Raw genomic sequence first — 115,343 nt, 5'->3', positions numbered from 1 at the left:
GCCCAACAACCTCACATTTTTTATCGCTTTATTCAGATAAGACTGACTATTTCCCAGCGATTTTATTTTCAGTTGAGCTCCTCCATTAGGTGCCGTCATACAAAAAGCATACAATGAGTTATTTTTACCTACAGTAAAACGGAAATCTTCAATATTGAACTTAAATTCTGCCTGCCTGCTACTTAGTTTTCCACCTGGAAGCATTTTAAGTTTGCCGTTTTGTTGTTCTCCCTCTCCTGGAATGCTCCAGGCTTTACTTCCATAAACTGCTTCACCATTGCGGCGCATCCATATTCCAACTTCCTTAAGCATTTTCAGGCTGCCTTCATCAAGCGAACCATCCGGGAGAATAGAAATGCATATCGCAGCATTTCCGTCTCTGGCAATAGCTTCAATAATGTAGTGTATCATCATACCAGAATCGTACTTAAAGTTTGGTTCATAGTACCAATCTCCAACAGGGGCTTCTGCAATCCAGGGTTGATTGTTATTAATTTTTTCTGGAATGGCAAATTCCTCTGTAGTAACCGTTCCGTTGGTTTTATCACGAAATTTTACAATACTAAAAGTGTTCACTTTGCCGCGTTTTTTTAATGTCCTGTTATAATAATCTGCCATTACACTCTGCATTGCATCAGCCATATAACCTGTACCCGTTCCGTTCCCGGTAAAGGGTCCCTGAACAGTTCCATCGGTGTAAATAAAATCAGGATCATAGTTTTTAACCACATCCATCATACGTAAAGCCCAGTTACTGGCATACCATTTTGCATAATCAAGGTGGTTGGTAAATATTCCCGGCACAGGCGGCGACCATGGGCTAATGGCTTTCTCTGCAACGGTTTTATATTCACGTAGGTCAACTCCATAAAGCATTTTCGGATCATATCCCTCCCACCATTTGCCTTTTCCATCACCGAGGGTTAGATTACCATCGTATGGAATCCCCGCTTTATCGCCTGTAATATCACTTGCGAAAGCATTTTGCCACCACCACCAGGTATATTCATGATGAAAGGTGACGCCATACCGAATGTTGTTTAAACGGCATGCCGCTGACCATTCGGCCAATAAATCTCGTTTCGGACCAATATTTACCGAATTCCAAGGCTGATATTTAGAGTTCCAAAGATCATAGTTGTCGTGATGTACACCCTGAATCATTAGAAATTTTGCCCCTGCATCCTTGTAGATCTTTGCCAGTTTCGCCGGGTCAAGTTTCTTAGGGTTCCAGTCCCTCAGCACTTCTTTATAGCCTGATGTTGAAGGATGACCATATTTTTCGAGATGATTTTTATAAGCTGAAGTACCCGGAATATATAGTTTTCGGGCATACCAGTCGCCACTTTCACCCGAGGCCTGGGGTCCAAAATGAACCCATATCCCAAATTTAGCATCTCTGAGCCAGGATTGATCCCCTGGATAATTGGCTTCTATAGATTCCCAGGTAGGTTTAAAAGGTCCGGGATAAATAGGTAAACCCAGTTCGACTTCCGGAAATGACTCCAGATCACCCATAGGCGTACTATCAATTTTCGCTAAAGGCGGAACTTTTGGTATTGGAACTAATGCACCAGTCTGGCTGGTCTTACTTTGCGAACGAACTTGCTGTACCATCAGCGAAAGCAAAACCATTGAAAGGAAGGTGGTAACTTTTGAAACTTTCATCATTTTAAATAAATACTATATTTCAACTCATTTAGCACATAGACCAAAGAGTTTTTCAATATAGGGTTTTAGGTTAATTTTTAAATATAATATTTATGAGTTGCGAGTATTTGATAGTCATTATGTAGTGCTGGCAGGAATTTAAAGTATTTTACTTCCCACTTTGGTTCTCTCGATTTTGGCACTGCATGGAAATTTACCAGGGTAAAGTTTTTTCCGAGCACTGGAAGCGGCCATAAAAAGGCTGGTGTTCAATTTCGCACAATATTGTTTTTCCATTCATCCCTTCCCTATCTTCCGGATTTTGGATGTTTTCCAAACAAACGCATATCGCTCCGCTTTATAAGCTGAACTTACCGATGTCAGGTCGCGGCAGCCACAAAATTAATATAAGCTTCTGTTTTTGGAGTGACCTAAGTCTTTTAAGTTACGCAGGATTAATTAGGGTTCCCTCTTTTCAGGGGCTACCAGAAAAATTAGTTAAGGCTATTCACTTACCAATAATCTCAGATGCAGAATATTGGCTAGTGCAAAATATGCTGAAGAATAGCAAGAGAAAAACGCGAATCCAACCAGTCGAGGATTTTCCATTGAGGGGAATTCTAAAATGTTGGTATGGAAAGGGAATGACCGCTGGATATACTAAAGGACGAAAAAATTATTACATGTATTACCGCTGTACCGAGCATACAAACTACAATCTTGCTGGTAACAAACTACATGATGCAGTCGAATCTTTGCTTAGAGGTTTAAGCTTCTCTACACATCAGGTTCAATTCATAAAGGAGACAGCGAAAGTCCTATTAATAGAACCACTGAAGTTGAAAAAGGAACAACATCAAAATAAAATTAAAAAACTTCACGACTTAAATGAAAAGATTTTCAAGCTAGAAGAGCGCCTGATGAATAATGAAATAGAAACTTCAACTTATCAAACTTGGTTTCAAAAATTCAAAGAGGAAAAGGCAATTCTGGAATATTTACTAAAAGGAAATCAACCATCTAAAATAAGAAATGAAGATGAACTTATTGACCGAATTTTACCGAATCTAACTAACCTATATGAAATTTATCAAAAAGGCAATATTACAAAGAAGCATACTCTGATGAGAGGGGTGTTCAAAGATAATCTGGCATGGGGTGACGATATGTTTCGAACCACTTTTATAGATCCAACGTTCAATGATAACATATTGAAAATTAAGCAAAAAGGGCTGCTTTTTAATGAGCAACCCTTCAAGGTTTTGGGCTTGAGCCCGGTTAGTACCCTATGCTGAATTTCAAACGAACCAATTTTTTGAAGACTTGAAGATTTTATCAGAATTAGGACAGCCAAAACGATCTTAGCAAATGCTAACCGTAATGTTAACGAACCATTTATCGACAAATAAATTTAGAGCGTAACATATACAGCTTAAATTTATCCGCAAGATCATATGGGGCAGCCATCCGGCAAGCCCCGTACTCATAACCAAATTTTAGGGTAGCTTAGAATCTACCTCAATAGATCATTGATATAATTTAATTATTTAATAAACGTGAATCCTATTAATCCTATTCATTTAACTCTAGTATATATTGTCTTTTGCAGGGTTTCTGAGGCATGAACATCCATTACTGAAACTGTTGCATGATTGGTCTGAAGAAAAACCCCATTATTATTAATCAAATCTTTGGAAGGCGGGTCCTTCATCCACCAATGTGAGCTTCCACAATGATTGAGTACCATATCCATCACCATCTTCATCCCTTTATCATGAGTGGCTTTATTCAGTTCTTTGAACTCTTCATTACTTCCAAAACGTGGATCAGATTGGTAAAAATCAGTTATTGTGTATCCATGGTGAGAGCCACCAGAAAGTGGAAATTACGTTTTCCAAGCGACACATTGTAATGGGTTTAACTAAATATCAGGGTATCGCTTATCGTAAGAACGAACCACTATATCCAGGTTATCTTCTTTCTGTAAACCAAGTTTTTGTTTGAGGCGGTATCGGGCCATCCTGATGCTCTTGGGTTCAATACCTAACCTGTGGGCGATTTCTTTATTATCCAAACCCATTAATATGTAGGAGCAATATTTCAGGTCGAGTTTGGTAAGTACTTCCCCTGCCCTCTCCTGCAAGGCGCTAAAAAACCCCGGATGAATATCGCCAATCGAATTTTGCTGATCTGCATTTTCCTTATCTTTCCGGAGGTTTTGAGTAATAATTCGACCTATGCTTTTAGCAGCAGTATCGGCAGAACTCTTTGACTTCTCTTTTAGCAATTCTAAAATCGTATTCTTTTCTTCAATTTTAAGGGTACCCGCCAATAATTCGCGCTCCAGCCATTCTGTACGATCCTGGAGTAATGCCTGCTCTGCAGCAATCCTTTCCCGTTCCTGCTCACCTAATGAAGCCAACAACTCAGCTTCCTGTTTTTCCTGAAGTGACATCAACATCCGCTGTTGGGAAACTTTGAGTTTATAATGATAGAAGCCAAGCAACAAAACCAGAACCAATATACTTGCAGAACCAATGGCGACATACAACCAATTAATCTGCCGGTTTAGATTTGCCCGTTCACGTAAGTTTTTAATTTCCTGATCACGCTGTTCTGATTGATACTGCTCCTCCAGTTGCTGAACCACAGCTAGCTTCTGTGCATCAAAGACCTTTTTGTAGTATTCGTTATAACGCTTATAATAAGCTAACGCTTTAGCTTTATCTCCACTTTGCTCTGCTAAATGTGACAGACCAAGCATCATCCGCGAGCGCGTTATATCGACACCTGGCGAAGACTTGTCCAGTTCGGCAATTCCGGTCAGCAAATAATTTTCTGCACTTTGATAATCGCCCCTGCGCATCGCATACTCGCTCATAATGCCGTAGCAATTGGCAATGACTTCAAATGTGTTGGTTTTTCTTGCTACGCTAAGTGCATCGTTCACATAACGATTGGCACTATCCCTAAAATTACCCGGAAAATACTTAAAATAAATATTGGCGAGGTTGAGCGCTGTAAGTGAAGCATTACTTTGAATCAGAATTTTAGCCTGATTAAGCCTGTAAATTTCAGCCGATTTCCGGTAATAATGAATAGCTGAATCGAGTGAAGTTCTTTTTTCTGTATTCACTTCAAAAGCGGAAAAAAAGCTATGCCCTAAAGTCATGTATGCAATCTGAACGTCGTCCGGATATCCACTTTTTTTAGACATTTGCAGGGCAGCAATTGCATACTTATGCTGTTTTAGGGTATCGTTGCCATAGGCATAAATGCTCGCTGCGTAATGATTTATCAAGGTTCGATAGCTAAATGCCCTGCGGTCTGCACTTCTTCTCAGTAATTTTTCAGCAGCAATAAATGCCGACATGGCTTTTTCATTCTCGTTCTTGTTAAACTCAAACCAGCCTTTGCGCAGCCATGCATAACCGTTAAAGAGTGGATTTGAAGATTTCACTGTGCAACGCATTGCACTATCGATATAAGCAGCTGCACGTTTTTGCTGTCCTTTCCTCATAAAGAGATGTCCCGCAGAAGCATAACAAAAACCAACAACACCATTATCTTTCTCCTTTTTCGCCAGAGCTGTAGCCTGCATAACCAAATCCATAGCCTTATTTACATCTGTTTCGTAACCCGCACGGGCCAATTCTGCCATTACAATCGGTCGCTCCACCTGCTTTGCTTTAGCATGCACATTTTTTAAGGAATCGATAACTAGTAATTGAGCAATAGCACCTATGTTAATAGTAAGGGTAAGGATAGAGAGGAGAATAGCGACTTTCTTCAACATGTATAAGGGAGAAATAATTTAACGATGGCAATTAAAAACCTTAACGAATATACATTTAACAATGCATTGTAGGTTTTGTTGTAGACGATTTGTAGACGCGTACTTTTTTTTTGGTAGACACATTGTAGTCTTGGTTTTCTTGCGCTGCTGCACATATAAGCATAATTTTGATGTTAAATAATTTATTTATCAACCTAAAAAAATCTATTATGTCAAACAAAACCATGGCCATTTTGGCTTACGTTACCATCATCGGATGGGTGGTAGCTTACCTACAGTACAAAAAAAGTTCAGACAGAAATCCTTTGGTGAATTATCATCTGGGACAATCCTTAGGCTTAATCATTTTAACATTTATACTGGGAATATCAATATCGATTGTGGTGAGTATTGTTCCCTCCTTGTACTTCTTATCACTTATCTTAAGTGTACTAAGCCTTGTGTTTTTATTATTAGGTGTAGTCGCCGCCAATAACGAAGCCATCAAACCACTTCCAATTGTGGGGAAACTGTTTGAGGGAAAATTCAATTTTGCCAACTAAAAAAATCGAGCATAAGGCAAACAATTAAGCACAATCCTAAATCCTTGTGCTGAAATTATGGTGTGTTAATGTCTCTCCAGCCATCGGAGTTGCCAGATGCTTTGCGTTGGTATTGGTTACTTCGGCTGGCTGTTTTTAAGGCTAAATTATTATACAAATGGAAAGCGAAAAAACAGATCAGACACAACTTAAACGAAGTGGGGAAGCAGCAACTATTTCAGGTGATCTGGCGATTAAGTGGGGCATTTATCTTTATGGAATATATGCCTTATTTTTATTATTGGAGGCTACAGACCTTCTGGCTTATCTGCATACGCCAGCGACAGGTTATCATCCAACCTACAATATCGTTCATGTGGCCTTTATTATCATTGAGCTGATTGTTTATGCTTCCATCACGCTGGGTTTTATAATATTACTTAATTTAACTGATAAAAAACCCACTACGGTTATTATACCTATGCTGCTAATTACCACAGTTAGAATATTCATGATTTATTACCTATACGTACAAACAGAGCCAGAAGTTCATTTCGTCCCCTACATTTATAAAAAATCGAATGAATTGAGTGGTTTCGTGAGAGGGTTGATGCTGCCGGCGCAAATCATTTGGGGTATAGTATGTACTTCGATATGGGTGTTAAGAAAGGGATTATCTTAGTTAAGATTTCACGTAATTGCCATAATGATATACAAATTTCGCAAAAGATGTGCAGGAAATATTTTTGAGATGAAACATCAACATAGAACAGTTCGATGCTTAAACCAAGGAATTAGGGGAAATTGCCGACGAGCAGGTCACTCCGAAAGAAAAAAGCTAGCGGCTACAAAACATTTTTTTAGAATCTGAGCCTGAAAAACCAAAGCCTTAAAGTGCAATTATGCGGGTGGTTGACCGGGTCTCCGCTCCACTAAAGCATTGATTTAGCAAAGGCCATCTGTACAAAATGGGAATAACAAGATTAAAAAAATTATTTCTGTCTTTACAATACATGTTCTATTCCCAAAAGTAGTAAATTAGTGGCCGCTAACCAAATGCAATCAGATGAAACCTTATCTGGATAAGATTTATCCTTATTCTCTGTTGAGCCTATACTTAAAAAAGCTTACAGTAGTCACTGGTAATTTTGGATGCACCACAAATACACAGTCTAAACGTCCATGAAAACCATTATCTCCCTTCAAAATATACTTGATTTAGAAAATCCGAGAGCAGATGGTTCTTATCCCATAAAATTTCTCATAAATGTTGGCAATAATACAGCAAGCATAGCTTCAGGAAAATTTATACAATATAAACACTGGAACCGTAGACGCTGTTACCCAAAGCGCAGGAAGAAGAAATTAAAGACGCTCTCAAAATTCTTAAATAAAACTGCAGACGCATTTGAGGCTTACATGGGTTGCCAGGCCTCCATGGGAAAAGATGTAAATCTGATGATGGCAAAGGATTTTTTTAGTAGAGATGTTAATCAGATCTGTTTTTTTGATTTTTTTAAGCAGCAGCTGGATTTATGGCAGTTTGCAAAGGCTGAAAATACCCTGAAAAGTTACCGGTCGACTTTGAATATCCTGCAAATATTTAAGCCCGATCTGGATTTTAAAAACTTAAATTATGAGTTTATCCAGAAGTTTGATATCTACCTGAGGAAAGTCAGGCAAAACAGTGCAAATGGTGCATTTACCAAACATAAGACTTTCAAATCCATCCTTACCCAAGCCGTTTTAAAAGGATATATGCTGGAAAACCCATATAGAAATTTCAAAATCATTACATCTGACAGTAAGCGTAATTTCCTTTCTATAGCGGAAGTAAAAAAAGTCATGAATCTTTCCATCCCTGCAAAAAATGGTTTTTTGAACCGTGTGAGGGATTTATTTTTATTTAGCTGTTTTTCAGGATTAAGGTTTTCAGATGTGATGAATCTAAAAGCCGAGCATATCAAAAAATCACCGGACAGGATAGAAATTAAAATTATCAAAACGCAGCAAAGTTTAACCATCCCATTAAGCTTAAATGCCAAGTCGATAATTCAAAAATACCATACCCAATCCGAAAATACTCTTGAAGCTCCCCTGTTGCCCAAAATGTCAGCGCCTGTAGTTAACCGGCAGCTAAAAGTATTGATGCAGGCAGCCGGTATCCACAAAAACATCAGCTTTCACTGTGCAAGACATTCATTTGCCTCCAATCTGATTGAAAATGGTGCTTCCTTAAACCATATCAAAGAATTACTTGGGCACAGCAGTATTTTAAGAACCGAAATCTATGCAAAAAGCTTAAGGGCAGACTTGATTACTTCCATGAATAAGTTAAACGACACCTATAATCTTTAAGGAATAGATCTAAAGCTTTTTAATCATGATAGTTTTTATGCTAATTATACTCATGCTTTTTTTAGCTACTGACCGTTTAGTTAATTTTTTTTTTAAAAAAAGAGCAAATACCTAAGATACTTAATCACAGGGAATTGAGAATAAAAACGGACAAAGCAGCAAAAAAATCACTAAAATTTTATTGATTGGTCTTGTATTTTCAAAAACAATTCCTACTTTTGCACTCCCTCAAACGCGGAAAAAGATTGAGGTACAGAGTGCGGGGTGGAGCAGTTGGTAGCTCGTCGGGCTCATAACCCGAAGGTCGCACGTTCGAGTCGTGTCCCCGCTACCAAAAGAGTTGAAAGACACTCTTAGTATAATGGCCCGTTCGTCTAGGGGTGAGGACGCCAGATTTTCATTCTGGAAACAGGGGTTCGATTCCCCTACGGGCTACAAAGATCAAGGCGAAATGCTTTCAAAACCCTGCAAATCAACCATTTGCAGGGTTTTTTTTACTATATTAAACCTAAAACCTGTTCTATAGCTTAAATAATAAAATTTGTATTTTGGCGCTTACATATTATGGATGACACTACGCGCTGCGTTCCCTCAACATTTATCCTGCTTGCCTACAAGGAAGAGGTAGGCTCATTAGGTTTTGATTGATATCGGTCAATAAGTTATGGTATTGACTAGCAGTGGCAAGTATACATGCAAACCTAAAAAAGATATACAAAAAGATGATTGTGCTGAAAGATTCAGCAGTATTATGACTTATAGGTATTTGGTCAAGATTGTTTTCCAAAACTTTTGATCAGCCTAAACCGGCCATATAATTCTTTAGATAGAAAATGTTTAGGCATCAGTTTTTGTTTTTCGGATAAATTGCCTCAAAGTCCTTTCTATTCGCCAATCTAACAAGGATTTCTTTCTGCTGACCTAATTTACCGTCAACAACATTCCGAAACCCAGATAAATTATGGCTGTCCACAAGAAATTTTCAATTCCTTAAAACAAATACCACGGCAAGCTGTTGATAAGGTGCATCTATTTATTATTAACATATATTTGGTTAGAAAAAAGCTGTTGGAAATCAACAGCTTTTCTATTTTAACAACCTGTACGTATAAAAAGAATGAGCAAACCTATTGCATTCCTCTGTTGCCTATTTTGCGCCGTAGTTGTTTTCTTCACTCTGGGGTTTAATTATTTCTCAATTTATCAACTCTTGCCGATTGTATTATTTTATATTTCCCAGGTTACTGTTTTTAGGGATATAAACAGTTGGAGTATTAGAATATGCTATGCGCTGGCTATCATATGCCTGCTTATATTTCCGTTGTTCACTCAATTAGGATGGTATTTCGACATCAACAAGATGGCTTCAAAATCATCAACAAGCGGACTCTTATTTGTTTTTCTACCACTATATGCAATACTACCTGGCATCCTGCCCTGCGTAATCGCGTGGGTGATAAAATCAAAGAATAATCATTAATATACTAACATCTAAAACTTTAACTAAGCTTGTTAGTTCCAAACAGTTTGTAAATATTTAATGTTAAAATATTGAAATGTAAGGAGTATAATAGATCGCTGTATCTTATGAAAAATTTTTGATATAATTATTCGGGTTGTAAAGCCTTTGGTATAGTAAACCAGAAAGAACTTCCTGAACCAGGGATACTATCTACCCCAATCTTGCCACCATGTCTTTTAACAATATCTGCGCAGATGTATAAACCCAGACCAAGTCCGGCAGTATGTGCATCTACCGAAGCACGGTAATATCTTTCAAAAAGATACTGTTGCTTTTCGCTTGGGATACCCGGCCCCTTATCTGATACGATTACACGGATATCATTGCTTTCTTCTTGAACATCGAGTATAATCGATTTGGATTCGGGAGCATACTTTACGGCATTATTTACGAAATTAACCACCACCTGCTCTATCCGGGATTTATCTGCATAGGCTTTAATTCCTTTTTCTCCAATGTATATCAGCTCATGCGTTTCAGCTAAACGAATATGCATACAACAGTTTTCAAGAAGCTCATTCACCCAAAAGTTTGATTTTTGCAATTGTAAAATTCCATCATCTTGTTTTCCGGAAATTAACAACTCGTTAAAAAGGCGAATAATTTTTTCTACATTCTGGTTGGATTGCCCTATCAGTTTAAGGATAACCGGATTGGTTATGCCTGTTTTCATTCTATCCATAAGTTGCAAGGCACCCTTAAGGCTGGTCATTGGTGTTTTGAGTTCATGCCCTGCAATATTCAAAAATTCATCCCGCTTTTCTATCACAAGCATATGAGTATCAATATCATTACAGGAGCCAATCCACCGATCTACCTTGCCAGAGAGATCTTTAAAAGCTTCGGCCCGCACCACAAACCAGTGGTAAATACCTTGCTTGTTGGCTATCCGAATTTGAAGATGAAGTTTGGAAGTTTCTTTAATAGCCTTAAGCCAGGCTTTTATTGCCAGCAACTTATCTTCAGGATGTACACGTTCTAAAATCACTGCTCCGCTTAAATCATCATTTTTAATGTTAAAATAGTCGGTAAAGCGTTTATTTACCTGGTTAATGATACCATCACCATCCGCAGACCAAATCAGCTCCGGACTAAAATCTGATAGAAATGCGACCTTTTTGGCTTCCGTTTCGGCAACCTGCTTTGCCTGCAATAATTCTTTCTCGTATTTCTTCCTGTCGCTAACATCAACAACAATGGCATTTACAATCAGTTCACTATAACTTTCTATTCGCATCACGCTGGCGCTGATGAGTACAGGGAATTTGCTTCCATCCTTTCTGCAAATCTCAAAGCTTAGCTCCTTGGCCGAATCCTGCATCTGTATCATCGGCGAAAATATAATCTCGTAGTATATCTTTCCAGCCTTCGTTAAAAAATCCTTAAGGTTAAGTTTACTTTCCGCTTCTTCCGCATCTGCTATGCCAAGCCACACCGCAAAGGTGCGATTCATACGGATAATCTGTCCGTTGGCTAAAAAGGAGCAGTAACCACAAGGCGCATTCTCGTATAGCGTTTCCGCATCAAATAAAAATGCCGGGCGGTTTTTTGCTAAAGTCATTTTAGATAAATTCTTTAATCGCGGCTATCGTTTCTTCTGGAGCACTTAAGTGTGCACAATGCCCTATAGCCTTCATCTGGACTAAGGTGTCCTGCTTAAGGTTTTTATGAATGTAGTCTCCAACTTCTAATGGTGCGATAATATCTTCATTAGCCTGCAAGGTTAATGTTGGAATATCTACCTTTTTCAAATCGCCCCTGTTATCGGAAAGAAAAGTAACCCTGGCAAAACGTTTGGCGATTTCAGGATCAGTAGCACAAAAACTCGCTGTAAGGTTATTGCCAAGTTCAGGCCTATCTGCATTTGCCATAATTGCAGGCCCCATCATTCTAGACCAGCCAAGGTAATTCGCGTCCATCATTTCAAAAAGATCATCAAGTTCTTTCTGCTCAAATCCGCCTACATAATCCTCATCATTAAGGTAACGTGCTGATGGACCTATCAATACCATCTTGCTAAACAAGCCTGGCCGCTGATTAGAAGCCAAAATACCGATAATTGAACTTACAGAATGGCCTATGTAAATCGCATTCTGAATAGACAGGGCATCACAAATTTCAAGAATATCCTGTGCGTAGCCATTTAAATCAGCGTATCGCTGCTCATCGTAAGCTGTAAGATCTGACTGACCTGCCCCCACATAATCAAACGTTACCAACCTATAATCCTTTTCAAAAGCAGGTAAGATACTGGCCCATACGTGCTGATCACAACCATATCCATGAGCAAAGAGCATAAACTGTTCTCCTGCACCACTCACTTTCACATTATTTCTTTTGAGGACATTAAGCACTATAAAGGGATTTTAGGTAAATGTAAATAAAAAATGTAAATTTTTTATTCTTGATAATTATTTACGATTCTTAAAAAATAAACAGCCTAAACAGCCTGCCTTATTTTTAAAACATGAGGGCTAACTATCTTTCTGCAAACTGTTTTTAATTGAATATGCAACTCCTCTATATTGTCAAACTACGCCGGCAAATAAGTTCAATAGATATTGATTTACAGCTGCTTCATCTATCAGGAGATAAAAACGCCAGAAGTTTAAGGTAATCCTCATGTATCTTACCATTTTAATCCGATAGCATTTACCACAATTTAATTCGCATTATCATTTAAAAAACATTCACCACTCCTAATTCGAATAACAAATTTTCACTGTTGGTTTTTACCGTATATTGAAATTACACACAATTTGACGATTATGAATAAAAGAATTTTCTTGCTGGAAGATGATCCGGGCGTGAGTGATGTATTGCAGTTAATTCTGGAGTTAGACGATTACGAAGTCAAGAGTTTCGAAACAATTGAGAAGTTTATGTCTCGTATTCCCGGAGAAGAACCTGATTTATTTATCCTGGATGTAATGCTACCGGATGGGAATGGTTTTGAAGTTTGCAAAGAATTAAAGGCTTCAAATACTCAGAGACCAGTATTGATGATGAGCGCACATGCCAGCTTACAAAACTGTGAAGAATCTTGCACAGCTGATGCCTTTATTCAAAAGCCGTTTGACCTCACTAATCTGCTGGAAACAGTTGGGCGGCTGACTAAAAATTGAGCATAACCGTACAGAATTGCTTATATAATGTTTACAAATAATTCGCAATGAGCAGCCAAACAGTCTTAAAGTTTATGCATATTAAATTCAGGAAAAAACAAAAAGCCGGCACTGGGCCAGCTTCTTAAGCTATTATATAAAAAACTTACTATCCCTGCATGCTTAAGGTTATTTCCTAACCGCCCGTGGGGCAAGGGTTAAAAACATCCGCTTACCTTCTAATTTTGGCAAAAGTTCTACCTTGCCCAAATCTTCCAGACTTTGCGCAAACCGCAACAGCAGGATTTCGCCCTGGTCTTTATATACAATAGAACGACCTTTGAAATGCACATATGCCCTTACTTTTTCACCGCTTTCCAAAAAGGAAATGGCATGTTTAAGCTTGAACTGAAAGTCATGGTCGTCGGTATTCGGGCCAAAGCGTATATCTTTAATAATGGTCTGTTTGGCTTTACTCTTTATTTCCTTCTGCTTTTTCTTTTGCTCGTAAAGGAATTTACTATAGTCGATAATGCGGCAGACCGGCGGATTGGCTTTTGGAGATATTTCAACTAAGTCGAGCCCTTGTGATGCCGCCAATTGCTGCGCCACCTCCAATGGATAAATGTCGGTTTCAACATTTTCTCCCGTTAAACGCACTTCAGGAGCGCTAATGTGTTCGTTAATTTTGTGTTCTGCTTCTTTCTTTTTGAAGGGCAACCGTGGTCCCCTATAAAATCCTGCTTTTTTTAATGCCAAATTTGATAAGTATTAGTGAATAAATAAATGAATTATCGAGCGATAATCTAGTGAAAGCAATAATATAGTCAATCTGGGCGGCATAACCTAATTTTAGGCTAATGATGACTTTACAAGTACTTTTATTATCTCAAACCCTTTTAATCCTCAAAAGCAAATGGCTTGGTTGTAGGATTTACGTATGGAATAAAAAACAAAAGTCAAGCCTGAATTGCTTTCATTAAAATTCTTCCTTAAAAATATGCCAAATCATCAAAAGAGAACATTTCAGCCCATTGAAAACTATGGCGTAATCGGCAACCTTAAAACTGTTGCACTCGTATCATTACAGGGCTCTATCGACTTTATGTGCGCACCCAGATTTGATTCACCCTCAATCTTTGCTGCCTTACTCGATTCAGAAAAAGGTGGATATTTTTCTGTAGAGCCTGATTTAAAGCATTGCACAAGTAAGCAACTATACCTTCCCGATACAGCCGTACTGCTCACACGTTTTTTTGCAGACGAGGGCATCGCAGAACTTTCAGATTATATGCCTGTTTCAAGTAAAGAAAATTTTCCCAGCGCCATCATCCGGCAGATTAAGGCGGTTAGAGGAAAAATTACGTTCCGGGTGTTTTGTGCTCCAGCATTCGGTTACACTAAAAGTAAGCACACCAGTTCGCGCAACCAGGATGAACTAAACTTTATCTGTACGTCAGAAAAATTAAACTTAACCTTAAAAGCAGATGTATCCTTGCATATTAAAAAAGGAACAGGTTATTCAGAATTTACACTCGATGAATCAGAAACGGCATACATGGTATTGGAAATGCTGGATAACGGTGCGCAAGGAATTTCCCTTGAACAATATCAACAAAATGCCTACAGATGTACTGTCGAGTTTTGGAGAACCTGGATAAACCAAACCACTTACCGTGGGAAATACGATGAAATTATCCGCCGTTCTGCCATTACCTTGAAATTGCTCACTTCTGCCGAATATGGCTCTGTAGTTGCCGCAGCAACTTTTGGATTGCCGGAAACATTAGGCGGCAATAGAAATTGGGATTACCGTTTTACCTGGATTAGGGATGCAGCGTTTACCATGTACGCTTTTCTTACACTTGGATTCATGGATGAAGCCACAGCATTTATGGACTGGATTTTCAACCTGTGTAGAAAAATCGACCTGCAATTGGTATACCGTATCGACGGAAATCCCGACATTAGCGAGTTTGAAGCCAGACAATTTGAAGGTTATAAAAAATCTCAGCCCGTCAGAATTGGAAATGAAGCCGCATCACAATTACAAATTGATATTTATGGTGAATTGATTGATACCATTTACATCTACAACAAAACGCATAAACCGATCACTTACGAATTCTGGACATTGATTGAAAAACAAATAGAATGTGTAGTCAAACAGTGGAAGCTGAAAGACCACGGCATTTGGGAAATCCGTAGTGAGAAGAAGGAATTTCTGCATACCCGTTTAATGTGCTGGGTAGCCATGGATAGAGCAATAAAAATTGCCGAAAATCGCTCCTTCCCCTATCCAGAAAAGGAATGGCGTGCGCTGAGAAGCGAGATCTACAACGACATCTATCATAATTTCTGGAATGATAAACTTGGTGCATGGGTTCAATATAAGGGGGCTAAACATGTAGATGCAAGTGCTTTGCTTATGCCCTTAACTCATTTTATTAGTCCGCTCGAACCCCGATGGCGCTCTACCATGAATGTTATTGATGAAGAACTTATTTTGGATGTGCTGGTTTATCGCTATAAAAACGGTATAAATAATATTGATGGTCTCGAAGGCGAAGAAGGTACCTTTAACATGTGTTCTTTCTGGTTTATTGAAGCGCTTGCCAAAGGCGGAGAACTCGAACGGGCAATAGAAAATTTCGAGAAGATGATTGGCTATTCTAATCACCTATTTTTGTTTAGTGAAGAACTCGGTAGAAAAGGCGAACATTTAGGTAATTTTCCTCAGGCCTTTACCCATCTTGCACTGATTAGTGCAGCTGTAGAGCTAAATAAACAAATCAGTAGACGAACAAGCTAATGCATATCGGGTAAATTGGCTGAATCGCATTAAGAAGCAAATGGTTTTAAAATCTGTAAATCGTTAAAACGAGATTCCTCCTTTTATTTAACATCCCTTTATAAATAAAGGCCTTCAAATTTGTAACAGATATTTGAAGGCCTTCATTTATATTATTATGGATGGCCGCTACCACCAGCAGCGCCATAGATTTGTCCGTTGGCATAACTTGCATTTGGGTCTGCAAGTTGTACATATATAGAGGCCAGCTCAGCAGGCTGCCCTGGTCGTCCGAGTGGCGTGGCCTTTCCAAATTCTACTATAGCCTCCTGCGGCTGCCCGCCGCTAGTTTGCAACGGTGTCCAAACTGGTCCCGGAGCAACACCATTTACCCGAATACCTTTAGGTCCCAATTGCTTGGCAAGCGACTTCACGAAGGCAACATTTGCAGCCTTGGTTTGGGCGTAATCAAAAAGATTTTCGGAAGGGTCATAAGCCTGAACCGAACTTGTTGCAATAATAACAGCACCTTCCGGAAGGAGGGGCAATGCGGCCCTGGTGATCCAGAATGGCGCATAAATATTGGTCTTCATTGTCGCATCAAACTGCTCGTCGCTAATATCCAGTAACGAGGCTACTGCCTGTTGATGGCCGGCATTGTTCACTAGTATATCTATTCCCCCCATTTTTTCTGAAGCCTGGGCAACCAACTGCTCACAGAAACCTTTTGAGGTAATATCTCCAGCAATACCAAAACCTTTGCAACCTGCTTCTTCTATTAATGCTAAAACCTCATCTGCATCGGATTGCTCTTCTGGCAGATAATTGATGACTACGTCCGCTCCCTCACGTGCATAAGCAATGGCGGCTGCTCTGCCAATACCAGAGTCGCCTCCAGTGATTAGAGCCTTTCTGCCTGCCAGTCGACCACTTCCAACATAGCTTTTCTCGCCATGATCTGGTATGGGATCCATTTTCGAAGCTAATCCAGGTACCGCTTGGGGTTGTTTTGGAAAAGGTGGTGTCGGGTATTGGTCAATCGGATTTTTTAATGTTTTATTATTTTTCATAAGTTGATTTTTTAACTGGAAGTTCAATCCCTTCAAGGTTTAAAATTTGAGGCCATCTGAACGACTACTCCTATATAGCAACACTATAATTTTAGATTTTGTTCAGCGCAATGCCAATATTTTTGCAGATTAGCGACGTGCTTATTTTTAGAAAAAGATTTTAGGATCTCTTGATGATGAATATGCTCAACCAGGAATGCAATAATGTAACTCTGTTTTGGAATACTGCAAACTTCAAACCATCCGCTTTGTTATTAATAGTATAGTAAATTATAAAGATGGAAAACGAAAAAACGGGTAAACAGAACGTTCCAAATGAGGGAAATAATGGATTAAAAGGTGACAACACAGTTAAGAATCCAGATGATTGGACAACTGGTGATGAACCCATGACCGGAGCACAAAGTTCTTACCTTAAAACATTATCGGATGAGGCTGGTGAGCAGTTCAACGAAACCCTTTCGAAAGCGGAAGCCTCAAAACGAATTGACGAACTTCAGCATAAAACCGGAAGAGGTTTAGACTAAAATCAGGATGATGAGGTTGAAGTTTTAGCTTCAGGCTTTAATTTCTAAATATGAAATTTAGAATCTTTGCTGTTCAATAGGTTCCACAACATCTCTAAACCACACAAAGAAAGAAGCTAAAAATGAGCGCTTTAGCTAGCAGCTATATTTATTCAACTACAACTTTTAGGCTGTCCGCCATAAATCTTGCTTTAAGCCAGCTGGTGAGCTTATTTTTTTCATTTAATGGCATTTGCGGAACACTTTGGGCTGTAAACTGAGTTAATGTATCGTTACTTAAAGTGTCGGTGCGGATAACAACTCCCTTACTAACGCTGTAGCTTTTTATTGAAGGAAAAAGGGCCTTTAATTCTTCTCTGATTTTTGTAGCACTTAAACCGACTGGACTGGATACACCTGAAGTTTTGCTTGCCAGGGTATCTTTTGCGAAAACATCTTCCATAATACTCGCTTTAATCTGCGAAAAATCAATCTGTGCATTTGCGCTCAGTCCCTGGCGAATCACAAGTTTAGTACCCCCCAGCCTATAAGCGGCCAATTTTTCCCGTATCTTTCTAATGTTATCCTCTGGCAGCGTTGAGCCAATCAATAGCAAATCAATCTCTTTCGAATTCCTCGAGTATTTAAAGTTTTTGTTAACAACCTGGATATTACTGAAATTGAAGGATTCCGATACAAATTTCTGAGCGTTGTTTTCAAAGATACTTTTCTGGACAATGCCATAAGCTAGGTAAATGCTTGGGATGATGGTAATGAGAACCGCTGCAAGGATGTACCTGGACACTTTTTTCTCTGTCCCCTGGTCTTCGAAACGTTTTTTATTGAATTTCAGGAACCGCACAATAAGGTAGGTCGATATACAGATAAATAGACTGTTAATAAAAAACAGATAAAGTGCACCAGCAAAATAAAGCAGGTTCCCTGAAGCAAGTCCGAAGCCAGCCGTACACAATGGGGGCATTAATGCTGTAGCGATGGCTACACCGGGAATGACATTTGTTTTTTCTTTTCTAGTTACGGCAATGGCACCGGCCAATCCACCCAAAAAAGCGATAAATACATCCCATATGGTCGGTGTTGTTCGGGCCAGGAGTTCACTCTGTGCATCGTGTAATGGCGTAATGTAAAAATATAGTGAAGAGGTTGCAATACTGATGAGTGCAGCAATCAGCAGGTTACGGCCACCCTTTCTCACCAGGGCAAGATCGTTGATGCCAATTCCAAGCCCCACACCAATAATTGGCCCCATCAATGGAGATATAAGCATCGCACCAATAATTACAGCTGTGGAATTAACATTGAGCCCAATAGAGGCTATAAAAATTGCAAAAATAAGTATCCATAGGCTGGAGCCTACAAATACGCTATTCGATTTAATGGAAGCTACCACTTCCTCTTCGTTGGCCTTATCCAAGTGGAGATTGAAACGCTGCTCGAAGAAGATTTTTATAAATCCGCTGAAACCGTTATTTTGACGCTGCTCCATATTCATTTTTTTTATTTCTTCCGATAGTCCTCAAAACAAAGGTACCCAATACCCCCGAAAGCACCGAGGCAATAAGAATTCCATACTTAGCCTGCTCCCCATACACTGGATTTGTAAAGGCAAGTCCGCTTATAAATAATGACATGGTAAAACCGATGCCGGCCAGCAGGGCAATACCCATCATATGCTGCCAATTTCCCCCAGATGGTAATTTTGCTAATCCCATTTTGACCATCAGGAAGCAGAAAAAAAGTATACCGGTAAACTTACCTACAACAAGGCCCGCACTTACACCAATCGATACTGGATTAATGATGGCAGAGAAGAAGTCACTACCTATAATTATACCTGAATTGGCCAAGGCAAATAGTGGCATAATTAAAAAAGCAACATATGGATGAAGACTATGCTCTATTTTCTGCAAAGGTGTTTCGGCAGCCAGGCTCAGGTGCTTAACCTGCTGTATGGTACGGTGCTGATCTGGTGTAGTAAGGCTGCTATTGCTGGGTATCTCCCGGTCGAAATCTTCATTGAGCTTTTTTAATGTGCTGGAATATACGCCTTCATCAATCCTGGTTCTGGCTGGGATGGTGAAGGCAACAAGAACACCTGCAAGGGTTGCATGAACACCAGAAAGCAGAAACCCGATCCAGACGACAAGCCCCAGTATGAGGTAAAATGCACTGTTCCTGATGCCAATTGCATTGCCAATAATTAGAAATAACAGGAAAATACCTGCAACGCCCAATGCAGCAAAATTGACCTGCCCGGTGTAAAAAAAAGCAATCACCAGCACAGCACCCAAATCATCTGCAACGGCAAGGGCAGAGAGAAAAACTTTAATAGAGCCAGGAATGTTTTTGCCTGCCATTGATAGTAGTGCCAAAGCAAATGCAATATCAGTAGCCATAGGAATACCCCATCCATGTCCCGCATCTGTATTTCGATTGATCAGATAATAAATGCCAGCTGGTACAACCATACCACCCAGCGCCGCAGTCATAGGCAATATGGCTTTTGAAAAACTGGATAGTTCGCCCTCCATAAATTCCCTTTTAAGTTCCAGGCCAATGACAAAGAAAAAAAGTGCCATTAATCCATCATTTATCCAGATGTGAAGTGGTTTATCCAAAACATGACCAGCAAAACCGACCATAAAATGGGTTTCCCATAAATGGTGGTAACTCGGGGAGAATGATGAATTAGCCCAAATAATTGCTATAACTACACTAATAAGCAAAACTATCCCACTTGTATACTCCAGGTGCACAAAGCGGCTCACCGGGGCAACAATCTTTTCAATGGGGGTTTTGGGTAAATTTTTAATCATATTTATTTAGAAGACATAATAGTTAAATTCCAAAGATAAAAGATCAATTGTTGAAAATTGTTTTAGAAGGAGGCAAAATTAAAGCTTAACTAAATCGCATGCCCGAAATTACACATTGCAATTCCAATATGGAATATCCAGTATTTCGTTACAAAGATTTGGGTTACCTTTTAATTTTAGGGATATTAACTGACAATCAATAAATTAAAAACACAACAAAATCAAAAAAATGAAAAATTTATTCAAATTAGGTTTCTTAGCCTTAGCATTAAGCTTAACAGTAGTAGCTTGTTCAGAGAAAAAAGCAGATGGTGCAGATTCTACAATGACTGACAGTACCATAGCAGATACTTCAATGAGCATGAGTAGCGATACAATGATGAAGGATTCATCAATGGCTGATACAATGTCAAAAGACACTATGAGCAAAATGTAGTTTTATTTAAACCTAAAAAAGGGTTCTCTCAACGATACAAGAACCCTTTTTTATTTGTGTTAATCTAAGCAACCCCTACTCCCCATTCCTCTAATACGAAGAAATGATTAAACTCTATTTAACGGATTAAATTAATCAGAAATGCGAATGGTTTAGGCTTGATGCCTGCAGTGTTTACTATAGTGATTTGTAACTATAACGAAAATCAGAATGGGAGTCTTTAATTTTCACGCAATAAATTACTATCTGGGGATTTAAATTATTTTTTGCGCAAAAGAAATTTAACAAATGGTTTGTTCCCTCTAAATGAATAGGATCGTTAGCTGAACCTGTCATATTTCAATATATGCATTTAAAGCATATATAAAGTCGCATAGCACGAAATAAATTGCCATCAAGAGCTTTTATAACAGCGAATCTTTTTCTACATAATTAACCTTACACCTCCAAGTTCTGATATCCTGTAAGGAAACCGATCACCAGGAGAACCCATAAACATAAAGTTCTTTGGAATGCCCCATTCCCGTGATAACTTATCTATCATTTCCGGACCAAATTGTCCGGCAATCTCCACAAAGTCAATGTCAATCTCGGGGTAGGCCCGATCCAGTACTTCGATGTCTACCCGAAGATTTTCGTTATCACTGTGCTCATTAGATAGGTGAACAATCTTAAGTTTTTTGGTAACCTCATTATCTTCTACATAAATCATAACCCGATTTAACACTGCTACATTGTCTCCCCTTGTAAAAAAAACCAGTTCATTAGCGTTAATTTTGACTAGCAGACGATGGAGCCTCAGCTTAGCAAAAATTGTTTTTCGGGAACCCTCTTCCAGTTTGCTTATACTAAAAATAAGCCATTTGACCAGTAGTGCCCTATTGAGCATGATGAGTATAAAAGCAACAGCGGGAAGAAAGTATTTGAGAAAAACAAAAAACGATTGGATGTTCAGATACATATTGCCAATAAAGGCTGCGATGATAAATCCTATTGCGATTGTGACTGATGCTATTGCTGCACGTTCCGGTCTTGGCAAACGTTGTCTTTTGGCCTTTAACAATAAATTTCCAAGGCCAAAGAGCGCCATAACGGCAAGAAAAGAAAAAGTATATACCCCTGCAAGACTAGCTAAATCACCTTGGGTAACCAATAGTATTGACAAACACAAGATGAAGAATACGACGACAATACGATAGTTGACCCCTTTTGAATTTTTCTTTAATAAAGAATTTGGCAGAATTCTATCTAGTGCAATGCGTTCCCCAAGCCCCGTAACGCCAACATAAGAGGTAAGTACCGCTCCTCCCAAAACCAATACCGCGTCAATAGATATCAGATGAGCCAGCCAGCTTCCCCCTGCTGTTTGACCAATAAAGGATAGGAGCGATTCCTGATGTTCATTTATGGATAGTACTGGAAGTATTGCTAATGCAAGGAGTGCAATTGTAGGATTAAAAAAACTTACCACACGCCACATATTAGCCAGTGTTTTTGGAAAAACACCCTCCTGTTGCTCCTCTACAAAATTTGCTGAACTTTCAAAACCCGAGATTCCAAGCATAGCGGCAGAAAACCCGAAAAATAATGCGGTTAATATCCCACCCGATGAAGTTGGGATTTGCCAGTTTAGATTAAATGTATGAACGCCTTGATTTAGAACAAACCATAAACAGGTGATAACGAGCAAGCTTAATGAAATCAGGTGAAAGATGAAAATAGCAACGGCAACATTGGCCGATTCTCCTATTCCGACAATCGTAAGAACCATAAAACTAGCCAGCACGAATACTGTAGCCCACATCAATGGTAAACTATCGATAATTTCATGTAGGTAGTGCATTGCTTCATAAGCAGAGATTACAGCAGTAGCCATGTAGGATAGAATGGTTAAGCAGGCAGCAAATGAAGCGGTTTGCTTAGTGGTAGTGTTCAACAGAACATTGTAAGCTCCACCATTCAATGGCAGGGCTCCAACCACTTCTCCATAAATCTTTCGAAATAAATACAAGACCAATGCAACAATCAAAAGTGACACCCATGCATATTGACCGGCATATGCAATTGTTAATGCGGATACATAAAGGCAAGAAGAAGATATGTCATTCCCACAGATGGCAGTTGCCTGTAATTGTGTAAGTTTTTTTTGCATAAGTATTTTATGGTCTCCTATTTCTTAATCAGCTCTTTTTAATCTGCTGAGGAAAATTAACTTTAAACGCTCTTCATGCGGCATCTATTTATTAAACAATCTCCCTATAGAAATAAATTAAAGGGCAATTGAGGTGCAGACTTCCAAAAATGATGCAGAAAGCTGTTACCAATCGAAATCGTCGCAACATTTGAAAAAATTTGTGCATTCTTGGCCTTATTTACGTATTGCCCGCTATCAAATACATTGTTTGCATAATGTGATAATGGCTCGGCAACCCCAAAATACATTAAGCCAATACCCATACCTGCAGCAAATAACATGGCAATCCAGGAGAAAAAGGAATGCTCCGGCTTGCTATCGTTATCCCCAAGACGGATAGCGCCATATTTACTGAACATTAGGTAGACCAGAAAAATCACGAAAATGGTGACTGACCAAACATACACCCAATTTAAATTTACGAAAATAAAGACTTTTATGCTGTTAAGCACCTGTTCAGTCTCATTAGGTAAAATAACGGACAAAAGACAAATACCAACAATAAAAATTAGTCCGGGTATAATAATGGCCTTGTCAAATGTGGTCTTAATATTAAATCCACTTATCATAATATTTATTCCTTTATAAACTAGGAGACGACTATTATCTTTTAATACTAGACGAGTTACATATCAAAGTTTACACCATTCTGCAATAACCATTTCACAACAACCGAAATCGCATTTTATACTGAAGATTAAATTGCAAAAATGGCACGCAAGGTGAAAATGGCATTTCGGATACGTGTCTTAACTGTTCCTATCGGGATGTTTAGAGATTCTGCAATTTCCTGATGTGTATAACCTTGATAATAAACCAGGTCAATGAGCATGGTTTCATTTTCTTTCAACTGATTTAAAAGCTTTTTCAGGCCGATGGTATCAGGATTCAAAATGGTACTTTTTTCCCGGTCTAAAATACCAAGTGAATATTCCAGTTCATCACATAACAAACGACCCTTTGATGAAGCTCTCCTGACCTCATCAATAGCCGCATTACGGGCCATGTTGAGCATCCAGGTAAAGAGCCTACCCTTTTTTTCATTATAAGCGTGAATATTACTCTTGATTTTTAGAAATAACTCCTGCAATACATCTTCAGCAGTTTCTTGTTGTTTTACAATTTTGAATATTACGCCGAATAGATTTGCAGCATAATGGTGGTAAAGATAATTGAAGGCTGAAAGTTCCCCATCTTTAAGCGCAGCAATTAAACGACGCTCCTCAACCTCCAGAGTAAGTAAAAACCCGTTTTGTTGCCTGATTAAATGTTTTTGATGTTGTTTTTGTAAAGCTTCTCCCATTAGTTTATAACACCGTTGTAAAGGAAAGGTTTTGGTCACAACCTTATTGATTAAGCCGTTCGGCTCATTATAAACCACATCAAGGAAGAAAAATATGATTACGGTGCATTTATGCCCTTTTTGCCCATAGAACAGGAGGTTAATTTTCAGTATTCGATTGATAGTGGTTTTCATGGGCAAGCGCATAAACTTATATATGCTCATAAGCAAAAAAAGGTAATGAACGCTCAAAAAATGGAGGCCAAAAGGTATATGCATGAACTGGATAGCGAAAAAGGCTTAAATACAAGCATGGAATCAAAAGCGAGTAGGCAAACTAAATCAAAAGCAACCGTTCTGAACTGGAAAATTATTTTGCTGTTATCCGTATTGCTGCTTATTGCAGGCTACTATTTTCGAAAGCGGTTATTCAATCGCTAATTTGATATGGTAACACTTATTTTAGGAGCGGTGTTACTTTTTTGCTTTAATTGGTTAATAAATCTAATGCTGTCGCTTATAAGTATGCAGTAAACTCTATGCTATTATTAACCCTAAGCATACAATATTATTTAGAGAATTATATTTAGCTTTAGGGTATCGATAGGCACTTTCTATCAGACTAATATGCCCAAATTTGTGTGGCTTGGTCTGATAACGTCAGACCTATAAATAAGTTAGGCGTCATTTTACCACAGCATACCTTTAGAAGAAACAATATGAATTGGCTAAGGAAAATTTTCAGTGACAAAAACGAAATTAATGACCAAAATCAACCTAAAAAAGTTGACTATGTCCAAATAACAAAAGATTGGAATGCTCATTCAGTTTCTCCAGAAATCGAATTACAACTAATCAATTCAAACCTTTTAATGACCATATTTCTGAATGCTTATGTTTTCGAAGGTTTTGAAGAGGGAAACAAAGCCAATATCTTATTCAAGAATTGCTCTAAATATTCTCTGAACATTTGCAATGACGAAGGTTATTATTATGGACAGTATAGAACCTATCCTAACGAATTACCTTGGGGAGAGTTCTACGAAATTAAAAGTGGATTAGATAGAGAGTTTCCAGAACCGATAGTTAATTTGACAACAGATAATTCAAACAATAGACATTTCATATTTTTCTTTAAAGATGAAACTTTCGAATGTTTAGCCGACGACTACGAAATTGATTTTAAGAAAACGAACGCCCAACAACAGGTTTAAGTTAAACCTCGGGCGAAGTACGAAACGAGAATTTGAAGCTATTTACCTAATTTAGTAAGGTAGGTTATGTTGTGCAAATAATTAGGCTCAACTTAAACCTGCAAACCGTTAGCAGAAATAGAATGTAAAGTTAAATCAAGGACTTATTCAGTCGTTGAAAATCACAGGCTAAAAGAAGGGGCTGCCGTTTACCAGGTATTGCCAAAAGCAAGGCTGAAGTGCAAACTTCGGCTTTTCTGCTACTATTGAACTTTCGTATAATTATTGAGCTGAAGTGCTCCGAAACCCGCCAGAAAGCATAGCGCGAAACCGTTATGAGGCATTTGAAAGACCGACATGACGAATGATAACAGAAGCTGAATAGCAAGTCGACCATATTCTAGGAGAATACACAAAAAGAATTTATCACATTATTATCTGGACCCGTAATATGATTGTTTTAGTTTTGACTTTTAACCATTTATTTAAGCTCAACATAGAAACTGCAAATTTGACTGATAAAGGGGGGCCAACCTCAATATTAAATTTGACTGTTACATTAAATGGAGACTTCATATTTATTTCGATACTAATTCCGTCCAGCTGTCATACAGTAATCCCAAACTTAAATTTTGCTTAATCATACTTAAATCGTAATATTAATGTCTTACCTTGTTAAGCGTTCAATTATCCTTTAACAATTCATGATTCGGGGTATTGTGATCTTAAACAGAGTTCTTAAAGATTTCCTGAAAGCACATCAAACCGGGAGTAACTGTCCTAACTTTACAAGAATTTGCGCTTTAAGTTAGCTGAGGGTAGCGAATTAGACATCTATCTTTACAAAAAGTTTGTGATTCTTAATATTAAGATAATTGTTTTAAGTCGCTCTATGTTAATTATCTTTGTGTAGTGGTTTAATAATTAGTAATACTTAAAGAACACAAATAGGTTAGTAACAAAGCAAAGGTAATGAGTGATACTATATTATTAAAACTGAGTATACCGGGTTCGGGTGCCTATGGAAAATTTGCCAGTGTGGAAGGTCTCGAAGACCAACAACAGAAAACCCAGTCACTAACTTTCATTGACGGAGAAGTTCACGGACTTGCTTTCATTCGCTTTTTGGGCGGGATAAAATATTCAGTACCTGCTCAATTAAAACTGGAAATGATAAATCTGGATTCTGTAATGGCTGTATGGAATTTTGCTGAAATTAATTTAGTCGATTATAGCGTGTCTGCTGAGCAGGAAAGTGAAACATTTGTTAAAGTTCGAAGCTTCCAGTTTTCCGCAAAGCTTTTGTAATTATTTGTCGATATTAAATTTACCCTAATCTTTTACTGTCGTATTGTGTTTTTAAATTAATGACTTATATGACAGTCGCAGATAATGAATTGATACCGTTATTCTTAATTTCTTTTATTGTTTTTTGGATAGATAATTACAAAAAAGATAACAGTATCACTGAAGCTGTTTACATCCATATAAGTGGAGGTGATATAAATAGAGTATGGCCAAGTTAAAAGCTTTAGCTAACCTACACGTAAACTTAAACGCCCTGAAGTGTCAAGATAAAGCTAAGTGTGCGCCAACGATAACCGCATTCGGGAAATCTGTGATATCCACACCCATCCCCTGATTGTTTATGAGAGCGAAAATACTGCACATCGATTTGAAGATGCCGAGGCTAGAAAACAGAATAAATAGCAGAAAGTGTTAATTAAAAATGTCCCCTTTTTACGGGGGACACCTAACTAATCCAAATTTAACCTCTTCCTTCCTCATAGAGAAGAAAGAGATTACTATTTTTTAATAACCCGGGTTTTGTTTCAGCTTTGGATTTGCACTCAGAATATCCCTACCTATCGGGAAAATTTCAGTATGTTTATCCGCATCAGGTTTTTTATCCCACCAAGTACCTTTGGTAAACGCATCCCAACGGATCAGATCTGTCCTACGGCGATTTTCTCCAATAAACTCCCTACCCCATTCATCAAGCAGTTCCTGGTCAGTGAGCTGAGCTCCGCCAGCGGTGTAAAGACTTGAGGAACCGGCAGGGTAATTGCGCTGACGTACCCTGTTTAATAGTGTCGCAGCAGTAGCCTTATCACCTGCACGGTATCTGCATTCCGCCAAAGTATAGTAAACCTCGGTAAGTCTGATTTCTGCATATGCAGAAGTAATCCTGTTGGGATCTGGCGTTGGATACATCGGATACTTCACCAGAAAAACACCGGAGTTGTGATCGGCATGGTTCATATTAGACTCTTTATCGGCGATTTTGATTCCCGGTTTTGTTCCCAGGAAATAACCAACCTGGTCGCGGATAAAAAGTGCATATGGTCCTTTGTTTCCTCTTACCGTATCGGTTTTGCTCACCCCGTTTACATTGGTTGCATATGGAAGATAGCCGTATAAAAACATACCTTCTCGTTTACTGTCGCCCAGGTTCTTATATTTTTTAAGGCGAAGATCATCCGGGTATCTTTGAAATTTAACAAAAGGCTTTCCAAGTGTGTGGGTGTATTCCACACTGTCAACATCCCGGCCCGGCTGAAGCGCGAAACGAGGGTTTGATTTCCCGAAATCGGTAAAACCACAGTAAAGGGTTGCTGCATCATACGTCATTCCCCAGAAGAACATACCACTATCATACTGCCAATGTGTTCTGGCTAAAGTACCTGGAAATCCATAAATTACCTCAGAATTGAGCGTCTTATTCGTATAATCGAAGGGTGCATCCCAGCGTGAGTCAAGCGTATAAGCGCCGTATTTTCCGTCAATGATGTCCCGGCATACTGCCTCACATTCTGTAAATTTATCAGTTCCGATATAAACCTTCGCGTTAAGGTATAATCGGGCGAGTAGCGTTGCAGCAGCAGCCTTTGTCCATCTCCCGATCCCATTGGCGCCTAACTGTTCACGCAATGGAAGCGCGGGAAGGGCAGCCTTCAGTTCTGATTCGATGTAATTAAATGTTTCCTGCGGCGTCGCCTGAGTGCTTCCCTGAGTAGTATTCTTTACATCTGTTACGATTTCAATATTACGGTAAAAATCGAAAGCACGCAGGTAGAACCATGCCCTCAAGGTTCTAAGTTCAGCTTTGAAATCGTTGAGCTCATCTGTTGTAACACTAAGTTTGGCCGGATCTGTAATTCCCTCCATATCCTGAAGTGAGTTTGTAGAGAGTACGATACCCTGATAAAAATTTCTCCATGCACCATTAGTGAAACCATCCTGAGGTGTCCAGGTATGGTAATGCATGCGTTGATAATATCCTCCGTCCTGCCAATCTCCCTGGCGGTTATAGGTTCCCATTTCATCACTGCTGTCTTCGCCAACGGCGTATACATCATTCCCCTGAATGCTCCAGTATGCATGCTCGAAAGGCCTTAAAAAATCGCGGATTACATCATCCCTTCGGGTTAGGAAATTTGCTGCATCTACCTGATCATAAACCTGTTCATCAAGTTTTGTACATCCGGCAATGGCAATAAGTAAACAAAAAGATAAGCCTGTATTTCTAATGTATTTTTTCATTTTTTCTTAAATTTTAAAAGGTTGCCTGTAATCCGAAAATTAGCTGAAGTGTAGAAGGATAATAATTCAGCGATGTATTTACACCCGGCGTCAATCCATTGACCTGAACTAACTCCGGATCTCCACCTGTGTATTTTGTAAAGGTGTGCAGGTTCCTTCCTGCAGCATACAACCTCACATATTTAATGTATTTAATATTAAGTGGCTGTTTGTAGCCCAGCGATACATTGTCGATTTTTACAAAAGAGCCGTTTTCAAGGAAGTAATCAGATGCAATTGAGGTCGTTGCAGTACTTTTCAATAGTGAGTACTTACTATTTGTGTCATATGCTGATTTTAAAACATTTGCATCGCTTTGGCTGGAAGGTGTTCCAATGTAAAAGGCGGTGGTATTAAATATTTTATATCCGAATGTACCGCGGAGGAAAATACCTAAATCAAATCTTTTGTACCTGAAGGTATTACCCATCGAGGCGATAAATTTAGGCAAACCGTTTCCAACAAACTGTTTATCATCATTATTTGCCTGATTGGCCTGAACAATTGAACCGTCTTTCTTGTAAACCAGTAATGCTCCGGCATCGTTAACGCCGGCTGAACGAAGGGTGTAAAACTGCCCGATGCTTTGGCCTTCCTGGATACGCTGAATATTTCCTGGTGAACCAGGTGCAGGCAAACCTGCCACATCCTGAAAAGTTCCGCCCTTGTAGATCTCATTTGAAAATGAAATAAACTTATTTCGGTTGTAGGCGAAAGCCAGATTTACTTCATAATTGAAATCCCTACTTTTAACTGCCTCAGCACTTAATGATAATTCAATCCCATAATTTTTCATTGTACCCACATTGGTAAAGGTTGTAGATTGTGTATTTGGAGGTACCGGAACAGTGTAAGAGCCAAGTAAATCTTTGTTAGTTCTGATGTAATAATCAACAGAGCCGCTAATGCGGTTATTTAGTACCGAAAAATCCAAACCAACATTGAAGTTCAAAGATTTCTCCCAGCTTAAATCCGGGTTAACATTTGATGAGGGACCGTAAACCTGATAATATTGGCCATTGAATGGAAAATAACCAGCACCACCGTATAAAAGTAGCGAAAGATAATTGCCGAAATCCTGATTGCCAGTGATACCATAATCTGCACGGATTTTCAGTTCATTTACCCATGGAAGTGCACCCTTGACGAAGGCTTCCTCAGATAATCTCCAGGCAGCTGACACAGCCGGAAAATTTCCCCATTTATTGTTTTCTCCGAATTTTGAAGATCCTTCCCTTCTCAAACTAGCGGTTAAGATGTATTTATTATCAAAGTCATAGTTCATCCTTCCGAAAAATGAGATTAGTGTTGAGCCATTCTGTGTAGAGGCAACCGCTGATTGCCCTTGTCCGGCGGCACCACCGTTGTACAAACCTGAACCCAGGTTATTCCATAAGTAGGTATCAAATGGAAAATCATAATTCTGTGCATATATCCTCTTATAGTTATATAACGAGTAGGAATATCCGCCTAATACTTTCAGGTGATTTTTGCCAAAATCCTCTGAATAGTTTCCTGTCCATTCCAAATTTTTCTGGTCATTCTCTTGCTGCTCCTGAGAGGCAAAATTGGTTTGGGTAATTTTATTTGCCTGTACTACAGATGAAAGCGTTGAAGGACTAAAGTACATATTCTTGGACGAGCGGCTGATTTCGGAAATAGTAACCATGGTACTCAGATTCGAGAGGATATTCATTTTAAGTGAACCGTTGATGTCCAGCTCTTTTATTTCTGCTCCTGATTTGATCACATTGGCATTCTCAACCGGGTTATTGGAAAAAAACCCGGTGTTAATGTAGTTGTATTTGCCTGCCGGGTTAAAGATTGCGTAAGTTGGATTCAAAGTCAATGCATTGTTAAAGTTTCCTTGATCAGCATTGCTTGTTGTCATATATCTTGGCGCAGCAGTAAGTGTAGCAACAAACATATTATTATCTGTAGCATGATTAATGTTCAGCCTGGCACCATATTCCCTTTTATGTGCTCGTAAATCTATTCCATCTGCATCACGGTAATCACCTGATGCGAAATAGTTTGTTTTAGCAGATCCCCCTGAAAATTGAACGGTATGTTTTTGTGCAAAGGCCGGCGAATTGGTTACCTCTTTAAGCCAGTCGGTTTTGGATTTGTAGTCCTGTCCCTGTTTATTTGCCACACGGTTGGCGATAAATTCATCGGCGCTCAAATTTTCCAGTTTATTGGTCAGGTAATCGAAACTTGCATAACCGTCATAAAACATGCGGCCTTGCGATGTTCCTTTTTTAGTCGTAATGATGATAACCCCGTTGCTACCTCTTGTGCCGTAAATTGCTGATGCTGCTCCGCCTTTCAATACATCGATACTTTCAATGTCGTTTTGGTTGATGTTATCTATATTACCACCAGGAACGCCGTTGACAACATATAGTGGACCCAGGCCTGCACTACGGGAAGAAACACCACGAAGCTGTATACTTGGGCTCGAGTTAGGATCGGCTGCAGAGGTATTGGTAATGTTCAATCCGGGAACCTTCCCTTGCAGAGACATTAGCGGGTTATTTGCTGCTACGGTAAGTAAATCTTCTGAAGAAATATGTGTAATAGCGCTGGATACTTCCCGCTTATCGAGTGTACCATATCCAACGCTCACCACCACAACCTCATCAAGGTTATTGGAAGATGAATTTAAAGTAACATTTATAACATTGGAACTGCCAATTGTTACAGTTTTCGTGGTGTAACCGACAAAAGAAAAGGAGATACTTTTTGAACCTGCCGGTATGGTAAGGGTATATTTACCTGCTGCGTTAGTTGATGTTGATGAAGATTTCGTGTTATTGTATACCGTTACCCCTGAGAGCGGGCTTCCGTCAGTCATATCGGTCACGGCGCCACTTAATACCCTCGTTTGGGCATCTACAGGAAACGTTTGGGCAAAGATTAATATGATAATGCCTAGTAATTGGATAAAATTCCTATACATATTTTAAGATCTTAATAGTTTTGGTTAGTTGATTTGTTGGATTGGATGGTTGTGCTGATTTAATTTCTACAGGAGCAATACACTTTAAAGTTTTTTACTCTAGAATTAATTTAAGGGGATTTGTTCTTGCTCATCATGGATAAAGAATTGGTCCGAATTCAGTATACAGGTAAAAGGATTTACTAATCTTTTACAGGTTAAGCTTATCGGAAAATTTATACTTGGTTAAAATTCATTGTGACTGTACAAAACGATTGCTGCACAATTTTTATCTAATTTATAATCACTGCAGCCATAAATATATGATTGGAGAGCGCTTCCTTTTAAAATATAATAAAAAACAGCCTTATTTAGAGCTATAACACTTAATTTCAAATAGTTAAGAAAGTTGTATATCTGAAAAATATAAAATTATCAGTTTGATTTTATGCCTTAATTGTTTGTCAGATTCTGAAATGGCCATAACTTTTATTTGATTAATAGCCCAAAGGGTTTAAATAATACTAAAGTATTTGGGATGGCGACTTTTGAGTATAAAATTAATAACTGATGTAGCGATAAAAAATATATTTTTGGGTTGTAAACCACCTGGCATGAAATTCCTTTTGCTTACTATTTTATCCTTCTTGTTATTCACAAGCTCCCGCTCAGCGCAGCGTGACAGTCTTTTAAAAGTTTTAAAATCTGAAATTTCAAATAAAGACAAATATGAGCAAGCAAAACTCACGAGAATAGAGCGTATGAAGGCAAATCTCAAATCGAACCATGGTAGCAGCTTCGGAAATCTGCTGAAACTGTTTGAAGAATATGAATATTACCAGTTTGATTCTGCATACAGATATGGTGTAAAATTACTCGAGGTAAGCACAGCAATGCAGGACAGGGAAAAAATTAGCATAAGTAAGGTTAAAATATCTTCATTACTACTTCATGCCGGTATGTTTAAAGAAACGTTCGATTTGCTTATAGAAATTAACCCTTCTTTATTAAATTCAAGTTACCGTTACGATTATTATTGCCTGAAATCAGGAGCCTACTCCAATCTTGCCATATACAATGGCAACTCAAATTTTACTGATAAGTACAATCGCCGGGCTGTCAGCTACCTTGATTCAGCGCTTACCTTATGCAGTCCAAATTCCTTTGAAGAGTTATTTACAAAAGGAAACAGACAGGTTGTTGCCGGAGAAACTAATAAAGAGCCGGTATATTTTTTGAGTTTATTAAAAAATTATACCTTAACAAAGCACCAGCGTGCAAGAGTACTTACAGGGCTTGCTGCGTTTTACCAAACTGAAAATGAGAATGATACCAGAGTTAGTCTGTTAATTGAATCTGCAATATTTGACATCAGATCTTCAGTGCGGGAAACTTTGGCTACGCTACTGCTGGCGGAAGATTTATTTAGCCACGGACATTTGGAAGATGCTTACACATTTATTCAGCATTCGAGGACAGATGCTGAGTTTTACGGCAACAAGCTCAGAAAGCTGAAAATAGAATCGGTATATCCTGAAATTGCGTCTCAGGTTAACATTGTGGCTCAGAAAGATAAAAATCGTTTAATGATTTATTTTCTCTCCATTTCTTCTCTTAGCATTTTGATTCTGCTGGTTTCATTCATCATTTTTATTCAACTCAAAAAAGTAAGGGCTAAAGAGCGGATCATCGAGCAGAAAAACATCGAACTTGAATCTTTTAATACCCAGCTTGTACACATTAATGATAAACTTCGCGAATATGCTATGGTTAATGAGAAATACATTGGTTATTTCTTCGAGATGGTGTCGGCTTACATCTTAAAGCTAGACCGCCTGAAAAGAAGTGTCGAAAGAAAGATGTTAGCCAAGCGATATAACGAAGTATTGCCGACACTGAATTCAATTGATATAAAAACTGAAAGAGCGCTCCTGTATAATACATTCGATCGGGTTTTCGTTAGTATTTTTCCAAACTTCATCCAGGCTTTTAACGATTTGCTTAAGCAGGAAGACCAGATTTTTCCTAAAGCACCGGAAGTACTCAATGTAGATCTGAGAATATTTGCATTAATCCGTTTAGGAATCAATGATGTTCGGGCGATAGCAGCAATATTGGAATATTCTGAGAATACGATATATGTCTATAAAATGCGCATTAAAGCTAAGTCATTGGTTTCCAGCGAGGAATTCGATAAATCAATTATGTCTGTTAAAGCGGTGTAGAAATAAGTATTGGTTTGGATTTCCTAATTCATTTGTTACAGATGATTATTTTGGAACACGTATCTCTTCATCCCTGATCAAAAGAATTGGCGCTTATACCCTATTGACCATTTAACTTTTTACCTTCAGCAATAATGATTTTATTAATTTCACCAACCTGCTTGATATCCATCTTTTCAACCGCCCTATCATAAGTTAACAAACCATTCACCTCATGCTCAACATCGGTTGTTTGAGTATATACAGATACGCTGAGTCCTTTATATTTCATGAGCTGTTCTATTTGATTCATCATCAAGACATAACGATCTGTCAATGCCTCAGGGGTAGGTTCATATGCATAGGCATTATTTTCCACAGGCCACATATGCCCCCTTACAAACAAACCAACGCCACCATATTCTCCGAGCGAGGCCGCCCGTTTAGCATCTGGCTTGGAGGCACCATACGGCCCCACATAAATATGGGTATCAACAAAATCGCCATTGAGTGGATCTCCCGCTGCTTTCTGGTAACCCGGATTATTATTAAAACCAGAATTTCCGTTAACCAGCCGTGATGGGTCATATTTTTTAACCCAATCGGTAATTTGGGGCACATCGAAAGCACCCCAGTTTTCATTGAAAGGCACCCAGGCAATGATTGATGGTGAATTATAATGCTCGTCCATAATCGCTTTAAGTTCTTTACGAAAAACAGTGCGTACCTTTGCTGTATCTTCATGCTGGTACCATATTGCAGGCATGTCTTGCCAGAGGAGTATGCCCATTTTATCTGCCCAGTAATAAAAACGTTTAGGTTCTGTTTTCATGTGCTTGCGGATAAGGTTAAAGCCCGCCTTTTTGGTAAATTCTAAGTCGAATTTCAAGGCCTCCTCTGTTGGGGCGGTGAGAATCCCATCCGGCCAATAGCCTTGGTCTAGTAAGCCAACCTGCATTACAAATTTTCCATTAAGCAGTGGCCTCATCAAATTGGCCACCCTTCCAATTTTGATGTCCCGCATCCCGAAATAACTCATCACTTTGTCAGTGGTTTCTCCATTTGCATCTGTTGCAGTAATACTCAAATCATACAAAAATGGTTCCTCCGGCGACCAAAGCTTTGGATTCGGAATCGATAGATACAAGCTCTTCCCTATCATACCGGTAGATTGTGAAACTATCCTCTTTCCATCCAGCGCAGTAACCGAAACCTTGGTAGCAACGCCATCAACAATTACCTGAAGCCTGCTATTATCTAAGTCGGGCAATAGTCTGATATTTTTTATGTGCGCCTTAGCAACCGGCTCCAGCCATACACTTTGCCAAATGCCTGAGCTGAAGGTATAGTCGCCACGGGGGCCATTTTTTCCTGATGGCATCCGCCCATCATTTGAATCATAAGCGGCAACAATAATTTCATTTTTTCCAGGTGTAAGAAATGATGTAATGTCTAAAGAAAATGCATCATAGCCACCGGAGTGCTGACCTGCTTTTTTACCGTTAATAAATACAGTGGCATCATGGTCAACGGCTTCAAAATTTATCAACACGTTTCTCCCATTCCACTCTTTGGGAATTTGAAAAGTCCTATGATACCACATATTTATTTCCTGCTTGCGCTCTATGCCGGAAATCACAGACTCAGGGCAATATGGCACAAGAATGTGATCTTTTTTTTGTGAGAAATCTACAGGTAAGCTAGGGTTTAAAGCTGTTGCTTTCTCTTTTCCTCCAATATAATCCCATCTACCGTTGAGCGACAGCCACTGATTCCGTACGAACTGAGGACGTGGATAATCAGGAAAAGGATTCGAACTGTTTATCGCCTCAGTTGTCCATTTTGTAGGCAATTTTGGCGTCTGTGCATAGGCGTTAAGTTTTAAAATGCCGTTCAGTAAAATGCCAGTGCTAACATAAATTGCTAAATACTTGATTTTCATAAAGCCGGGAATATCTGGTATAACAGGCAATATAGCAATTTGAAAACACAAAGTAAATCGATTTATATTGAAATAAAGATTTCCGGATTTACATGAGACTGCGCAAAAAGGTAATTTGAGCAGGATCATTTTAAGCAGGTTTTAGGTCTAGTTCATTCCAATATAAAAAAAAATACTATTTATTTTCGTAATTACCAACATTAAATAATGTGTTTATGCGACCACATCGAGATACGGGTGTCGGTTATAGACAATGGCATTGGCATTCTAGATAAGGAAAGTGAAAAAGTCTTTGGCAAGTTTTACCGTGTTAAAATTCAAGCAATCTAGCTGCCGGTTATGGGATTGGCCTATACCTTTGCTCTGAAATTATTGCGCTACACGGGGGCAAACTCGGAATCATGTCCAGTCCAGCAGCTAAAGGTACAATGGTTTATTTTACTCTACCATTATAGATGTTTTATTCAGAGTCAGGGCGGTACACAAAGCTAATACCGTCTAACTTACAAATACTTAAGACTTTATCCAAACTAAAACCGAACCGGTCTGACAGGCGAATTCTGGCCAGCCAAGCTTTTCGATAACAATTTCTTACTCAATGTGCCCCATATAAATCACGAAGTTTATTTGAGTACCGCCCGATTATAAAGCGTTACAGGCAATAGCGCAATAATCTAATTGGCATAATAAACGCTTTACTAGTGTGAAGTTATTATTCATACCTTAATACATTAATGGGATTGGCAACTGCGAAAAGTTACTCTAATCAGTGTCAGCAATAATGATTATGTCACAGCAGATGCAAAAGGCCAATACTTAGTGAACTTCGATACGAAAATTATACAACCATTTATTCATCAGAATAGGCTAATTGTCATGCAATTACATTTAACGGTAAAACCAATTTAACAAATGAGCCATTCAGCATCTTCACTAATTCTAAATTCGAAGCGCCTAATACCTTTCTGATTGCTATTCGCGGGAGCGTTGCTGCGCTATGAAAGAAACCAAGCCAAACAAAACTATGAATTATCAAACTGCCGAATGCTGTTAACAGAATAGCTGTGACGCGCAAAGATTCATAGTATGACTGTATATAATCATCCAAAATTTGGCATCATATGTCAATTTGAAAATGCACTTCTCCAGACCGACTCAATTTCTTTTTTTGAGATGCTTATATTTTCTTTTTCAAGCTTCACGCCCATTTACCTCAAAAATGACTTCTATTCACTAAATCGATCATAATGTCTAATACTACTGCTTTTAAATGGACAGTAGTTTCCGCATAAGTACATAATCAGAGGCGGCGAAAAGAGCTAAAAGATGCTAAAATGAAACGCGGTATTACAAAAAACGGACGGAATCTTTTCCTATGGAAACGGGAGATATTCGGATTTGTAAGCGTGCTATGAAGACTATTTCCAACTCAATGATATGAAGCATGTCTCGGTTAAGCTTGCAATCGTTTCTATTATAAGTTCAATCACCCATGGGCCAAGGTCGAATTGAAAGTGTCTTTCTGTTTAAGAAATCTGTGAGATGCATAGCGAGCGTAAAAAAGTTTACGGTCTGGGAATAAAATTTTACGGTGATGCTGAAAGCTAAGGAACTGCCGGATGACATCCCTTAAAAATTTGTAAGGATTTATAAGGCCGCCGAAGAGCCGGTCAATAACTTCCTACGCCTCCAGGTTAAGTTTCTTGAATAGCTCACGTGTGATGATTTTGACATTTTCGGCCAGCTGGTGATAATTACAGTGCTTAAGGCCCAAAGGCATCAGCAATCCGTTTTCCCTTTTGACCAGGTCTATAGTAATTACCGAATCTGGTAGAATATCCTCGTTCCCCTGCAGTTGTGCATAGAGTGAGGTTGCAAAGACTTTCTCAATACCTACGTTAAAACAACCATAGGTCTCCAGACCTTTCAGCGTTTTCATGTTCATTGAAATTTCAAATCTTGTTTCCATAGTCCACGTCAATAAAAGAGCCGCCCTAAGGCAGCTCGTGTTAAAAATTAATGAATTAAAGAAATTATTGGATCTCGATCTGGCGGCTCTGTACCCTGGCCTCCTCTCGTTTTGGAATGTCAATACACAGCACGCCGTTTTCATACCTGGCCTGGATGCCGTTATCATCAGCTGAATCCGGCAGAGTGAATGAGCGTAAAAATGATTTGTAGCTAAATTCACGTTTGTTGAAATTGCGGTCTTCCGGCTCTTGCAGCTGATGCTGCTCAACAGAAATGCTCAGCATGTCTTTTTCCAGTGAAAGCTTGAAATCCTCTTTTTTCAGTCCCGGCGCAGCCAGTTCAACATGGTAATGGTCACGGCTCTCACTGATATTTGCCGCAGGAACTCTGCTCACCATACGTTCTGAAAAAAAGGTGTCGTTAAAAACCGAATCGAAGACATCGGTAAAGCCCGGCATCAAACCATTCTTTTTTACATTTCCGTTTCCATTTGGATTAAATTTAACCAGAGTCATAGGTCTTTCCTCCTTAAATTGATTTTTTTAATGATTAAAACTTATAATTAATTAAACCCTGAACTTTGCGTTCATAGATCATATATCGAATAAAGTACCAAAACAAAAACAGCTCCCTATAGCTGAGAAATTTGCAGAAAAAATGAAAAAATATCAGGGACGGAATGCCAGAAATTCAGCTTAATGCTCTGCCTGTGATTTCAATAGCGACCTTTAACGCAGGTAAGTTAAATTTTTCCGCAAGAGGAGTTAACATAAAGATGGAACATCCTGATAAGCAACCCATGCCCAAGGTTTGATGATTATCATGAACTTTTAAACAAATATTATGAAGAAATCTGAGCGTTCATTTGACAAAGCCAATTAGCACAGGAAAGTTATTCATGCCACTTTTCAGAAATGAACTTACCAAATATATTTAAGCCTTAATATTGTTTATTTAAAAACTAAGTAATAAATTTATAGTATATTAATATACAATATATACCTCATGAGATTTAAAAGTAAAAACATAATGATTGTTGGCGCCAGTTCGGGGATAGGACTCGATTTGCTCCATCTCCTTATAAGTGAAGGCGCCACTGTTTATGCAGTCTCCAGAACCAGCTCGGATAGCTGGCCGGTGTCAGTTCATTACCTGGAAATGGATGTATGTCATTTTTCCGAATCACTATTTTCATTTGTACCCGATAAACTTGATGGATTGGTTTACTGCGTTGGCAATATCAATTTAAAACCGTTTAACAGAATTTCCGAATGTGACTTTTTAGATGATTTCAGGCTTAATGTTGTGGGCGCTGCACAATCTGTTCAACATTCATTAAAATCCCTTAAAAATTCTTCTTCAGCTTCAATTGTACTGATCAGTTCTGTTGCGGCAAGGACGGGTATGCCGTACCATGCGAGCACGGCTGCCTCAAAGGCTGCAATTGAAGGGCTTGCGATTTCCCTTGCTGCAGAGTTTAGCAGTAATAAAATCAGGGTAAACGCCGTTTCACCTTCACTTACAAATACCCCACTGGCATCGAAGCTGGTCAATACACCTGAGAAAATTGAGGCATCAAACAAAAGGCATCCCATCGGAAGAATCGGTTCGGCCAGAGATATCAGCGCTGCAATTGCTTATTTGTTATCAGAAGACAGTGCCTGGATAACCGGCCAGGTTATCGCTGTGGATGGCGGGCTGAGCAAGCTTAAAACTTCGATGTAATTTAAAATGAACTGAACTATCCAATATAAAAATTGATAATGTATAATATATTAAGAGCACTTCTACCCCTGATAAATTCGTATGAAAGCGGTAGTACAAGCCCTAAAGATGATTTAGGCAACTTCCTTAAATGGTTGGACATCCAGCCAATAAAAAATCACCTCAGCGATGAAGACGAGCCTGAATGGCAGGGAAAAGTGGATGGTCGGTCGGCTGACAGCGTTATCAATACTGGTCTTGTCCATTTATATCGCTATGCAAAAATACATGCGAAAATTGCGATAGCTGGAAGCATATTCTCCACTCCGGATGAGTTCATATATCTGATTTGTCTGAGCGCTGGCGGTCCGATGAGTAAGACTGCACTCATTAGAGAGAATATTCATGACAAGCCAGCCGGAATATTAATAATTAAAAGATTATTGGATAAAGCGCTAGTTGCTCAGGAATTCTCCAGAACAGATAAACGAGCGGTAGTTATTGCAATTACCGATAAAGGAAAGCTGGCGCTTAGTAAAAGTATGGATAACATTCGCACTGCATCCGCAAACGTTACACAACCACTATCCCAGCGAGAAAAGGTGCAACTGATTAGCCTGCTCCGTAAACTAGAGGCTTTTCATTATGAGGAAAATTTTAAAAAGGTAACCAATAAGTAAGCTATGAAAAGTATTTATGACAGTGTTTCGATGCAGTGTAGCCGGATCGTAACCAGAAATTACAGTACAAGTTTCTCCCTGGGCATACGCTTTTTGGATAAAACCCATCAAGATCCGATACATGCAATTTATGGCTTTGTAAGGTTAGCGGATGAGATTGTAGACAGCTTCCACGAATTTGATAAGGCGACGTTGCTTTTGAAATTCAAAAGAGACTGCAATGAAGCCATTGCGGAACGCATCAGCTTAAATCCCATTCTCAATGCATTCCAAAAGGTAGTAAACCATTTCAATATCAATCTTGAACTGATAGACCTTTTTCTGCAGAGCATGGAAATGGATCTAAATAAAGAGACCTTTAACAATGAGCGCTACGAGCAGTATATTCTCGGATCTGCAGAAGTAGTTGGTTTGATGTGCCTTTCTGTTTTTGTCGGAGGGAACAAAAATGCCTATGAAAAATTAAAGGAACCAGCCAGAAAACTTGGCTCTGCATTCCAGAAAGTGAATTTCCTCAGAGACGTTAAGGATGATTTTAATCTGCTCGGCAGGAATTATTTTCCAGGCGTTAATTTGTCCAGCTTTTCCGCAAGTGAAAAACTTGCTATCGAGGCAGAGATTATTAAAGAATTCAAAGAAGCATTGGGAGGAATCAAACAATTGCCACCCTCTGCGAAAAAAGGCGTGTATCTGGCCTATACCTATTATAAAAAACTCTTCAATAAAATCCAGAAAAAAACTGCCGAACAAATTATGGGCGAACGGATCAGGATTTCTAATGGCCATAAAATCTCACTCATGGTGGGCTCTACATTTCGCTTAACATGTGGAAGCATTTAGTTTCACAAGAAATTTAATTAAGAAATCGGCAAATGAAAAGCAACCCGACCAACGAAAATCAGCTTCTGCTGCAAAAGGCTTAATTTTATCGATTATCCTGATGTATCATTTGTATTAGAGACGGTGGTTCAAAAGAAATAAAGCTACACCAACATATTTAATGCTTCAAAATTTGTATCATAGTTTTGGAGGTTACAACCTTTGTACTTACTTCATAGTTTATAAATAAGTAAGGGTGTTGTGGATATATATGAAGTCTTTGTATTTTTTGGGCAAAAAAATATGCTATACTTCGACTAATACCCTTTTCCATAATATAAAGCCTAAACGGCTACATAATTCGCCTACGAAATATTGGATATCTGCCGGTATTTCATTGACTATGCAATAGCGAATTTTATAGTTGGGATTGTAACTAAGGTAGATGAGCAGGTCGTCGGTAGAAAATCCACGTCCATAAAGGGATTTTAAATGCTGCGTTTGGAGCTCCCTTGCTATTCTCTCTAGACGCTCATTCATAATCTTTGCCAGGGATGGCGGTGGCCTGAATTCGGTCTCAAAAATAGGCAATACGGTAACAGTCATGGCGCAAATATAATTTCGCTATTGAATATGCAATAGCGAACATGCTAAAAAACTGTTGCTGAGGAAAATATTTTTTCCATAACTGCTTAACCGAGGTCCAGCCCACACACGTAAAAAGCAGTCCGGGGACATATTGATAGCATCATTTGCTTTTTCGGCTGGCGACAATGCGCTGGCGGTGATTGATTCCCCAAACCCTCAATTCATGTAAAACCCTGTGTAAAGACCGAGTGTAATCAGTAATCTCGTAGGTCACAGTAACCGGAACTGTTGGGGTAACCCGGCGGATCACAAATTGATTCAGTTCCAATTCCTTCAGTTCTTTCGACAATATCTTTGGCGTGATATCGCCTAGCGTGCGTTGGATATCCTTAAAGCGAGCCGGACCCTCGGTCAGCGCGAACAGAAGCGGTAATTTCCATTTACCATTCAGTACATATAAAGCGTCGCGGATGCCGGCGACCCCTTCGGTGCAGGTATTCTGGGCACATGGATGCTCTTTGGGAACGCCGTTGGTCTGATCTGTTTTCATGCAGTAAAGATACTACTATCCCAAACGATACTGGTATCCTTTGGGATAGTAGTATCTTTTTGAAAGTCGAACTATTTACGTTTGCAGTGTTAAAAAAACAAGTATATACAAAAGATATTGCAAGTCATTTCGAGCCCCAATGAAGAGGCATCATTCAGTACCAGGCTGGGAAACGCGGTAGTTGAACAAATCAAAGCTGCACATCCCGGTAGCGCGGTTCAGGTCCGTAATCTGGCCCAGAGCCCCTTTCCTCACCTGGAAGAAGCCACACTGGCGGCATTTTATACACCCGCTTCAGAACAAACCACTGCGACCAAAGCAGCCCTTCAGCATTCTGATGAAGCTATAGCGGAGCTGATGGAAGCGGATATGATAGTGGTAAGTACACCCTTATGGAATTTTAGTATCCCCTCAGTACTTAAAGCATGGATCGATCACATCGTCCGGGCTGGTGTCACGTTTAAATACAGCGAGGCCGGCGCTGAAGGCCTTGTTACAGGTAAAACCGTATATATCGCCATAGCGTCGGGCGGGGTTTATTCCAGCGGACCCTATCAGATCTACGACTTTGTTTCCACTTACCTGAAAAGCGTACTGGGTTTTATGGGTATGACCGATCTCAAGATTTTCAGGGTAGAGGGTGTTGCCTATCCCGGACAGGCAGAAGCTGCCATGCAAAAAGGGCTGGACAGTATCACGCTCTAATCAAACTAAAGGAGAGAGACGGTGATCATTCTCCTTTTTCTTTTATTTATCCCATTAAATCATTAAACTTCCATTAATTGCTCCGCTCCAATTGCTTGCTCAACATTTTCCAAGCAGTTAACCTACGCCAAATAAATTTGGCCATAAAGAATCCTGTTAATCATTCGCTGAGCGAATATTTAACTTGCTGAACTTTTCCTAGAAAGCACTAACAGGTATCTTGAGTACGCGTATCATCAGTCAGAGATTAGCAATGAAGCACAGCGGTTGGTATTCTTCAAACAAAGGTTGATTAAGTAGCCAGCCTTTGATCTTGGCTATCATGACAATACATACCTCATTCGACAATCCACTAAAAACCTAAACATTAGTCCCTTAAACTTTAGAAAAAACAGTAATACTCAAAAATCGTTTAACAGGGATCATCCGTTGAATGTCAAGACCTTTTTCGAACATGTTTGCGATTGCGTGGACAAGTTTCTGTAATTGTCTATTCTTTTTCTTCCGATACCCTTTTATCAATCTAAATGTAGCTTTTAGCTTCAATATCTTTCAAACAAGTTGCGTACATTGTACCGTCCTGAATTTACTTGTCGTTTGACATAGCGAAGAGGAGATGGTTATGAAAGAGGCAAATGGCCAAACTTTCAATATTAGGCTGGCTCCTTTTCAGTTTGGAGCGTCTCAAATTTGCACTAAAATTAATGGGCAATGGTTTTCTTTACTGCCCATTAATTTCATATTAACTTGGTGGTTAAAATTTGGAATGCTGTTCGTTGTGAGTAGTAATAGCTTCACCTATCTGGTTTACCAAGGATTCTGGTAAATCATCCATCGTTCCCCAGGCCAACCCATTTTCTGCTGCAGTTTGTGCATAGACAACGCCAATCTTTTCATCCCGATCAAAAATGCGGTAGGTACCGTTATCCAGTGGTTCGACACGCAGTAACCCGTGGTCAGTGTGAACGGTAAATCCTAAATTGTTTTCTAATTGCTGACTTCCCTGTTTATGATATACCTCATTCCTCACCTTGGATTCAGCAACCAGGTCATGGATTTTAGCTTCTTCATTATGGCGCTGATCAATTGATTTGACATTACCGGAATCTGCAATCTGATTAGCTGAAGTGCCGATTATATTGCCTCGATCGAAATGATGATGTTGGTAAAAAGACAAATCTTGCTCCTCTATAACGGTTCCCTCTATCCTTGAGGCCGCCGGGCTTCCGAGCGCTGTGCGAATCTGGCTCTCAACATCACGCGTCACTTCTCCAATAATATACTGAGGAAGGGCCATCAGCTGGCTTTCATGCGTAACAGGTATGATAACTTTCTTTTCATCGTCAGCAAGACTAATGTATCCAATCGGAATTAATACCGCTTTATCTTCATCGATCACTAGGCTTTTGCTCAGGTCAATGATCAGATATCTTACAGCATTTTGAGCTGGGTCAATCAACAAATCTCTGACAATACCGATATCAGTTCCGTCTTCACTTCTTACCGGCCAACCAATAATATTCGCCTGTCCATCATTAATAACGTAATTACTATTTGTTAGTTCTTCTAAATTAATATACTCTATAGTTCCTGTGCTCATAATAAAAGATTTTAGACGCAAAATTACATCTACAATCTAACACGGTTTTCACTTAGAAGGTTTTGACAATATTAATCAATTCAAAAACTAGATGACACATTAAAACAGAAGATTGGCGGTATTGTATCATTTTGCATAATGAACTCTCGCTAACTTGTATATTTCGGAGAAACTGACCATGTGATTCCGTGGCAAACTGACCACCTGAATTGCTGGCGAACGATTGCAGCAGATGCTATAGGTATGATGTCAAAAGTAATGATTTAAAAGTAATTTTTACAGATAGGTATTTTCAGGGACGATGGTTCTCTTTTTACGCATTGATTCGCCTTTGAGTTCTATCCTGTGGGCATCGTGAACAATCCTGTCCAAGATTGCATCGGCAATCGTTTTTTCTCCAATTACCTCATGCCATTTACTTACCGGAAGCTGTGATGTTATAATAAGTGATGTCTTACCATGCCTGTCCTCAATAATCTCCATTAGTGCAGCTCTACTTTGTGAGTCAAATGGCTGTATCCCGAAATCGTCGAGTATCAGAAGCTGTTGCTTTTCAATACGTGAGATCTCTTTGATATAAGATCCGTCAGCCTTTGCCATCTTTAACTTTGCGAACAGCTTTGGTGTACTTCCATACAGAACCCTGTAACCGAGCATACATGCCTGATAACCGATTGCTGAGGCAAGATAACTTTTTCCTATCCCGGTACTTCCTGTTATGAGCAGGTTTTCGAACCTGTCGATGAAGGTACAGTCCGCCAATCTCATAATCTGGTTTCTGTCAATGCTTCTTTCTACATGATAATGCAGATCCTCTATGGATGCCTTGTAACGGAACCTGGCATAAAGGATCTGTCGCTCAATCTTTCGGTTTTGCCTGTCATCCCATTCGGCCTCTATGAGATGGGCCAATAGCTAATCAGCGGTATACTCTGTGGTCTGCCCGGTTTCAATACTGCTCTTGAAGGCATGGAACATTCCGTAGAACTTCAGCCTTCGCATTTTGTCAAGTGTATTCGTATTCATCTTTATATGGTTTTAAGGGTTATTTATAGTAATCGCCCCCACGGATGTTGTCATGGGATGGCATTGGCAGTTCATCGGCGAACAGGCTTTCCTCATACTGGTCAAGGTTGCGCTCAAGTATGGTCTGTATGGTTTTATAACTGTATATCCCAAAGCCAAGGGCTCGTCTGCAGGCGTTGATCAGCCGCTGGTTCCCAGCCTTCTTCGCAAAGCTTAATATGCCAACGCATGATTTATAAGCCTGCTCAGGATGTTGTTTTCTGTCGAGTATCTTAAGGATATAAAGCCTGACATCCTCATCTATGCTGGATGCCCACTCCAGAAAACGGTCCGGTGTCCAGTCCGTCACGAACTTATGGGTAGTGGCCATATGGTCCTTATCGGTGGTATAACTATAGGGACTTTTCATCCGTTTGTGCATCGCTATGCGCTCATAGTGATAGAAGATCTCCACATTTGACCTGGAATAGAGTATCTTGATTTTTTTACCGATAAAACGAAAAGGGACGCTGTAATAATGCTTGTCGGGACCAAGATTGACGTGTCCGTTCTTCATCACCGTTGCGTGGTGCTGTTTCTTGAACTCGTATTTCAGTACTGGCAAGGGATTGAGTGCCTCCCGCTCAATTTCCTCGAACTGGAGGCGCCTGCTATAGTTTCTTCCCTTAAGTGGCTGGCTATTGTGCGCCTCAAGTGCCACAAGTATCGCGGCGTTCAATTCTGTAAGGGAGTGGAAGACATGTTTTCTTAATGGCGCATAGATCCGGCTATAGGCGATCTTAACAGCTCCTGCAACAAGTGCCTTATCCCTTGGGCGGTATGCCCGTGCAGGCAGAATAGTTGTTCCGTAGTGGTCAGCAAAATCGGCAAAGGTCTCGTTCAGCGTAGGCTCGTATTTGTTGCTCTTTGTTACCGCCGCCTTGAGGTTATCGGGAACAATCGCCGCTGAGACCCCACCAATATAATGGAATGTATTCTCGCACGCAGATATAAAGTCTTCTTTCTGTTGTGTGAGTACGGCCTCAACATAGGTAAGCTGGCTGGCACCAAGGATGGCAACGAACACCTCGACATCAATCACCTCACCGGTTTCCCGGTCAACAATGGAGAGCTTTTGTCCAGCAAAATCAACAAAGAGTTTATCGCCCGCCTTGTGGTCAAGGTGCATCACCGGGTTCACACGGGACTTCCACTGGTTATAATAGAAGCAGAACTGCGTATAGTGAAAGCCATTGGGAAATTCCTTTAGATAAGCTTCCCAGAGCATTACACGGGTCACCCCAGTGCGCTTAAGTTCTTTGTCAATACCGGGAAAACAACGTTGTAAGGTTAAAAGACGGCTGTCGGGTGCCCGTTCCCGGCTCTTTCCAAAAAAATCCTCAAGTTCTTTGTCATTAAGTGCATTTATCTGTTCAAATGTACACCCACTGGAATCAAACGCACTGAAGTATCTTTTGGCTGTATTGCGGGAAACACCGACCTGAGTCGCTATGGAAAGCTTGCTTCGCCCTTGGCTGTACATTCTGAGAATCTGTCTTATCTTGCTCATGCTAATAGTGGTATTTGCCATCTTCGGGAATTATATATCTCCCAAAAATAGACTTGTAACTATAGCATTTGCTGATCGTTCGGACTGGTCAAATTGGTCCGAAATCCGGTGGTCAGTTTCCCGCGGAACAGGTGGTCAATTTAAACCGAAACGGGGTGGTCAATTTCAGCGAAATCTCCACCAAGAAAAAATAAAAAGAGTTTGGAACCAAACCAGCGTACCCGTGATTTATCGCAGGGGCATTGGTCATCCATTACTTATGAGATTGCCCTATAAAGAGGGAAATCGTTCTTGGCTAAAACATTATGGACGCATCAATCCGCAATGGATTGTTACTAAAAAACATTGGGAATTACCACAGGCTTGGTTTAATGACCTCGTAAGTAGGTCATTAACAAGGTTCGGAAAGCTTTACATCATACAGCCATACAGAGAACAAGAAAAATGTGCGCCTGCATGTTGGAACGCACAAGGTCACGAATGCCAATGCTCTTGTATGGGTGCAAACCACGGTTCACAAAGTGAGGGGAATGGTTGGTTTGTTGTATCAGATACTTTTGCGACAAGGTGGAATTCTATCGAGCTTGCATGTCGTTTGCTTGTTAAAAAATACACCCTACTTTAAAATTTGTGAAGTCCTGCTACAGCTTGTCATTTAACCAATCCATAAAACACTTACATTAATTTCTTTTTCCTATACTGCCCCTCAATCTTATTCTTCAATGCTTTATCAAAATTAACAATCGCTTCGCAATGCTCATACAGACTCGAACTTCCGCGGATTGACTCTAAGGAACCGGCAGCAAAATAATGCAAATTCTGTGCAAATTGATGTGGCGCTTGCTCAATTATACGAATTATTTTCATCTTCCTCAATCAAGTAGACAAACCAATTAACTTGACCCCTTTCCGCCAATTCAATAACAAAATGGCAACCAATTATTTATAACAAATTTATTTCCGGTGAAACGTGGTCAATCTACTCTGGTTTTTCCAATAGACTGTAACACTTGTAAAAAGTCACTTAAGTGTTCAAAGTAATCTTCGTTTAGGGTAGGGATTGACTTTTTCAAAACTTTAGGTATACCTAGGGTAAGGGAGATTATTTTTATGTATGGATCATAATTTTACATCATTAAATGAAGATAAAGATTATGACAAATAAAGATGAGTCTCCAAATCTCGAAGTTCGCAACCAAGAACTGTTAGATATTATCTCAGATCTAGCTAGAAAGGTCAATGACATCCATCGTTTACACTTTTCAGAAGAACAATTAAAAAAGCGTAAAAATCAAAAACAAAAGTTTCTTGCAGAGATCTTGACAAGCTCTGCAAGAAACCCTAAGAAAATTTAAATGGCGGGAATGACTTTATCCGACCTAACGAATTTCAGCAGTTCTTTCAGATAAGTTTCCGTTTCTGAGAGACTGCTATGCCTATTGGCCGAACAGATTTCTGCAAGTGTCCATCCTGCTCGAAATTTTCTTACGTTTGACAGGTGTTTGAACGAATATAGGGTATAATTTTTATCCAACCAACCTGTTGCCTCCAAACATTTCTTGAATCTATTATAGGCATAATTTTCAGAGCACATACTCCGGGAGATAAATGTTTGGGCAGAACCGAGCAGAAAATATTCTTTGTCGAATTTTTCTATCTTTAGTTTATCCAGTTCAGCCCGTAGGCTTACATCAATGTTTACAGGGATTGATTTTTTATTCTTCGACACGGTACCGGGCACTGTAATCGTATTTTCCTCCAGATCAATATACTTCAACTGAAGAAATCTAAGCTCTTTTGGGCGGATGCAGGTGTAATAAATCATCCGTACAAATAGCTGACAATATTTATCATGCTTATCAAGCCAGTTCATGATAACTTTAAAATCACGTTCCGTAAAAACCTGATGAGACTGTGTCGGCATTTTTTTCCGCGTCTCGCAGTCGGTTACCGGATTCTCAGAGATGTATTTATTCACTTTAAGATACCTGAAAAAGTTGTTTAGCCCTATCCTGCAATTGTTATAAGTTACTCCCGCCCACTTCTCTTCTCTTTCCTTAAAGTTCAGGAAATCCGTAATTTCAAAATCACTTATGGTGCTAACCTTTTTGTTTCCTCCGTGATACTTGATAAAGGAATTTACGGTTGAACGATAAGTACTGATTGATTTGGGCCTGGTTCCTTTGGCTTTATGATAGGATTCGAAAAGAACCAATGCTTCATTAAGATCAATGCCTATAAGCTCCTTTTTTAGCCTGGCATTTGCCTGCTCATCCAATGGATTCCAACCGCCCTCGAGTGCAATCCGGTAAGCTTCACACAGATTGTTAAAGTTTTTAAGTTTTTGCCGTGGATCTTTAATCCGGTTAAGCTTCCTGGTCACCCTGATTCGCTCCATACGCTCCTCTGATGCATTGTGAAAAAAGAACTCCACATACCAACTTTGCTTAGCCACTTCTCTTTCCAAGGTGCTTCCTACAGGAATCCTGGTTATATTTCTTCCCTTTACGACACGGGGAACAGTATATGGCAACTCAGGAATCTCCATGAGGTCAAAATTAGGACCACGAGGAGTTCTTCCCTGGAACTTACGTTCGGAATACCCAATGTTTTTTTCATTTTCTTCAGAAGAATTTTGATTTTTTCGCCGTGCCGCACGGGGTGAATTTTTGGTTCCCGAGCCGTCTAGTGGCAGACTTGTGTCAGAGTTACGAGGCAAAAAATCTTCTAAGTCATTGTTTTCCAATGACTTAGAAGAACAGGTGGAGAATATCGGATTCTCAACTCAAATCTATCTTTTATTATAATTCATTGACTAGATGTATCAATAATAACAATATTTCAATTATGCTTCTAAGAAATTATCACATCATTAAGGGTTTTATAGCTGGGTGTGCTCCAAACTTTTGCATCAGTCTTTGATTCTCAAAGACTTTTGATTCGGCATTACTATCAGTAGTACCAATGAATTATAGAACCATAAAATATTTTAGCGTTAAGATTGAGGCAAACTAGTATGAGTACGGAAAAGAGAGAAACAAAAAGGAATAACCCTATCCTGATGATTGACAAATTGCCGATCACCTTTGGCAATACTCCGGATAAAAATGTCAAAACACAGCTACAACAGATTGGCAAAGATGAGAAAATTTTACTAACTTTAATAGCAAACATCATTGTAGAAATAGCTTTAAGGGAGGATATATGAACGCTATCGGTTATATGAGATTGAGTAGTAAGGATCAATCAAAATCATTGGAATATCAAGAATCGTCAATAAAGGAATACTGTAAACGTAATAGCTTAAATGTAATTGGGTTATTTAGGGACAATGGGGAATCGAGCTACACGTTCGACCGGCCGGATTATCGTGCTTTGGAGCTTTATTTAAAGAACTACAAAGGCCAATGTAATTACATTATCGTTCTTGACCATGACCGATTCAGTAGAAATCTCCCAGAAGCATTGATGAAAATAGGTGAATTGGAAACCAAATATGGGGTAAAGGTACTTTCTACAAATGAAAGAATTGATCTGGACACCTCGGATCCAGACGTATTCATTAAACGTGCTTTTGAATATATGATGGCGAACAAGGAATTGTTTAATATCAGAAAGCGCACAAAGCAAGGGGTAAGAAATGCAAAGGAAAGTGGCCGCTATCTCGGAAGGGCTCCCTATGGTTATAGGAATATTATTGATGGGACGAGAAAAAACCTAATAGAGCTTCACCAGGGAGAAGCTTTAATCGTTGAGCGGATATTCAAGGAATATATCCTTGGTATTCCGCAATACATTATTTACAAAAACGTCAAAGCATTAGGGTTCACAAGGACAAGCAAGTCTGCGATACAGGAGATATTAATGAATTGTGTTTATGCAGGACTTATCAGGGTTCCCCCTTTTCAAGAACTACCGGAGAAATTTGTTAAATCTATTCACCTACCAATAATCTCAGATGCGGAATATTGGTTAGTGCAAAATATGTTGAAGAATAGCAAGCGAAAAACGCGAGTCCAACCTGCCGAGGATTTTCCATTGAGGGGAATTCTTAAATGTTGGTGTGGAAAGTCAATGACCGCTGGATATACTAAAGGCCGCAAAAATTACTACATGTACTATCGCTGTACTGAGCATACAAACTTCAATCTTGCAGGAAACAAACTACATGATGCATTCGAATCTGTACTTAAAGGTTTAAGCTTCTCTACACATCAGGTTCAGTTCATAAAGGAGACAGCAAAAGCCCTATCAATAGAGCCACTGAAATTGAAAAAGGAACAACATCAAAATAAGATTAAGAAACTCCATGAGCTAAATGAAAAGATCTTCAAGCTCGAAGAGCGTCTGATGAATAATGAGATAGAAAGTTCGACCTATCAAACCTGGTTTCAAAAATTCAAAGAGGAAAAGGCGATGTTGGAATATTCACTAAAAGGAAATCAACCATCTAAAATCAGAAACGAAGATGAGCTTATTGATCGAATTCTGCCAAACCTAACGAACCTTTATGAAATCTATCAAAAAGGTAACATAACACAAAAGCATACGCTCATGAGAGGGGTGTTCAAAGATAATCTGGTATGGGGTGACGATGTGTTTAGAACCGCTTATATCGACCCAACCTTCAATGATAACCTATTGAAAGTCAAGCAAAAAGGGTTGCTTTTTAATGAGCAACCCTTCAAGGTTTTGGGCTTGAGCCCGGTTAGTACCCAGCGCCGGAGTCGAACCGGCACGGTTTCCCACAGGTGTTTGAGACCAGCGCGTCTACCAATTCCGCCAGCTGGGCATGTGTTGGACGGGGTTGCAAATGTATGTAACGCTCGGCTAAATCACAAAATTATTTTAAAATAGATTTTAACCAATTGTAATTCAATCATAAAGCCCTTTCATCTTTTAATTTTCTATCAACAATGAATGGTGCAAACGGTAAAAGAGAAGCAAGAAAAATCAGAACTGCCTTTCCAAACTTCCATTTTTGTTCCTGCCATGCTAAAACTAATGTTGCTGCATATAGTACAAAAAGTAAGCCGTGTGCCCATCCTGTATATTTTACCGCCAAGGGCAGATTAGCCCAGTATTTTAATGGCATGGCCACAAATAGTAATAACAAATAAGAAATACCTTCTAAAACAGCAACTTTTCTAAAAATGGAAAGAGAACTCATGAATCTGATTGTTTGCTTCGAATGTAAGCCAAACTAAGTCATCCTCAAAAACTAAATTATGATTTTACAATCCGGTGTTATTGATACCTGAGGCAAAGTTTGTGGCAGGCCTATTCCTAACCTATTGCTATTCTAAGGCATGATGATTGCATTTAAAGCCATATATTATGCAAGCATAACATATTTAAGATTTAGGAAGTTTTTCTCTGATTCTTGCAATATACTTCTGGCGGTAAAAAATATCTTTAATATCTTTCAGCGAATTTTCAGATTCAGCCGACTGCTCATCAAATTCAGTGGTAAGTTTTGCCAACTCCGCATCCAGTTCATTTTCAATCAAATTAACATCAGCAATTACTTTCTGTAACTTTTCAGCATCAGGCTCAAATTCCAAATCCATCAAAGCTTCGTTCACATCCATCATATCCATTAAGAAAGATTGAGGAAGTTGATATGATTCTTCGGCTTGAACAACACCTTTCAACGCCAAAACATATTGAAGTGTCTTTTTCTGATTGCTTAAAACCTGGTAAGCCTTATTATTCAAGGTAGATAAATCTAAAACCTCTTGCTGCTTCTCTTCACTTTCATTTGCATAAAAATCTGGATGAAACTTTTTACTCAGTGCATAGAACTTAACCTTAACCAAATTCAAATCTGGTTTAAAAGAAACAGGTAACTCATAGAATTCGAAATAATTCATATAAAAAATAAATTGGGTATAAAACAAAAATTGAGGCTAAGATTGAGATTAAGTCCTCAATCTTAGCCTCAATCTCATATGCTAAGTTTTTTACTTACCGAATATTTTTAAAATATCATTACCAAAAGCAAATACCATTAAACTAATCAGAATTACAAAGCCTGCAATTTGCGCCTTTTCGAGCACTTTTTCGCTTACTGGTTTACGCTGCACCATTTCGATTAATAGAAACACTACATGACCACCATCTAAACCTGGGATTGGCAATAAATTCATAAAGGCAAGCGCCATTGATATTAAACCCGTTAGAGTCCAGAATTTAACCCAATCAAAGGTACTACCATAAACCTTCGCAATGCCAATCGGACTACTGATGTTTCGGGCACTAACTTTACCTGTAATCATTTTACCGATGCCTTTAGCGTTATCCATAAAAGTGCTCCAGGCCATATTTGCACCAATAGGCAATGCAGCCATGAAGCTATAATTGATGGTTTTACGCTTTATCTCATTAAAGTTTCCGTAAAAACCGATAGCTCCTGCAGTATCTACGGCAACATTAAACTGCAACGGTGTACCTGCCCTATCAACATCTACAGCAACTGTTTTACCTTTCTTTTTTAAAGTAATTGGTTTAATTTCATCCTGAAAAGTAACTGGAATCCCATCTACAGCGGTAATTTTATCACCAACTTTCATTCCGGCTTTGATAGCACCATAACCAGGCAATAAGCTATCTGCAATGCTTTTTAAACGTGGCTCGGCAAATAAACTTTTACCATCGGCAACTTTGTTCAGGAAATCATCTGGAACTTTGATTTCTATGGTCTTATCTCCACGGATAACTGTTAACAAGGTATTACCCATTAAAACTTTCGAACTTTTTAATTCTTCGAAACGAATTACCTTATTGCCATTAATGGCTAAAATTTTATCACCATTTCTTAAGCCAATATCAGAAGCTACTTTACCCACCTGAATGCCATTTACAACGGCACTATTTGGCGTAAAAGTTTCACCATACTTGAAAGTCAGCATCCAGAAAATAATGATACCAACAATTACATTTACAATGATACCGCCTAACATTACAATTAAGCGTTGCCAGGCTGGTTTAGAACGAAATTCCCAAGGTTGAGCAGGTTGAGCCATTTGCTCGGTGTCCATACTCTCATCAATCATTCCGGCAATTTTAACATAGCCACCCAAGGGTAACCAACCAACGCCATATTCTACATCTCCCTTTTTGAAACTAAAAAGCTTAAAACCCCATGCATCAAAAAACAAATAAAATTTTTCTACTTTAATTCCAAAAGCCCTTGCCGCCAGAAAATGTCCTAATTCGTGTAATATTACCAATATAGACAATCCAAGCAGCAGCTGTCCCGCCATTATCAATCCATTCATATGCTATTCTAAAATTTTTATGTTAGATGTTAAAATATACTTTTTGTTACTAATTCGGCCGCTAAGATACGGCTATGTTTGTCAGTTTCTAAATAATCGTTCAATTGTGGGTTTTCAATGAAACTGATTTCCTCCATACAACGTTCAATTACCTCACTCATTGCCAGGAAGCCAATCTTATCTTTTAAAAATGCCTCAACCACAATTTCATTAGCTGCATTTAAAATACAAGGCATATTCCCACCCTTTCTTAACGATTGAAAAGCCAGCTCTAAATTTCTGAAGGTTTCCATATCAGCCTTTTGAAAGCTAAAGTTTGGGTAATCCAGGAAATTAAAACGCTTAAAATTGTTTTTTAGCCTATCGGGATAATTGATTGCATACTGAATCGGCAATTTCATATCAGGCACACCCATTTGTGCTTTCATAGAGCCATCCGTAAATTGCACTATAGAATGAATAATCGACTGTGGATGAACGATAACGTCGATTTGCTCCACTTCTAACCCAAACAGCCATTTAGCCTCAATTACCTCTAAACCTTTATTCATTAAACTGGCAGAATCGATGGTAATTTTAGCGCCCATTACCCAGTTAGGATGTTTTAAAGCCTGTTCCTTTTTTACTGATGCTAGAAAATTTTTATCCTTTCCTAAAAACGGACCACCAGAAGCCGTCAAGTAAATTTTTTCGATTTCGTTATGCTCCTCGCCTACCAGACATTGAAAAATGGCCGAATGTTCGGAATCGACCGGTAATATTTTAACCTGATTCTCAATGGCCAATTGTGTAACCAGTTCGCCGGCAACAACCAGGGTTTCTTTATTGGCTAATGCAATATTTTTACCAGCTTTAATTGCAGCAATGGTTGGTTTTAGGCCAACAGAACCCATTAAGGCCGTAAGCACAATTTCACCCTTCGGATAAACTGCAACCTCTGTAAGGGCATCTTCTCCTGCTAAAACTTTAATATCAAAAGAGCTTAAAGCACTTTTAACTTCAAGATATTTACTTTCATCACAAATTACAACAACCTCAGGCTTAAATTCTTTAGCCTGCCGGATAAGCAATTCCGAATTCTTTAATGCAGATAGCACGGAAACTTTAAAGATTGAAGGATTATCCCGAATAACTTCGAGCGCCTGTGTACCTATGCTCCCCGTAGAGCCTAATATGATGATGTTTTTTATTGATTGTTGTATTGTTGTATTGCTCAATTGTTCCTCTTTCTATTGTTTCAAACACAATTGCTGGAAACATAAGTTTTTAATCTATCGTTGGTAAATCTTATAAGTTGATGGATTTCCTTAGGCAAGTTTTCTAACGTGGCGAATATGTCATTATACTCTTCTTCACTTATTAACTTTCTAATTTTTGCTTTTTCATTCCAATCAAAACATTCTTTTACGCTGCCAAAGCTATAATAATAAAATTTAATCTTATCCTTTTTATGATACCTCCCAAAACCCTCTGCGATGTTAGCTGAAACGGAATCAACTGCATTTACAAATTGTTTACCAATAGTTTGCTTTGCGAAAGCATCCCAATTAGCAATAATTTCCCATATGTGATTACTAAGGTGAAAGGACTTTTTGTATGCTGATATTTGATTCAATTGCAAGTATTTCTGTTCCATATTAATTAGATTAAAATGTAGTAGGGAATCATGCAACAATATAACAATAAAACAATTTAAACTATATACCTTCCCAATTCATCTGCTAACTTCCTGTCATTACTCAACCTCGGCACTTTATTCTGTCCGCCTAATTTACCTTCACTTTTCATATAATTAACAAAAGCATCTTCTTGTAAAGAACGAATTACTAAAGGTTGCAAAATCTTACCTTCAATCAGGTCAAAATAGTAAATATTTTTTTTCTGCAAAGCCTCATCAACTTTTTTACTGAACGTAGCCATATCCTTTGGCGCAACAGAAAACTCTACAAACCACTCATGATAAGGCAGTTCTCCTTCTTTAGGGTTTACCTGTGGTGCAACTGTAAATTCTGTTATTTCTACTTTTTCTTCATTGGCAACAGTTAACAATGCATGCTCTACTTCCTCGCCTATTACATGTTCGCCAAAGGCCGATATAAAATGCTTTATACGCCCGGTAACTACAATTTTATAAGGATTTTTAGACACAAACTTTATGGTATCGCCAATGCTGTAACCCCATAAACCCGCGTTTGTATTTAATATCAAGGCATAATTTGTATTCAATTCAACCTCGCCTAGCGATAATCGTGTTGGATTTTCATTGTAATACTCATCCGCAGGGATAAACTCGTAAAAGATGCCTGCATCAGCAAGCAATAATAAACCCTTAGCTTTTTGCGAATCCTGATAAGCAATAAATCCTTCGGATGCAGGATAAGTTTCAATCGAATCTATTTTCTTACCTATGCTTTGCTCAATCTTTGCCCGGTAAGGTTCGAAGTTTACGCCGCCGTAAATAAACAAACTAAAGTTTTTGAATATGTCTTTAATTTTCTTGCCATTGGCTTTTTCACTAAGCTTATCAAAATACATCTGAACCCATGGCGGAATACCGGAAATCAAGGTCATGTTTTCTTGTAAAGTCTCTTCAACAATCGCATCAACTTTCTGTTCCCAGTCTTCTATGCAATTAGTTTGATAAGAAGGCAATCTATTTTTTTGCAGGTAATTAGGAACATGGTGGGCAACGATACCAGAAAGGCGACCAACATTTACACCATGCTTCATCGCTAAAACCGGACTTCCCTGTAAAAAAATCATTTTGCCATTAACAAAATCCGTTTTACCCGTTTCGTTAATGTAAGTTAGGATTGCATTCCGGGCAGCCTTAATGTGCTCGGGCATCGATTCTTTTGAGAGCGGAATATATTTCACGCCCGATGTTGTGCCGGATGTTTTTGCAAAATAGAGTGGTTTGCCTGGCCAAAGTACATTTTCCGCACCTTCAACGACCTTATCAATGTAAGTTTTAAGGCCTTCATAATCCCTTACAGGAACATTTTGCTTAAAATCCGCATAGGATTTAATGGATGAAAACTGATGGTCTTTCCCAAAATCAGTCGCCTGAGCACTGGAAATCAGTTTCTGTAGTATTTTATGCTGAACCTGAACCGCATTATGTTTCCACTTATTGATTTGCCAAACTGCAAATGCCGCAAATGGTTTACTTAACGCTGCTTTTATTCCCATTTAAATAAATAAATTTTGAATTAGAGAATGATTGAATGAATATTTAAACAATATTATGCAAAATATCAGGATGCTCATCGCCTTTGTATTCGCTAGAGATTTTACGATAGGCTACAGTTAAAGCAACGCTGGATAATGGCACAATAATAAACGAACTTAATATGTTTACGATAAAAGCAACAATTGGCCACTGCAAGTAGTTTAATAAAAGATAAATTAAATACCCGCCGCCCAAAATTATAAGAAGTAATAAAATCTTAGTGAAATTACCCTTTGTCGTAGCTAAGCTTAATTTAATAGATTCGAAAGGCTTTGCGTTTTTATCAATAATGAAAAACGGAAAGAAAGAAATCCTTAACCAGGTAATAAATATGGCTACAATACCTACCGAAATGGCTACATTTTTAACAATATCTACATTAATTCCAGTATAGATAAATGGGAATGCTACTAAAATTACTATTAAATAAACGCCTAAAATACAGCCCACAAAATATAAAGTAGCTACTAAAAATCGTATAATTTGTTGTCTTGTTGGGATGGTATCCACAATTTTCACGTCATTCAATTCATCATCCATCAGGTGAAAAATATATTTGAATAGTGATAAATTAATTGTGAAGTAAAGCATAATGAAAATACAAACCATCAAAAAGCTTAGTATTTTACTCACATCTTTAATAAAAAAAGCCATTAAGCTTGATGCGCTTGCTGTAATAAACATTAAAAAGCATAGGGTAGCAATAGAAAAATAATGCTTTCTGGTGATGTTCCATGCTTTTTGAATTACATCATTAACCGCGAATGTGCTTTCTTTAAGATAATTAATCATTTTATTTTATGCCTTGCTTTTTTTTTTGCAATGTGTTTTAACTTACTACTTTTTACTGAATATTACTCTCTTAAATAAATCCTGTAGAAAACCTAAACCATAGGCTGTTAGTTGAATAAAGGAGGAAATAATGCTCAAAAATGCAATTTTTAACGATTTATTTACCGACCATGAATGAAAAAATATCAACATAAAGTAAATCAGAATGAAGAAATTACAAACATATGCCAATGGCAAGTAAACAAAATTACTTAAAACACTGAAAATAAAGCCAACCGTAAATACTGCTGGAAAGAAATGTACGAGCTTAAGTTCTTTCGGAAAATGTTTATAAATATTGATTCTTGCCCGTCCGAAGAAGTGTAATTGCTTATAAAACTGACTAAAACTAGTTCTGCGTTTGTGGTAGACTTTTGCTTCAGGAATTAAACCTATTTTAAACCCATTCTCGTGGATACGGATACTGTATTCGATATCTTCGCCCAAACGAGTTAAAATAAAGCCACCAACCTGTTCCCAAACCTCGCGAGATACCCCCATGTTAAAACTACGAGGATGAAACTGACCAACATGTTTTTTGTTGCCCCGAATGCCACCTGTTGTAAACGGCGATGTCATGGCATAACTAATCGCTTTTTGAACCGGCGTAAAACTTTCATGCGCTGCATCAGGACCACCGTATGCATCTAAACTATGCTCATAAAGGTAGTTTTTAACAATCTCCAGGTAATTCGATGGAATTAAACAATCCGAATCAAAAATGACGAAGTAATCGCCTTTTGCCTTTTCAAAACCAAAATTCCTTGCAAAACCTTGTCCCGCGTTTTCTTTATAATAATAGCTGATATCAAGCTTATTCGAATAACTTTCTACAATTGTCGTTGCATCATCTCTCGACCCATCTTCAATAACCAAAACCTCAAACTGCAAATAGGTTTGCTTAGTTAAAGTGTATAAAAGTTCGTTTATTTCTTGCGGACGATTATAAAGTGGAATTATAATGGAGAAAAACATGTTAAAAAGGTAAAAGGTTGAAGGTAAAAGGAAAAAGCGCTGGGCGTAAAACCTTTAGCCCTAAACCTTTTGCCTTAAACCCTCTTTTCTATTAAATATTGATTTCTTTCGGGTGCATTTCGAGTAACCAACTCTGCAACAAAGCCTGTTAAAAACATTTGAGAACCAACTACAATTGCAACCAAAGCAATGTAAAACAAAGGCTGATCGGTTATTTCCCTTTTATAAGGAATATGTGCTGCGATGTGGTAAAGCTTTTCTCCAATCATCCAAAGGGCCAAAAAAGTTCCAATTAGAAAACTTAAAACACCCAGAGAACCAAAAAAGTGCATTGGTCGTTTTCCAAATTTACCTACGAAAAAGATTGAAAGTAAATCTAAAAAGCCATTAATAAACCTGCTAAAACCGAATTTTGTTGTACCATATTTACGGGCACGATGCTCAACAACCTGTTCTTCAATTTTACTGAAACCTGCCCATTTAGCAATTACAGGTATATAACGGTGCATTTCACCATAAACTTCGATGGTTTTAACGACATCGCTTCTATATGCTTTTAAACCACAATTGAAATCATTTAACTGAATGCCGCTCATTTTGCGTGTTGCAGCATTAAATAATTTAGTCGGGATTGTTTTCGTTATTGGGTCGTAACGTTTCTTTTTCCAGCCAGAAATTAAATCGAGTTTTTCTTCTTTTATTCTGCGGTATAATTCAGGTATTTCATCAGGACTATCTTGTAAATCGGCATCCATAGTAATGATAACATCGCCCTGTGTGGCTTCAAAGCCAACATTTAATGCAGCTGATTTACCGTAATTCCTTCTGAATTTGATTCCCTTTATTGCATCATTTTGTAGTTTCAACGATTCAATAACTTCCCAGGATTTATCGGTGCTGCCATCATCTATTAAAAGAATTTCGTAACTGAAGTTATGCTCCATCATTACTTTAGCAATCCACGCCGTTAATTCGGGTAGCGATTCATCTTCATTATATAAAGGTACTACAATTGATATATCCATTTAAGTAGAAAGTAAAAAGTAGAAAGTAAAAAGACCAGGGCTTAAACTCGTTACTTTTAAAATAAAACGTGCAAATTTCATCAAATAAAATGATAAAACTTGCACGTTAGAAATTTTTATGATTTTGTTATCCTCGTTCTTTTTTAATTATTGCTGATGTAACTAAACTTTCCAGTAATCCTAGAAGTGTATATGCTATTGCAGCACCGAAAGCTGTGAAAATCCACATATAGCCACGCATCATTTCAATACCTTTAATCTTTTGCTCATCGCCATTTGCCTGCTCAATTGCTACATCCGCAATTTTGTCAAGAGCCGTTGGGTCTAAAACCTTATAATAAAGCACAAACAATAAACCAACAAATAATCCCGCATACGCAGCTACTTTAAAACCAGTTGAAAATGCTCTTCCGTAGGTAATATAACCTCCAAGTTCTTTCTTATGAGTAATTTGAGCATAAAAAATTGCAACTATAAAAACGCCATATGACAAAACCATTGCAATGATCTTTTCTGAAATTGGCAATTCTGGATTAGTTGAATCAATACCTATAAGCTTTAGGATAAACATTATAGCAATAGAGTATATTGCAAAACTTATTGCAACTTTAAATGCTAAGGCATTAGGCTTTTTTTCTTCTTCAATTATTTGTTGTTCCATACTGAGATTGAATTTAGTTATTAATGGTTGTAATTAATATATAAGTAGCAGAATCGAATGATTTGTTACTACTAAATTTATTTATTTCCTGAACCGTTGTTGCACTGCCCTCAGTATCAAGGAAAAATACCATAAAAGAAACGAATAATTCTTTCATCTCTTCACTGATGTTTAACTTGTTTGATGCCTTACAAATTGCTTCAACGCTACTTTCTGCAAGTTGCTGGTTGCTGATTAGTTCTTCATAAATTTCAAATTCATCTTGAAATTCATCATCCTCAACTAATAAAAATTCCTTTAAGAAATCGCCTAACTCAGGGTCTAAATCTTCATCCTTACATTCTTTAATGTATAGCAACAGGTTTAAAAGCTCCGTCCCTCTTTCTATTGTTTCTTCTTCAATATTTGCCCATTCTTCGCTCTCTAAATAATCTTCTTCAAGCTTTTGCACATCACTACTGAAGAAATTTACCATCAATAAATCAAAAAAAACTTCTCTTAATTCTTCAAAGTTCGGGTTTGAATCGAACACGGCATCAAAGGCAGTTACTTTATCTAAAAAGTTAACTTCCAGTTCAAAAGCCGCAAGTAACTCTGTTTCAAAATTTCCAACTTCAACTGCCGAAACTTCAGCATATTTATTTAATGAGGCAGAAAGCGCCTGTTTTACTCTATTATCCATATTTTTAGTATCAAGTATTTAGTATCAAGTATCAAGACTTAATACAAATTTTATTGGGAACAAAGATAAAAGAACAATGATGAAAGACTAATCGCGAAAATTAAATCTTTGTTCTTTTATCCTTATTTTTTAATCTTTAAAATATTGATTGTTATTATAAACTAATTTTACTTTTCCTATTAACTCTGCTCCAATTAATGGGGTATTGGCAGATTTTGAATAATTGTTAGCAGCATTATATAACCACTTTTCGTTAGCATCAAAAACTGTAAAGTTTGCTTCTGCACCTTCTTCAATAACCGGAATATTTAAATTTAGTAATTTCCTTGGATTGATGCTTAATTTCTCCGCAATTAAGCTAAAATCTAAACTTGCCTTTAGCAATAATGGCAACACTGTTTGTAAAGCAATGATTCCGTAATGTGCAATTTCGAACTCAACATTTTTAAATTCGATTTCTTCAGGGCGATGTTGTGATGTAATGGCATCAATAGTACCATCTTTTAACCCGGCAATTAGTGCCTTAACATCAGCTTTGCTGCGTAATGGTGGCTTCACCTTGTAATTGCTATCGAAATCAGAAAGCAACTCTTCAGTAAATACCAAGTGGTGAGCGGTAACATCGCAGGTAATTTTAACGCCGTCTTTTTTCGCTTTGCGGATTAATGCCACCGCACCAGCTGTAGAAATATTGCTGATGTGAATTTTTGTTTCATTATATGTTGCCAGGAAAATATCTCTGGCGATGTGCATTTCCTCAGCTAATGGCGGCAAACCTTTCATCCCTAAAAGCACAGAGTTTTTGCTTTCATTAATTTGAGATTTCCCGGCAATGGATTTATTCTCCGGATATACCATCAACAAGGCATCGAAACCTTTTGCATATTGCAACGCCCTGCTCATAAAACCATCATCTTGAATGGCTTTATCACCATCAGAAAAGGCAACTGCACCAGCTTGCTGCATATCAAACAATTCTGAAAGTTCCTTAGCTTCGCGGTTTTGACTAATTGAACCAACTGGCAAAACATCAACCAAATTGCCCCTTGATTTATTCACAATATATTCTACCTGAGATTTTGATTGTACAACCGGATTGGTTTGTGGCAAAAGCGCTAAACCGGTAAAACCGCCCGCCTTTGCAGCAGCTGTTAAGGTTTGAATATCTTCTTTGGTTTCAAATCCCGGGTCGCCGGCTGCGCAATTTAAATCGAAAAAGCCAGGTGTTAAATAAGCACCATTCGCTTCAAAAACGGTTTCGTCTTTCTCGGCAGATAATTTACCGATTTGCTTGATTTTACCATCAGTAATCCTAACATCGCATTGCTGGTTATTAAATTTACTTTGTGGGTCGGCAATGGTAACCTGCTTTACAAGGAGATTCATATTGTTTTTTTAGGGTTGTTAAAAAATCGGATGAGCAGAATTTCTGCTGCAATAAAAATCAGCGACAAAATTAGACAAAGTTTCCATAATGTTTGTCCGATTTGGTTTTCGCCAGAAATTAATTTTACTGCATCTTTATCCGTATCATAAATTTTCAAATTACTTCTTTCTGCAAGATTTGCCAGTGCACTTTTGTCTAAATAGTGCATATCAGATTCTGAACGATTGCTGTTGAAAGCATAAACAGCCAGCAATGAATCGCTTAGTTTTAAATTATAAAAACCTGGATTTTTAATTTGATCGGCTGTATAAATTAAAGTTTTACCCTGTGCAAAACGTACTTCTGGAATAGACTCAAAACCATCAGATGATAATTTTAACGTTTGATTTTTACCAATAGTGATGTTTCTACTAGTAAGAACATTTTCATTACCGATGGTAGAATATAAATCACTTTCATTTCCGCCATTTAAGCTTAAGCGAAACATTAGGGGCACAAAAATTGGATGCCGGGCAAAGTTTCCATCGGTTTGATTTAGCCCCGAAGCGGATAAATAAATATTTCCCTTCCCAACTCCATACTTGGCGAAGAATAATTTCCCGCCGGGAAGCTGCAAAATATCTTCTCTGTTGGCGCTATTGTTATCAGCAAAAGAAAAATAGCGATTAACTGCAGGTAAATCTAAATTTTTCGGAACATCTTCAAAAACACTTTTGAATACAGGGTTTTGTAAATCAATTTTATCAACTTTAGTTGGTGTAGTATTTAAAACCTGAATGGATGGAAGTGTTAAAGCATTTAAAAATGTATTATAAATTCGCAAATCAGCATCTAAATCAGGAAAAACAACTACCGTACCTCCCCCATTAACATAAGTTTTTAGCTGCTGCGCAAGTCCGGTTGATGGGGTTTTTATGCCATTTAAAACGATTAAACCAAAGCTTGAAAAATTACTATAGTTGATATTATTTTCAATGCTACTGGTCAATCTGTAATAATTATCAGCATTAAAAAGTGCTTTTATGTAATCTTGTGAAGAATTTCCGTTAATGCTAAGCGCCTGAAAATTTTCATCAACATTGAAACTAAATAAAAGACTATCATCAAAAGTTATGGGAAAGTCTTTAATAGAAATTATAGCTTTTTGCCAGCCAGATACCAATCCTGAAAAACTTAATGTATCCTTTACGGTTTTACCTGCCGAAATATTTACTGAACTTATTGCTTTTTGTTGATTATTGATACTTAATTTTAACGGTATGTTTTTAGCATCATCGTCAGAATAGTTTTTTAGTTGAACAACCAAACGCTCATTTGTTGATGGTTGATGATTTGGAGACAAGGTCCATACGCTATCAACAGCAATATTCGGCAAATTAGTAGCATTCAATTTTAAAAATGAGTATTGAATATCTTTTTTAGTATCAAGCTTTTTCTGGCCAGAAATGTTTTTTTGAAAATCGGATATTATAAAACTGTATTTGTTAGCAGAACCTGTGAGGATATTGCTTTGTCTATTTAAAATTTCCTGTAGTGTTCTATTCGCAGCTGAAACTTTAATATCATCTAAAGCTTTTACAAACTCTTCCTTATTTATTAAACGCTGATGCTTACCTTCAAAATCATTAGTTAGTAGTTGAAATCTATCGTTCAAACCAAAACCTTTAACTAATTCTTTAGCGCTTCTTCTAGCTTCATCAAGTAAGCTACCATCCTTATTAATGGCATCCATACTAAAAGAATTATCAATATATATGCTTACTATGTTATCATTAATGGTTGTTTTCTCTTTATTTGCTGGTACATAAGGTTGAGCAAAAGCCAATACTAAAAATGCAATTGCAAGTATCCGCGATAATAAAATGAGTAAATTTTTGAGTTTCTCTTTCGATGAATTTTGCTGCTCTACTTCTTTTAAAAGCTGAACGTTTGAAAAATAAACCTTTTTAAATTTTCGGAAATTGAATAAATGAATGATAACCGGAATTGCAACCGATAATAGTGCGAAAAGAAAGCCCGGGTAAAGGAAATTCATTAAAAACCAAAGATAGAAAAATTATGGAGAGTGGCGAATGTAATAATCCAATTACATTCCAAAACGTCAAAAATCATCACTATCATTTTTGATATCTCGATAGAACATCCTCAAGCTGTTTCTCTGTGCTTATTACTCGTAAAATTTTACCATTTTTAACAATCATGTGTGTAGGAAATGTAGTAATTCCCAGCTCATCAACCACATAATTGTCACTTACTGATGCCGTTGCATACTTGAAATCTGTTTTACTTAAAAATACTTTCAGCTTTTCTTCACTATCAGTTGCCAAGCTCAAAAACTTTATGTTTGGTTTTTTTGAGTATTTAGATACTAATTTATTAAGTGCAGGCATTTCTTCAATACAAGCACCGCAACCAATAAACCAAAATTTAAGTATAACAAACTGATCTTTGGTTGTTTCGGAATTGTACTTTTTACTATTAATATCTGTAAAGTTAAATTTTGGCACTACGCTACCTTCCATATTAAAATATTTAACATCAGTCTCAAATGTTTTTTCAATCAGATCACGTAATTCTGCATCAACAGCGGTGGTAATTTTGTATAACTTGTAATGTTTTAATGAATCATTTGTTTCCAAGGAGATTGGAATCTGATATCCAGATGCTAGTTTATTAAAAAAATCCTTTCTGGTTAAGGGTTTATCATGCTCATCAAAGCCAAGAAAATTATCAGCAAGATTTACATGATTGTAATAATAAGTCCAAAAAGAATCTTGATTTAATAAAATCTCAGATGGCGGATAAATTGCTTTTTTTGAGTTATTAGCGCAAGAAACGATTAAAACTGCAAATAGAATTAAGAGGGTAAGATAAGATTTTCTCATAATCAGGAAGATAATTTAAGAGAAAGATAACAAAAATCTCAGATAAAACTAAGAAAATAGTTACTCAATATGCAAAACCAGGAAATTCTATATTTACAACCTTCCACGCGTCATTTTGAAGGGCAAAATACAATTTGAATGGTCCGCTAACAATTTGAGATTGCTTGCCCAATACTGCACGATAGCCTGCAACACCCTCTACAAAACCCATTCCCTTACCATCGCCCATTAATTCGAAATTAACATCGATTATATCGTATCTCCCACCAACATATTCGTCAAATTGCCCAAAAATTCCTTTTAACCTACCAATTATTACATTTTTGCTAATGATTTTATTTCCCGGGAGGATAAAAAAATTGTTTAATTCTTCTGTAACAGACTTTGATTGCTTAAACCAAGAATTGATAAATCTAATGGCGCTATTAACAATATCAGCTTGATGGTTAAAAGTTGGCGTTTCTTGCATTTGGCAAATCTACGGCTTCTATCTAATTATCTTCATTGCATTCCAAAGTTTTTCATCCATTTCATAAACATCTTTTCGATATTCTATTTTACCATTTTTAGCCCATGCAGTATGGTAAGTTATAAGCAAAGGTGTTTCATTATCAAGAAGAAAACGCATAGGTTTTAATTGTAGCTTTTCTGCTATATCTTTTTTTACGTTAGCATTCTTCTTTTCAACAGGCATAATCAAGGGTTTTAATCCTAGTTCAGTTCTAACTTTTTCAAAGCTCGTTTCGTTAGCCATAATATGCCATGCAAGCTGCAATGGTTTTTCTAACCTAATACAACCATGACTAATTGCTCGATTATTTAACTTGAAGGCACTTTTAACATTAGTATCGTGTAAGTAAACACTGCTTGTATTTGGAAAAATAAATTTCAGTTTCCCTAAAGAATTACCAGAGCCAGATTGCTGAACAAATAGAAACGGGAGTTTTTTTCTATCGTATTTATACCAGCGTATGTTTGATGGATTCTCAATTAACTTATTTTTATGGTAAACTAAAATATTATGCCGACGCAAATAATTAGAATTTCGTCTCGCCATCGTATATATTTCAGTTTGTGCAATACTTTCAGGAATATTCCATTCGGGGTTTGAATAGATATATTTTATGTTACTATACAATTGAGGAGTTTCCCTATTATTAGGTTTATCATCCAAATCACCTGTTTTTTCGTAAATTTTTAGTTTTTTATCATAATCAGCATCCCTCCTTTCACCAACGCAAACCTTCATTGTTGTTAGTGTGTCCTCACCATTAAAATAAACGAGTCGAAAATCTGGAATGTTAACCTGGATATATTTTTCACCTTTAAGCGGCAAAACCCATCTCAAACGCTCCATATTTATGGCCAATATTTTTTTTAAGGAATCATTTTTGGAGTTTAAGTAAGCTTTCTGCAATGCAACATATTGATTTGATTTATTTTGAATTGCGTTCAAAGTATCTACAATGTTAACCGCAGATAACATATTTCGAATAAATAAGCTATCAGCCTGCTTTACATCAATATTATATCGCAAATAGATTTTTTTTGGGTTAACAACCCCAAATTTTAAATAACCAGCATACTTAATAAAAGCATAAGACGAAAGGATTTCTAGCTTAGCAAGCTTTGAATAGCTTTCATCAACATTAGTAAAATTATTTGCTTTTAAGGTGACGATTAAATTTTTAAGCTCCTTAGTGCGAAAAGTTTCGGAATTGAAACCATGCATAAAGCCCTTATCAAGGTATGTTATTAAAGAATCTAAACCTTTAACCCCAAAAAAACGAATGGTAAAATTTGGCGTTACATTATTTTTAAAATGCGCTTTTAAGGATGAAAGATTTTCATTTTGCATGCTCAAGCTTTTGAATTCGTTTATAAAAACAGAATCGTATTTAACTGAATCAAAATCCTTATAAATTTCTTGCCCTAAACTTTCGGCAAGCAACTCGCCTGTAGAATGTTTAGAACCATGAAAAATAAAAAAATAAATTAATGCGGCAGGAAAAAAAATGGTTGTAAAAGTTTTCAAAATATAAATCCATTAAAAAGGAGATAATCATTTTATTCGGGATGTATATTTAAACAGGTCAGAAAATAACAGGGAATTATTTACCAACCATTATAAGCGTATTATCGAGTTTTTTTCATAGCGAGCCAAAGTTTATCGTCCATATTATAAACATCTGGTCGGTATTCAATTTTACCATTTTGCGCCCATGCAGTAAAATAGGTTATTAAAAGTGGAACCGCTTTTTTAGGCCCAAACCAAGCTGGCTTAAGCTTAAAGGCTTTTGTAGTATCTGCCTTTGCGGCTAAACGTTTTTTATACCATTTGTTACGGGTACTATCAACAGGAGGCAAATCAACTTCTGCCCTTAACTTGTCGTAAGTATATTCATCGCCAACTAATTTTTCGGCAAATTCTAAAGGTTTTTCTATACGTATACAGCCGTGACTAATTGCCCTATTACTTAAATTAAAGCCATTTTTATTATTTGTATCATGCAGATAAATGCTGGAGCTGTTATCAAAAATAAACTTGAATTTACCCAGTGCATTTCCGCCACCAGAACCTTGTTTAAATTTAAAAGGCAATTTCTCCCTTGAGTAATTGTTCCAATTAATGGTATCGGGCTCACCAATTAATTTGTCCTTATAATAGACATTAATATTGCTGTTTGATAAATAATAAGGATCTTTTCTGGCCATCCAATAGATTTCGCTTTGCGCTATGCTTACAGGAATATTCCAAATTGGATTTGCCTGAATAGAATTAATCTTACTAAACAGTAATGGTGTTTCATGGTTTTTTGGCTTGTCATCCAAATTGCCAGATTTTGCAAAAGCTTTTAACTTTTCGTCATATCCGTTCTCACGTTTCCCCCCAACACAAACCTTCATTGTAATTATAGTATCCTGGTTATCAAACCAAGTAAGCTTAAAATCAGGAATGTTTACTTGCACATAATTCGTACCTGTTTCTGGCATTTGCCAACGAAAACGCTCCATGTTTAAGAGCAATATTCGCTTTTCATCTTCTCCTTTTGCATTCAAATATGCACTTTGCAAAGCTTTATATTGAGCCGATTTTGGTTGAGCGTTTCTTAAACTATCAACTAAACTTTCTGTACTTAAAAGTTTGGTCATATTTAAACTATCCGGACGTTTTACCTTAATGTAATATCTCGAAAAAATATTGCGTGGATTTACAACTCCATATCTTAAAAAATTATTATAATTTAAATATGCGTTAGCACTTAACAACTCCAGTTTTGCAATAACCGGATAGCTTTCATTTACAGTTTTAAATTTATTAGCGGTAAGTTCATCTAACAATTTTTTAATCTCAAGAGTCTTAAATATTTCGGGATTAAACCCATGATTTTTGCTGCTTTGCAGGTAACTTACAAGGGTATCCAATTCCCCATCAATGTAGAATTTAGTGACCATTTTAGGCTCATTGGTGTTTGATGAATAAAATGCCTTAATGGTTTTAGGGTTTATGAATGATGGAGATAATTCATCCATTGTTTTAACAAAAACACTGTCGTAAGCTACAGTATCGAAATCTTTGTAGATTTTATTTTTAAAATGCTCAGATAATATTTTGCCAATCTCCGGAGGTTGTTTAAACCACCCACAGGCCGAAATACTTAATATAATAGGAATAATCAGAAAGCGGAAATTCTTCAACACAACAAAATTTAATGCAAAAATAAGGTAATCAGAAATTAAATCACCATTATGGCAAATTAAGTGCCATTATTTTTTGATTTACGGTTTCAAACACTATATTTGCCATCGCTAATCAGCTAAAGCATTGATACTGGCAGAAATAAAGATATGAAATTAACTTTGAACCATCACTTACATTTACATCATCGCCGATAGGCGATATGATATGTTTGTTTTGTACTTCAAAACTTTTTTCCGTAGAATAATTTCTTGCACACTCTATATTCAATACTTTGAAAACACTTAAAATTGCTATCCAGAAATCGGGTAGGTTAAACGAAAAATCCGTAGAAATATTAAAAAATTGTGGTCTTTCTTTCGAAAACTACAAGAGCTCATTAATTGCTACCGTTGCAAATTTTCCATTAGAAATTCTTTTTCTTCGTGATGATGATATCCCTGAATATGTTCAGGACGGCATTGCCGATTTAGGTATTGTTGGTGAAAATGTTATCACAGAAACTAAGGCTGATGTTGAATATTTACAGCGTCTTGGCTTTGGAAAATGCACCTTAAAAATCGCCGTTCAAACGGGTAGCGAAATCCAAAAATTAGAAGACTTGAATGGCAAAGCAATCGCCACTTCTTACCCTGTAATTCTAGAAAAATTCTTAACAGAAAAAGGAATAAAATCAGACATCAGAACCATCTCAGGCTCGGTAGAAATTGGACCTGGTTTAGGCTTAAGTGATGCTATTTTTGACATCGTTTCTACAGGTGGCACTTTAAAAAGTAATGGACTAAAACCATTCGCAGATGTAATGAATTCTGAAGCTGTTTTAATTGGAAATAAATCGATAATTGACAACCCAGAAGTCGCAGAATTGCTGCAAAGAATACGTTCGGTTCTGAGTGCAAAATCTAACAAGTATGTTGTGCTAAATGTATCAAAAGATAACCTTCAAAAAGTTGTCGATTTATTGCCTGGTGTTAAAAGTCCAACGGTTGTTCCATTGTTTGAACCGAACTGGGTTGCCGTTCATTCTGTAATTGCCGAAGAAGATTTTTGGGATAAAATTAACAGTTTAAAAGCAGCAGGTGCTGAAGGTATTTTAGTGATGCCAATTGAAAAGATTATCACTTAAAAATAACATGCAAAAGCCAAAAATAGCATTAACTATTAGTTAATTTAAAATCATAAAGCATTGAAAGTCTATAATTATACAGATTTATCTAAATCAAAAATTAAAGAACTGTGTTCTCGACAAATTGAAGACGATAAATTGGTAGAAGAACGTGTTGCAGACATCATAAAAACAGTAAAGAATGATGGTGATAAAGCACTGATTAATTTTGCAAAAACCTTTGATAAAGTTGAGTTGGAAAAACTTTTTTTAGATGCAGAGGAATTGAAACACATTGCATCGACTATTCCTGCAGACGCAAAAAAAGCGATTGAAACTGCTTACGGAAACATTAAAACTTTTCACGAATCTCAAATAAAAAAGGAAGATAAAGTTGAAACGATGCCTGGAGTGGTTTGCTGGCGGGAATCGAGGGCAATTGAAAAGGTTGGCCTTTATATACCGGGCGGTACAGCTGTTTTGCCGAGCACCTTTTTAATGTTGGCTACGCCAGCAATTATTGCAGGATGTAAAGAAATTGTGGTTTGTTCGCCACCACAAAGCGATGGTAAAACCAATTGTTATCTTGCTTACTGTGCTGTGCTTTTAGGTATCGAAAAAATCTACCTGATTGGTGGTGCACAAGCTGTAGCAGCAATGGCTTTTGGAACTGAAACCGTACCTCAGGTTTATAAAATATTTGGCCCAGGAAATCGCTATGTGACCTCAGCCAAAACAATGGTTCAAAATAAGGTGGCTATTGATATGCCTGCTGGTCCATCGGAGGTTTTAGTGATTGCTGATGAGACTGCCAATCCGTCATTTGTTGCCGCAGACTTGCTTGCACAAGCAGAACATGGCATTGATAGTCAGGCAATTTTAGTGACTACTTCAAATAAAATTTTAGAAGAAACGCTAAAAGAAATTGAAATTCAATTATCTAGGTTATCAAGAAAAGAAATTGCTGCAAAAGCTATAGCTAATTCTTACGCTATTTTAGTTGATAATTTAAATGTAGCAATGGAATTTTCGAATGAATATGCACCAGAACATTTAATTTTAGCAACTGAAAATTTCGAAGTTCTTATACCATTGATTACCAATGCAGGCTCGGTTTTTTTAGGAAATTTAACACCAGAAAGCGTTGGCGATTATGCCTCAGGAACCAATCATACCTTACCCACAAGTGGCTTTGCTAAAGCATATTCTGGAGTATCAATTGACGCTTTTATCAAGAAGATAACTTTTCAACATCTAACTACCAAAGGATTAAATAATATTGGTAACACCGTTGAAATCCTTGCAGCTGCCGAAGGGCTAGATGCGCATAAGAATGCAGTAACGATTAGGTTAAAGAACAAAGATAAATGAACAAAGAATAAAGACAGGCACATTTGGATATTGGTTTAGCATATAGTCATTTATCCTTATTCATTGTACTTTAATCTAACAAAACCAAGTAAAAATGGACATTAACGAATTAGTAAGAGAAAATATAAAAAACCTAAAACCATATTCTACCGCCAGAGATGAGTTTAAAGGGCAAGCGTCTGTATTTTTAGATGCAAACGAAAATAGCTATGGTTCTCCCCTACCTGCAAACTATAACCGCTATCCAGACCCATTACAGTTGGATTTAAAGGATGCAATTAGCAAAATTAAGGGTGTACCTATTGAAAATACCTTTTTAGGAAATGGTAGCGACGAGGCAATCGATTTATTGTTTCGGGCGTTCTGTAATCCTGGAAAAGATAACGTAATTATACTTCCGCCAACCTACGGAATGTATGAAGTTTCTGCGAATATAAATGATGTAGAAACACGTAAAGTAAACCTGCTTCCCAACTTCCAATTAGACTTAGAAAAAATTGCAGAAACGATTGATAAAAACACTAAAATAATTTTCATTTGTTCGCCAAATAATCCGACAGGAAATTCGATAAACCGAACAGATATTGAAACCATTTTAGCCAACTTTAAAGGTATTGTTGTGATAGATGAAGCGTACATAAATTATGCAAAACAAAAAACCTTTATTCAGGAGTTAACCGAGTACGGAAATCTGGTTGTTTTGCAAACTTTTTCTAAGGCTTGGGGGCTTGCTGCTTTGCGTTTGGGCATGGCATTTTCATCAACAAAAGTGATTGATGTTTTGAACAAAATTAAGCCACCTTACAACATCAATCAGGCCACGCAAGATTTAGCTTTTGAAGCACTAAAAAACATCGCTCAGGTTAACAACTGGATTAGAGAATCTGTTACCGAAAGACAACGGCTTTCTACCGAATTAAACAACTTAAATATCGTTACCAAAGTTTACCCATCGGATGCGAATTTTATTTTAGTTGAAGTTACCGATGCTACCAAGATTTACAACAACTTAGTGGAAGATGGAATCATTGTTCGCGACCGTTCGAAAGTTATTTTATGCGAAGGTTGTTTAAGAATTACAGTTGGCACCAAAGAAGAAAATGATAAACTATTAACCATTCTGAAAAAATTTTAAAAATGAAGAAAGTATTATTTATCGACCGCGATGGAACTTTAAATATTGAACCAGATGATGAGCAAGTAGACAGTTTTGCGAAGCTGAAATTCTATCCACGTTCACTTTATTATCTATCGAAAATTGCAAGCGAAATGGATTATGAATTGGTTATGGTTACAAATCAGGACGGTTTAGGAACACCATCAAATCCTGAAGAGAATTTCTGGCCGATTCATAATTTTATGCTAGATACTTTTGCAGGCGAGGGTGTAAAATTCAGCGAGATTATTATCGACAGAACATTTGCAAAAGACAATGCCCCTACCCGCAAACCAGGAACAGGTTTGTTGACCAAATATTTAACTGGCGATTACGATTTAAAAAACTCATATGTTATTGGCGATAGACTAAACGATGTGGTTTTGGCGAAAAATTTAGGTGCAAAGGCAATTTTTCTTCGTCAGAATGATGCATTGGGTTCTACCGAGGCACTGGACAAACATGAAACCTTGTTAGATATTATTATTTTAGAAACCCAGAAATGGGAGGATATATATAATTTGCTTAAAGCTGGAAGTAGAAAAATAAACCATTTGCGCAAAACCAATGAAACTGATATCACCATTAATTTGGATTTAGATGGTACTGGAAAAGCTAAAATTGAAACAGGTTTAAACTTTTTCGACCATATGCTTGACCAAATTGCTAGACATGGAAGCGTAGATTTGGAAGTAATTGCCAAAGGCGACTTACATATTGATGAACACCATACGATTGAAGATACAGGAATTGCCCTTGGAGAAGCCTTTGCAAAAGGTTTGGGCAACAAGCTCGGCATAGAGCGTTATGGTTTTTGCTTACCGATGGATGATTGCTTAGCGCAAGTTGCAATTGATTTCGGCGGTAGAAATTGGATTGTATGGGATGCTAAATTTAAACGTGAAAAAGTTGGCGATATGCCTACCGAGATGTTTTATCATTTCTTTAAATCGTTTAGCGATGCCGCAAAATGCAATTTAAACGTTAAAGCCGAAGGCGATAACGAACATCATAAAATAGAAGCTATATTTAAAGCTTTTGCAAAAGCGATTAAAATGGCGATAAAACGTGATGCAGAGAAAATGGTTTTACCGAGCACAAAGGGAGTTTTATAGAATGGAGGAAGGATTAAGGAGCAAAGAATAAAGATTACTCGCCAAACTTTTCAATTTATCGTCATTGCGAGGAGGCACGACGAAGCAATCTCAGCAACGAATTTAGATTGCTTCAGCGCAAACCCAGCTTCAAAATGACGTGGTTGAGGGCTTTATTGCAGAAAACCTTTGTTAAATAAACCCGATAGCAGTGAATCCCGATTTTTCATCGGGAGAAACGAATAGCGGGGCTACAGAACCTTTGAAACACTGACATTCGTTTTCTAATTTTTAAAAAGAAATAATTTCAGATTTGCTCGACATTACGTCTTGATACTTGATACTAAATACTTGATACTAAAATGATTGGAATAGTAAATTATGGCGCTGGAAATATTTTCTCTTTAACCGCAGCATTGGAGCGTTTAAACCTGCAATATGGCATGGTTAACACCGAAAACGACTTGGAGAAATATACGCACATCATCATTCCTGGGGTTGGGCATGCTGGTTCGGCTATGGAAAAACTACAGGGAACGGGCTTAGTTGAAGCGATAAAAAAGCTGAACAAACCTGTTTTAGGCATTTGCGTGGGTATGCAGTTGATTACTGAGCATTCTGAAGAGGGTGATGCAAAGCTTTTAAATATCGTGCCTGTTAAGACTAAAAAATTCGATAAGTCGTTGAATATCAAAATACCACACATGGGTTGGAATGCGGTTAGCCCGAAAAACAATTCGTTGTTTGATGGTGTTGAAGATAATACACAATTTTACTTCGTGCATTCGTACTTTATTGAATATAACCCTACTTTTGACATCGCCTCGGCTGATTACGGATTGAAGTTTTCGGCGGCAGTGCAAAAAGATAATTTTTACGGTGTTCAGTTTCACCCTGAGAAATCAGGTAAAGCTGGCGAACAGATATTAAAGAATTTTTCGAACCTGACGAGTAACTAAGAACCATATAAACCTTTAAATTTTAACTAAAAAATGTACATAATTCCTGCTATTGATATTTTGGATGGAAAAGTTGTTCGTCTGCGTGAAGGCGATTACAATCAGAAAACTGAATATGATGTTTCTATCGCCGAGATGATTGAAAAATATCGTTCAAACGGTACAGATTTCATTCATATTATTGATTTAAACGGGGCCAAAGGCGATTTCAGCAACCAAAAATCGCTTTTCGAAATCATCAAAAAAACGGAGATGAAAGTGCAATATGGTGGCGGAATCCGTACCATTGAGCAGGTTACTAATTTGCTTGATGCTGGTATCCATCGTGTTATTGTAGGCACGCAAGCCATTACCAATCCTGATTTTTTACAGCAATTAAGCGAGGCCTTTGCTAAAAAAGACAACTATGCAAACCGAATTGTTATTGCCATTGACGTTTTAGACGAAGTAATTAAATATTCGGGTTGGATGGAAAGTTCGCCAATTAAATTAATGGACTACGTTGATAAATGTTTGGCCTTAGGCTTCTTCCGTTTTTTGTGTACTGATATTAGCAAAGATGGAAAGTTAGGTGGTGCAGCTATTGATTTGTATAAAAAACTTCTTGAACATTCTCCAATGATTAAATTAATTGCATCTGGAGGTGTAAGCTCAATGGAAGACATCCATGAATTGGCAAAATACCCGATTAGAAGCGTTGTTGTTGGAAAAGCAATTTACGAAAACAGAATCACTGTTGAAGAAGTGAAAGATTGGAATTTGAAGATGTTGAGTTCGATATAACTAATGGAATCAAAGAAACTGTTAATTATTGGGTTAATATTAATATCTGTTAGTTTTGTAATGTTTCTTTGGGGAATGCATATGTTTACCTATGCAGGTAATTATACAGAGTTTATGGGAGTTACTGGATTCTGGAGCTTTCTTCTTTGCATACCGGTTTTTATAATTGCATTAGTTTTAATAGCAATTGCATTTAGAAAAAAAGATAAAATTTAATTACTCGTCATTGCGAGGCACGAAGCAATCTATTTATTAAACATTGCTTCGCACCTCGCAATGACGAAAACCCAAACAAATGCTGAGTAAAAGAATTGTCCCCTGCTTAGATGTAAAAGACGGACGCACCGTAAAAGGTGTAAACTTTGTTGATTTACGCGATGCGGGTGACCCTGTAGAGTTAGCGGCTCAATATGCCCAACAAGGTGCAGATGAGCTGGTTTTTTTAGATATTACCGCCACTCACGAACGTAGAAAAACAATGATTGAAATGGTAAAATCAGTTGCTCGTCAACTGAATATTCCATTTACGATTGGTGGTGGCATAACAGAACTAGCAGATGCAGAAGCTTTATTAAATGCTGGTGCAGATAAAATCAGCATCAACTCGGCCGCTGTTCGTAATCCGAAGCTGATTGAGGAATTATCTAAAGCTTTTGGCGTTCAATTTGTGGTTTTAGCTGTTGATACAAAATATGTTGATGGCAAAAATATGGTTCATTTAAACGGTGGCCGATTAATCACAGAATTAGAAACCGAAAAGTGGATTAAACAAGCTGAAGATTTAGGTGCAGGCGAAATCTTGCTAACTTCAATGGACCACGATGGTACTAAAGCTGGTTTCGATTGCGGTTTATTAAGCAAAGTAAATCAAATGATTAACATTCCTATTATTGCCTCAGGTGGTGCGGGTAATATGGAACACTTTACAGAGGTTTTCCAAAAAGCTAATGTCGATGCCGCTTTAGCTGCATCGGTATTTCATTATGGAGAAATTTTGATACCTGATTTAAAACAAGCGTTAAGAAAAAATAATATTCCAGTAAGGATATAATTAACACACTCGTCATTGCGAGGCACGAAGCAATCTCTAGCCGATTAGATTGCTTCGTGCCTCGCAATGACGAAACTTGATAGAAACAATGAAAATAGATTTTGATAAAGGTGATGGTTTGGTTCCAGTAGTAATCCAAGACGAACAAACTTTAGAGGTTTTAATGCTTGGCTACATGAACGCCCAAGCATTCGAAAAAACACAAGCAGAAGGTAAAGTAACATTCTTTTCTCGCACTAAAAATCGCTTATGGACCAAAGGCGAAGAAAGCGGAAATTTCCTTTTTGTAAAATCGATGCATATTGATTGCGATAATGATACAATTTTGATTAAAGCAAACCCTGTAGGCCCAACTTGCCACACAGGTAGCCGCAGCTGCTTTAAAACAGAATATAATCAAAACTTTATTTTTGAATTAGAAAACATCATCGCCGATAGATATGAAAATCCTGTTGAGGGTTCATATATCAACAAAATGAGGTCAAAAGGCTTAAATAAAATTGCTCAAAAGGTTGGCGAGGAAGGTGTAGAAACGGTTATTGCTGCACTTGCAGAAACTGAAGAAGAATTTATCGGCGAAGCATCTGATTTATTATTTCACCTGATGTTTTTATTAAAAGAAAAAGGTTTATCAATCCAAGATATTGCAAAGAATTTAGAAAAGAGACATAAATAAGGTAAAAGACTAAAGCTGAAAGCAAAAAGTCTTAATTACATTCAATATAACCAAAATGCTCAAATACATCAGTTACTTAAATCTCTTTTTAGGTATAATATTTATCGCAATTTTAAAGAGCAATCAAGATTATCTTGAGTTGGCTTTGATTGTTCCAACCGTCTTCTTCAATTGGGTAACGCTTTTTCATTTTATAAAAAATAATCTGAAATTCGAAAAGTGGCATTTATTTTTAGGTTTTCTAAGTGTTTTCTTTTCAGTAGCTTCAATGCTGATTACTTTTCAGGTATTTTTTGAAACCAGCTTATCTAACGAAATCATCTATTTTAGTATAATTCGGCTGTTTTTTGACGCCCTTATTGTTATTCAATTTATTACAGCATTTAGAGCTAACCGATATATTCAGTCTAAACAGTAATTTTTTAAGAAAGCAGTACAAAACTTATTCATGCTTAAACATTTAAAAACACTTTCTGGTCATCAAAATCCTGTTTATGCTTTAGCCAATTCGGCAGATAAGAACATATTCTTTAGTGCTGGAAACGATAAAGGCGTTGTAGAATGGTCGTTGGAAACGATGGCTTTTGTTAAGGTAAAAATGCCTGTACAAAGCTCTGTTTACTATATACATTACTATAACGAAAAGCTTTTTATTGGCGAAAGAAGTGGTGCTTTTAGTGTTTATGATTTAGGCGAAGAAAAAGTTATCGCAAGAATAAATGCCCATACCAAACCAATTTTCAATATTCAAACCATAAAGAGCAAAAACGAACTTTTAACTACTGGCGAAGATGGAACAGTTGCCGTTTGGTCGCTTAACGATTTTTCAGAAATTTATCGTTTTCAGGCAGCCTACGATACAGTTCGGGCGATTGCGATTTCTCCTGATGAAGCCGAAGTTGCATTTGGCTGCAAAGACCATTTGATTAAAATTTACAATCTTTCTGATTACAGTTTAAAGCAAAATTTAGATAGTCATACTTTACCCATAACTTCTTTGGCTTACCATCCCGATGGAAAATATTTAATTTCTGGCAGTAGAGATGCGCAATTAAAAACTTGGAATGTACCAAATTATGAGTTACTACAAAACATTCCAGCGCACATGTTTACCGTTTATGATATCGCCTTTCATCCAACCCTACCCTATTTCGCAACAAGCAGTCAAGATAAAAGCATTAAAATTTGGGATGCAGAAAACTTTAAACTGTATAAAATTTTAAGTTTAGAAAAGGCAGGAACTGGCCACACGCATTCCATCAATAAAATTTTGTGGAGCAATAATGGTAAGTTTCTAATTTCTACGGGCGATGACAGACAAGTTATGGTTTGGGAAATGGAAGACTAAGTTTTTCTTTTTTTGAAAATGAACGTGTAGTATTTTCATCGCTTACAGCAGTCCCGCTTTCGCCTATAGTCCTCGCTTCCCGAGAAATCGGGACAGGCTGTACTTCACTCCGGGCTATTTGGCTCTATCGGGTTTAGGTACAAAGAACGGTGTTTCAAAACCTACCCAAAAGCAATGCAAAACGTAAAATAGCCCCGATATACACGGAAATACTTTTGGCAGCAATAACATTCAAAATTGCAATACTGTGTGCCAAAAGATTGTAGTATTGGCGGGATTGCCGTAAATTTTTAACAGAAACCTGCGCTTCTAATTTTCATAATTTTTGAAGCAATACTACACGAAACGCTTTATAATTCTAAGCTTATGGCTATAAACTCCTAATTCTCTATTAAAAATTCCTTGGTCATCAATTGGGTCTATCTTAACCTTCGCTGATGAATGAATAATTTCATTAGAACTTAGCATGATACCAACATGGGTAATTTTCCCTTCAGCATTATCGAAAAATGCAACATCACCAGGTTTAACTTCTGCTAAAAAACCAACTAATTCTCCCTGTTCAGCTTGCTGCGATGCATCGCGATTAAGCTTAATATTTAAAAGCTTAAAAACGGTTTGCACAAAACCTGAGCAATCTAAACCAAAAATGTTTCTGCCACCCCATAAATATGGAACGTTTTGAAAAAACCTAGCAGTTGATTCAATATCTGTCTTAAAATCTGCATCAGTGCTAATATGCGCATCGAAACCGAGTTTAAATTTTTCGTTGCCAACGTAGCAATATCCATCTGCTAAATATGGCAAATTACTCGCCGGGCTTAAATGATACAAACTACCATCCTCAGCAGTTAAAACGTTATTGAAATTTAACGGGGTAAGCGTTTTGCAATCATGCATTTCTACAAACTGAGATTGAGAAATTGGCGCCAATTGCCTGAAATCTATCCAACCCTGGTAACCATCATAGCCGTTTTGAATCAGCCACCACCGTTCTGCTTTCTCAATAATTTCAATGTGCTCACCAAACAGCAATTGCGAAACAATTTCTGCTTTATCAGATGGTTCTGCTCTTAATGGAGCAACTGCAACTCTACAAATACCGTATTGATTTTCCATTTAACTATCATATTGAAAGATGAAGTAAAACTAATAAATAACATTGAGCCACTAACATTTTGCCTGCAAATTTGTTATTTTTATGATGATAATATTTAAATCTGCTCACCATGAACTTTAAGAAAATATTAATTGCTGTAGATAATAGCACTTGTTCAGAAAAAGCTGCAAAAGCAGGTTATGACATTGCTGAGAAATTTGGTGCGGAAGTAGCACTGGTGAATATCATAGAGCCAATACCAGCGAATGTAAATCCAGATTTAACCTTAGCGCCAGTATTTTTAGAAACTTACGATAACAGCGAAGAAAACAGCCACATTTTATTACAAGAAATTGAAACTAAATTTGGTAATGGCATAAAAACTGATTATTTAAGTGTGGTTGACACCGCAGCACATGGAATTATTCAACAATCTGATGAATGGGGTTCTGATTTGATTGTTATCGGTACTTACGGCAGAACGGGTTTATACCATTTTCTGATGGGGAGTGTTGCAGAACACGTAGCCCGAAAATCAGCTTGTCCGGTTTTAATTATTCCAAATAAAGCAGAGATTGGTTAGTTGGTTCATTGGTTCATTGGTTCATTAAGAAAGAAGACTTAGAACTATGAAATTTGTTGTAGCCGGGAAAAGTTATGAACTGAAATCTTTAAAATCTTAAAAATTCCAAAAAATCTGATAAAAAAAAGCGCTTAACAATTAAGCGCTTTTTTTATAAATCTAAAATCGTAAATCTATAAATCTTAATTCTCCTGGTGTAACCAAGCTTTTTTTGCTAATAATTCTTCTTCGGTTTCACGAATATCTTCATCATCTACGCAACAATCTACCGGACAAACAGCCGCACATTGTGGTTCATCGTGAAAACCTTTACACTCAGTACATTTATCAGAAACAATATAATAAACCTCATCAGAAACTGCTTCCTGAGATGCTCCGGCATCTATTTGTTGATTACCAAAATCAATTATACCATCTAAATTCGTTCCGTCAGAAAAACGCCATGCAGTACCGGCATCGTAAATTGCATTATTTGGGCATTCTGGTTCGCAAGCCCCACAATTTATACACTCATCAGTTATTTTAATCGCCATGTCTTCGTCTAATTCTTTTGCTTAGTTTACCTTTGCGCTGCAAATATAAGATATAATCAATTAATAATAATTCTAAATATGTCAGTTTTAACTCAGAAAAAGGTAATAATCGCATTTAAAAAACTTGGAGAAAAGCTTAAAAATCCGACTGACGTTTTAGAAAGTGAAATGTATGCTGCCGAAGCAAGTAATCCGTGGTTTACTAATGGCAACATTAAAAAGTCTGTCTTATCTTTTGCTAAAATGCTTGAAGAACAAGATATTGATAAATGGTTTGAGGCCGTAAAATTTAGTTCGAGGCCTAAAAAAGTGGGTTTAATCCTGGCTGGAAACATTCCAATGGTTGGTTTACATGATGTTTTGGCCGTTTTGGCAACCGGAAATATTGCGGTGATTAAGCTTTCATCATCTGATAATAAATTAATTAAAGCCGTAATAAAAATATTGATGGATATTGAACCTGCATTTCACCATAAAATTGAATATGTAGAAAGATTAAAAGATTTTGATGCCGTTATTGCGACCGGAAGTAATAATTCATCACGTTATTTCGATTATTATTTTAGCAAAGTGCCAAACATCATCAGAAAAAACCGAAATAGCGTTGCTGTGTTAACAGGCTCAGAAACTAAAGAACAAATTGCAAGTTTAGGAAACGATGTTTTTGATTATTTTGGTTTAGGTTGTAGGAATGTTTCTAAAATATATTTCCCAAAGGGATATGATATTGCCAATTTTTATCAAGGTATTGAGCATTTTTTACCTGTAATTAATCATTTCAAATACCAGAATAATTACGATTACAACAAATCAATTTACTTGGTAAATGCAGCTAAACACTTTGATAATGGTTTTTTGTTATTGAAAGAGGACGAAAGCCTTACATCGCCTTTGGCTGTTTTATTTTACGAAGAATATGAAAACCTAAATGATGTAGAAACTAAACTTGTAGAGCTAGAAGAAAATATTCAATGCATAATTACGGCTGCAGATTTACAATTAAAACATTTTGCTCTTGGCGAAAGTCAGCACCCAAAAATTTGGGATTATGCAGATAATGTAAATACTATAGATTTTTTAAATGCTTTATAAGCATTTATTTAGCAAACAACAATCATTTCGAAATTTATTAACATATTGCATCCAAAATGCTCCAAATTAATGCAAAAATGTCTTAAGTCGTTCCTCTTTATTTTCTTAATATTTAGTTGTACAACAGCATTTACTCAACAGGTATGTATTGGCTCGCTTGGTGATCCTGTAATTAATATAAACTTTGGCTCTGGAAATAACTTCGGTCCTGTTGTGCCTTCAACAGGATACGCCTACATTGCAGGTTCGCCCAACGATGGGCAATACACCGTTGCAAATTCTACAAGGGGATTAAACGGTGGATGGTTTGCAATTGAAGACCATACTCCGGGAGATACAAATGGCTACATGATGGTTATAAATGCAGATAATCGCTTGGGTGTTTTCTACGAAGCAACTATAACAAATTTATGCCCTGGAACAACCTACGAATTTGCCGCCTGGATAGTTAACATTTTAAATTATACCTCTACTCAAACAAAGCCTAATGTTACTTTCACTATCGAAAACCGTGCTGGAGATATATTACACAGCTACAACACAGGCAATATCGAAGAAACGAGTTCTCCAGAATGGAAACAATATGCAACGATATTTAAAACTGGAAATGATACCGAAGTAATTTTAAAAATCACAAATAATGGCAATAGAGGCGCCGGCAATGATATTGCTTTAGATGATATTACTTTTAGAGCTTGTGGACCAACAATAACCTCTTCTATTAATAATACATCTTCAAATATTTCAGTTTGCGAAGGCAGTTCAGGAAACTATGCATTAAGCGCCGGCCTTACAGCAGGCTATTCAGATCCAGCTTATCAATGGCAAAAATATGATGGAACAACTTGGAATGATATTCAGGGAGAAAATTCATTGCAAACAAATGTTAACCTAACAAATTTTTCAAGCGGAACTTACAGTTATCGGTTAACTGCTGCCGAAAGACAAAATATTGGTTCCTTAAATTGCAGAGTTGCTTCTGCACCTTTAATTATCACCATTAATCCGACGATAAATACTGTTGCCAGTAATAATGGAGCAGCCTGTGTTGGTGGTTCGATCCAGCTTTCGGCTAGCGAGGGTACAACTTTTTTATGGACCGGACCGAATGGCTTCACTTCTACTGAAAAGGATCCTGTTTTAACAAACGTCCAACTAGAGGCTTCTGGCACTTATACAGTCGCGGCAACAAGCAATGGGTGCACAAGCATATCCTCAACTGACGTAAAAATTATAGAGCCAATTGAAATTTCTATAAACTTAAATTCAGTTTATACTTGCGAGAGCCAACCTATACAACTAGAAGCATCTGGTGGTGTAAGCTATAAATGGTTTCCTGTAGATGGGTTGTCTAATCCTAATATTGCAAATCCAATAGCCAATCCTAAAGAAAGTACTGTTTATACCGTAACTGTTTCAAATGGAAATTGTTCTGCCACGGCAACTTTAGCAGTTAATATAATCAAAAATGCAATTGCAGATGCCGGAAATGATTTAAAAACTTTAGAAGGAAAGTCTGTTGTGCTGAACGGAAAAGTTACTGGAGATAATGTGAGGTATTTTTGGACACCTTCAGATTATCTTGACGACCCAACAAAGCTTAACCCAATTGCAACACCTCCTGTAGATATTACTTACACGCTCCATGCAGAATCAAATTCTGGTTGTTTAAGCAGCGCTGATGAAGTTTTTATAAAAGTTTATCCGAAAATTATTATAGCAAATTCTTTTTCACCCAATGGTGATGGTGTTAACGATAATTGGATAATTCCTGCTATTGATGCTTTCCCTGATGCAAAAATTAAGGTGACTAATAGATATGGCAACCTGGTTTACGAAAACAATGGCATTTACATCCCTTGGGATGGCAAAACTCAAGGAAAAGATTTACCATCAGCAACATATTACTACACCATCTATCTTAACGAAGATTTTCCAATATTTTCTGGTTGGGTTTTCATTGTTAGATAAAAACAGGCGGCTTCCTTTCGCTTATCATTTTGAAATGCTATTTTTGAACACAATGTATATCCTTAAAGTAAAAGGCATCGCCAAAATTCCAGACTATGTACAGCTAAGAGATGATAAATTTACTTTGTTGGCATATTTTAGAGTTGATAGACCAGATAAATCTTTAGATAAGTTAGGTTTGGGTGATAAATTAGAATACATAATGGAAAAGGTAAAAGATTTACCTTTTGGGCAGATGGCTAAATTAGAAATATAAAATGGCAGGCAACGCAGTAATTCATTTAAATAATGTTGATGTTTTTCAACAAAAACACTTAGTATTATCAAACGTAAATTTACATATAGAGAAGGATGAGTTTGTTTTCCTAATTGGACAAACAGGTTCTGGCAAGAGTAGTTTACTTAAAATTTTGTACGGAGATTTACATATTGGTAATGGTAACGGCAACATAGCAGGCTTCGATCTTAAAAACCTAACTGAAAATCAGGTTCCTTTTCTACGTAGAAAATTAGGAGTTGTTTTTCAGGATTTTCAATTGCTAACGGACAGAACTATAGAAAAAAACTTAGAATTTGTGCTTAAGGCGACCGGCTGGAAAGACCAAAATTTAATTAATGAGCGCATAAAAGATGTTTTAGATAAAGTGGGTTTACGTTCTAAAATAAAGAAAATGCCACATGAAATTTCTGGTGGAGAACAACAACGTATTGTAATAGCAAGGGCCTTACTTAACGACCCTGAAATTATTCTTGCTGATGAACCTACAGGGAATTTAGACCCAGAAACATCAGAAGAAATTGTAACGCTATTAAAGCAGATTAGCCAAAATGGTACAGCTGTCTTAATGGCAACCCACGATTATCACATCATTAGAACATTTCCATCAAGAATCATTAAATGTGAAAACGGTGTGGTTTTAGAAGATGCTCAAATCGCTTAACAGAATTACAATCTACGAAGTACGATTTTCGAATTAGTCGTGCCAATCAAAAATCGTAAATCTAAATTCTAAAATTCCATGTCAGTCAATCAGCCAATCTGATCAGATAATTAACAATAAATCTGTCAGCTTGGCTGATTTGCGTTAATGGCAAAATAGTTGTGTATTAGTCAAAAAAATTCAGCCTCAAATTATGTTTAATAAGAAGAAAAATAACGATACAGAAGAAAATATAATGAATACTGAAAATACATCAGAAAACACTACTCCAGAAAATGTAGCCAACGCTGATGCGCAAGAAAGCATAGAACAGGTAGAAGAGCAAACTGCTGAAGAAAAACTTCAAGCTGAAGTTCAACAACTTAACGATAAATATTTACGCTTATATGCAGAGTTTGACAATTATAAGCGCCGTACTCAGAAAGAACGCGTAGAGTTATTACAAACTGCTGGTAAAGATGTAATTGTTTCACTTTTACCTGTTTTGGATGATTTTGACCGTGCTTTAAAAGCTATGGATACTGCAACTGAAGTTGCGCCAGTTAAACAAGGTATTTTATTGGTTAGCAATAAATTAAAAAATACTTTGTCGCAAAAAGGTTTAAAAGATTTAGAAAGCATTAATAAAGAGTTTGATACAGATTTCCACGAAGCAATTACCAATATTCCCGCACCAACTGAAGAGTTAAAAGGTAAAGTAATAGATGAAGTTGAAAAAGGATATACTTTAAACGATTCTGTTATTCGCTTTGCTAAAGTTGTAGTTGGAGCATAAAAATTAGTGAATGATAAAATGAGTGAGTGATTGAATGTTTGACACATTCTCTAATTCAATCATTCAAAATTCAATCATTTTAAAAATAAAAATGAGTAAAAGAGACTATTATGATGTACTTGGCGTATCCAATAGCGCCTCGGCAGACGAGATAAAGAAAGCTTATCGTAAAATGGCAATTAAATATCACCCGGATAAAAATCCTGGCGATAAAAGTGCCGAAGATATGTTTAAGGAAGCAGCAGAAGCTTATGAAGTATTAAGTAATGCTGAAAAAAAACAACGCTATGATCAATTTGGTCATGCTGGTGTAGGCAGCAGTGCATCTGGTGGTTACGGTGGCGGCAATATGAATATGGACGATATATTCAGTCAGTTTGGCGATATTTTTGGCGGTCACAATCCATTTGAAAGTTTCTTCGGCGGCGGTGGTGGAGGTCAGCAACGTGGCGGACGCAGAGTTGCAAAAGGCTCAAATCTTCGTATTAAGGTAAAACTTACTTTAGAAGAAATTGCACATGGTGCTGAGAAAAAGATTAAAGTTAACAAGTTAATTTCTTGTAAAACTTGTGATGGTACAGGAGCAAAAGACAAATCTTCTGTAAGTACTTGTGGTACTTGCGGTGGTAGCGGACAAGTTCGCAGAGTAACCAATACCATTTTAGGGCAAATGCAAACAGCATCTACCTGCCCTACTTGCAACGGTAGTGGACAACAAATTACTGCAAAATGTAATGTTTGCCATGGCGATGGTGTTGTACGTGGCGAAGAAACCATTACAATTAACATTCCTGCAGGTGTTAGTGAAGGTATGCAATTAAGCATGAGCGGAAAAGGAAATGCAGCTCCAAATGGCGGTATTCCGGGTGATTTGATTATCTTAATTGAAGAAAGCCAGCACGAAACTTTAAAACGCGAGGGCAATAATATTGTTTACGATTTACATTTAAGTTTTGTTGATGCAGCTTTAGGAATGAGCATTGAAGTTCCAACTATTGATGGTAAAGCAAAAATTAAAATAGAACCTGGTACACAAAGCGGAAAATTATTACGCTTAAAAGGAAAAGGTTTACCTGAGGTAAATTCTTATCACAGAGGCGATGAAATTATTCACATAAACGTGTGGACGCCTAAAGCGTTAAGTAGCGAAGAAAGAAGTATGTTAGAAAAACTAAGAGATTCTGCAAACTTTAAACCTCAACCAGGTAAAAACGAAAAAAGTTTCTTCGATAGAATGAAAGAATACTTTGAGTAAAATTAATCAATAAAAAAAACGAAGCCGATACTTAACTAAAAGTATCGGCTTTTTTGATTACTCATATTGGCGATTACCTATTTATTTCAGTTAGGTTGTGTTCGATATAGTTTCCTAAAAACATAGGTTCAAGTGTAATAATTCTATATCACGCTGTAACCTTTGTTAAATTTTACCGACTAATAGTTAACTAAACATTAAACTGTAATGCTGAGTGTAAAAAATATCGTTAAAAAATATTCAAACCATATCGCGTTAGATGATGTAAGTCTTGAAGTAGAACAAGGAAAGATTTTCGGTTTGCTTGGTCCGAACGGTGCCGGAAAGACATCATTAATAAGAATTATTACGCAAATTACTGCTCCAGATAGTGGAAGTGTAATTTTTAATGGTAAAAAATTAAGTTCAAGCCATATTAATCAAATTGGTTACTTACCAGAAGAACGGGGCTTATATAAGAAAATGGAAATTGGCGAGCAGGTTCTTTATTTATCCAAACTTAAAGGCTTAACTACCACCGAAGCTACTAAACGTATTAAATTTTGGTTTGAAAAATTAGATATGGGAAGTTGGTGGAATAAAAAGGTTGAGGATTTAAGCAAAGGCATGCAGCAAAAAGTTCAATTCGTGGCAACAATACTGCACAATCCCGAACTTATAATTTTAGATGAGCCATTCTCCGGATTTGACCCTGTAAATGCTGATTTAATAAAAAACGAAATACTAGAATTAAACGCTAAAGGAACCACTTTCATATTTTCTACACATAGAATGGAAAGTGTAGAAGAACTGTGCGATAACATTGCATTGATTGATAAATCTAAAAAAATATTGGATGGAAGTGTAGATGAAATTAAATCATCTTACAGAAACAATACTTACACAGTCGAATTTAGTGGCAATGAAGATTTTGGCAATAATAGCCTATTTGAAATTCAAGAAAGGCATGAAACCAAAAACGGAACACGCCTTAAATTTAAACTAAAAGATAGCTATACAGCTAATGATGTTTTAGGTTTAATGCTTCCAAAAGTGAGTATAACTCATTTGGAAGAAGTTGTACCAAGTATGAACGATATTTTTATTGAACGCGTAAAAACTAAACGATGAACAAAACATTACTCATTATAAAAAGAGAATATCTATCGAGGGTTAAAAAGAAATCGTTTATTATAATGACTTTTTTAACGCCGCTTATTATTGCTGGTTTTTATGGTTTGATTATTTATTTTTCTATTAAGGGAATTAATGATAAAACCGATAAAATTGCTGTTGTAAATCAAAATAAAACCTTAATAGAACAGCTCGCATCAAATAAAAATGTAACCTACGAGTATGTAAATGAGCCTTTTGAAAAGTTGAAGCAAAACCTCAATAAAAGTGGTTACGATTATATTCTATTACTCCCCGACTTTAACATTGAGGAGCCAAAAGGCATAGAACTAATCGGCAAAAAACAAGCTGGATTAACACTCGATGGAAGAATATCAGATTCGATAGAAGATTTAATTCGTGATTATAAACTAAAACGTTCTGGTATTTCTCAAAAAGATTTAGATAACCTGAAGAGCAACATCAGTATTAAGACTAAAAAAATTGGTGATAAAGGCGAAGAAGAAAGCAGTAGTGCAGGTGCAAGTACAATAATTGCTTTTGTTGCGGGTGTGCTTATGTTTATGTTCATTATGCTTTATGGTGTGCAAGTAATGCGTGGCGTTATCGAAGAAAAAACCAGTCGGATAATAGAAGTAATGATTTCTTCTGTTAAACCTTTTCAACTAATGCTGGGTAAAATTATCGGGATTGCCTTGGTTGGCTTAACTCAATTTTTACTTTGGATTGTGCTCACTTTTTCAATATCGGCATTGGCCGTTGGCATTTTTATAAGTAAAGATGATGCTAAAAAAATTGTATCAAGCAGTCAGGTAAGTTCGTCAAACCCATCTTCACAGCAATTACAAAAAGTAGCCTTAAGTGATGGGCCAATCGGCAATATTCAGGAAAGTATTCAAAACTTAGAACTTGGTAAAATTATAAGCATTTTTATTTTTTACTTTTTAGGTGGATACCTTTTCTACAGCGCACTTTACGCTGCAATAGGCTCCGCTGTTGATAGTGAAACAGAAACACAACAGTTTATGATGCCAGTAATGATGCCATTGCTTGTTGGCTACGCATTATCATTAAGCGTTGTAACGAACGACCCATACGGAAGTATTGCATTTTGGCTATCAATGATTCCGTTTACCTCCCCTATTGCAATGGCTGTAAGGCTGCCATATGGTGTTCCAACGTGGGAACTCGCCCTATCGATGGGAATACTGGTAATTGGCTTTATTGGCACAGTTTGGTTCGCCGCCAGAATTTATCGTGTAGGTATTCTTATGTATGGAAAAAAAGCAAGTATTAAAGAGGTTTTTAAGTGGTTTTGGTATAAAAACTAATGTAGGAGTATTCTATAATCGCATCGACATAAACATACAAGGAATAATTTTAATTTCATTTTAACTTTATAGCACTGAAATAATTATTTTGTGAACAAGGTTATCATCATTGGAGCAACATCTGGTATTGGCGAGCAATTGGCTAAACAAATGGCAGCGCTAAATTATCAGGTTGGAATCTCAGGTAAAAGACAATTATTATTGAACGACATTGAAAAAAGTAATCCTGATAAAATTTGCACCTCCTGTTTTAACATCAATGATGAAGAAAATTTACTGGATAACTTAAATGAATTAGTTGCACGATTAGGTGGCGTTGATATATTTATTTATTGTGCTGGTATTGGCGATGTTAATGAACAACTAAATAACGTTATTGAGCAAAACACCATCCGTACCAACGTGATGTCATTTACAAATGTTATTAATTGGGCATGGAATTATATATCAACCCAAAAGTATGGGCAAATTGTTGCCATAACTTCTGTTGCAGGCTTAAGAGGAAATGATATTGCTCCGGCTTATAATGCGTCAAAATCCTACCAAATAAATTATATGGAAGCCCTTTATAGAAAGGCTTACCAAATGAAACTGCCAATTCATATTTTAGATGTTAGACCAGGTTATGTTGATACAGCCATGGCTAAGGGAGATAAATTATTTTGGGTAACGCCTGTTGCTAAAGCAGCTAAACAAATTATCGAAGGCATAGAAAATAAGGCCAATGTAATTTATGTTAGCAAAAGATGGCGATTATTTGCATGGTTATTTAAAGCAATACCACGATATTTATATAAAAAAGTATAATATGCGCTTTGCTGTAATCGATTTAGGTACAAACACATTTCATTTAATAATTGCAGAAAACTTAAACGGAAAATTTGAGTTGCTTTATAAAACAAATGTACCTGTAAAATTAGGCGAAGGTAGGATAAATGAAAACATTATCATTCCTGATGCATTTCAAAGAGGCATAGATGCCTTAAAAGATTTCCGTAAAACAATAGATGAATTTAGGGTTGATAAAATAAGAGCTACTGCAACTTCGGCTGTTAGGAGTGCCAGTAACGGAAAAAATTTTGTAGCTGCTGTAAAAACCGAAGCCTTAATAGATATAGAAATTATTTCTGGTGATGATGAAGCAAGATTAATTTATGAAGGCGTAAAACTTAGCGGTGCAATTAAAAACTTATCGTTAATAATGGATATTGGTGGGGGTAGTATTGAATTTATTCTTTGCAATACAGAATCTTTAATCTGGAAAAAAAGTTACAACATTGGAGCAGCCCGATTACTCCAGCAATTCTTTAAATCAGATCCAATATCTGATGATGATAAGAACTCTATCCTTCATCATGTTCAAAACCAACTAACTGAATTATTTGAAATTTGCGAGCAGCACCAACCAAAAACATTAATTGGTTCTGCAGGTGCTTTCGAAACCTTTGCAGAACTGGTCAACCTAAAAAACAAGCAAGATAAATCAATCAGCAGGCTTACAACTTACGATTTTAATTATGAAGATTATATCCATACAACACTTAAAATAATCAACAGTACGCATCAACAAAGAGCAGAAATGCAGGGTATTATTCCACTTCGTGTAGACATGATTGTTATCGCTGCATTAATAACAAATTATGTTATGGGCAGATTAAAAATAAATGAATTAAAATTATCTACCTACGATTTAAAAATGGGTGTTTTAGCTTCTATGCTATAACTCTCAAATAAACTTAAGCAACTCCTTATACAGTTTTTCGGTAGGCAACCCCATCACATTTGTATAAGAACCGTTCATTTTTTCTACAACAACTAATCCCCACCAATCTTGCACACCATAACTCCCTGCCTTATCATACGGTTGGAAATTATCAATATAAAAATCAATTTCAGCCCCACTAACTTTTCTACATTCAACTTCTGTTTTATCATAAAATGATAAAATTTTAGCTCCTTTCGCGATAGTTACACCTGTGTAAACCTCGTGTTTATTTCCAGATAACTTAGCTAACATTTCCTGAGCATGTACTTTATCCCTTGGTTTACCTAAAATCTCTCCTTTCAACGCTACAATTGTATCGGCCGTTATTACAATTTCGTGATCAAATTTAAACGCTTTTGCCTTTTGCTCGGAAATGTAAACGGCAATTTCCTCAGGTTTTAAACCTTCTGGATAACTTTCATCAACATCTTTAAGTTCTACCGTAAAGTTTAAACCCATAAGTTTTAATAATTCTTGTCGGCGGGGCGATTTTGATGCCAGTATAATTTGTAGGTTTTGAAGCATTTTCAACAATATATATATATGCAGCTAAAATAAGAAAAGCGACCCAAAGCCGCTTTTCTTATTTAATGTTTTTCAAAATTACTATTGACCACCACCTTGCATACGGGCTTCCATAGCTTTTTTACGTTCATCTAGCCATGCTTTAAATGTAGGTTTTTGTTCTGCAGTTAAAACAGCATCAATTTTGGTATTGGTTTCTTCGTTCATTTTCATCATTTTCTCTCTCATACCAGACATGTCTCCACCTGCTGCTTCCCTTGCTTTGGTCATTTCTGCACCCTGAGCAGTATAGATTGCCAAGACTTTGGTCTTCTGCTCATCGCTAAGTTTTAATTTTTCTGCAAGCATATCGGTGCTTCTTTTAGCACGCTCTTCTGGTGTTCCACCCATACGACCGCCACCTTGCTGCGCATTTGCATAAGTTATTACAGAGAATAACAAAGCGCAAATCATCATTAATTTTTTCATCTTATTTGTTTTTAGTTGAATTTAGACTTATTGGAGTATCCCAATAATCAAAAGTTTAACCAGCAGATGTAACTTAATTGTTGCGAATAAAGAAAATTATAGATTTCGGTTTGCAGAGACACAGACCAAAGAATTTCAAGAAGATAAAATGTAAGAATAATTATTTTCCAGAATCGACTGCAAGTGGATTCGCATCACTCCATTTACCTTGTACTTTCATTACTTTTTCGATAATATCTCGCACAGCGGTTTTACCTCCATTATATGGAGAAATGAAGGTAGAAATTGCTTTAATTTCCTCTACCGCATCAGCAGGACAGGTTGGCAAACCAACCAATTGCATTACTTGTAAATCAGGAATATCATCGCCCATGTAAAGCACCGCATCTGCCGAAATATTTTTATCAATTAAATATTGATTAAATATTTCAACTTTGTCTCCAGCTGCTAAAAAAACATCCTTTATTCCAAGGTTGGAAAAACGTTTTGCCATCGCAATGCCATCACCTCCCGAGATAATACAAAGGTTATAGCCTTTCTTAACAGCTAATTGCATTGCATAACCATCCTTAATATTGAAGGTTCTTAGCGATTGCCCATTATCCATTACCTGAACTGAACCATCGGTTAAAACGCCATCAACATCAAAAATGAACGTGGTAATTTCCCTTAGTTTTTGAAGAAACATATTTGGTTAGAACTTATGAGTTTCCTGCTTTTACGCTTAGACATGTAACAGAGAAAACTGTTAACAGATAACTTAATCTTGATTATCTCTCCATTCGTAAACCCAGGCAGATTGAATTTGCTCCAAGTGACCTTCGTTGCTTTCTTCTCGAGTGCCTTTGAAATTCGGTAATGATAAAACCCACTCTAATAGCTCGGTGAAACGAATACGGTAAATTTTAGTTTCACCAAATTCATCGCCAAACTTTTCATATAAAGACATTGCGATATCTTCATAATCGTTCCAGTAAAAAGGTAATGCAAATTTATCGTTATTCATGTTTTCTTAGATTGAAAAGTTTCAAAGTTTTAATGTTTTAAATGTTGTAATGTTACCTGAAAAGTTTAAAGAGGAAGTTAATAATAAAATATCTACCTCCAAAAACTTCTGCCTCTGGACTAAAGACTGCAACCTAATTAGTGCCCCATAAAACCAGACTGATCTGGAATTGTAACTTCGATGTCGCCATTAATTATAATACATTGGCAGCCCAATCGTGAAGTAATTTTTGGGCGAACGGCTCTATCGATAAAATCTTCTTCCTTATCAGAAATTTCTTCAATATTATCCATGCCTTTGGTTACGTAAACATGGCAAGTACTGCAACCACAAACGCCACCACAATTGTGTTGAAGTTCTATACCATTATCAAGGCAAACATCTAAAACAGATTCTCCGGCTGCTATCGGCAATTCTACCGACTCGTGATCTGCTTCTTCAAAATTTATTTTTAGTTTAAAAATGCTCATAATTATTTGCAAAAGTAATAAGCAAAAGCCGCAATTAGGCTATTTATGTGTTATTTTAATGCTGTTGCTTAAAGTTTGATAAATATCCTGCAGCTCTGGCATGTCAATAAGCATCTTTAAATGCTTATTTATAGTGTTTTGATCCTCACGAACCGCAGGTCCGGTTTGAACATCGATTGGCAAATTTGTCATTACTTTATCTGCTGTTTCGAAAATTAATGGCCTTAAAATATCAAATTCAAGCTGATTTGAATTTAAAATTTTAGCGGCAAGAGCGTATAAATGATTTGGAAAATTACAAGCAAATACAGCTGCCAAATGTAAAACCTTACGCTTTTCTCCATCTAATTTATAAACCTTATTTGATAGGGTATTCGCTAATTTTTCCAGTGTATCTAAATCCGCTTCTGTTTCGGCTTCAATACAGAGTGGAATATTATCGAATGAAATAGACTTAGCTTTTGAAAAGGTTTGTAACGGATAAAAAACACCAGACTTTAAACCCTGCTTTGATAATACATCAATACCTGTTGTTCCAGATGTGTGCACAACCAAGCCGCTAACGTTTTTTAGTTGAGCTGCAACTTCATTAATTGCATCATCTTTTACTGATATAATGTATAAATCTGCTGTGACAGATAAATCCGCAAAGTTACAAATTGCCTCCGCACCAATTTCAACGGCAAGAAATTTTGCATTATCTAAATTCTGACTGTAAACCTGCAGAATATTTTCGCCTTTTGCTTTAAGTGCTTTAGCTAAATGAGTGGCAACATTGCCAGAACCCAATAATACAATGTTCATATTTATGCAAGTTTAGCTTCTTTTCTTCTTCTAAAAATTGAAAGCAAGAAACCAACAACCATAACAATGGTACCCACCCAATAAAAATTAATGTAAGGAAACTCGATAGCTTTAAATACAACCCAGTCTTTTGCTTGCTGAGGTTTTTCAAAAATCTGAAGTTCGACCTTTTTCTCATCAGGTAAAACACGGGTAAAACGGAATTTTAAATCCAGTTCATCAACTTTACGTGCAAAATCGAAAGTATTAGTTCCTTTAATCAAAAAGATTGGCTCGGTATTATAAATTTTTCCACTTGAGTTAATTTCTAGAGGTAATCCAACTGCAAAATCATCTTTTGTTAAAACCAAATCTTTAGCAACAGGCTTATTATTTAACCCTTTAACTGTTACAATTCCACTTGATGTATGGATAGTATCGCCTTCTGAAACCTTAATGATACGTGGTGCTTTATAATTTTCATCATCAGAATGGCCTTCGTGATCCTCATGAGATTCTTTTTTTATTGCACTTGTAATGTGCGTGTACACATCATAAGTTAAATAATGTTTTGTGTCAGGAGAAGAAATTAGTCCCATTTTTTCATTATCCTGAATATGAGGATGTAAGTTAAAGTCTTCTTTTACCTTACCTTCTTTATCAACAACTTTAAAATTTAAAGTAAAGGTTGTATTTGGAGCCTCAACAGTATCACTAACATAAGTTACAGTATATTTACCCATTTGTTTAGGCTCATTTTTGTATAAAATTATGTTCTCTCCCGGTTTTTCTACTTTCTCAAAATCTATAACCGGAATAAAGTTATTTGCATTTATTGATATTGGTTTACTAGTTGCTGCAGAAATTAAAGCACCCAAAATCAGTAATGCAAAACCAATATGAGCTACTGCTGCACCAGCCAGTTTAGCCTTACCTGCAAATGCCTGATATAAAATGCTGGTATTAGAAAGAATAGCAAACATGCAACTGAAAGTTATCAGAATGTACATTGTATTGATATAAATACTGGTAATATATACCAATCCTGCTGTTATAACAATCGAAAACAATATAGCTGAAACTAAACTGCTGTAAAATTTGCGTGGGTCTGTTCTTTTATATTTTAAATATTGAGAAAACCCTGAAATTAAAAGCGTTATAATAACAAACGGCGCTTGCCACTGATTATAATATTTGATTGCATCTGGTGGTGGAGCAAAACTAGTACCGAAAGCTTTATTAAATACAGGCACTGAAGTAGAACAAATTACTTGAATACAAGCCATTGTTACAATCAAAGCACCTACAAACATCCAAAATTCGCGTGAATAGGTTTCCTCATCTTTAGTTGTAATTGGAAGTTCCTTCCATCGTTTTACAATTAAAAATACGGCTAAAAGTGTAAAAACAACATTATACAAAATAAGGTGACCAAACATGCCCATATCCGTAAAAGAGTGAACCGATGTGTCGCCTAAAATTCCGCTTCGGGTTAAAAACGATGCATAAAGCACTAATATGAAACTTAAAAAAACCAATGCAATAGCTGTGAAATAAGCATGTCCAGTATTTTTAAATGCAATCATTACATGCACAGCAGCAATTAGGGTTAACCATGGAATTAGGGATGCATTTTCTACAGGATCCCAAGCCCAAAAACCTCCAAAGTTTAATGCTTCATAAGCCCAGAATGAACCCATAATAATTCCAGTCCCCAAAATCATTACGGCAAAGAGTGTCCAAGGCATTGCTGGTTTAATCCACTCTTTATATCTTTTTTGCCATAAAGCAGCTATTCCATAAGCAAATGGAACAACCATACTTGCAAAACCTAAAAATAAAGTTGGTGGATGTATAACCATCCAATAGTTTTGTAATAGCGGGTTTAAACCCTTACCATCTGTAATAAATTTTAGATAATTCTTGAAGTTTTCTGGATTTGCAAAAACAACCGGACCTTGTGATTTTAAGTCAACTGCATCTCTTAAAAGAATAAATGGTGAACTTCCAATGCGCTCGCCAAATATTTCAACGCCTAGTAACATAGAGGTTAAAAACACTTGAGAAAAAGCAACAACAGTCATAACCGGGCGTTCCCAGGTTTTAGCTTTCCATATTAAAAGCCCACCCAATAACGATTGCCAAAAAGCCCAAAGCCAAAAACTACCTTCTTGTCCTTCCCAAAAGGCAGAAACAATATAATATATAGGAAGTTGTTTTGATGAATGATCGTAAACGTAATTGTATTCGTAATAATGACCAAGAATCAGGTAGAATAATACAGCACCAATACCAATAATGCTGGCCCAGTTAATAAAAAATCCAATTCTACCAAGATTTCTCCAGGATTTATCTTCTAAATTTTTCTCGCGACTGGCATAAAAATATGCGATTGTTGAAAGTAAAGATGCACTAAAAGCCAACACAATGAAAAACTGTCCGATTTTACCCGGTAACAGGTTTTCGCCTACAAATTGAATATCCATTAAATTAATTATATTTTTTCTCGCCGTATTTCCCTACAGTATCAACCTTACCATCTTTATTAATCTCAACCAAATTATCATTGTATTTAGATGGGCACTTCATTAAAATTTTCGACGCATAAAACTTATCGCTTTTCATCTGACCGATGAGTACCAATTTTTCAGATTTTTCAAAATCCTGTGGCTTAGTTCCGTTATATATTACTTCACGAATTTCACCTTTTTCATCCTTCATGTGGAAACCAAAATGATTAGGATCTTTTACAGCATCATAATAAGTGCCATTAGCTTTTTCCCAATAGCCCATTACATGTTCCTCTTTACCAGAAGTAGATGCTTCTTTAAAATTTGAATATGTATCGGTATTTGCGTTCAGGCTAAATAAGATTCCCACTGAAATGGCAATGGTGATCAAACCAATAATAGCACTTTTTTTCATTTTATATATTATTGTAAAAGTTGGTAACAAAGATAGAAAAATAGGCTTAGCCAACATTCTTTTACATATTTCTTGTCTTTATATTGACAATCAGGTGATGATTTGAAAGATTGAAATCAATTCCTATAATGATTTATAACTGTTCTATGGAAATCCTTAAATTGTAGCTTCACTCCATAAAATTCTGCCCATTTTTTAATTAAGTTTGCTACTTAAAATCAACCCAGTTGATTAATTAAAAACCGACAAAGAACAATTTATACCTGTATTACAAACTTGATATTCTGCAGATTTTTAATAATCCGAAATCAAATAATAATATTTTAACAATCTTAATAATATGCTACACGATAATCTTATCCTGATTTTGGTTTTATTACTTGGCGTAACCATTCTGGTTATGGTTGGTCAAAAACTAAAAATATCTTACCCTATATTTCTTGTTTTGGCTGGTTTATTAATTGGTTTCATCCCCGGAATGCCAGCAATAAAAATAGACCCAAACATTGTTTTTTTATTGTTTTTGCCTCCCCTACTTTACGAAGCGGCTTGGTTTACCTCGTGGAAAGATTTTTATGAATACAAAGGCGCCATCTTTTTAACTGCAGTTGGGTTAGTGATAATCACCTCTATTGCAATCGCTTATGCATCGGTAGCATTTATTCCTGGTTTTACGTTGGCGCTTGGGTTTTTATTGGGCGGAATTGTGTCGCCGCCAGATGCCGTTGCCGCAGCAGCAGTTTTAAAAGGAATGAAAATCCCGAAAACTGTAAGCGCATTATTAGAGGGCGAAAGTTTAGTAAATGATGCATCAAGTTTAATTGTATTTAAGTTTGCATTGGCAACCGTTGCTACCGGAAGTTTTATTTTTCAAGATGCGGCTGTCAGTTTTGTTTCGGTAGCAGGTTTAGGAATTGTAATTGGTTTAGCTATTGGTGGAATATTTTACACCATCCACCGTTGGTTACCAACAACAGAAAATATTGATACTGTACTTACCTTGCTCACTCCCTATTTTATGTACATCGTGGCAGAGCACTTCGAAGCTTCGGGCGTTATGGCTGTTGTTTCTGGCGGATTGTTACTTTCCAGCCAATCGCATGTAATATTAACTTCAAACTCAAGGATAAAAACAGTATCCGTTTGGTCTGCGCTTATTTTTATGTTGAATGGCGTAGTTTTTATTTTAATTGGTTTAGCATTACCAGAAATTGTTAACGGACTTGGTCCTGATTACCCGATTTATAATGGAATTGCTTATGGTGTTGGTATCAGTATTTTAGCATTAGTTGTTCGTTTCCTTTGGCTATTTTCTACATCAGAGATTACCAGATTGGTAAATAAAACATCAAGAGAAAGGTATAAAGATGTGACATGGCACTCTTTAGCGGTTATTGTATATGCAGGAATGAGAGGTGTTGTTTCGTTGGCTGCAGCACTTTCAATTCCGGTAATGATTAGCGACCAGATACCTTTTCCACTTAGAAACTTGATCTTATTTATCACTTTTGTTGTGATTTTTGTAACGTTAGTTATTCAAGGTTTAACCTTACCGTTATTTATAAAGTTTTTGAAAATTCCGGAATCGAAACATAAACTTTCTGAGCAAGAGCAAACCAACCAGATTAAGTTAAAGTTAATCGACCTTTCTTTGGATAAACTCAATGCAGATTACCAACACCAATGTACCCATAACGAGTTAATGGTAAATTTAAAAGCAGAGCTTCAACATTCTTTAATTGAGAAAAGAGATACTTTAAATGCTTTCAAAAAAGGTGAGATTGATACCACCGATTTAAAAGCGTACCATGAAATAATGATTGCTTTGATTGCTGTACAACGTGATGAATTGCATCGTTTAAAAAGTGATAAAAATTATGATGATGAAGTTATTAGAAAAGAAGAATGGAGGTTGGATTTGGAAGAATTAGGCATCACTTCTTCAGAGTAAATGGTTTTGTCTCAAGTGTTTGTTTTACAGATTTTATAATTTACTCAAGATAACCTTGTGTCAACCATGTTATTTACCTGTCTTGGCCAGACGGGCTTTTTTCTTTTGACAACAAAAGAAACAAAATTGCCGGCTGAAAATTTTTGTATGGAAGTCAGTGGTGCGGCTTTGACAATGCATCACCAAAAATTTATTAGGCCGGATTAGAGTAGAACGAAGATTCTCTACTTAGGCTTAGCTGAACGTGGGGTATTTCCCATTTACTAAAGTGACTGCTGTTCTTAAACCCGATTTAGCGAAAATACTTTTAAAATTGCAGCAACCTCAAATGTACTGAGCAGGACAGAAGTTTTTAAAAGATTGTAGCGAGAGCGGGGCCAACCCTAACCTATGAAAAACCGAAGCAATCATTTCCAAAATAAAAATATGCCTACAAAAATATTTTAATGAGAGCATTAATTGTCTCGATAAACTAAAAAATCCTTGCAAATTGTACATCTGCAAGGATTTTTTATTTTAAGCTTTCGCCTTTCAGCTTATTATGGCCAAACACCTAAATTCATGTAAGAAACGGCAATTTTATCGATTGAGTTGACAAAAGCTGCTGTTCTTAATGTACCTGTACCCGGCTTGTTTTTCAAAGTTTCACGAATTTCGTGGTATGAATGGATCATGGTATCTTCTAAACCTGAGTTTACCAATTCCATCTCTGATGCACCCTTAACAATCATTAAACGGTGTTCTGGAAGAATAGTCTTACCCGTTAAGTTTTCTAAAGTTGCAATTAAATTCGCGTTTGAATTAGCCGCATAACGGTTTTCCATACGCCCGAATGCTACGTGAGAAAGGTTTTTTAACCACTCGAAATAAGAAACTGTAACACCACCAGCGTTACAATACATATCTGGAATGATGATACCGCCCATTTCAGTGAAGATGGCTTCAGCTTCTGGAGTAGTTGGTCCGTTTGCACCTTCAGCAATGATTTTAGCTTTAATATTACGAATATTAAGTTCAGTAAACTGATTCTCTAAAGCCGCAGGAACAATGATATCGCAATCTTGTTCTAAACCTTCCATAGAATTTTTAAAATCTGTAGCACCTGGGAAACCTAAAATTGAACCAGTGTTTTTACGATGAGCAAAAACCTCATCAACATTTAAGCCATTTGGATTATAGATAGCACCTTCAAACTCGCATAAACCTACGATGGTAGCACCAAATTCTGCTAAAAATTTAGCGGAGTGATAACCTACATTACCTAAACCTTGAACGATTACACGTTTATCGCCCAAACCAGCTTTTAAACCAATTTTAGCCATATCTTCTGCTACTTCAACACACTCGCGAACGGCATAAGCCACACCACGACCAGTTGCTTCTTTACGTCCACGGATACCGTGTAAAGCAATTGGTTTACCAGTTACGCAACCTAATGCATCTAGCTGACCAGGATTCATCGTCATGTATGTATCGGCAATCCAGCTCATTTCACGTTCGCCCGAACCGTAATCCGGAGCAGGAACATCAATACCAGGACCTATAAAATTCTTTTTAATTAACTCGGTAGTGTAACGACGGGTAATCGTTTCTAACTCTGCTACACTATATTGTTTGGTGTTGATTTTGATACCACCTTTAGCACCGCCGAATGGAACGTTTACGATGGCACATTTGTAGGTCATTAAGGCTGCAAGCGCCATAACTTCATCTTCGTTAACCATTTCGCTGTAACGAATACCACCTTTGGTTGGGCTCATGTGATGCGAGTGTTCTACACGCCATGCATCGATAACCTCAAAACCGTTTCCTCTGCGAATTGGGAATTGGAAACGATACACACTATTACACGCTTTAATCTGGTTCAATAAACCTTCTGGGTGATTGGTGAATTGAGCCGCACTGTCAAAGTTCTTACAAACATCTGCAAAGAACTTGTTCTCGTCTGCTAGATTAGCCATTATTTATTTTTTATGAATTAAGTATGCTGCAAAATTGCCTAAAAAAAGAGCATATATCCAAATGAAAAAATACTTAGTGTATAGCCAACACCAATCGTTTTTGGTTCAAATAACAGCTTTAAACTCGTTAAACTTAGTTTTTAGTCGTGTTTTCTTTTTCGATTTTTTTTAATCTTTTATCGATAGAAAATAGATAAGCCAATAAACCGACTAAAATTATCACAATACAAGCTACAACAACATAAATTTTGCCGTTGCTGCGTAAGGTATCGGCCATTTCTACATCATTATCCTGTGCGAATAATTGTACAGTTAAAAGCATTAATATTATTGAGAAAAGTATCTTTTTCATCTTGATTTTAGTTTTATGTTGTAATGTTGGAGCGTTGTAAAGTTTAAATGTTGAAAATTCGAAGGAAAATCATTATTCCTTACTCCTTAATCTTTGTTCTTTAATCCTTGCCCCTTAATCTTTGTTCTTAATTCGCTTGTTGTTTATTTTCTATAGAACGGATTCTGAAAAGGATGGTGTAGACCCAATAACCGATTAAAATCCAGCCTAAGCAAGCCGGATAAAAAACCATTCTCATGCGGCTATCTAAATCGTAACTGTTAAAACCCGGATTACCACCGTTGCCGGGGTGCAAAGAGTCTTTTAAACGTGGTAAAACGAAAAGTAAAACCACCATCATCGGGAAGGCGAATATGTTATAAATGGCTGAAATTTTAGCTCTCTTTTGCTCTTCATCTATCGCATTGCGAAGAATTAAATAGGCAAAGTAAAGTAAAACCGATATTGCGGCGAAGTTTTGTTTAGGGTCGAAACTCCAGAATTGCCCCCAAGTATATTTCGCCCAGATGGCTCCAGTTACCAAGCCTAAAAGACCAAAAATAATACCTGCATTTACACTTTCAACAGCTTTTAAATCATCGATTTCGCTTTTAGAGTTTAATGATTTTATACTGTAAAAAACAGAAATAGAGAACAATACAATCATTGCAAACCACATGGGAACGTGGAAATAAAGATTCCTAATCGACTCATTTAAAATAGGCAAACGCGGAACGCCCAATAACAAACCTGCAATTGCAGTATAAATTACCAAAACCGAACCTAAAATTTTCCACCAAGTTTTATTCATATGTTAATTTAATTTTGAATGAGTGAGTTTTGAATGATTGAATGCTTCTGTTCTATTCTATTATTTTAATTTCGAATGAGTGAATTATAGAATGAGTGAGTATTTCTGCCCTATTCTATCAGTCAATCATTTACTAATTCTATCATACAATCAATCGACCATTCACTAATTCTCTAATTCAATCCTTCACTAATTCTATAATTAATCCCTCCAAAGGTAAGGAAATAGTAATAATGAGGTTGCTACAGTTAATACATTTACCAAAAACAACATACCAATTTCATCGTAACTATTTTCCCATGGCAAGCCATCAACAGCGTTTTTAGCCAATTTTATTAAAAGTATAAGTACAGGTATAATAATTGGAAAGCTCAAAATTGCCATCAGCATTCCGCCGTTACCGGCTTTACTTGCAATGGCCGAAACCATTGTAAAAACCGTTGAAAAACTGGTGCTGCCCATTACAACCGCCACATAATAAAGCAACAAATCCGGAGGTGTAAATGAATCGAAAACCAATGTGTAAAAACCTAAAGCAATGGTGGTTAAAACCAACATCAAAAGTGTATTATAAATGGTTTTTGATATTAAAACCGCAGCCGGACTAGCCAAAACGTAACTGTATAATTGTTGGCCCTTTGTTTCTTGAAGAAAACTTTTAGAAACACCATTGATAGATGCAAAAAGCATAATTATCCAGAATAAAGCATTCCAGGTTAACTTATCACCAAGGCTTACGAAAGATAAATAACATGTAAATATTGTAGAAACCACATACAGCAATACACCGTTAATGGTATATTTGGAACGCCACTCTAACAGTACTTCCTTGTGGATTAAATATTTAACCTCTTTGGCCAGTTGCATAACCGCAAAGATACTTTTATTGATAAATAATGCGAGTGTAAATTGTAGGTTTGTTGTAATTTTGTTTTAAATTATTGATGCCACGGAAACACAGAATACAAGGAAAAAATTTTCAATTGAAATAGTGTTACCCAGCTTCTTATAATTACTAAAAATTTGCTGCCTTTTCTGTGAATTCTGTGATTCCATGGCAAAAAAAATATGAATTACGCATCTACAATAGAATCCCCTATCGGAAAAATTACCATTCTAGCTGATGAAGATTTCATTGTAGAAGTTACTTTTTCTAATAAAGTAAGTGATGAACTGACAGAAAGTGAATTAACCAAACGTGTAGCATCTCAATTGGAGGACTATTTTAAAGGTGAATTGAAGGTTTTTGATTTCCCTATTAAACAAAAAGGAACGGATTTCCAGCAAGAAGTTTGGCAGAATTTAATGGCTATTCCTTACGGAATAACCACATCTTACGCTAAATTTTCGGCACATCAACCTTTAGCCATTCGGGCGATAGCTGCCGCGAACGGCAAAAACAACATAGCCATTGTAGTGCCCTGCCATAGGGTTATTGGTAGTAATGGTAAACTGGTTGGTTATGCTGGTGGCTTATGGCGGAAACAATGGTTATTGCAGCATGAGCGGGAAATAGCTCAGCAAGGTCAAACAGAACTTAAATTTTAATTATATCTTTTGAATATGACACCAGACAAAGCCGAAACCAAAAATCATTTGAAAGCAATACGTTTAATCAATATAGAAAATGATGAATGTACTTTTGAAGTTGGAAAAATTCCCGTTAAGCAAAATATAAGCGCAGGATACTTTTTCGCTAAAACAGATACTTTTCTTCAACACAGTATACATCCTGCTCCGCGTAAACAATATGTAATTACATTAAAAGGTAAACTCAAATTTTCTGTAACAAATGGAGCAACTTTTATCATTGAGCCAGGCATCATTTTAATTGCTGATGATACTAAGGGAATTGGCCATACATGGGAAATTGAAGATGGTGAGGAATGGGAAAGAATTTATATACCTTTAGAGGATGGGGCAAATGATTATTTCGTGACTGATTAAATTTATTGAAACCATGTTTTGCTGAAATTCGTAAATAACATCAAACCCACGATGTTATGAAAGCGATTTGCACTGCAATATTAATTATTTTTAGTTTTTTTTCGGTTGATAAAAACACACCGGTCACTAAACTCGATTTAAAAAAATACGCTGGCACTTGGTATTCTCTATATTCTATACCTACAATTTTTGATAAAGGGAGCAGGGAAACCACAACAAAATACACTTTAAATAAAGATGGTTTCTACAATGTATTAACCACCTATAAAAAACCTAATGATGAAAAGGTTTATTCCAGAAACTCGAAAATGTTTCCATCAGAAGATGGAAATAATGGTGAATTACAAGCGCAATTTGTTTGGCCAATTAAAGTAGATTACTGGATTATTGAACTGGCCGAAGACTATTCTTACGTTGTTGTTGGTCACCCCGACCATAAATTTCTATTCATCATGAGTCGCACGCAAACCATGCCGAAGAAAACCCATGATGAAATAGTTGCCCGTTGTAAAGCAAAAGGATATGAAGTTGCTAAGCTTACTTCGCAGTTTAAAGGCTAGTACTTTGCGTAGTAATTTTCTCTCCACGTTTAGTGCTGAAGAGCATAAATAAAATGCCAACCAAAAACACAATCCATCCCCATTGGAAATGAACTACTTTGCCAATTAATTTATTTGCGAAGCCAAATTCTGTATAATTATTTACGGTAAAATAAACAGCAATAACCGCCAATACGTACCAAATTGCCATCACAAAACTTATAAATCTAAATGCCACAGCTTTTCTAATAAAAAGAAAAAGTACTGCTATTGCAAGTATTGCATAAGTAATAATGAACAACTTAGCATCTGCCTGATATAGATTCCAATTTCCCTTAATGGGTACTTTCAGTATAGGTGAAAAACTTGCGATAATACATAAAAGTATACCTATATAAGCTCTAAGTTTATTTAGAATTAACATATTAGTTTTTTGGATTTTTAGTTGTTTAGTTGTTTAGTTGTTTAGTTGTTTAGTTGTTTAGTTGTTTAGAGTAAAGAAAAAATCATCTAAATTGTTTGGTATTTTGTAATGACTAATGACTAATGACTAATGACTAATTTACTGCCCCTCAACAATACCCATTTTCTCTGCAAAATGCGCACAGTAATCACGTAAATCTTCTACTATTAAAGTTTCGTTAGTAGCCTTTAAAAAGCTATCGCCCATGGTTTGCAAAGTTTCGTAAAAGAAACGTTTCATTTCGTCAACAGGCATATCTTTTGTCCAAAGATCTATTTTTAGCGTATTTTTATAGTTGTGATCCCAAACCGATAAAAACATAGCTTTTGCTGGTACTTTATCCGCATTACCAGAATCTGTACTTTCCCAAAGGATATTATCCGGATTATTTCCTTCGTCTAACTCAACTGTTAATTTTATTTCTGCTGTTTTCATTTTATTTTTTTACGGTTGCAAAGATGCAGATTTAAATAAATACTTAACCTTTGCTTTACATTACTTTTTGTAAAATTACCATCAAGATTACGGTAATAACAATAAAAATCGATTCTACAATCCAGATTTTCTTTAAATCTTTTAAGGTAAAACGAAATACCAAATCAGTAATAAACGTAACCAAAATCAAACATGCTAATATAAGTAGGTAGAAACCGCTCATATCGATTTGCTTTGGTGCATCGCTTTTCGAGCTGAATATATTTACAACTACTAAACCTAAGCTTACTGCACTGATGATATTTAATGGCGTAACTCTAAGCTTCATTGTTACTTTTTCTTATCGAAACGTTTACCTTTCTTGAAACTCTTAACTGTTTTTCCAGCCTTAGCTTTCGCTTTATCTCTTTCTCTTTGCTCTATAACTTTTGCATTTTTCTTTTCGTGGAAAGCGCCTTTAAAATCGGGGTCTTCCTTACGTTTTTGCATATCAATTTCGCGGGCAATGTGCTGGCGTTCTTCGTATGGCGTTTCATCTATATAAACACCTTCCGGGATTTCGGCAACAGGAATATATTGGCGAATTAACTTTTCAATCTTGCGGATGTAATATTTCTCCGCATCGGTTGCAAAGGTAATGGCATCGCCTTTGGCAAAAGCCCTACCTGTACGGCCAATTCTGTGTACATAATCTTCAATAATAATTGGAACATCGAAATTAATTACATGACTTACATCGCTCACATCAATACCCCTACTTGCCACGTCGGTTGCAACTAAAACACGAATATTTCCTTCTTTAAAACTATTTATTGAGTTGATGCGGGTGTTTTGACCTTTGTTAGCATGTATTACCCGAACATTTTCTGCACCATATCTACGCTCAATAAAACTGAAAATATTATCAGCCACAGTTTTTGTTTTACAGAATATAATTAAGCGGGTAAATGCTTCATCATTCTTTAATAAGTGCTGCAATAAATTAATTTTAGTCTTAAAATTTGGAACGTAATATAATGCCTGCGTAACATTTGCGGCTGGTGTAGCCTGTGTCGAAGTTTCTATTACAAGTGGATTATTCAAGAAATCACCCGCAATTTTCTGTACCAAATCGCTCATAGTGGCCGAGAAAAGCAAGTTCTGACGTTTACGCGGTACAATTTCCAAAATCCTATGGATTGAGCCAATAAAACCCATATCCATCATTTTATCGGCTTCATCAAGCACCAAAAATTTTAAACTTTGGGTATTGATGTCACCAGTTAAATATAAATCCAGAAATCTTCCAGGTGTAGCAATTAAAATATCAATACCTTTCGCAATCTGTTCTTTTTGTGTTTTCGGACCAATGCCCCCGAAAATAACCAGCGAGCGTAAATCTGTATAAACCGAAAATAATTTTACTTGCTCAGCAATTTGCATCGCCAATTCGCGTGTTGGCGATAAAATTAAAGCCCTTGGGTTTTCACCTTGAGCATATTTTAGCTGCATTAAAATTGGCAAAACAAAGGCTGCAGTTTTACCCGTTCCGGTTTCTGCTATACCAAAAATATCTTGCCCGGATAATACCGGGGCAATTGCTTTTTCCTGTATAGGCGTGGCAACGGTATAACCTGCATCGGCAACTGCATTTAAAATTTGCCTGTTTAACTTAAATTCTTCGAACGATTTTGCCATAGCGCACAAAGATAGGCTTTTTAAGCTGAAAGGTAAGACTAAAGCTGAAAGACTAAAGACCAAAGCAGAAAGCAAAAATTTATGGCTTTGTGTTAAAAAGTTTAAAGTGAAAAGTTTAGCATCTACAGTCTAAAATTTCATTTTTTGAATTCTAACCGCGTTTAAAATTGCCAGCAATGCTACGCCAACATCAGCAAAAACGGCTTCCCACATGGTTGCTACGCCACCTGCACCTAAAATTAAAACCAAAGCCTTTACAGAAAATGCCAAAACTATATTTTGAATAACCACTTGTTTTGTAGCCTTACCAATTTTAATTGCCGTAACAATTTTAGAAGGTTGGTCGGTTTGGATGACCACGTCGGCAGTTTCGATAGCGGCATCACTACCCATTGCACCCATCGCAATGCCAATATCGCTAATGGCTAAAACTGGAGTATCATTAATTCCATCGCCTACAAAAGCCACAACATTTTGCTTATTCTGTTTAATTTCTTCCAGCTTATTCACTTTATCTTCAGGCAACAAATCGCCATAAAATGAATCGATACCCAAAATACCCGCAACTTTTTTAACGATAGAAGTTTTATCGCCGCTAAGCATTACCACCTGTTTAATGCCTATGGTATGTAGTTTTTGAACGGCTTCGGCAGCATCTTCTTTAATCTCATCAGCAATTAAGGTATGACCGATATATTTTCCATCAAGCGCAGCTACAACAATACTTTCCTCAAAATCGTTAATTTTATCATCGTAAGTAATGTTAAATTTATCAAGCAGTTTCGTATTTCCGGCTAGTATATCTTTGCCGTTGACGCTGCCTTGCAAGCCCATACCGGCAATCTCTTTTATATTTTCTGCCTGATGAATTTCATTTTCTCCATAATATTCTACGATAGCTTTTGCAATTGGATGGGTAGATTTTACTTCAACTGCTGCCAGATAGCTCAGAAACTCTTGCTCGTTTATATTACTTTCTACCTTTTGAACTTTAAAAACACCCTTGGTTAGCGTTCCAGTTTTGTCCATTACAACGGTATTTAGTTTTGTAATTAAATCTAAAAAGTTAGAACCTTTAAATAATATACCGTTTGCTGATGCAGCCCCAATACCACCGAAATAACCCAAAGGGATAGAAATAACCAAGGCGCAAGGACAAGAAATAACCAGAAATACCAATGCACGATACAACCAGGTTTGGAAATTATAATCGTTCCCCAAAATCAATATCGGAATGGTTACTAGAGCCAAAGCCAGAAAGAAAACAATTGGTGTGTAAATTTTCGCAAACTTGCGGATAAACAATTCGGTTTTTGCCTTGCGTGTTGTAGCGTTTTGTACCATTTCTAAAATTCTGGATAATGCACTATCTGCAAAGACTTTAGTTACTTTTATTTCGATAACCGAATCGACATTCAGCATTCCTGCTAAAACATTTTCACCTTTACTTATGGTTTTTGGCTTGCTTTCGCCAGTTAAAGCTGAAGTATTAAAATTGCTTTTTTCTGATAGCAATTTACCATCCAGTGGAATTTTTTCGCCGACTTTTATTTGTATGGTTTCGCCAATTTCTACCTTTTCTGGATCAATGCTTTCAACTTTACCCTTTCGTAGCACATGAGCAACATCAGCCCTAACATCAAGCAAAGCTGAAATATTTTTCTTTGCACGATTTACGGCTGCCAACTGAAAAAGCTCACCGATGGTATAAAAAAGCATCACTGTAACACCCTCAGGGTATTCACCAATGGCAAATGCGCCAATTGTTGCGATTGACATTAAAGAAAATTCAGTAAAGAATTCCTTTGCTTTAAAGGTTTCCCATACTTCTTTTAAAACCGGGATACCAACGGGTAAATACGCAACAATATACCAATATGGTCTGATTAATTTAAAAGCTTCGATTTCAAAAATATTATCGAAAGCAACTCCAATAAGCAACATTACAAGTGTTACAATGGCAGGCGTATAGGTATTAAGTGCAGATGGATCGCCACCATGATCGTGATCATGGTCACCGCCATCTTCGTGGCTGTGTGCGTGCCCATGAGTATGATCATGCGCCTTGCTACTGCAACAGCTATCTTTTTTATCGTTGGAGTTACTCATTTAGAATATATTTTTGAAGGCAATTTAAGATGCTTTCTGTTTCTTTCTTCCTACCTCGCTGCAAATCCTCAGCCAAAGAAAAATTGGCTTCCGGTTTTTTCGCCTTGTCGGCTTTAGGCGGCGCTAAAAGCAGGACAATTAAAACATAATAAGCCGACAGATGCGGAAATACTTTGGCAAAACTTACGAAGTTTACACTAAAAAATGCTTATTAACTTCCATAAGTTTAAAAAGCCAAAGATTGCTGCAAAATGGCTGACCTGAAAATACAAATTAAATACTGACATTACTTTTAGAAATGCGTATATCTACATAGACAGTATCTTATAAACTGCATCTTATTTTTAATAATTATTAATAACGATTTTTTTCGACACCACACAATAAATTATGTTAAAAAATGTTAATACTATATTAAGATTTAAGAATGATGAAATCCCTAAAGTTCCATTTCTCACCAAGTGAATTCTTAAGAAGACTTGGCTTAACAAAAATTTACTACTGGTTTAACAAGTAATATTTATAATATATTGTTTCAGTATTAATTTGTATTTCATAAATTTCGTTCAAATAACTAACTTATTTAAACGAATGAAATACCAAAATTTAAAAAGATATTTTGCTGCACTTGGAATAGTTGCAGCAGGTTTTTCTGCAAATGCACAAGCACCAAAAAAATATATCGACCCTGCAAATATGGATTTATCTGTTAAGCCAGGCGACGATTTCTATCAGTACGCAAGTGGTACGTGGATAAAAAACAATCCTGTTCCTGCAAAGGAAACCCGATGGGGCTCTTTTAACGAACTTCGGGATTTTAATATCAATGCGGTAAAATCTCTTGTAGAAGAAGCTGCAGCTGATAAATCCGCTCCTGCTGGTTCGGTAAAACGTCGCGTTGGCGATTTCTTTGCCGCAGCAATGGATACGGTAACCATCGAAAAATTGGGTTACACGCCAATTAAGGCTGACTTAGAAAAAATCAAACAAATTAAGGATATCCAAGGCGTTTTAGACCAAGCTGCTTATATGCGTATAAACGGTATTGGTGGCTCTATGTTTAGCATCGGCGTTGGCCAGGATCGTAAAAATGTTAACAAATACATGGTAAACATTGGTCAGGGCGGTACTACTTTGCCAGATCGTGATTACTATTTGAAAGATGATACCCGTAGCGTTAAAATCCGCGACGCGTATAATACTTATATGACTACCTTATTTACTTTAACAGGTAGCACTGCTGAAGTTGCAAAACAAAAAGCCGAAACGGTTTTTAAAATTGAAAAGCAATTTGCGGAAGCGCAAATGAGCCGTTTAGAAATGCGTGACCCTTATGCAACTTACAATAAGCTTACCGTTGCTGATTTAAGTAAGAAAACGCCAGGCATTAACTGGGCAACTTATTTACCTAAATTCAACATTAAAGGGCAAGATACCGTTTTGGTTTCTTCGCCTAAGTTTATGGCAAGTGTTGACGGAATGCTAAAATCAGTTTCTGTTGCTGATTGGAAAACCTATTTAGAATGGAATGTTTTAAAAAGCTCTGCCGGAAGTTTGAGTTCGCCGTTTGTTAAGGCTAGTTTCGCTTTCACTCAGGCACAAACTGGCCAGAAAGTTCAAACACCACGTTGGCAACGCATGTCATCTTTAACTGATGGCACAATTGGCGAATTATTAGGTCAGCTTTATGTAGCTAAATATTTTAAGCCAGAGGCTAAAGCTCGTATGGATGCCATGATTGTAAATTTACGCAAGGCTTTCGAAATCAGAATTAAGGGCTTAGAATGGATGAGTGCTGAAACTAAAACAAAAGCGCTTGAAAAACTTGCTGCATTTGAACCAAAAGTTGGTTACACCACAAAGTGGGAAACTTATACTGGTTTAAACATCAATAAAGCTACATATTTCCAAAACTTACGTAATGCAAGTATTTGGGGTTACAACGAAAATGTTGGTAGATTAGGCAAACCTGTAGATCGTACACGTTTTGGCATGACGCCTCCGACTGTAAATGCTTCTTACAGCCCAACAATGAATTCAATTACTTTCCCTGCCGGAATTTTACAATTCCCATTCTTTGACCCAAATGCTGATGATGCCTTAAATTATGGTGGAATTGGTGCTGTTATTGGCCATGAGATGAGTCATGGTTTTGATGATAGCGGAAGTCAGTACGATGCAAAAGGTAACTTAAAAAACTGGTGGACGGCAGAAGACCGCAAAAAGTTTGAAGAGAAAACCAAAGCACTAGGTGAGCAATATGATGCTTATACAGTTTTAGATACAGTTCATGTTATAGGTAAATTAACAATGGGCGAAAACATTGGTGATTTAGGTGGATTAAACGCAGCTTATACAGCTTTTAAAATGACTAGACAAGGGCAAAGCAATGAGAAAATAGATGGATTTACTCCCGACCAACGTTTCTTCTTAGCTTGGGCACAAGTTTGGAGAGGCAATATTTTACCAGAAAGCGCAGCACAGTTAATTAAAACTGATCCACATTCACCAGGTCCGTACCGTACAATTGGTGCGCCGGTAAATATGGATGCATGGTACACTGCTTTCGATGTAAAACCTGGTGATAAATTATACAAAAAACCAGAAGACAGAATAAGAATGTGGTAATTTGGAGTTAAGGATTTATAATTCGTAACTTTAATATATAGTAATGATTTTCATCCCAGAGAGGAATATCAAACCTAAAAAAGTCCCGAGAAATCGGGACTTTTTTTTTTGCGTGAAAACAAATCGAATCATTTTCTATTCTTAATTATCATTCTATCTTTGAATAACATAAAACCTTTGCATGAAAAGCCTCCAAAACACATTATTTATACTCAGTTTATTTCTATTTTCCTTAACGGCTTCGGCACAAAATCAATTGATTAGTCTTGATAAGCTTATTAATAAAACAGACCCAGCCTGGCCTTTGGTTCAAAAATGGATAGATGCTGCGAAAAATAAAGTTGAGGTTTTAGCTGTCGATACAGCGAAAGCAAATCAGGTTTTATATAATGCACAAATGACAACTTATGCTACACTTGGTTCTGTAATTTACAATACTGGCGGCATTATGGTTGATAACGGTTGGATAAGAATTCTAGGTTCGGGTAGCGAGCGTTTAACAAGAGATATTGCCGAATGGAATAAAGGAAAGACGATAAAAGAATACGGCGATAATGTTCCTTACCTGTTAGTCGCCGATGATGCAATTGGAGGTTTTTTTGCCATTAATTACGGTGGTTTAGGCAAAGATGTAAAGAATATGTATTACCTCGAGCCCAACAGTTTAACGTGGCAACCTTTAGGCGCTGGTTATGGCGAATTTCTTATTTTTTGCTTTGATAGCGACTTATCTAAATTCTACAAAGGCTTACGCTGGAGCAGTTGGGATCAGTTTATTGGAAATTTGGAAGATACTAAAACTTACAGTTTCAGGCCATATTTATGGGAAGCCGGAACAGATATTGAAAAATGCACCAGAAAATTGGTTGGCATCGAAGAAATGTACCGTTTCAATATTATGAAATCGAAGGAGATAAATGCAAATAAGGGTATTAAGAAAGATGATAGCAAGCAGTAAAATTTAGATTTAAGCCACCCTTGCGAGGCACGAAGCAATCCCTTCGCGATATGCTTTATTGTAAAAATATTGCTTCGTACCTCGCAATGAAGATTTTAATTTAGGTTTAAGTATATTTAGCTTGTGTTTTCTTTGGCAGTTTTGCCAACACCAGTGCCCGAGAATCTGCAACTCTGGCTTTTAGTTCTTTATCATTTAAAACATCGAGATTTTCGATTTGAATCCATTGTCGCTTTGCCAAATGATAAGCTTGTGCAATACCATCTCTTGCCGTTAAAGCATCAAATTCATCAGGATTGCATTTTATAGAGAAACTGCTTCCAGTATCAATATCTGCAATAACGAATATTTTTTCCTCAATCATAAAGCATAAATGATCCCATTTCATACCTTCTGTTGTGCCCGGCAGACTTAAACAATATTCTCTGAAAGATTCTATATCCATTTTAAGGTTTAAGGTTTAAGGTTTAAGGTTTAAGGTTTAAGGTGGAAACGAAATATCACAACCTCAAGTTTATAAAATTGAGCTTTTTTACAATACGAAAATAGTAATTTTGCATCATTATCTTAAAAATCCTTTAATCTCGAAAATCCTGCTACAGAAATGAACGTTATTACCCAAACTGCTGATGGTTCGAACACTTTATACAATGAAACTATTGGCGAGCATTACCATAGCAAACACGGTGCATTACAGGAAAGCAAGCACGTTTTTATCGAAGCGGGATTAAAATTTGCTTCAGCGGGCAAAACGGAAATTTCTGTTTTTGAGGTTGGATTTGGAACAGGTTTGAATTTTATTTTAAGTCTTGATTATTGTGTAAAACATAACATTAAGTTAAATTATACAAGTTTGGAAGCATTTCCTTTAACCACAGATGTTATTGAGCAAACGGGTTATTCAAAATATGTTTCTAAAGAAATTTGGACGAATTTCATTTCTAATTATAATAATGCTTTAAAAGAACCAACCGCAATATCTCCATTTTGTACGCTCGAAATTCCACTTACCAAGTTGGCAGAATATCACACAAACAATAAATTTGATGTAATTTACTACGATGCATTTTCTGTGCAACACCAACCCGAAATGTGGAGCGATGAGATTATCGAACACACTTGCAGCTTTTTAAAATTGGGTGGAACTTTTGTTACATATGCCATTACCGGAAAACTCAAGCGAGCGGTTAAAGCGAATAACTTTAAGATTGAAAAATTGCCTGGTGCACCAGGAAAAAGAGAGATGTTAAGAGCCATTAAAATGTAAGAAGGTTGATGTTAAATGGATAATGGGCATTTTGGAGGAAAACTTAAATAGTTGCAAAAGCTAAAGTATCTAAACCTGAGTGCAGGGCATTCTTTTAATGGTTAGCTTGAGTTTTGTGAAAGGAACTGTAAGATGTTCGATGGATAATGGGCATTTTGCAGAAAAACTTAAATAGTTGCAAAAGCGAAAGTATCTAAACCCGGGTGCAGCCTACCGTGTACCCACATCTTTATTTTTATTTTTGTTTCATGTTTGGAACAGATTACAGTAAACTTTTTAACGATCTTAGGTTATCTAGACGAGGAGAAA

104 protein-coding genes, 3 tRNA genes and 4 pseudogenes (1 of these 111 running past the window's edge) are annotated in these 115,343 nt (G+C 36.9%); 51 read left to right on the top strand and 60 right to left on the bottom strand.

Features of this window, described 5'->3' with window-relative positions; genetic code table 11:
- Positions 1-1,671 carry the 5' portion of an alpha-L-fucosidase gene (locus tag QWY86_RS17540; protein ID WP_290243973.1) on the bottom strand. 102 nt of this gene lie to the left of the window's left edge, so 1,671 of the gene's 1,773 nt are visible here — the first part of the coding sequence; it begins with the start codon at positions 1,669-1,671; its stop codon lies off the left edge, out of view.
- A gap of 305 nt (positions 1,672-1,976) precedes the next feature.
- Between QWY86_RS17540 and QWY86_RS17535 the strand changes: the two genes are divergently transcribed.
- Positions 1,977-2,945 carry a recombinase zinc ribbon domain-containing protein gene (locus QWY86_RS17535; RefSeq protein WP_290243972.1) on the top strand — a complete coding sequence of 323 codons (969 nt, stop codon included), beginning with the start codon at positions 1,977-1,979 and terminating at the stop codon, positions 2,943-2,945.
- Between the two features lie 281 nt (positions 2,946-3,226).
- On the opposite strand, the pseudogene QWY86_RS20170 reads toward QWY86_RS17535, so the two are convergent.
- Together QWY86_RS20170 and QWY86_RS17530 are read right to left on the bottom strand one after the other, a co-directional pair.
- A pseudogene (locus QWY86_RS20170) lies at positions 3,227-3,502 on the bottom strand (alpha-amylase family glycosyl hydrolase); the annotation flags it as partial.
- A 69-nt stretch (positions 3,503-3,571) separates the two neighbouring features.
- Positions 3,572-5,446, bottom strand: coding sequence for a LuxR C-terminal-related transcriptional regulator (locus tag QWY86_RS17530; RefSeq protein ID WP_290243970.1), 1,875 nt, complete (start codon positions 5,444-5,446; stop codon positions 3,572-3,574).
- Positions 5,447-5,655: 209 nt separating this feature from the next.
- On the opposite strand from QWY86_RS17530, the gene QWY86_RS17525 reads away from it, so the two are divergent.
- The 5 genes from QWY86_RS17525 (at position 5,656) to QWY86_RS17505 (ending at position 8,760) form a co-directional block, all read left to right on the top strand.
- Positions 5,656-5,988 (top strand): magnetosome magnetite crystal formation protein family, encoded by a 333-nt coding sequence (locus tag QWY86_RS17525; RefSeq protein ID WP_290243969.1) that lies wholly within the window; start codon positions 5,656-5,658, stop codon positions 5,986-5,988.
- Positions 5,989-6,145: 157 nt separating this feature from the next.
- Positions 6,146-6,649 carry a hypothetical protein gene (locus QWY86_RS17520; protein WP_290243968.1) on the top strand — a complete coding sequence of 168 codons (504 nt, stop codon included), beginning with the start codon at positions 6,146-6,148 and terminating at the stop codon, positions 6,647-6,649.
- 500 nt (positions 6,650-7,149) lie between these two features.
- Complete coding sequence (locus tag QWY86_RS17515) at positions 7,150-8,325, top strand: tyrosine-type recombinase/integrase (RefSeq protein WP_290243966.1); 1,176 nt, start codon at positions 7,150-7,152, stop codon at positions 8,323-8,325.
- A 258-nt stretch (positions 8,326-8,583) separates the two neighbouring features.
- Positions 8,584-8,659: transfer RNA gene (locus tag QWY86_RS17510), tRNA-Met, on the top strand.
- Between the two features lie 29 nt (positions 8,660-8,688).
- Positions 8,689-8,760, top strand: a tRNA-Glu gene (locus QWY86_RS17505).
- Positions 8,761-9,932: 1,172 nt separating this feature from the next.
- Here the strand turns inward: QWY86_RS17505 and QWY86_RS17500 are convergent.
- Both QWY86_RS17500 and QWY86_RS17495 read right to left on the bottom strand, forming a co-directional pair.
- Complete coding sequence (locus QWY86_RS17500) at positions 9,933-11,408, bottom strand: sensor histidine kinase (RefSeq protein WP_290243964.1); 1,476 nt, start codon at positions 11,406-11,408, stop codon at positions 9,933-9,935.
- Position 11,409: 1 nt separating this feature from the next.
- Positions 11,410-12,201, bottom strand: a complete 792-nt coding sequence (locus tag QWY86_RS17495) for an alpha/beta fold hydrolase (RefSeq protein WP_290243963.1) — start codon at positions 12,199-12,201, stop codon at positions 11,410-11,412.
- Between the two features lie 414 nt (positions 12,202-12,615).
- Between QWY86_RS17495 and QWY86_RS17490 the strand changes: the two genes are divergently transcribed.
- Positions 12,616-12,972 carry a response regulator transcription factor gene (locus QWY86_RS17490; protein WP_290243962.1) on the top strand — a complete coding sequence of 119 codons (357 nt, stop codon included), beginning with the start codon at positions 12,616-12,618 and terminating at the stop codon, positions 12,970-12,972.
- A 168-nt stretch (positions 12,973-13,140) separates the two neighbouring features.
- Here the strand turns inward: QWY86_RS17490 and infC are convergent, their stop codons facing one another.
- Positions 13,141-13,710, bottom strand: a complete 570-nt coding sequence (infC, locus tag QWY86_RS17485; RefSeq protein WP_290243961.1) for a translation initiation factor IF-3 — start codon at positions 13,708-13,710, stop codon at positions 13,141-13,143.
- Between the two features lie 241 nt (positions 13,711-13,951).
- On the opposite strand from infC, the gene QWY86_RS17480 reads away from it, so the two are divergent.
- Complete coding sequence (locus QWY86_RS17480) at positions 13,952-15,763, top strand: glycoside hydrolase family 15 protein (RefSeq protein WP_290243959.1); 1,812 nt, start codon at positions 13,952-13,954, stop codon at positions 15,761-15,763.
- A gap of 155 nt (positions 15,764-15,918) precedes the next feature.
- Here the strand turns inward: QWY86_RS17480 and QWY86_RS17475 are convergent, their stop codons facing one another.
- Positions 15,919-16,848 (bottom strand): SDR family oxidoreductase, encoded by a 930-nt coding sequence (locus QWY86_RS17475; protein ID WP_290243956.1) that lies wholly within the window; start codon positions 16,846-16,848, stop codon positions 15,919-15,921.
- A gap of 242 nt (positions 16,849-17,090) precedes the next feature.
- On the opposite strand from QWY86_RS17475, the gene QWY86_RS17470 reads away from it, so the two are divergent.
- Entirely contained in the window at positions 17,091-17,339 is a 249-nt protein-coding gene (locus tag QWY86_RS17470; protein WP_290243954.1) for a DUF3072 domain-containing protein, read from the top strand.
- Positions 17,340-17,487: 148 nt separating this feature from the next.
- Here QWY86_RS17470 and QWY86_RS17465 read toward each other — a convergent pair whose 3' ends face one another.
- Positions 17,488-18,825 (bottom strand): DUF389 domain-containing protein, encoded by a 1,338-nt coding sequence (locus tag QWY86_RS17465; RefSeq protein WP_290243952.1) that lies wholly within the window; start codon positions 18,823-18,825, stop codon positions 17,488-17,490.
- Positions 18,806-20,155 (bottom strand): Na+/H+ antiporter NhaA, encoded by a 1,350-nt coding sequence (gene nhaA / locus QWY86_RS17460; protein ID WP_290243950.1) that lies wholly within the window; start codon positions 20,153-20,155, stop codon positions 18,806-18,808. Before nhaA ends, QWY86_RS17465 begins: the two co-directional genes overlap by 20 nt.
- Positions 20,156-20,384: 229 nt before the next feature.
- On the opposite strand from nhaA, the gene QWY86_RS17455 reads away from it, so the two are divergent.
- Positions 20,385-20,591, top strand: coding sequence for a hypothetical protein (locus QWY86_RS17455; RefSeq protein ID WP_290243948.1), 207 nt, complete (start codon positions 20,385-20,387; stop codon positions 20,589-20,591).
- Between the two features lie 424 nt (positions 20,592-21,015).
- Here the strand turns inward: QWY86_RS17455 and QWY86_RS17450 are convergent, their stop codons facing one another.
- From QWY86_RS17450 to QWY86_RS17440, 3 genes are all read right to left on the bottom strand, one after another.
- Positions 21,016-22,743 (bottom strand): APC family permease, encoded by a 1,728-nt coding sequence (locus tag QWY86_RS17450; protein ID WP_290243946.1) that lies wholly within the window; start codon positions 22,741-22,743, stop codon positions 21,016-21,018.
- Positions 22,744-22,847: 104 nt separating this feature from the next.
- Positions 22,848-23,354 (bottom strand): BCCT family transporter, encoded by a 507-nt coding sequence (locus QWY86_RS17445; protein ID WP_290243945.1) that lies wholly within the window; start codon positions 23,352-23,354, stop codon positions 22,848-22,850.
- 128 nt (positions 23,355-23,482) lie between these two features.
- Positions 23,483-24,262 carry an RNA polymerase sigma factor gene (locus tag QWY86_RS17440; protein WP_290243944.1) on the bottom strand — a complete coding sequence of 260 codons (780 nt, stop codon included), beginning with the start codon at positions 24,260-24,262 and terminating at the stop codon, positions 23,483-23,485.
- Positions 24,263-24,307: 45 nt separating this feature from the next.
- Here QWY86_RS17440 and QWY86_RS17435 point away from each other — a divergent pair, with 45 nt between their 5' ends.
- The 3 genes from QWY86_RS17435 (at position 24,308) to QWY86_RS17425 (ending at position 26,568) form a co-directional block, all read left to right on the top strand.
- Positions 24,308-24,508 carry a hypothetical protein gene (locus tag QWY86_RS17435; protein WP_290243941.1) on the top strand — a complete coding sequence of 67 codons (201 nt, stop codon included), beginning with the start codon at positions 24,308-24,310 and terminating at the stop codon, positions 24,506-24,508.
- Positions 24,509-24,786: 278 nt separating this feature from the next.
- Complete coding sequence (locus tag QWY86_RS17430) at positions 24,787-25,281, top strand: hypothetical protein (RefSeq protein WP_290243939.1); 495 nt, start codon at positions 24,787-24,789, stop codon at positions 25,279-25,281.
- Between the two features lie 951 nt (positions 25,282-26,232).
- On the top strand, positions 26,233-26,568 hold the full coding sequence (locus tag QWY86_RS17425) for a hypothetical protein (protein WP_290243937.1): 336 nt from the start codon (positions 26,233-26,235) through the stop codon (positions 26,566-26,568).
- Between the two features lie 504 nt (positions 26,569-27,072).
- On the opposite strand, the gene QWY86_RS17420 is transcribed toward QWY86_RS17425, so the two are convergent.
- Together QWY86_RS17420 and QWY86_RS17415 are read right to left on the bottom strand one after the other, a co-directional pair.
- Entirely contained in the window at positions 27,073-28,803 is a 1,731-nt protein-coding gene (locus QWY86_RS17420) for a RagB/SusD family nutrient uptake outer membrane protein (protein ID WP_290243934.1), read from the bottom strand.
- Between the two features lie 13 nt (positions 28,804-28,816).
- Positions 28,817-31,804 carry a SusC/RagA family TonB-linked outer membrane protein gene (locus tag QWY86_RS17415; RefSeq protein WP_290243933.1) on the bottom strand — a complete coding sequence of 996 codons (2,988 nt, stop codon included), beginning with the start codon at positions 31,802-31,804 and terminating at the stop codon, positions 28,817-28,819.
- A 593-nt stretch (positions 31,805-32,397) separates the two neighbouring features.
- Between QWY86_RS17415 and susR the strand changes: the two genes are divergently transcribed.
- Positions 32,398-34,008: a SusR family glycan utilization regulator gene (gene susR / locus QWY86_RS17410; protein WP_290243930.1), complete on the top strand. Its 1,611-nt coding sequence runs from the start codon at positions 32,398-32,400 to the stop codon at positions 34,006-34,008.
- 100 nt (positions 34,009-34,108) lie between these two features.
- On the opposite strand, the gene QWY86_RS17405 is transcribed toward susR, so the two are convergent.
- Positions 34,109-35,929 (bottom strand): glycoside hydrolase family 2 protein, encoded by a 1,821-nt coding sequence (locus tag QWY86_RS17405; RefSeq protein WP_290243929.1) that lies wholly within the window; start codon positions 35,927-35,929, stop codon positions 34,109-34,111.
- A gap of 341 nt (positions 35,930-36,270) precedes the next feature.
- On the opposite strand from QWY86_RS17405, the pseudogene QWY86_RS20165 reads away from it, so the two are divergent.
- Positions 36,271-36,384, top strand: a pseudogene (locus tag QWY86_RS20165) (hypothetical protein); the annotation flags it as partial.
- A 1,226-nt stretch (positions 36,385-37,610) separates the two neighbouring features.
- Here the strand turns inward: QWY86_RS20165 and QWY86_RS17400 are convergent.
- Positions 37,611-37,898 (bottom strand): hypothetical protein, encoded by a 288-nt coding sequence (locus QWY86_RS17400; RefSeq protein WP_290243928.1) that lies wholly within the window; start codon positions 37,896-37,898, stop codon positions 37,611-37,613.
- 64 nt (positions 37,899-37,962) lie between these two features.
- Entirely contained in the window at positions 37,963-38,415 is a 453-nt protein-coding gene (locus tag QWY86_RS17395; RefSeq protein WP_290243926.1) for an Hsp20/alpha crystallin family protein, read from the bottom strand.
- A gap of 490 nt (positions 38,416-38,905) precedes the next feature.
- On the opposite strand from QWY86_RS17395, the gene QWY86_RS17390 reads away from it, so the two are divergent.
- From QWY86_RS17390 to QWY86_RS17380, 3 genes are read left to right on the top strand one after another with little or no spacing between them, the layout of a single operon-like run.
- Positions 38,906-39,625, top strand: coding sequence for an SDR family NAD(P)-dependent oxidoreductase (locus tag QWY86_RS17390; RefSeq protein ID WP_290243924.1), 720 nt, complete (start codon positions 38,906-38,908; stop codon positions 39,623-39,625).
- Between the two features lie 38 nt (positions 39,626-39,663).
- On the top strand, positions 39,664-40,284 hold the full coding sequence (locus QWY86_RS17385; RefSeq protein WP_290243921.1) for a MarR family winged helix-turn-helix transcriptional regulator: 621 nt from the start codon (positions 39,664-39,666) through the stop codon (positions 40,282-40,284).
- 3 nt (positions 40,285-40,287) lie between these two features.
- Positions 40,288-41,124 (top strand): phytoene/squalene synthase family protein, encoded by an 837-nt coding sequence (locus QWY86_RS17380; protein WP_290243920.1) that lies wholly within the window; start codon positions 40,288-40,290, stop codon positions 41,122-41,124.
- Positions 41,125-41,851: 727 nt separating this feature from the next.
- Here the strand turns inward: QWY86_RS17380 and QWY86_RS17375 are convergent.
- Positions 41,852-42,241, bottom strand: coding sequence for a winged helix-turn-helix transcriptional regulator (locus QWY86_RS17375; protein ID WP_290243918.1), 390 nt, complete (start codon positions 42,239-42,241; stop codon positions 41,852-41,854).
- Between the two features lie 117 nt (positions 42,242-42,358).
- Here QWY86_RS17375 and QWY86_RS17370 point away from each other — a divergent pair, with 117 nt between their 5' ends.
- Entirely contained in the window at positions 42,359-42,946 is a 588-nt protein-coding gene (locus tag QWY86_RS17370) for an FMN-dependent NADH-azoreductase (RefSeq protein ID WP_290243917.1), read from the top strand.
- 754 nt (positions 42,947-43,700) lie between these two features.
- On the opposite strand, the gene QWY86_RS17365 is transcribed toward QWY86_RS17370, so the two are convergent.
- The 3 genes and pseudogenes from QWY86_RS17365 to istA all read right to left on the bottom strand — a co-directional run bounded on the left by QWY86_RS17365 (position 43,701) and on the right by istA (position 47,142).
- A complete protein-coding gene (locus tag QWY86_RS17365) occupies positions 43,701-44,546 on the bottom strand; it encodes a PRC-barrel domain-containing protein (RefSeq protein WP_290243916.1) in 846 nt (281 codons plus the stop codon).
- 276 nt (positions 44,547-44,822) lie between these two features.
- Positions 44,823-45,572: pseudogene (gene istB, locus QWY86_RS17360) on the bottom strand (IS21-like element helper ATPase IstB).
- Positions 45,573-45,591: 19 nt separating this feature from the next.
- Positions 45,592-47,142: an IS21 family transposase gene (istA, locus tag QWY86_RS17355; RefSeq protein WP_290243913.1), complete on the bottom strand. Its 1,551-nt coding sequence runs from the start codon at positions 47,140-47,142 to the stop codon at positions 45,592-45,594.
- 238 nt (positions 47,143-47,380) lie between these two features.
- Here istA and QWY86_RS17350 point away from each other — a divergent pair, with 238 nt between their 5' ends.
- Both QWY86_RS17350 and QWY86_RS17345 read left to right on the top strand, forming a co-directional pair.
- Entirely contained in the window at positions 47,381-47,746 is a 366-nt protein-coding gene (locus QWY86_RS17350; RefSeq protein ID WP_290243912.1) for a hypothetical protein, read from the top strand.
- 529 nt (positions 47,747-48,275) lie between these two features.
- Complete coding sequence (locus QWY86_RS17345; protein ID WP_290243911.1) at positions 48,276-48,476, top strand: hypothetical protein; 201 nt, start codon at positions 48,276-48,278, stop codon at positions 48,474-48,476.
- Here QWY86_RS17345 and QWY86_RS17340 read toward each other — a convergent pair.
- Positions 48,473-49,867 carry a tyrosine-type recombinase/integrase gene (locus QWY86_RS17340; protein ID WP_290243908.1) on the bottom strand — a complete coding sequence of 465 codons (1,395 nt, stop codon included), beginning with the start codon at positions 49,865-49,867 and terminating at the stop codon, positions 48,473-48,475. The genes QWY86_RS17345 and QWY86_RS17340 overlap by 4 nt on opposite strands.
- Before the next feature lie 270 nt (positions 49,868-50,137).
- Here QWY86_RS17340 and QWY86_RS17335 point away from each other — a divergent pair, with 270 nt between their 5' ends.
- Positions 50,138-50,329 (top strand): hypothetical protein, encoded by a 192-nt coding sequence (locus tag QWY86_RS17335; RefSeq protein WP_290243907.1) that lies wholly within the window; start codon positions 50,138-50,140, stop codon positions 50,327-50,329.
- Positions 50,326-51,102 (top strand): annotated as a pseudogene (locus tag QWY86_RS20160) (recombinase family protein); the annotation flags it as partial. The gene QWY86_RS17335 and the pseudogene QWY86_RS20160, both read left to right, overlap by 4 nt.
- A 731-nt stretch (positions 51,103-51,833) precedes the next feature.
- On the opposite strand, the gene QWY86_RS17330 reads toward QWY86_RS20160, so the two are convergent.
- The 18 genes from QWY86_RS17330 to QWY86_RS17245 form a co-directional block, all read right to left on the bottom strand.
- Positions 51,834-51,913, bottom strand: a tRNA-Leu gene (locus QWY86_RS17330).
- A gap of 87 nt (positions 51,914-52,000) precedes the next feature.
- Positions 52,001-52,291 carry a DUF3817 domain-containing protein gene (locus QWY86_RS17325; RefSeq protein WP_290243906.1) on the bottom strand — a complete coding sequence of 97 codons (291 nt, stop codon included), beginning with the start codon at positions 52,289-52,291 and terminating at the stop codon, positions 52,001-52,003.
- 184 nt (positions 52,292-52,475) lie between these two features.
- Positions 52,476-52,994 carry an iron-sulfur cluster co-chaperone HscB C-terminal domain-containing protein gene (locus QWY86_RS17320; RefSeq protein ID WP_290243904.1) on the bottom strand — a complete coding sequence of 173 codons (519 nt, stop codon included), beginning with the start codon at positions 52,992-52,994 and terminating at the stop codon, positions 52,476-52,478.
- Positions 52,995-53,084: 90 nt separating this feature from the next.
- Positions 53,085-54,401: an RIP metalloprotease RseP gene (gene rseP, locus QWY86_RS17315; RefSeq protein WP_290243902.1), complete on the bottom strand. Its 1,317-nt coding sequence runs from the start codon at positions 54,399-54,401 to the stop codon at positions 53,085-53,087.
- Positions 54,402-54,430: 29 nt separating this feature from the next.
- On the bottom strand, positions 54,431-55,591 hold the full coding sequence (locus tag QWY86_RS17310; protein ID WP_290244208.1) for a 1-deoxy-D-xylulose-5-phosphate reductoisomerase: 1,161 nt from the start codon (positions 55,589-55,591) through the stop codon (positions 54,431-54,433).
- Between the two features lie 47 nt (positions 55,592-55,638).
- On the bottom strand, positions 55,639-56,037 hold the full coding sequence (locus QWY86_RS17305; RefSeq protein WP_290243901.1) for a four helix bundle protein: 399 nt from the start codon (positions 56,035-56,037) through the stop codon (positions 55,639-55,641).
- A 56-nt stretch (positions 56,038-56,093) separates the two neighbouring features.
- Positions 56,094-57,593 carry a GH3 auxin-responsive promoter family protein gene (locus QWY86_RS17300; protein ID WP_290243900.1) on the bottom strand — a complete coding sequence of 500 codons (1,500 nt, stop codon included), beginning with the start codon at positions 57,591-57,593 and terminating at the stop codon, positions 56,094-56,096.
- Positions 57,594-57,636: 43 nt separating this feature from the next.
- Complete coding sequence (locus QWY86_RS17295; protein WP_290243899.1) at positions 57,637-58,425, bottom strand: hypothetical protein; 789 nt, start codon at positions 58,423-58,425, stop codon at positions 57,637-57,639.
- A gap of 45 nt (positions 58,426-58,470) precedes the next feature.
- On the bottom strand, positions 58,471-59,439 hold the full coding sequence (locus QWY86_RS17290; protein WP_290243897.1) for a glycosyltransferase family 2 protein: 969 nt from the start codon (positions 59,437-59,439) through the stop codon (positions 58,471-58,473).
- Between the two features lie 74 nt (positions 59,440-59,513).
- Positions 59,514-60,464, bottom strand: coding sequence for a glycosyltransferase family 2 protein (locus QWY86_RS17285; RefSeq protein WP_290243895.1), 951 nt, complete (start codon positions 60,462-60,464; stop codon positions 59,514-59,516).
- 127 nt (positions 60,465-60,591) lie between these two features.
- Positions 60,592-61,125, bottom strand: a complete 534-nt coding sequence (locus QWY86_RS17280; RefSeq protein ID WP_290243893.1) for a DUF4199 domain-containing protein — start codon at positions 61,123-61,125, stop codon at positions 60,592-60,594.
- Between the two features lie 13 nt (positions 61,126-61,138).
- On the bottom strand, positions 61,139-61,807 hold the full coding sequence (locus QWY86_RS17275; RefSeq protein WP_290243891.1) for a hypothetical protein: 669 nt from the start codon (positions 61,805-61,807) through the stop codon (positions 61,139-61,141).
- Between the two features lie 129 nt (positions 61,808-61,936).
- A complete protein-coding gene (locus QWY86_RS17270) occupies positions 61,937-63,193 on the bottom strand; it encodes a dihydroorotase (protein WP_290243889.1) in 1,257 nt (418 codons plus the stop codon).
- Positions 63,190-65,229 carry a BatA domain-containing protein gene (locus QWY86_RS17265; protein ID WP_290243886.1) on the bottom strand — a complete coding sequence of 680 codons (2,040 nt, stop codon included), beginning with the start codon at positions 65,227-65,229 and terminating at the stop codon, positions 63,190-63,192. Before QWY86_RS17265 ends, QWY86_RS17270 begins: the two co-directional genes overlap by 4 nt.
- Before the next feature lie 82 nt (positions 65,230-65,311).
- Complete coding sequence (locus QWY86_RS17260; RefSeq protein ID WP_290243884.1) at positions 65,312-66,079, bottom strand: TlpA family protein disulfide reductase; 768 nt, start codon at positions 66,077-66,079, stop codon at positions 65,312-65,314.
- A 64-nt stretch (positions 66,080-66,143) separates the two neighbouring features.
- The gene (locus tag QWY86_RS17255) at positions 66,144-66,548 is read right to left on the bottom strand and encodes a hypothetical protein (RefSeq protein ID WP_290243882.1); all 405 of its coding nucleotides are present in this window, start codon (positions 66,546-66,548) and stop codon (positions 66,144-66,146) included.
- Positions 66,549-66,566: 18 nt separating this feature from the next.
- Entirely contained in the window at positions 66,567-68,114 is a 1,548-nt protein-coding gene (locus QWY86_RS17250; protein ID WP_290243881.1) for a L,D-transpeptidase family protein, read from the bottom strand.
- Positions 68,115-68,215: 101 nt separating this feature from the next.
- Positions 68,216-69,781 (bottom strand): L,D-transpeptidase family protein, encoded by a 1,566-nt coding sequence (locus QWY86_RS17245; protein ID WP_290243878.1) that lies wholly within the window; start codon positions 69,779-69,781, stop codon positions 68,216-68,218.
- 272 nt (positions 69,782-70,053) lie between these two features.
- Here QWY86_RS17245 and hisG point away from each other — a divergent pair, with 272 nt between their 5' ends.
- The 10 genes from hisG (at position 70,054) to QWY86_RS17195 (ending at position 79,322) form a co-directional block, all read left to right on the top strand.
- Positions 70,054-70,905: an ATP phosphoribosyltransferase gene (gene hisG, locus QWY86_RS17240; protein WP_290243876.1), complete on the top strand. Its 852-nt coding sequence runs from the start codon at positions 70,054-70,056 to the stop codon at positions 70,903-70,905.
- A 60-nt stretch (positions 70,906-70,965) separates the two neighbouring features.
- Entirely contained in the window at positions 70,966-72,255 is a 1,290-nt protein-coding gene (gene hisD / locus QWY86_RS17235) for a histidinol dehydrogenase (RefSeq protein ID WP_290243874.1), read from the top strand.
- Positions 72,256-72,349: 94 nt separating this feature from the next.
- Positions 72,350-73,390, top strand: coding sequence for a histidinol-phosphate transaminase (hisC, locus tag QWY86_RS17230; protein ID WP_290243872.1), 1,041 nt, complete (start codon positions 72,350-72,352; stop codon positions 73,388-73,390).
- Positions 73,391-73,392: 2 nt separating this feature from the next.
- The gene (hisB, locus tag QWY86_RS17225) at positions 73,393-74,526 is read left to right on the top strand and encodes a bifunctional histidinol-phosphatase/imidazoleglycerol-phosphate dehydratase HisB (protein WP_290243870.1); all 1,134 of its coding nucleotides are present in this window, start codon (positions 73,393-73,395) and stop codon (positions 74,524-74,526) included.
- A gap of 341 nt (positions 74,527-74,867) precedes the next feature.
- Positions 74,868-75,464, top strand: a complete 597-nt coding sequence (hisH, locus tag QWY86_RS17220; protein WP_290243868.1) for an imidazole glycerol phosphate synthase subunit HisH — start codon at positions 74,868-74,870, stop codon at positions 75,462-75,464.
- Positions 75,465-75,497: 33 nt separating this feature from the next.
- Complete coding sequence (gene hisA / locus QWY86_RS17215) at positions 75,498-76,247, top strand: 1-(5-phosphoribosyl)-5-[(5-phosphoribosylamino)methylideneamino]imidazole-4-carboxamide isomerase (RefSeq protein WP_290243867.1); 750 nt, start codon at positions 75,498-75,500, stop codon at positions 76,245-76,247.
- A gap of 3 nt (positions 76,248-76,250) precedes the next feature.
- Positions 76,251-76,463, top strand: a complete 213-nt coding sequence (locus QWY86_RS17210; RefSeq protein ID WP_290243865.1) for a hypothetical protein — start codon at positions 76,251-76,253, stop codon at positions 76,461-76,463.
- 79 nt (positions 76,464-76,542) lie between these two features.
- Positions 76,543-77,298 carry an imidazole glycerol phosphate synthase subunit HisF gene (gene hisF, locus QWY86_RS17205; protein ID WP_290243864.1) on the top strand — a complete coding sequence of 252 codons (756 nt, stop codon included), beginning with the start codon at positions 76,543-76,545 and terminating at the stop codon, positions 77,296-77,298.
- 88 nt (positions 77,299-77,386) lie between these two features.
- Positions 77,387-77,974 (top strand): bifunctional phosphoribosyl-AMP cyclohydrolase/phosphoribosyl-ATP diphosphatase HisIE, encoded by a 588-nt coding sequence (gene hisIE / locus QWY86_RS17200; protein ID WP_290243862.1) that lies wholly within the window; start codon positions 77,387-77,389, stop codon positions 77,972-77,974.
- Positions 77,975-78,422: 448 nt separating this feature from the next.
- The gene (locus tag QWY86_RS17195) at positions 78,423-79,322 is read left to right on the top strand and encodes a WD40 repeat domain-containing protein (protein ID WP_290243860.1); all 900 of its coding nucleotides are present in this window, start codon (positions 78,423-78,425) and stop codon (positions 79,320-79,322) included.
- 336 nt (positions 79,323-79,658) lie between these two features.
- On the opposite strand, the gene QWY86_RS17190 is transcribed toward QWY86_RS17195, so the two are convergent.
- The gene (locus tag QWY86_RS17190; RefSeq protein WP_290243858.1) at positions 79,659-80,441 is read right to left on the bottom strand and encodes a C40 family peptidase; all 783 of its coding nucleotides are present in this window, start codon (positions 80,439-80,441) and stop codon (positions 79,659-79,661) included.
- A 110-nt stretch (positions 80,442-80,551) separates the two neighbouring features.
- Between QWY86_RS17190 and QWY86_RS17185 the strand changes: the two genes are divergently transcribed.
- On the top strand, positions 80,552-81,004 hold the full coding sequence (locus QWY86_RS17185) for a universal stress protein (RefSeq protein WP_290243856.1): 453 nt from the start codon (positions 80,552-80,554) through the stop codon (positions 81,002-81,004).
- 182 nt (positions 81,005-81,186) lie between these two features.
- Here QWY86_RS17185 and QWY86_RS17180 read toward each other — a convergent pair whose 3' ends face one another.
- Positions 81,187-81,537 carry a 4Fe-4S dicluster domain-containing protein gene (locus QWY86_RS17180; protein WP_290243854.1) on the bottom strand — a complete coding sequence of 117 codons (351 nt, stop codon included), beginning with the start codon at positions 81,535-81,537 and terminating at the stop codon, positions 81,187-81,189.
- A gap of 78 nt (positions 81,538-81,615) precedes the next feature.
- Between QWY86_RS17180 and QWY86_RS17175 the strand changes: the two genes are divergently transcribed.
- From QWY86_RS17175 to QWY86_RS17130, 10 genes are all read left to right on the top strand, one after another.
- The gene (locus QWY86_RS17175; protein WP_290243852.1) at positions 81,616-82,629 is read left to right on the top strand and encodes an acyl-CoA reductase; all 1,014 of its coding nucleotides are present in this window, start codon (positions 81,616-81,618) and stop codon (positions 82,627-82,629) included.
- Between the two features lie 69 nt (positions 82,630-82,698).
- Positions 82,699-84,600: a T9SS type B sorting domain-containing protein gene (locus tag QWY86_RS17170; RefSeq protein WP_290243851.1), complete on the top strand. Its 1,902-nt coding sequence runs from the start codon at positions 82,699-82,701 to the stop codon at positions 84,598-84,600.
- A gap of 52 nt (positions 84,601-84,652) precedes the next feature.
- Positions 84,653-84,856 carry a fructose-6-phosphate aldolase gene (locus QWY86_RS17165; protein WP_290243849.1) on the top strand — a complete coding sequence of 68 codons (204 nt, stop codon included), beginning with the start codon at positions 84,653-84,655 and terminating at the stop codon, positions 84,854-84,856.
- Between the two features lies 1 nt (position 84,857).
- Positions 84,858-85,541, top strand: a complete 684-nt coding sequence (locus QWY86_RS17160) for a cell division ATP-binding protein FtsE (protein ID WP_290243847.1) — start codon at positions 84,858-84,860, stop codon at positions 85,539-85,541.
- 193 nt (positions 85,542-85,734) lie between these two features.
- On the top strand, positions 85,735-86,316 hold the full coding sequence (locus QWY86_RS17155) for a nucleotide exchange factor GrpE (RefSeq protein WP_290243846.1): 582 nt from the start codon (positions 85,735-85,737) through the stop codon (positions 86,314-86,316).
- 91 nt (positions 86,317-86,407) lie between these two features.
- Positions 86,408-87,571 carry a molecular chaperone DnaJ gene (dnaJ, locus tag QWY86_RS17150; RefSeq protein WP_290243845.1) on the top strand — a complete coding sequence of 388 codons (1,164 nt, stop codon included), beginning with the start codon at positions 86,408-86,410 and terminating at the stop codon, positions 87,569-87,571.
- Positions 87,572-87,778: 207 nt separating this feature from the next.
- Complete coding sequence (locus tag QWY86_RS17145; protein ID WP_290243843.1) at positions 87,779-88,681, top strand: ABC transporter ATP-binding protein; 903 nt, start codon at positions 87,779-87,781, stop codon at positions 88,679-88,681.
- Complete coding sequence (locus QWY86_RS17140) at positions 88,678-90,015, top strand: ABC transporter permease (RefSeq protein ID WP_290243841.1); 1,338 nt, start codon at positions 88,678-88,680, stop codon at positions 90,013-90,015. The genes QWY86_RS17145 and QWY86_RS17140 overlap by 4 nt, the downstream gene beginning before the upstream one ends.
- A 90-nt stretch (positions 90,016-90,105) precedes the next feature.
- Positions 90,106-90,822, top strand: coding sequence for an SDR family NAD(P)-dependent oxidoreductase (locus QWY86_RS17135; RefSeq protein ID WP_290243840.1), 717 nt, complete (start codon positions 90,106-90,108; stop codon positions 90,820-90,822).
- Positions 90,749-91,738, top strand: coding sequence for a Ppx/GppA phosphatase family protein (locus tag QWY86_RS17130; RefSeq protein ID WP_290243838.1), 990 nt, complete (start codon positions 90,749-90,751; stop codon positions 91,736-91,738). The genes QWY86_RS17135 and QWY86_RS17130 overlap by 74 nt, the downstream gene beginning before the upstream one ends.
- A gap of 3 nt (positions 91,739-91,741) precedes the next feature.
- On the opposite strand, the gene QWY86_RS17125 is transcribed toward QWY86_RS17130, so the two are convergent.
- From QWY86_RS17125 to QWY86_RS17090, 8 genes are all read right to left on the bottom strand, one after another.
- Positions 91,742-92,305, bottom strand: coding sequence for a Maf family protein (locus QWY86_RS17125; RefSeq protein ID WP_290243837.1), 564 nt, complete (start codon positions 92,303-92,305; stop codon positions 91,742-91,744).
- Positions 92,306-92,386: 81 nt separating this feature from the next.
- A complete protein-coding gene (locus QWY86_RS17120) occupies positions 92,387-92,773 on the bottom strand; it encodes a DUF4890 domain-containing protein (RefSeq protein WP_290243835.1) in 387 nt (128 codons plus the stop codon).
- A 160-nt stretch (positions 92,774-92,933) separates the two neighbouring features.
- The gene (locus tag QWY86_RS17115) at positions 92,934-93,461 is read right to left on the bottom strand and encodes a KdsC family phosphatase (RefSeq protein ID WP_290243833.1); all 528 of its coding nucleotides are present in this window, start codon (positions 93,459-93,461) and stop codon (positions 92,934-92,936) included.
- 72 nt (positions 93,462-93,533) lie between these two features.
- Entirely contained in the window at positions 93,534-93,779 is a 246-nt protein-coding gene (gene iscX / locus QWY86_RS17110; RefSeq protein ID WP_231465537.1) for a Fe-S cluster assembly protein IscX, read from the bottom strand.
- Between the two features lie 137 nt (positions 93,780-93,916).
- The gene (locus QWY86_RS17105; RefSeq protein ID WP_290243828.1) at positions 93,917-94,249 is read right to left on the bottom strand and encodes a 2Fe-2S iron-sulfur cluster-binding protein; all 333 of its coding nucleotides are present in this window, start codon (positions 94,247-94,249) and stop codon (positions 93,917-93,919) included.
- Positions 94,250-94,288: 39 nt separating this feature from the next.
- Entirely contained in the window at positions 94,289-95,053 is a 765-nt protein-coding gene (locus QWY86_RS17100) for a Rossmann-like and DUF2520 domain-containing protein (protein ID WP_290243827.1), read from the bottom strand.
- Between the two features lie 2 nt (positions 95,054-95,055).
- Positions 95,056-97,518 (bottom strand): heme lyase CcmF/NrfE family subunit, encoded by a 2,463-nt coding sequence (locus QWY86_RS17095; RefSeq protein ID WP_290243825.1) that lies wholly within the window; start codon positions 97,516-97,518, stop codon positions 95,056-95,058.
- Between the two features lie 4 nt (positions 97,519-97,522).
- Positions 97,523-97,957 carry a cytochrome c maturation protein CcmE domain-containing protein gene (locus QWY86_RS17090; protein ID WP_290243823.1) on the bottom strand — a complete coding sequence of 145 codons (435 nt, stop codon included), beginning with the start codon at positions 97,955-97,957 and terminating at the stop codon, positions 97,523-97,525.
- Between the two features lie 340 nt (positions 97,958-98,297).
- On the opposite strand from QWY86_RS17090, the gene QWY86_RS17085 reads away from it, so the two are divergent.
- Positions 98,298-99,908, top strand: a complete 1,611-nt coding sequence (locus tag QWY86_RS17085; protein WP_290243821.1) for a Na+/H+ antiporter — start codon at positions 98,298-98,300, stop codon at positions 99,906-99,908.
- Between the two features lie 539 nt (positions 99,909-100,447).
- On the opposite strand, the gene QWY86_RS17080 is transcribed toward QWY86_RS17085, so the two are convergent.
- From QWY86_RS17080 to QWY86_RS17065, 4 genes are all read right to left on the bottom strand, one after another.
- Positions 100,448-101,869, bottom strand: coding sequence for a Glu/Leu/Phe/Val family dehydrogenase (locus QWY86_RS17080; protein ID WP_290243819.1), 1,422 nt, complete (start codon positions 101,867-101,869; stop codon positions 100,448-100,450).
- Positions 101,870-102,002: 133 nt separating this feature from the next.
- The gene (locus QWY86_RS17075) at positions 102,003-102,221 is read right to left on the bottom strand and encodes a CcmD family protein (RefSeq protein ID WP_290243817.1); all 219 of its coding nucleotides are present in this window, start codon (positions 102,219-102,221) and stop codon (positions 102,003-102,005) included.
- Positions 102,222-102,348: 127 nt separating this feature from the next.
- Entirely contained in the window at positions 102,349-103,011 is a 663-nt protein-coding gene (gene ccsA, locus QWY86_RS17070; RefSeq protein WP_290243815.1) for a cytochrome c biogenesis protein CcsA, read from the bottom strand.
- A 201-nt stretch (positions 103,012-103,212) separates the two neighbouring features.
- Entirely contained in the window at positions 103,213-103,878 is a 666-nt protein-coding gene (locus QWY86_RS17065) for a heme exporter protein CcmB (protein WP_290243812.1), read from the bottom strand.
- A gap of 201 nt (positions 103,879-104,079) precedes the next feature.
- Between QWY86_RS17065 and QWY86_RS17060 the strand changes: the two genes are divergently transcribed.
- From QWY86_RS17060 to QWY86_RS17050, 3 genes are read left to right on the top strand one after another with little or no spacing between them, the layout of a single operon-like run.
- The gene (locus QWY86_RS17060) at positions 104,080-104,559 is read left to right on the top strand and encodes a methylated-DNA--[protein]-cysteine S-methyltransferase (RefSeq protein WP_290243810.1); all 480 of its coding nucleotides are present in this window, start codon (positions 104,080-104,082) and stop codon (positions 104,557-104,559) included.
- A 15-nt stretch (positions 104,560-104,574) separates the two neighbouring features.
- On the top strand, positions 104,575-104,958 hold the full coding sequence (locus tag QWY86_RS17055) for a cupin domain-containing protein (RefSeq protein ID WP_290243808.1): 384 nt from the start codon (positions 104,575-104,577) through the stop codon (positions 104,956-104,958).
- A 56-nt stretch (positions 104,959-105,014) separates the two neighbouring features.
- A complete protein-coding gene (locus tag QWY86_RS17050) occupies positions 105,015-105,518 on the top strand; it encodes a lipocalin family protein (RefSeq protein WP_290243806.1) in 504 nt (167 codons plus the stop codon).
- Here the strand turns inward: QWY86_RS17050 and QWY86_RS17045 are convergent.
- The 5 genes from QWY86_RS17045 to QWY86_RS17025 all read right to left on the bottom strand — a co-directional run bounded on the left by QWY86_RS17045 (position 105,508) and on the right by QWY86_RS17025 (position 110,181).
- Positions 105,508-105,921 carry a hypothetical protein gene (locus QWY86_RS17045; protein WP_290243804.1) on the bottom strand — a complete coding sequence of 138 codons (414 nt, stop codon included), beginning with the start codon at positions 105,919-105,921 and terminating at the stop codon, positions 105,508-105,510. The genes QWY86_RS17050 and QWY86_RS17045 overlap by 11 nt on opposite strands.
- Before the next feature lie 138 nt (positions 105,922-106,059).
- The gene (gene gldC, locus QWY86_RS17040) at positions 106,060-106,395 is read right to left on the bottom strand and encodes a gliding motility protein GldC (RefSeq protein ID WP_056871223.1); all 336 of its coding nucleotides are present in this window, start codon (positions 106,393-106,395) and stop codon (positions 106,060-106,062) included.
- Positions 106,396-106,450: 55 nt separating this feature from the next.
- Positions 106,451-106,723, bottom strand: a complete 273-nt coding sequence (locus QWY86_RS17035; RefSeq protein WP_290243801.1) for a hypothetical protein — start codon at positions 106,721-106,723, stop codon at positions 106,451-106,453.
- Between the two features lie 2 nt (positions 106,724-106,725).
- Entirely contained in the window at positions 106,726-108,072 is a 1,347-nt protein-coding gene (locus QWY86_RS17030) for a DEAD/DEAH box helicase (protein WP_290243799.1), read from the bottom strand.
- A gap of 129 nt (positions 108,073-108,201) precedes the next feature.
- The gene (locus QWY86_RS17025) at positions 108,202-110,181 is read right to left on the bottom strand and encodes a heavy metal translocating P-type ATPase (RefSeq protein WP_435406640.1); all 1,980 of its coding nucleotides are present in this window, start codon (positions 110,179-110,181) and stop codon (positions 108,202-108,204) included.
- Positions 110,182-110,772: 591 nt separating this feature from the next.
- On the opposite strand from QWY86_RS17025, the gene QWY86_RS17020 reads away from it, so the two are divergent.
- Entirely contained in the window at positions 110,773-112,809 is a 2,037-nt protein-coding gene (locus QWY86_RS17020) for a M13 family metallopeptidase (protein ID WP_290243798.1), read from the top strand.
- A 181-nt stretch (positions 112,810-112,990) separates the two neighbouring features.
- Positions 112,991-113,767: a DUF2625 family protein gene (locus tag QWY86_RS17015; RefSeq protein WP_290243797.1), complete on the top strand. Its 777-nt coding sequence runs from the start codon at positions 112,991-112,993 to the stop codon at positions 113,765-113,767.
- A gap of 106 nt (positions 113,768-113,873) precedes the next feature.
- On the opposite strand, the gene QWY86_RS17010 is transcribed toward QWY86_RS17015, so the two are convergent.
- Positions 113,874-114,212, bottom strand: coding sequence for an MmcQ/YjbR family DNA-binding protein (locus QWY86_RS17010; RefSeq protein WP_290243796.1), 339 nt, complete (start codon positions 114,210-114,212; stop codon positions 113,874-113,876).
- 159 nt (positions 114,213-114,371) lie between these two features.
- Between QWY86_RS17010 and mnmC2 the strand changes: the two genes are divergently transcribed.
- Positions 114,372-115,034 carry a tRNA (5-methylaminomethyl-2-thiouridine)(34)-methyltransferase MnmC2 gene (gene mnmC2, locus QWY86_RS17005; protein ID WP_290243794.1) on the top strand — a complete coding sequence of 221 codons (663 nt, stop codon included), beginning with the start codon at positions 114,372-114,374 and terminating at the stop codon, positions 115,032-115,034.
- Positions 115,035-115,343: the final 309 nt, after the last annotated feature.

This window comes from Pedobacter aquatilis, assembly GCF_030409415.1.
GTDB classification, from domain to species: domain Bacteria; phylum Bacteroidota; class Bacteroidia; order Sphingobacteriales; family Sphingobacteriaceae; genus Pedobacter; species Pedobacter aquatilis.
The sequence above is the reverse complement of the archived record's forward strand: the minus strand, read 5'-3'. Positions and strand labels throughout refer to the sequence as shown.

Excerpts from the sequence above, each read along its gene's own strand:
- QWY86_RS17180 (WP_290243854.1), bottom strand. The coding sequence starts at position 81,537 with ATGGCGATTAAAATAACTGATGAGTGTATAAATTGTGGGGCTTGCGAA.
- QWY86_RS17155 (WP_290243846.1), top strand. The coding sequence starts at position 85,735 with ATGTTTAATAAGAAGAAAAATAACGATACAGAAGAAAATATAATGAAT.
- QWY86_RS17430 (WP_290243939.1), top strand. The coding sequence starts at position 24,787 with ATGAATTGGCTAAGGAAAATTTTCAGTGACAAAAACGAAATTAATGAC.
- QWY86_RS17385 (WP_290243921.1), top strand. The coding sequence starts at position 39,664 with ATGTATAATATATTAAGAGCACTTCTACCCCTGATAAATTCGTATGAA.
- QWY86_RS17420 (WP_290243934.1), bottom strand. The coding sequence starts at position 28,803 with ATGAAAAAATACATTAGAAATACAGGCTTATCTTTTTGTTTACTTATT.
- QWY86_RS17380 (WP_290243920.1), top strand. The coding sequence starts at position 40,288 with ATGAAAAGTATTTATGACAGTGTTTCGATGCAGTGTAGCCGGATCGTA.
- hisC (WP_290243872.1), top strand. The coding sequence starts at position 72,350 with ATGGACATTAACGAATTAGTAAGAGAAAATATAAAAAACCTAAAACCA.
- QWY86_RS17060 (WP_290243810.1), top strand. The coding sequence starts at position 104,080 with ATGAATTACGCATCTACAATAGAATCCCCTATCGGAAAAATTACCATT.
- QWY86_RS17535 (WP_290243972.1), top strand. The coding sequence starts at position 1,977 with ATGTTTTCCAAACAAACGCATATCGCTCCGCTTTATAAGCTGAACTTA.
- QWY86_RS17295 (WP_290243899.1), bottom strand. The coding sequence starts at position 58,425 with ATGATTAATTATCTTAAAGAAAGCACATTCGCGGTTAATGATGTAATT.
- QWY86_RS17175 (WP_290243852.1), top strand. The coding sequence starts at position 81,616 with ATGTCAGTTTTAACTCAGAAAAAGGTAATAATCGCATTTAAAAAACTT.
- QWY86_RS17035 (WP_290243801.1), bottom strand. The coding sequence starts at position 106,723 with ATGAAGCTTAGAGTTACGCCATTAAATATCATCAGTGCAGTAAGCTTA.
- QWY86_RS17085 (WP_290243821.1), top strand. The coding sequence starts at position 98,298 with ATGCTACACGATAATCTTATCCTGATTTTGGTTTTATTACTTGGCGTA.
- QWY86_RS17320 (WP_290243904.1), bottom strand. The coding sequence starts at position 52,994 with ATGAATTATTTCGAATTCTATGAGTTACCTGTTTCTTTTAAACCAGAT.
- hisA (WP_290243867.1), top strand. The coding sequence starts at position 75,498 with ATGTACATAATTCCTGCTATTGATATTTTGGATGGAAAAGTTGTTCGT.
- QWY86_RS17525 (WP_290243969.1), top strand. The coding sequence starts at position 5,656 with ATGTCAAACAAAACCATGGCCATTTTGGCTTACGTTACCATCATCGGA.
- nhaA (WP_290243950.1), bottom strand. The coding sequence starts at position 20,155 with ATGATTAAAAATTTACCCAAAACCCCCATTGAAAAGATTGTTGCCCCG.
- QWY86_RS17125 (WP_290243837.1), bottom strand. The coding sequence starts at position 92,305 with ATGCTTCAAAACCTACAAATTATACTGGCATCAAAATCGCCCCGCCGA.
- dnaJ (WP_290243845.1), top strand. The coding sequence starts at position 86,408 with ATGAGTAAAAGAGACTATTATGATGTACTTGGCGTATCCAATAGCGCC.
- susR (WP_290243930.1), top strand. The coding sequence starts at position 32,398 with ATGAAATTCCTTTTGCTTACTATTTTATCCTTCTTGTTATTCACAAGC.
- QWY86_RS17115 (WP_290243833.1), bottom strand. The coding sequence starts at position 93,461 with ATGTTTCTTCAAAAACTAAGGGAAATTACCACGTTCATTTTTGATGTT.
- QWY86_RS17375 (WP_290243918.1), bottom strand. The coding sequence starts at position 42,241 with ATGAAAACAGATCAGACCAACGGCGTTCCCAAAGAGCATCCATGTGCC.
- QWY86_RS17210 (WP_290243865.1), top strand. The coding sequence starts at position 76,251 with ATGGAATCAAAGAAACTGTTAATTATTGGGTTAATATTAATATCTGTT.
- gldC (WP_056871223.1), bottom strand. The coding sequence starts at position 106,395 with ATGAAAACAGCAGAAATAAAATTAACAGTTGAGTTAGACGAAGGAAAT.
- QWY86_RS17300 (WP_290243900.1), bottom strand. The coding sequence starts at position 57,593 with ATGGGAATAAAAGCAGCGTTAAGTAAACCATTTGCGGCATTTGCAGTT.
- QWY86_RS17025 (WP_435406640.1), bottom strand. The coding sequence starts at position 110,181 with ATGAGTAACTCCAACGATAAAAAAGATAGCTGTTGCAGTAGCAAGGCG.
- QWY86_RS17390 (WP_290243924.1), top strand. The coding sequence starts at position 38,906 with ATGAGATTTAAAAGTAAAAACATAATGATTGTTGGCGCCAGTTCGGGG.
- QWY86_RS17470 (WP_290243954.1), top strand. The coding sequence starts at position 17,091 with ATGGAAAACGAAAAAACGGGTAAACAGAACGTTCCAAATGAGGGAAAT.
- QWY86_RS17405 (WP_290243929.1), bottom strand. The coding sequence starts at position 35,929 with ATGAAAATCAAGTATTTAGCAATTTATGTTAGCACTGGCATTTTACTG.
- QWY86_RS17530 (WP_290243970.1), bottom strand. The coding sequence starts at position 5,446 with ATGTTGAAGAAAGTCGCTATTCTCCTCTCTATCCTTACCCTTACTATT.
- QWY86_RS17275 (WP_290243891.1), bottom strand. The coding sequence starts at position 61,807 with ATGGATAATAGAGTAAAACAGGCGCTTTCTGCCTCATTAAATAAATAT.
- QWY86_RS17290 (WP_290243897.1), bottom strand. The coding sequence starts at position 59,439 with ATGTTTTTCTCCATTATAATTCCACTTTATAATCGTCCGCAAGAAATA.
- QWY86_RS17185 (WP_290243856.1), top strand. The coding sequence starts at position 80,552 with ATGAACTTTAAGAAAATATTAATTGCTGTAGATAATAGCACTTGTTCA.
- QWY86_RS17480 (WP_290243959.1), top strand. The coding sequence starts at position 13,952 with ATGCCAAATCATCAAAAGAGAACATTTCAGCCCATTGAAAACTATGGC.
- QWY86_RS17075 (WP_290243817.1), bottom strand. The coding sequence starts at position 102,221 with ATGAAAAAGATACTTTTCTCAATAATATTAATGCTTTTAACTGTACAA.
- istA (WP_290243913.1), bottom strand. The coding sequence starts at position 47,142 with ATGGCAAATACCACTATTAGCATGAGCAAGATAAGACAGATTCTCAGA.
- mnmC2 (WP_290243794.1), top strand. The coding sequence starts at position 114,372 with ATGAACGTTATTACCCAAACTGCTGATGGTTCGAACACTTTATACAAT.
- rseP (WP_290243902.1), bottom strand. The coding sequence starts at position 54,401 with ATGAATGGATTGATAATGGCGGGACAGCTGCTGCTTGGATTGTCTATA.
- QWY86_RS17130 (WP_290243838.1), top strand. The coding sequence starts at position 90,749 with ATGTTAGCAAAAGATGGCGATTATTTGCATGGTTATTTAAAGCAATAC.
- QWY86_RS17030 (WP_290243799.1), bottom strand. The coding sequence starts at position 108,072 with ATGGCAAAATCGTTCGAAGAATTTAAGTTAAACAGGCAAATTTTAAAT.
- QWY86_RS17440 (WP_290243944.1), bottom strand. The coding sequence starts at position 24,262 with ATGAAAACCACTATCAATCGAATACTGAAAATTAACCTCCTGTTCTAT.
- QWY86_RS17260 (WP_290243884.1), bottom strand. The coding sequence starts at position 66,079 with ATGAGAAAATCTTATCTTACCCTCTTAATTCTATTTGCAGTTTTAATC.
- QWY86_RS17100 (WP_290243827.1), bottom strand. The coding sequence starts at position 95,053 with ATGAACATTGTATTATTGGGTTCTGGCAATGTTGCCACTCATTTAGCT.
- QWY86_RS17425 (WP_290243937.1), top strand. The coding sequence starts at position 26,233 with ATGAGTGATACTATATTATTAAAACTGAGTATACCGGGTTCGGGTGCC.
- QWY86_RS17095 (WP_290243825.1), bottom strand. The coding sequence starts at position 97,518 with ATGGATATTCAATTTGTAGGCGAAAACCTGTTACCGGGTAAAATCGGA.
- iscX (WP_231465537.1), bottom strand. The coding sequence starts at position 93,779 with ATGAATAACGATAAATTTGCATTACCTTTTTACTGGAACGATTATGAA.
- QWY86_RS17190 (WP_290243858.1), bottom strand. The coding sequence starts at position 80,441 with ATGGAAAATCAATACGGTATTTGTAGAGTTGCAGTTGCTCCATTAAGA.
- QWY86_RS17365 (WP_290243916.1), bottom strand. The coding sequence starts at position 44,546 with ATGAGCACAGGAACTATAGAGTATATTAATTTAGAAGAACTAACAAAT.
- QWY86_RS17065 (WP_290243812.1), bottom strand. The coding sequence starts at position 103,878 with ATGCAACTGGCCAAAGAGGTTAAATATTTAATCCACAAGGAAGTACTG.
- QWY86_RS17285 (WP_290243895.1), bottom strand. The coding sequence starts at position 60,464 with ATGGATATATCAATTGTAGTACCTTTATATAATGAAGATGAATCGCTA.
- hisB (WP_290243870.1), top strand. The coding sequence starts at position 73,393 with ATGAAGAAAGTATTATTTATCGACCGCGATGGAACTTTAAATATTGAA.
- QWY86_RS17455 (WP_290243948.1), top strand. The coding sequence starts at position 20,385 with ATGAAAAATTTATTCAAATTAGGTTTCTTAGCCTTAGCATTAAGCTTA.
- QWY86_RS17045 (WP_290243804.1), bottom strand. The coding sequence starts at position 105,921 with ATGTTAATTCTAAATAAACTTAGAGCTTATATAGGTATACTTTTATGT.
- hisIE (WP_290243862.1), top strand. The coding sequence starts at position 77,387 with ATGAAAATAGATTTTGATAAAGGTGATGGTTTGGTTCCAGTAGTAATC.
- QWY86_RS17325 (WP_290243906.1), bottom strand. The coding sequence starts at position 52,291 with ATGAGTTCTCTTTCCATTTTTAGAAAAGTTGCTGTTTTAGAAGGTATT.
- QWY86_RS17490 (WP_290243962.1), top strand. The coding sequence starts at position 12,616 with ATGAATAAAAGAATTTTCTTGCTGGAAGATGATCCGGGCGTGAGTGAT.
- hisH (WP_290243868.1), top strand. The coding sequence starts at position 74,868 with ATGATTGGAATAGTAAATTATGGCGCTGGAAATATTTTCTCTTTAACC.
- QWY86_RS17270 (WP_290243889.1), bottom strand. The coding sequence starts at position 63,193 with ATGAATCTCCTTGTAAAGCAGGTTACCATTGCCGACCCACAAAGTAAA.
- QWY86_RS17520 (WP_290243968.1), top strand. The coding sequence starts at position 6,146 with ATGGAAAGCGAAAAAACAGATCAGACACAACTTAAACGAAGTGGGGAA.
- hisF (WP_290243864.1), top strand. The coding sequence starts at position 76,543 with ATGCTGAGTAAAAGAATTGTCCCCTGCTTAGATGTAAAAGACGGACGC.
- QWY86_RS17280 (WP_290243893.1), bottom strand. The coding sequence starts at position 61,125 with ATGGAACAACAAATAATTGAAGAAGAAAAAAAGCCTAATGCCTTAGCA.
- QWY86_RS17400 (WP_290243928.1), bottom strand. The coding sequence starts at position 37,898 with ATGGAAACAAGATTTGAAATTTCAATGAACATGAAAACGCTGAAAGGT.
- QWY86_RS17050 (WP_290243806.1), top strand. The coding sequence starts at position 105,015 with ATGAAAGCGATTTGCACTGCAATATTAATTATTTTTAGTTTTTTTTCG.
- QWY86_RS17120 (WP_290243835.1), bottom strand. The coding sequence starts at position 92,773 with ATGAAAAAATTAATGATGATTTGCGCTTTGTTATTCTCTGTAATAACT.
- QWY86_RS17080 (WP_290243819.1), bottom strand. The coding sequence starts at position 101,869 with ATGGCTAATCTAGCAGACGAGAACAAGTTCTTTGCAGATGTTTGTAAG.
- QWY86_RS17055 (WP_290243808.1), top strand. The coding sequence starts at position 104,575 with ATGACACCAGACAAAGCCGAAACCAAAAATCATTTGAAAGCAATACGT.
- QWY86_RS17335 (WP_290243907.1), top strand. The coding sequence starts at position 50,138 with ATGAGTACGGAAAAGAGAGAAACAAAAAGGAATAACCCTATCCTGATG.
- QWY86_RS17500 (WP_290243964.1), bottom strand. The coding sequence starts at position 11,408 with ATGACTTTAGCAAAAAACCGCCCGGCATTTTTATTTGATGCGGAAACG.
- QWY86_RS17305 (WP_290243901.1), bottom strand. The coding sequence starts at position 56,037 with ATGGAACAGAAATACTTGCAATTGAATCAAATATCAGCATACAAAAAG.
- QWY86_RS17160 (WP_290243847.1), top strand. The coding sequence starts at position 84,858 with ATGGCAGGCAACGCAGTAATTCATTTAAATAATGTTGATGTTTTTCAA.
- QWY86_RS17265 (WP_290243886.1), bottom strand. The coding sequence starts at position 65,229 with ATGAATTTCCTTTACCCGGGCTTTCTTTTCGCACTATTATCGGTTGCA.
- QWY86_RS17020 (WP_290243798.1), top strand. The coding sequence starts at position 110,773 with ATGAAATACCAAAATTTAAAAAGATATTTTGCTGCACTTGGAATAGTT.
- QWY86_RS17090 (WP_290243823.1), bottom strand. The coding sequence starts at position 97,957 with ATGAAAAAAAGTGCTATTATTGGTTTGATCACCATTGCCATTTCAGTG.
- QWY86_RS17010 (WP_290243796.1), bottom strand. The coding sequence starts at position 114,212 with ATGGATATAGAATCTTTCAGAGAATATTGTTTAAGTCTGCCGGGCACA.
- QWY86_RS17415 (WP_290243933.1), bottom strand. The coding sequence starts at position 31,804 with ATGTATAGGAATTTTATCCAATTACTAGGCATTATCATATTAATCTTT.
- QWY86_RS17395 (WP_290243926.1), bottom strand. The coding sequence starts at position 38,415 with ATGACTCTGGTTAAATTTAATCCAAATGGAAACGGAAATGTAAAAAAG.
- QWY86_RS17450 (WP_290243946.1), bottom strand. The coding sequence starts at position 22,743 with ATGCAAAAAAAACTTACACAATTACAGGCAACTGCCATCTGTGGGAAT.
- QWY86_RS17165 (WP_290243849.1), top strand. The coding sequence starts at position 84,653 with ATGTATATCCTTAAAGTAAAAGGCATCGCCAAAATTCCAGACTATGTA.
- QWY86_RS17145 (WP_290243843.1), top strand. The coding sequence starts at position 87,779 with ATGCTGAGTGTAAAAAATATCGTTAAAAAATATTCAAACCATATCGCG.
- QWY86_RS17435 (WP_290243941.1), top strand. The coding sequence starts at position 24,308 with ATGAACGCTCAAAAAATGGAGGCCAAAAGGTATATGCATGAACTGGAT.
- QWY86_RS17170 (WP_290243851.1), top strand. The coding sequence starts at position 82,699 with ATGCAAAAATGTCTTAAGTCGTTCCTCTTTATTTTCTTAATATTTAGT.
- ccsA (WP_290243815.1), bottom strand. The coding sequence starts at position 103,011 with ATGAATAAAACTTGGTGGAAAATTTTAGGTTCGGTTTTGGTAATTTAT.
- QWY86_RS17345 (WP_290243911.1), top strand. The coding sequence starts at position 48,276 with ATGACAAATAAAGATGAGTCTCCAAATCTCGAAGTTCGCAACCAAGAA.
- QWY86_RS17140 (WP_290243841.1), top strand. The coding sequence starts at position 88,678 with ATGAACAAAACATTACTCATTATAAAAAGAGAATATCTATCGAGGGTT.
- QWY86_RS17195 (WP_290243860.1), top strand. The coding sequence starts at position 78,423 with ATGCTTAAACATTTAAAAACACTTTCTGGTCATCAAAATCCTGTTTAT.
- QWY86_RS17515 (WP_290243966.1), top strand. The coding sequence starts at position 7,150 with ATGAAAACCATTATCTCCCTTCAAAATATACTTGATTTAGAAAATCCG.
- QWY86_RS17465 (WP_290243952.1), bottom strand. The coding sequence starts at position 18,825 with ATGGAGCAGCGTCAAAATAACGGTTTCAGCGGATTTATAAAAATCTTC.
- QWY86_RS17015 (WP_290243797.1), top strand. The coding sequence starts at position 112,991 with ATGAAAAGCCTCCAAAACACATTATTTATACTCAGTTTATTTCTATTT.
- QWY86_RS17350 (WP_290243912.1), top strand. The coding sequence starts at position 47,381 with ATGAGATTGCCCTATAAAGAGGGAAATCGTTCTTGGCTAAAACATTAT.
- QWY86_RS17445 (WP_290243945.1), bottom strand. The coding sequence starts at position 23,354 with ATGATAAGTGGATTTAATATTAAGACCACATTTGACAAGGCCATTATT.
- QWY86_RS17105 (WP_290243828.1), bottom strand. The coding sequence starts at position 94,249 with ATGAGCATTTTTAAACTAAAAATAAATTTTGAAGAAGCAGATCACGAG.
- QWY86_RS17255 (WP_290243882.1), bottom strand. The coding sequence starts at position 66,548 with ATGCAAGAAACGCCAACTTTTAACCATCAAGCTGATATTGTTAATAGC.